At 72.8% G+C, this 115,074-nt stretch carries 99 protein-coding genes and 2 pseudogenes (1 of these 101 cut by a window edge); 65 read left to right on the top strand and 36 right to left on the bottom strand.

The features are described from left to right. Positions 1-17, bottom strand: partial view of a hypothetical protein gene (locus tag EIZ62_RS11245; protein WP_156692568.1) — the 5' end (the start) only. 235 nt of this gene lie to the left of the window's left edge; only the first 17 of its 252 coding nucleotides appear in the window; it begins with the start codon at positions 15-17; its stop codon lies off the left edge, out of view. Positions 18-72: 55 nt separating this feature from the next. On the opposite strand from EIZ62_RS11245, the gene EIZ62_RS11240 reads away from it, so the two are divergent. Further along, complete coding sequence (locus EIZ62_RS11240; protein WP_244375612.1) at positions 73-2,310, top strand: DEAD/DEAH box helicase; 2,238 nt, start codon at positions 73-75, stop codon at positions 2,308-2,310. Between the two features lie 434 nt (positions 2,311-2,744). Continuing rightward, positions 2,745-2,843: pseudogene (locus tag EIZ62_RS32415) on the top strand (MerR family DNA-binding transcriptional regulator); the annotation flags it as partial. Between the two features lie 95 nt (positions 2,844-2,938). Here EIZ62_RS32415 and EIZ62_RS11230 read toward each other — a convergent pair. Continuing rightward, a complete protein-coding gene (locus EIZ62_RS11230) occupies positions 2,939-4,858 on the bottom strand; it encodes a serine hydrolase domain-containing protein (protein ID WP_156692567.1) in 1,920 nt (639 codons plus the stop codon). 176 nt (positions 4,859-5,034) lie between these two features. Here EIZ62_RS11230 and EIZ62_RS11225 point away from each other — a divergent pair, with 176 nt between their 5' ends. Both EIZ62_RS11225 and EIZ62_RS11220 read left to right on the top strand, forming a co-directional pair. Further along, positions 5,035-6,282: a sensor histidine kinase gene (locus EIZ62_RS11225; protein ID WP_244375610.1), complete on the top strand. Its 1,248-nt coding sequence runs from the start codon at positions 5,035-5,037 to the stop codon at positions 6,280-6,282. Continuing rightward, positions 6,267-6,911: a LuxR C-terminal-related transcriptional regulator gene (locus EIZ62_RS11220; protein ID WP_156692566.1), complete on the top strand. Its 645-nt coding sequence runs from the start codon at positions 6,267-6,269 to the stop codon at positions 6,909-6,911. The genes EIZ62_RS11225 and EIZ62_RS11220 overlap by 16 nt, the downstream gene beginning before the upstream one ends. A 51-nt stretch (positions 6,912-6,962) precedes the next feature. On the opposite strand, the gene EIZ62_RS11215 is transcribed toward EIZ62_RS11220, so the two are convergent. Further along, positions 6,963-7,211, bottom strand: a complete 249-nt coding sequence (locus tag EIZ62_RS11215) for an SCO4226 family nickel-binding protein (protein WP_156692565.1) — start codon at positions 7,209-7,211, stop codon at positions 6,963-6,965. A 64-nt stretch (positions 7,212-7,275) separates the two neighbouring features. Continuing rightward, complete coding sequence (locus EIZ62_RS11210; RefSeq protein WP_341873941.1) at positions 7,276-8,424, bottom strand: threonine synthase; 1,149 nt, start codon at positions 8,422-8,424, stop codon at positions 7,276-7,278. 191 nt (positions 8,425-8,615) lie between these two features. Between EIZ62_RS11210 and EIZ62_RS11205 the strand changes: the two genes are divergently transcribed. From EIZ62_RS11205 to EIZ62_RS11175, 7 genes are all read left to right on the top strand, one after another. Beyond that, positions 8,616-10,193 carry a S8 family peptidase gene (locus tag EIZ62_RS11205; protein ID WP_156692563.1) on the top strand — a complete coding sequence of 526 codons (1,578 nt, stop codon included), beginning with the start codon at positions 8,616-8,618 and terminating at the stop codon, positions 10,191-10,193. A 151-nt stretch (positions 10,194-10,344) separates the two neighbouring features. Then, on the top strand, positions 10,345-11,451 hold the full coding sequence (locus tag EIZ62_RS11200; protein WP_167536369.1) for a DUF4190 domain-containing protein: 1,107 nt from the start codon (positions 10,345-10,347) through the stop codon (positions 11,449-11,451). A gap of 152 nt (positions 11,452-11,603) precedes the next feature. Further along, on the top strand, positions 11,604-12,356 hold the full coding sequence (locus EIZ62_RS11195; protein ID WP_156692561.1) for a GntR family transcriptional regulator: 753 nt from the start codon (positions 11,604-11,606) through the stop codon (positions 12,354-12,356). A 230-nt stretch (positions 12,357-12,586) separates the two neighbouring features. Then, positions 12,587-12,766 carry an SPOR domain-containing protein gene (locus EIZ62_RS11190; protein WP_156692560.1) on the top strand — a complete coding sequence of 60 codons (180 nt, stop codon included), beginning with the start codon at positions 12,587-12,589 and terminating at the stop codon, positions 12,764-12,766. A gap of 42 nt (positions 12,767-12,808) precedes the next feature. Further along, the gene (locus EIZ62_RS11185; RefSeq protein WP_156692559.1) at positions 12,809-13,213 is read left to right on the top strand and encodes a (deoxy)nucleoside triphosphate pyrophosphohydrolase; all 405 of its coding nucleotides are present in this window, start codon (positions 12,809-12,811) and stop codon (positions 13,211-13,213) included. Between the two features lie 233 nt (positions 13,214-13,446). Beyond that, positions 13,447-13,875, top strand: coding sequence for an ATP-binding protein (locus tag EIZ62_RS11180; protein ID WP_156696332.1), 429 nt, complete (start codon positions 13,447-13,449; stop codon positions 13,873-13,875). Positions 13,876-14,023: 148 nt separating this feature from the next. After that, complete coding sequence (locus EIZ62_RS11175) at positions 14,024-16,672, top strand: SpoIIE family protein phosphatase (RefSeq protein ID WP_156692558.1); 2,649 nt, start codon at positions 14,024-14,026, stop codon at positions 16,670-16,672. A gap of 81 nt (positions 16,673-16,753) precedes the next feature. Here the strand turns inward: EIZ62_RS11175 and EIZ62_RS11170 are convergent. Next, positions 16,754-18,597 (bottom strand): annotated as a pseudogene (locus tag EIZ62_RS11170) (TPM domain-containing protein). A 118-nt stretch (positions 18,598-18,715) separates the two neighbouring features. On the opposite strand from EIZ62_RS11170, the gene EIZ62_RS11165 reads away from it, so the two are divergent. Continuing rightward, positions 18,716-19,747 (top strand): glycoside hydrolase family 18 protein, encoded by a 1,032-nt coding sequence (locus tag EIZ62_RS11165; RefSeq protein ID WP_244376179.1) that lies wholly within the window; start codon positions 18,716-18,718, stop codon positions 19,745-19,747. Positions 19,748-19,808: 61 nt separating this feature from the next. Here EIZ62_RS11165 and EIZ62_RS11160 read toward each other — a convergent pair whose 3' ends face one another. The 4 genes from EIZ62_RS11160 to EIZ62_RS11145 form a co-directional block, all read right to left on the bottom strand. Beyond that, positions 19,809-20,579: a succinate dehydrogenase/fumarate reductase iron-sulfur subunit gene (locus EIZ62_RS11160; RefSeq protein WP_156692557.1), complete on the bottom strand. Its 771-nt coding sequence runs from the start codon at positions 20,577-20,579 to the stop codon at positions 19,809-19,811. After that, on the bottom strand, positions 20,576-22,489 hold the full coding sequence (locus tag EIZ62_RS11155; RefSeq protein WP_156692556.1) for a fumarate reductase/succinate dehydrogenase flavoprotein subunit: 1,914 nt from the start codon (positions 22,487-22,489) through the stop codon (positions 20,576-20,578). Before EIZ62_RS11155 ends, EIZ62_RS11160 begins: the two co-directional genes overlap by 4 nt. A gap of 14 nt (positions 22,490-22,503) precedes the next feature. Continuing rightward, a complete protein-coding gene (locus EIZ62_RS11150; protein WP_156692555.1) occupies positions 22,504-23,358 on the bottom strand; it encodes a hypothetical protein in 855 nt (284 codons plus the stop codon). 195 nt (positions 23,359-23,553) lie between these two features. Continuing rightward, positions 23,554-23,784, bottom strand: coding sequence for a hypothetical protein (locus EIZ62_RS11145; protein WP_156692554.1), 231 nt, complete (start codon positions 23,782-23,784; stop codon positions 23,554-23,556). A gap of 243 nt (positions 23,785-24,027) precedes the next feature. On the opposite strand from EIZ62_RS11145, the gene EIZ62_RS11140 reads away from it, so the two are divergent. The 12 genes from EIZ62_RS11140 (at position 24,028) to EIZ62_RS11085 (ending at position 40,740) form a co-directional block, all read left to right on the top strand. Continuing rightward, positions 24,028-26,367 carry an ABC transporter family substrate-binding protein gene (locus EIZ62_RS11140; RefSeq protein WP_156692553.1) on the top strand — a complete coding sequence of 780 codons (2,340 nt, stop codon included), beginning with the start codon at positions 24,028-24,030 and terminating at the stop codon, positions 26,365-26,367. A 289-nt stretch (positions 26,368-26,656) separates the two neighbouring features. Then, positions 26,657-28,564 carry a translational GTPase TypA gene (gene typA / locus EIZ62_RS11135; RefSeq protein WP_156692552.1) on the top strand — a complete coding sequence of 636 codons (1,908 nt, stop codon included), beginning with the start codon at positions 26,657-26,659 and terminating at the stop codon, positions 28,562-28,564. A 549-nt stretch (positions 28,565-29,113) separates the two neighbouring features. Then, positions 29,114-30,733, top strand: coding sequence for a peptide ABC transporter substrate-binding protein (locus EIZ62_RS11130; protein ID WP_156692551.1), 1,620 nt, complete (start codon positions 29,114-29,116; stop codon positions 30,731-30,733). A 157-nt stretch (positions 30,734-30,890) separates the two neighbouring features. Further along, positions 30,891-31,814 (top strand): ABC transporter permease, encoded by a 924-nt coding sequence (locus tag EIZ62_RS11125; protein WP_156692550.1) that lies wholly within the window; start codon positions 30,891-30,893, stop codon positions 31,812-31,814. Beyond that, complete coding sequence (locus EIZ62_RS11120; RefSeq protein WP_156692549.1) at positions 31,807-32,757, top strand: ABC transporter permease; 951 nt, start codon at positions 31,807-31,809, stop codon at positions 32,755-32,757. The genes EIZ62_RS11125 and EIZ62_RS11120 overlap by 8 nt, the downstream gene beginning before the upstream one ends. A gap of 11 nt (positions 32,758-32,768) precedes the next feature. After that, on the top strand, positions 32,769-33,821 hold the full coding sequence (locus EIZ62_RS11115; protein WP_156692548.1) for an ABC transporter ATP-binding protein: 1,053 nt from the start codon (positions 32,769-32,771) through the stop codon (positions 33,819-33,821). After that, the gene (locus EIZ62_RS11110) at positions 33,814-34,962 is read left to right on the top strand and encodes an ABC transporter ATP-binding protein (protein WP_156692547.1); all 1,149 of its coding nucleotides are present in this window, start codon (positions 33,814-33,816) and stop codon (positions 34,960-34,962) included. The genes EIZ62_RS11115 and EIZ62_RS11110 overlap by 8 nt, the downstream gene beginning before the upstream one ends. 246 nt (positions 34,963-35,208) lie before the next feature. Further along, positions 35,209-36,831, top strand: coding sequence for a peptide ABC transporter substrate-binding protein (locus EIZ62_RS11105; protein WP_156692546.1), 1,623 nt, complete (start codon positions 35,209-35,211; stop codon positions 36,829-36,831). A 24-nt stretch (positions 36,832-36,855) separates the two neighbouring features. Further along, entirely contained in the window at positions 36,856-37,779 is a 924-nt protein-coding gene (locus EIZ62_RS11100; RefSeq protein WP_156692545.1) for an ABC transporter permease, read from the top strand. Continuing rightward, positions 37,772-38,731: an ABC transporter permease gene (locus tag EIZ62_RS11095; protein ID WP_156692544.1), complete on the top strand. Its 960-nt coding sequence runs from the start codon at positions 37,772-37,774 to the stop codon at positions 38,729-38,731. Before EIZ62_RS11100 ends, EIZ62_RS11095 begins: the two co-directional genes overlap by 8 nt. A gap of 7 nt (positions 38,732-38,738) precedes the next feature. After that, positions 38,739-39,722 carry an ABC transporter ATP-binding protein gene (locus tag EIZ62_RS11090; protein ID WP_156692543.1) on the top strand — a complete coding sequence of 328 codons (984 nt, stop codon included), beginning with the start codon at positions 38,739-38,741 and terminating at the stop codon, positions 39,720-39,722. Next, on the top strand, positions 39,706-40,740 hold the full coding sequence (locus EIZ62_RS11085) for an ABC transporter ATP-binding protein (RefSeq protein ID WP_156692542.1): 1,035 nt from the start codon (positions 39,706-39,708) through the stop codon (positions 40,738-40,740). Before EIZ62_RS11090 ends, EIZ62_RS11085 begins: the two co-directional genes overlap by 17 nt. Positions 40,741-40,783: 43 nt before the next feature. Here EIZ62_RS11085 and EIZ62_RS11080 read toward each other — a convergent pair whose 3' ends face one another. After that, positions 40,784-42,913 (bottom strand): S9 family peptidase, encoded by a 2,130-nt coding sequence (locus tag EIZ62_RS11080; protein ID WP_156692541.1) that lies wholly within the window; start codon positions 42,911-42,913, stop codon positions 40,784-40,786. A gap of 156 nt (positions 42,914-43,069) precedes the next feature. Between EIZ62_RS11080 and EIZ62_RS11075 the strand changes: the two genes are divergently transcribed. The 5 genes from EIZ62_RS11075 to EIZ62_RS11050 all read left to right on the top strand — a co-directional run bounded on the left by EIZ62_RS11075 (position 43,070) and on the right by EIZ62_RS11050 (position 47,435). Beyond that, positions 43,070-43,264: a DUF2304 family protein gene (locus EIZ62_RS11075; RefSeq protein ID WP_064068275.1), complete on the top strand. Its 195-nt coding sequence runs from the start codon at positions 43,070-43,072 to the stop codon at positions 43,262-43,264. Positions 43,265-43,287: 23 nt separating this feature from the next. Beyond that, positions 43,288-44,172, top strand: coding sequence for an N-acetyl-1-D-myo-inositol-2-amino-2-deoxy-alpha-D-glucopyranoside deacetylase (gene mshB / locus EIZ62_RS11070; RefSeq protein WP_156692540.1), 885 nt, complete (start codon positions 43,288-43,290; stop codon positions 44,170-44,172). Beyond that, positions 44,169-44,549 (top strand): DUF6113 family protein, encoded by a 381-nt coding sequence (locus tag EIZ62_RS11065; protein WP_156692539.1) that lies wholly within the window; start codon positions 44,169-44,171, stop codon positions 44,547-44,549. The genes mshB and EIZ62_RS11065 overlap by 4 nt, the downstream gene beginning before the upstream one ends. A 142-nt stretch (positions 44,550-44,691) precedes the next feature. Beyond that, a complete protein-coding gene (locus tag EIZ62_RS11055) occupies positions 44,692-46,647 on the top strand; it encodes a peptidoglycan binding domain-containing protein (RefSeq protein ID WP_208827879.1) in 1,956 nt (651 codons plus the stop codon). A 107-nt stretch (positions 46,648-46,754) separates the two neighbouring features. Then, complete coding sequence (locus tag EIZ62_RS11050; RefSeq protein WP_156692536.1) at positions 46,755-47,435, top strand: PepSY domain-containing protein; 681 nt, start codon at positions 46,755-46,757, stop codon at positions 47,433-47,435. Positions 47,436-47,441: 6 nt separating this feature from the next. Here EIZ62_RS11050 and EIZ62_RS11045 read toward each other — a convergent pair whose 3' ends face one another. Both EIZ62_RS11045 and EIZ62_RS11040 read right to left on the bottom strand, forming a co-directional pair. Next, on the bottom strand, positions 47,442-48,266 hold the full coding sequence (locus EIZ62_RS11045; protein WP_156692535.1) for a transglutaminase family protein: 825 nt from the start codon (positions 48,264-48,266) through the stop codon (positions 47,442-47,444). A 5-nt stretch (positions 48,267-48,271) separates the two neighbouring features. After that, positions 48,272-49,273: a GNAT family N-acetyltransferase gene (locus tag EIZ62_RS11040; protein ID WP_156692534.1), complete on the bottom strand. Its 1,002-nt coding sequence runs from the start codon at positions 49,271-49,273 to the stop codon at positions 48,272-48,274. A gap of 113 nt (positions 49,274-49,386) precedes the next feature. Between EIZ62_RS11040 and fdxA the strand changes: the two genes are divergently transcribed. Both fdxA and EIZ62_RS11030 read left to right on the top strand, forming a co-directional pair. Beyond that, positions 49,387-49,707 (top strand): ferredoxin, encoded by a 321-nt coding sequence (fdxA, locus tag EIZ62_RS11035; protein ID WP_156692533.1) that lies wholly within the window; start codon positions 49,387-49,389, stop codon positions 49,705-49,707. 80 nt (positions 49,708-49,787) lie between these two features. Beyond that, positions 49,788-50,885 (top strand): bifunctional succinyldiaminopimelate transaminase/glutamate-prephenate aminotransferase, encoded by a 1,098-nt coding sequence (locus EIZ62_RS11030; RefSeq protein ID WP_156692532.1) that lies wholly within the window; start codon positions 49,788-49,790, stop codon positions 50,883-50,885. A 51-nt stretch (positions 50,886-50,936) separates the two neighbouring features. Here the strand turns inward: EIZ62_RS11030 and EIZ62_RS11025 are convergent, their stop codons facing one another. Together EIZ62_RS11025 and EIZ62_RS11020 are read right to left on the bottom strand one after the other, a co-directional pair. After that, positions 50,937-51,353 (bottom strand): ATP-binding protein, encoded by a 417-nt coding sequence (locus EIZ62_RS11025; protein ID WP_156692531.1) that lies wholly within the window; start codon positions 51,351-51,353, stop codon positions 50,937-50,939. A 483-nt stretch (positions 51,354-51,836) separates the two neighbouring features. Beyond that, entirely contained in the window at positions 51,837-52,736 is a 900-nt protein-coding gene (locus EIZ62_RS11020; RefSeq protein ID WP_425281810.1) for a VldE C-terminal domain-containing protein, read from the bottom strand. Positions 52,737-52,766: 30 nt separating this feature from the next. Between EIZ62_RS11020 and dapE the strand changes: the two genes are divergently transcribed. After that, positions 52,767-53,858: a succinyl-diaminopimelate desuccinylase gene (gene dapE, locus EIZ62_RS11015; protein WP_156692529.1), complete on the top strand. Its 1,092-nt coding sequence runs from the start codon at positions 52,767-52,769 to the stop codon at positions 53,856-53,858. 77 nt (positions 53,859-53,935) lie between these two features. Continuing rightward, positions 53,936-54,715, top strand: a complete 780-nt coding sequence (locus tag EIZ62_RS11010; protein WP_156692528.1) for an LOG family protein — start codon at positions 53,936-53,938, stop codon at positions 54,713-54,715. A 90-nt stretch (positions 54,716-54,805) separates the two neighbouring features. Here EIZ62_RS11010 and folP read toward each other — a convergent pair whose 3' ends face one another. Then, positions 54,806-55,666, bottom strand: coding sequence for a dihydropteroate synthase (folP, locus tag EIZ62_RS11005; protein WP_156692527.1), 861 nt, complete (start codon positions 55,664-55,666; stop codon positions 54,806-54,808). A 104-nt stretch (positions 55,667-55,770) separates the two neighbouring features. On the opposite strand from folP, the gene EIZ62_RS11000 reads away from it, so the two are divergent. Together EIZ62_RS11000 and EIZ62_RS10995 are read left to right on the top strand one after the other, a co-directional pair. Further along, positions 55,771-56,211: a DivIVA domain-containing protein gene (locus EIZ62_RS11000; protein ID WP_156692526.1), complete on the top strand. Its 441-nt coding sequence runs from the start codon at positions 55,771-55,773 to the stop codon at positions 56,209-56,211. After that, positions 56,208-56,798: a DNA-3-methyladenine glycosylase I gene (locus EIZ62_RS10995; RefSeq protein WP_156692525.1), complete on the top strand. Its 591-nt coding sequence runs from the start codon at positions 56,208-56,210 to the stop codon at positions 56,796-56,798. The genes EIZ62_RS11000 and EIZ62_RS10995 overlap by 4 nt, the downstream gene beginning before the upstream one ends. Positions 56,799-56,807: 9 nt before the next feature. On the opposite strand, the gene chcB is transcribed toward EIZ62_RS10995, so the two are convergent. After that, a complete protein-coding gene (gene chcB, locus EIZ62_RS10990; RefSeq protein ID WP_156692524.1) occupies positions 56,808-57,590 on the bottom strand; it encodes a 2-cyclohexenylcarbonyl CoA isomerase in 783 nt (260 codons plus the stop codon). Positions 57,591-57,905: 315 nt separating this feature from the next. Here chcB and EIZ62_RS10985 point away from each other — a divergent pair, with 315 nt between their 5' ends. Then, the gene (locus EIZ62_RS10985) at positions 57,906-58,073 is read left to right on the top strand and encodes a DUF3117 domain-containing protein (protein WP_003966491.1); all 168 of its coding nucleotides are present in this window, start codon (positions 57,906-57,908) and stop codon (positions 58,071-58,073) included. A gap of 81 nt (positions 58,074-58,154) precedes the next feature. Here the strand turns inward: EIZ62_RS10985 and EIZ62_RS10980 are convergent, their stop codons facing one another. After that, positions 58,155-58,823: an O-methyltransferase gene (locus EIZ62_RS10980; RefSeq protein WP_156692523.1), complete on the bottom strand. Its 669-nt coding sequence runs from the start codon at positions 58,821-58,823 to the stop codon at positions 58,155-58,157. A gap of 144 nt (positions 58,824-58,967) precedes the next feature. On the opposite strand from EIZ62_RS10980, the gene sigE reads away from it, so the two are divergent. The 5 genes from sigE (at position 58,968) to EIZ62_RS10955 (ending at position 63,715) form a co-directional block, all read left to right on the top strand. Beyond that, a complete protein-coding gene (gene sigE / locus EIZ62_RS10975) occupies positions 58,968-59,729 on the top strand; it encodes an RNA polymerase sigma factor SigE (protein WP_208827877.1) in 762 nt (253 codons plus the stop codon). After that, on the top strand, positions 59,726-60,562 hold the full coding sequence (locus tag EIZ62_RS10970) for an anti-sigma factor family protein (protein ID WP_156692522.1): 837 nt from the start codon (positions 59,726-59,728) through the stop codon (positions 60,560-60,562). The genes sigE and EIZ62_RS10970 overlap by 4 nt, the downstream gene beginning before the upstream one ends. Before the next feature lie 93 nt (positions 60,563-60,655). After that, positions 60,656-62,314, top strand: a complete 1,659-nt coding sequence (locus EIZ62_RS10965; RefSeq protein ID WP_156692521.1) for a S1C family serine protease — start codon at positions 60,656-60,658, stop codon at positions 62,312-62,314. A gap of 105 nt (positions 62,315-62,419) precedes the next feature. Continuing rightward, positions 62,420-62,854, top strand: coding sequence for a sec-independent translocase (locus tag EIZ62_RS10960; RefSeq protein WP_156692520.1), 435 nt, complete (start codon positions 62,420-62,422; stop codon positions 62,852-62,854). Positions 62,855-63,019: 165 nt separating this feature from the next. Next, the gene (locus tag EIZ62_RS10955) at positions 63,020-63,715 is read left to right on the top strand and encodes a hypothetical protein (protein ID WP_156692519.1); all 696 of its coding nucleotides are present in this window, start codon (positions 63,020-63,022) and stop codon (positions 63,713-63,715) included. Positions 63,716-63,781: 66 nt separating this feature from the next. Here the strand turns inward: EIZ62_RS10955 and EIZ62_RS10950 are convergent, their stop codons facing one another. The 3 genes from EIZ62_RS10950 to EIZ62_RS10940 are packed head-to-tail and all read right to left on the bottom strand — an operon-like array spanning position 63,782 to position 66,792. Continuing rightward, positions 63,782-64,915, bottom strand: coding sequence for an Mrp/NBP35 family ATP-binding protein (locus EIZ62_RS10950; protein WP_156692518.1), 1,134 nt, complete (start codon positions 64,913-64,915; stop codon positions 63,782-63,784). Positions 64,916-64,958: 43 nt separating this feature from the next. Beyond that, positions 64,959-65,525 carry a DUF1003 domain-containing protein gene (locus tag EIZ62_RS10945; protein WP_156692517.1) on the bottom strand — a complete coding sequence of 189 codons (567 nt, stop codon included), beginning with the start codon at positions 65,523-65,525 and terminating at the stop codon, positions 64,959-64,961. Continuing rightward, the gene (locus EIZ62_RS10940) at positions 65,515-66,792 is read right to left on the bottom strand and encodes a magnesium transporter MgtE N-terminal domain-containing protein (protein WP_156692516.1); all 1,278 of its coding nucleotides are present in this window, start codon (positions 66,790-66,792) and stop codon (positions 65,515-65,517) included. The genes EIZ62_RS10945 and EIZ62_RS10940 overlap by 11 nt, the downstream gene beginning before the upstream one ends. A gap of 175 nt (positions 66,793-66,967) precedes the next feature. Between EIZ62_RS10940 and EIZ62_RS10935 the strand changes: the two genes are divergently transcribed. Then, positions 66,968-67,741, top strand: coding sequence for a hypothetical protein (locus EIZ62_RS10935; RefSeq protein ID WP_208827875.1), 774 nt, complete (start codon positions 66,968-66,970; stop codon positions 67,739-67,741). 19 nt (positions 67,742-67,760) lie between these two features. Here the strand turns inward: EIZ62_RS10935 and EIZ62_RS10930 are convergent, their stop codons facing one another. After that, complete coding sequence (locus EIZ62_RS10930) at positions 67,761-68,267, bottom strand: hypothetical protein (RefSeq protein ID WP_156692514.1); 507 nt, start codon at positions 68,265-68,267, stop codon at positions 67,761-67,763. A gap of 79 nt (positions 68,268-68,346) precedes the next feature. Continuing rightward, positions 68,347-69,480 carry a magnesium and cobalt transport protein CorA gene (locus tag EIZ62_RS10925; protein ID WP_156692513.1) on the bottom strand — a complete coding sequence of 378 codons (1,134 nt, stop codon included), beginning with the start codon at positions 69,478-69,480 and terminating at the stop codon, positions 68,347-68,349. Positions 69,481-69,929: 449 nt separating this feature from the next. Here EIZ62_RS10925 and EIZ62_RS10920 point away from each other — a divergent pair, with 449 nt between their 5' ends. Next, positions 69,930-70,520 carry a suppressor of fused domain protein gene (locus tag EIZ62_RS10920; RefSeq protein WP_156692512.1) on the top strand — a complete coding sequence of 197 codons (591 nt, stop codon included), beginning with the start codon at positions 69,930-69,932 and terminating at the stop codon, positions 70,518-70,520. 6 nt (positions 70,521-70,526) lie between these two features. Here EIZ62_RS10920 and EIZ62_RS10915 read toward each other — a convergent pair whose 3' ends face one another. Next, positions 70,527-71,753: an MFS transporter gene (locus EIZ62_RS10915; protein ID WP_156692511.1), complete on the bottom strand. Its 1,227-nt coding sequence runs from the start codon at positions 71,751-71,753 to the stop codon at positions 70,527-70,529. A 167-nt stretch (positions 71,754-71,920) separates the two neighbouring features. Here EIZ62_RS10915 and EIZ62_RS10910 point away from each other — a divergent pair, with 167 nt between their 5' ends. The 3 genes from EIZ62_RS10910 to EIZ62_RS10900 all read left to right on the top strand — a co-directional run bounded on the left by EIZ62_RS10910 (position 71,921) and on the right by EIZ62_RS10900 (position 74,526). Continuing rightward, a complete protein-coding gene (locus EIZ62_RS10910) occupies positions 71,921-72,559 on the top strand; it encodes a DUF6758 family protein (protein ID WP_156692510.1) in 639 nt (212 codons plus the stop codon). 157 nt (positions 72,560-72,716) lie between these two features. Continuing rightward, positions 72,717-73,589 carry a PHP domain-containing protein gene (locus EIZ62_RS10905; protein ID WP_156692509.1) on the top strand — a complete coding sequence of 291 codons (873 nt, stop codon included), beginning with the start codon at positions 72,717-72,719 and terminating at the stop codon, positions 73,587-73,589. 331 nt (positions 73,590-73,920) lie between these two features. Continuing rightward, positions 73,921-74,526, top strand: a complete 606-nt coding sequence (locus EIZ62_RS10900; protein ID WP_156692508.1) for a MarC family protein — start codon at positions 73,921-73,923, stop codon at positions 74,524-74,526. A gap of 98 nt (positions 74,527-74,624) precedes the next feature. Here the strand turns inward: EIZ62_RS10900 and EIZ62_RS10895 are convergent, their stop codons facing one another. After that, positions 74,625-74,777 carry a hypothetical protein gene (locus EIZ62_RS10895; RefSeq protein WP_156692507.1) on the bottom strand — a complete coding sequence of 51 codons (153 nt, stop codon included), beginning with the start codon at positions 74,775-74,777 and terminating at the stop codon, positions 74,625-74,627. Between the two features lie 174 nt (positions 74,778-74,951). On the opposite strand from EIZ62_RS10895, the gene EIZ62_RS10890 reads away from it, so the two are divergent. Beyond that, on the top strand, positions 74,952-75,872 hold the full coding sequence (locus EIZ62_RS10890) for an NYN domain-containing protein (protein WP_156692506.1): 921 nt from the start codon (positions 74,952-74,954) through the stop codon (positions 75,870-75,872). Here EIZ62_RS10890 and EIZ62_RS10885 read toward each other — a convergent pair. After that, positions 75,857-76,738, bottom strand: a complete 882-nt coding sequence (locus EIZ62_RS10885) for an alpha/beta fold hydrolase (RefSeq protein ID WP_156692505.1) — start codon at positions 76,736-76,738, stop codon at positions 75,857-75,859. The two genes, EIZ62_RS10890 and EIZ62_RS10885, sit on opposite strands and share 16 nt — an antisense overlap. A gap of 100 nt (positions 76,739-76,838) precedes the next feature. Next, a complete protein-coding gene (locus tag EIZ62_RS10880) occupies positions 76,839-78,788 on the bottom strand; it encodes a DEAD/DEAH box helicase (RefSeq protein ID WP_156692504.1) in 1,950 nt (649 codons plus the stop codon). Positions 78,789-79,267: 479 nt separating this feature from the next. Between EIZ62_RS10880 and EIZ62_RS10875 the strand changes: the two genes are divergently transcribed. Next, a complete protein-coding gene (locus EIZ62_RS10875) occupies positions 79,268-80,014 on the top strand; it encodes a ferritin-like fold-containing protein (protein WP_156692503.1) in 747 nt (248 codons plus the stop codon). A gap of 60 nt (positions 80,015-80,074) precedes the next feature. On the opposite strand, the gene EIZ62_RS10870 is transcribed toward EIZ62_RS10875, so the two are convergent. The 4 genes from EIZ62_RS10870 to EIZ62_RS10855 all read right to left on the bottom strand — a co-directional run bounded on the left by EIZ62_RS10870 (position 80,075) and on the right by EIZ62_RS10855 (position 81,872). Beyond that, positions 80,075-80,341 (bottom strand): hypothetical protein, encoded by a 267-nt coding sequence (locus EIZ62_RS10870; RefSeq protein ID WP_156692502.1) that lies wholly within the window; start codon positions 80,339-80,341, stop codon positions 80,075-80,077. Between the two features lie 203 nt (positions 80,342-80,544). Further along, positions 80,545-80,772, bottom strand: a complete 228-nt coding sequence (locus EIZ62_RS10865) for a DUF3107 domain-containing protein (protein ID WP_167536368.1) — start codon at positions 80,770-80,772, stop codon at positions 80,545-80,547. Positions 80,773-80,857: 85 nt separating this feature from the next. Further along, positions 80,858-81,499 carry a TetR/AcrR family transcriptional regulator gene (locus EIZ62_RS10860; protein WP_156692500.1) on the bottom strand — a complete coding sequence of 214 codons (642 nt, stop codon included), beginning with the start codon at positions 81,497-81,499 and terminating at the stop codon, positions 80,858-80,860. A gap of 145 nt (positions 81,500-81,644) precedes the next feature. After that, on the bottom strand, positions 81,645-81,872 hold the full coding sequence (locus EIZ62_RS10855; protein WP_156692499.1) for a hypothetical protein: 228 nt from the start codon (positions 81,870-81,872) through the stop codon (positions 81,645-81,647). Positions 81,873-82,025: 153 nt separating this feature from the next. On the opposite strand from EIZ62_RS10855, the gene EIZ62_RS10850 reads away from it, so the two are divergent. From EIZ62_RS10850 to moeZ, 7 genes are all read left to right on the top strand, one after another. Then, positions 82,026-83,078, top strand: coding sequence for an alpha/beta fold hydrolase (locus EIZ62_RS10850; protein WP_156692498.1), 1,053 nt, complete (start codon positions 82,026-82,028; stop codon positions 83,076-83,078). A gap of 8 nt (positions 83,079-83,086) precedes the next feature. Continuing rightward, positions 83,087-84,628 (top strand): DUF3152 domain-containing protein, encoded by a 1,542-nt coding sequence (locus EIZ62_RS10845; protein WP_156692497.1) that lies wholly within the window; start codon positions 83,087-83,089, stop codon positions 84,626-84,628. A 196-nt stretch (positions 84,629-84,824) separates the two neighbouring features. Next, a complete protein-coding gene (locus EIZ62_RS10840; protein WP_156692496.1) occupies positions 84,825-86,804 on the top strand; it encodes a DUF3492 domain-containing protein in 1,980 nt (659 codons plus the stop codon). Continuing rightward, positions 86,797-88,071: a hypothetical protein gene (locus EIZ62_RS10835; RefSeq protein WP_156692495.1), complete on the top strand. Its 1,275-nt coding sequence runs from the start codon at positions 86,797-86,799 to the stop codon at positions 88,069-88,071. The genes EIZ62_RS10840 and EIZ62_RS10835 overlap by 8 nt, the downstream gene beginning before the upstream one ends. 114 nt (positions 88,072-88,185) lie before the next feature. Continuing rightward, entirely contained in the window at positions 88,186-89,172 is a 987-nt protein-coding gene (locus tag EIZ62_RS10830) for an SDR family oxidoreductase (protein ID WP_156692494.1), read from the top strand. Beyond that, on the top strand, positions 89,160-89,936 hold the full coding sequence (locus tag EIZ62_RS10825; protein WP_156692493.1) for a spherulation-specific family 4 protein: 777 nt from the start codon (positions 89,160-89,162) through the stop codon (positions 89,934-89,936). The genes EIZ62_RS10830 and EIZ62_RS10825 overlap by 13 nt, the downstream gene beginning before the upstream one ends. Positions 89,937-90,006: 70 nt before the next feature. Beyond that, positions 90,007-91,185, top strand: a complete 1,179-nt coding sequence (moeZ, locus tag EIZ62_RS10820) for an adenylyltransferase/sulfurtransferase MoeZ (RefSeq protein ID WP_156692492.1) — start codon at positions 90,007-90,009, stop codon at positions 91,183-91,185. Between the two features lie 93 nt (positions 91,186-91,278). On the opposite strand, the gene EIZ62_RS10815 is transcribed toward moeZ, so the two are convergent. The 3 genes from EIZ62_RS10815 to EIZ62_RS10805 form a co-directional block, all read right to left on the bottom strand. Continuing rightward, positions 91,279-92,832 (bottom strand): alpha/beta hydrolase, encoded by a 1,554-nt coding sequence (locus EIZ62_RS10815; protein ID WP_156692491.1) that lies wholly within the window; start codon positions 92,830-92,832, stop codon positions 91,279-91,281. Between the two features lie 103 nt (positions 92,833-92,935). Further along, positions 92,936-94,441, bottom strand: a complete 1,506-nt coding sequence (locus EIZ62_RS10810) for an alpha/beta hydrolase (protein ID WP_244376175.1) — start codon at positions 94,439-94,441, stop codon at positions 92,936-92,938. A 243-nt stretch (positions 94,442-94,684) separates the two neighbouring features. Next, complete coding sequence (locus tag EIZ62_RS10805) at positions 94,685-97,330, bottom strand: lysylphosphatidylglycerol synthase transmembrane domain-containing protein (RefSeq protein WP_244375608.1); 2,646 nt, start codon at positions 97,328-97,330, stop codon at positions 94,685-94,687. Positions 97,331-97,515: 185 nt separating this feature from the next. Between EIZ62_RS10805 and EIZ62_RS10800 the strand changes: the two genes are divergently transcribed. From EIZ62_RS10800 to nudC, 5 genes are all read left to right on the top strand, one after another. Continuing rightward, positions 97,516-97,947 carry an MGMT family protein gene (locus EIZ62_RS10800; RefSeq protein ID WP_156692488.1) on the top strand — a complete coding sequence of 144 codons (432 nt, stop codon included), beginning with the start codon at positions 97,516-97,518 and terminating at the stop codon, positions 97,945-97,947. A gap of 230 nt (positions 97,948-98,177) precedes the next feature. Then, positions 98,178-101,471, top strand: coding sequence for an ATP-dependent helicase (locus tag EIZ62_RS10795; protein ID WP_156692487.1), 3,294 nt, complete (start codon positions 98,178-98,180; stop codon positions 101,469-101,471). A 57-nt stretch (positions 101,472-101,528) separates the two neighbouring features. Further along, on the top strand, positions 101,529-105,209 hold the full coding sequence (locus EIZ62_RS10790; RefSeq protein ID WP_156692486.1) for a UvrD-helicase domain-containing protein: 3,681 nt from the start codon (positions 101,529-101,531) through the stop codon (positions 105,207-105,209). Positions 105,210-105,219: 10 nt separating this feature from the next. Beyond that, a complete protein-coding gene (locus EIZ62_RS10785; protein ID WP_156692485.1) occupies positions 105,220-106,626 on the top strand; it encodes a dipeptidase in 1,407 nt (468 codons plus the stop codon). A gap of 248 nt (positions 106,627-106,874) precedes the next feature. Then, complete coding sequence (nudC, locus tag EIZ62_RS10780) at positions 106,875-107,786, top strand: NAD(+) diphosphatase (protein WP_156696329.1); 912 nt, start codon at positions 106,875-106,877, stop codon at positions 107,784-107,786. A gap of 61 nt (positions 107,787-107,847) precedes the next feature. On the opposite strand, the gene EIZ62_RS10775 is transcribed toward nudC, so the two are convergent. Next, entirely contained in the window at positions 107,848-108,090 is a 243-nt protein-coding gene (locus EIZ62_RS10775) for a mycoredoxin (RefSeq protein WP_156692484.1), read from the bottom strand. A gap of 161 nt (positions 108,091-108,251) precedes the next feature. Here EIZ62_RS10775 and EIZ62_RS10770 point away from each other — a divergent pair, with 161 nt between their 5' ends. From EIZ62_RS10770 to EIZ62_RS10750, 5 genes are all read left to right on the top strand, one after another. After that, positions 108,252-110,468: an ATP-dependent DNA helicase UvrD2 gene (locus EIZ62_RS10770; RefSeq protein WP_156692483.1), complete on the top strand. Its 2,217-nt coding sequence runs from the start codon at positions 108,252-108,254 to the stop codon at positions 110,466-110,468. 170 nt (positions 110,469-110,638) lie between these two features. After that, the gene (locus EIZ62_RS10765; RefSeq protein ID WP_156692482.1) at positions 110,639-110,971 is read left to right on the top strand and encodes a hypothetical protein; all 333 of its coding nucleotides are present in this window, start codon (positions 110,639-110,641) and stop codon (positions 110,969-110,971) included. Positions 110,972-111,141: 170 nt separating this feature from the next. Then, positions 111,142-111,510 (top strand): WhiB family transcriptional regulator, encoded by a 369-nt coding sequence (locus tag EIZ62_RS10760; protein ID WP_156692481.1) that lies wholly within the window; start codon positions 111,142-111,144, stop codon positions 111,508-111,510. Beyond that, positions 111,507-111,833, top strand: a complete 327-nt coding sequence (locus EIZ62_RS10755) for a hypothetical protein (protein ID WP_156692480.1) — start codon at positions 111,507-111,509, stop codon at positions 111,831-111,833. The genes EIZ62_RS10760 and EIZ62_RS10755 overlap by 4 nt, the downstream gene beginning before the upstream one ends. A gap of 105 nt (positions 111,834-111,938) precedes the next feature. After that, complete coding sequence (locus EIZ62_RS10750; protein ID WP_156692479.1) at positions 111,939-112,136, top strand: hypothetical protein; 198 nt, start codon at positions 111,939-111,941, stop codon at positions 112,134-112,136. 294 nt (positions 112,137-112,430) lie between these two features. On the opposite strand, the gene EIZ62_RS10745 is transcribed toward EIZ62_RS10750, so the two are convergent. Both EIZ62_RS10745 and EIZ62_RS10740 read right to left on the bottom strand, forming a co-directional pair. Further along, positions 112,431-113,807 (bottom strand): ABC1 kinase family protein, encoded by a 1,377-nt coding sequence (locus tag EIZ62_RS10745; RefSeq protein ID WP_156692478.1) that lies wholly within the window; start codon positions 113,805-113,807, stop codon positions 112,431-112,433. Between the two features lie 64 nt (positions 113,808-113,871). Then, positions 113,872-115,017, bottom strand: a complete 1,146-nt coding sequence (locus EIZ62_RS10740; protein WP_156692477.1) for a ThiF family adenylyltransferase — start codon at positions 115,015-115,017, stop codon at positions 113,872-113,874. Positions 115,018-115,074: the final 57 nt, after the last annotated feature.

Below are 115,074 nucleotides of genomic sequence, written 5' to 3'. Positions count from 1 at the left end.
TTCCTGCTACCGCTCATGGTGCCGATCCTACCGGCGGTCGTAGGAGGTCGCGACTGTAGACGGATACCCGTCATGGATCGGTGCCCGCGATGGGAGGATGCGGGGACGGTGCGAGAGGGGCGGGAAGCGTTGGGGCGTGGCGAGCGGGACACGGTCGCGAGGGGGGTGCGACTCCACGAGGCGGCGCAGGCAGTGGCCGGTGACCACGCCAGGGCGGTCGAGGCGGTGCGGGCGGCGCTGAAGCCGATTCACGACGCGGCGGTCACTCGCGAGCTCGAGGCCATTCCCGTCGCCAGGCTGCAGGACGTCACCGAAGGACGACTGCGGCTGGGGAACGTCGAGAAGAACGGCCTTGGCACGGTGGGGCGTGTTCTCGAAGCGGGGCCCTATCGGTTGCGGCAGATTCCCGGTGTCGGGCAGCGCACGGTCAACCAGATCCTTGCTGCTGCTCGCCGGCTTTCCGAAGCGGTGCACGAGACGGTGGCCGTCCACATTGACGTGGGCCGGCCGGAGCCGAGCACTACCGCGCTCGTCATGGCCCTGCACGTACTGGTGGAGGCCGGCCCGGACGCCCGGCGCGCGGTGGACCGAGCCGCAGCCCTGTCGGAACGGCTGGGCCCGTTGCTGGTCGACGCGAGGCCCGCCACCGGGCGTTTCAGGATGCTCCTGGCCGGCCAGGAGAGGAAGGCGCGTGCCCGGGCGGCGGTCGCCGAGATCCGTTCACTCGTGGACGAAGCAGAGCAGGCCGACGTGCCTGAGCTGCTCGCCCAAGCCTCGGTGGACCTGCTACACGGATCTACGTCCGACGTCGCGGCATGGGTGGACTTCGAACTCCGCTCCGCGGAGTACTACAGCCTGCTCGCCGAGATCTCCGGGCGACTGCCGGACGCGGCAGCCGCCGAGGGGTTCTTGCCGGAGGAGATCGCCGAGCGGGTACGGACGCAACAGCTCGACGACTCGCATCGGCGGGTCTCCCTGCGCGGCTACCAGGCGTTCGGCGCGAGGTTCGTCCTTGCGCAGCGCAAGGTGATACTCGGCGACGAGATGGGTCTCGGGAAGACCATCCAAGCGATTGCCGTGCTGGCGCACCTGGCCGCCGAGGGGCAGAGTCATTTCATGGTCGTCTGCCCGGCGAGCGTTCTCGTGAACTGGACACGGGAGATCGAGGCCCGCAGCGCCCTTCGCGTCATGGTGCTCCACGGCCCCGACCGGCACTACGCGTTCGCCGACTGGAAGGGGCGGGGCGGGGTGGGGGTGACCACGTACGACGCACTGCGCGGATTTCCGGCGCCGGGCGGCGGGGAGGTCGGACTGCTCGTCGTCGACGAAGCGCACTCCGTGAAAAACCCGAAGACCAAGCGGTCCCAGTCGGTCGGCCTATGGGCGGAGCGTTGCGAGCGCACCCTTTTCATGACCGGAACTCCGATGGAGAACCGGGTCGCGGAGTTCCGCAACCTGGTCCAGATGCTCGACGGCGACGTCGCGGACTCGCTCGGCGAACGGGACGCGTTGGCCGGATCGGTCGCCTTCCGCAAGGCCGTGGCCCCGGTCTACCTGAGGCGCAACCAGGAAGACGTGCTGACGGAACTCCCGAGCCTTCAGCAGACCGACGAGTGGGAGGAACTGAGCGCTTCGGACGAGGAGGCGTACCGCGAAGCCGTGCGCGCGGGCAACTTCATGGCCATGCGCAGGGCCGCGTACATGCGCCCCGAGAGGTCGGCCAAGCTGGACCGGCTGCGCGAGATCGTTCAGGAGGCTGGCGAAAACGGGCAGAAGACAGTGGTCTTCTCCAATTTCAAGGACGTGCTGGGCGTGGTGAAGGATGCCCTCGCGGCCGGAACCGCCAGCGCCACTCCGGTGTTCGGTCCGCTGACCGGCGGCGTCCCGGCCCAGCGTCGCCAGGAGATCGTCGACGACTTCGCCGGGGTCTCGGGACCAGCGGTGCTCCTGGCGCAGATCCAGGCGGCCGGCGTCGGCCTCAATATGCAGGCTGCCTCCGTCGTCATCATCTGCGAGCCGCAGATCAAGCCGACGATCGAGCACCAGGCCGTGGCCCGGGCCCATCGCATGGGCCAGGTCAGGTCGGTTCACGTGCATCGTCTACTCGCCACCGGGGGAGTGGACGAACGCATGGTGAAGATGCTGGAGGAGAAGACCCGCCTGTTCGATGCCTACGCCCGCCGTAGCGCCGTGGCCGAAGCCACCCCGGACGCGGTCGACGTGTCGGACACCGAGCTGGCCCGCCGGATCGTCGAGGAGGAACAGGCACGTCTGGGTATGACGGACGAGAGGCTCATGTCGGCCGAGTGAGGGTGTCCTCCAGTCCGCAGCCAGTCCGCAGGACACCCGTAGACGGCCGTCGGGAGCCACGCTGTCAACGAGGAACCTCAGGTCAGGGCGCTGCGCGGGCTGTCTCCTCCATCGCTGACATGGTTCGTACGATGCCAGCGGGAGGCCCGGTGCATCGCGGACGGCAGCGCGGCTGCGACGTAGGAAGCGCACTTCATCGGTGGTGACCCGGTCGGGGACGATGTCCCGCTTGAGAACGTGATGTTCGTCGACGCGTGTTCGCCGGGTTCTCGTCCTGGCAGGATTCGAGGCGGTTCTTCCACCGCGGTAATGGGGTGGCGTTCCGGGTTGTCGGGATGGGCCGTGTCGGCGTCCTGGGAACAGTGCAAAGGCGCGAGCGTCCATGACGCGCCGGGCGACCTGGACTTCGAGCACCCGGGCGTGGGCTCCCAAGGATGCGGATAGGCGAGTTGTCCAAGCGAACGGGCGTGAGTCCGCGCTCACTGCGGTACTACGAACTCCGCAGTGGCTCCCTCCTCAGCCTTGCGACCGCACGCTCCCCCACGCTCGGCTGCGCTCGCGCGGGGGGACCCCCATGACGCCGCCGGCCCCGCCCTCCGGGCGGACGACGCTACTTTGAAGACACTCCCTAGCCCACCAGCCGGTACGAGGCGGCCACCCCGAGGAAGACCAGCGCGGCCAGCGTGCTGCACGTGTAGTGCAGCCGGCCGGTCACCCGCCACCAGCGCCGCCGCCAGGCGAGGAAGGCGCACACGACCATCGCGCCCGTGGTCGCCAGCGCGATGCCGGTCAGCGCCGGGACCGCGGCCAGCAGCGGCGAATCACCCACCATCAGGGTGCGGTTCAGGGCGTTGGGGTCGGCGGCCAGCAGCAGGAAGCAGACCGTCGCCGCGGTGATCAGCGCACCGGACGTCCACAGCAGCAGCTTGGCGGCGCGTGCCCCGGCCGGCGTGCCCGGCGAGCGGCGGCGCACCAGGGCGAGCACCGGCAGGGCGAGCACGGTGAGGGCCAGGAAGGCCAGCGAGCCGAGCAGTGCCCGCTGGTGCAGCGCGGGGGAGAGGTACCAGGGCAGCCGCTCGTACGAGACGGAGGTCTCGGAGGCGACCGACAGGCGCCCGTCGCGGAAGGCGATCCGGTCCTGGCCGCCCCGCTCCTGGAAGAGCCCCGGGCTCAGCTGCACCCAGTGCCGCTCGCTCACGGCGGGGTCACGGGACAGCCCGGTCGTGGTCAGCGTCGCGCCCTCGCCCGCGCTCACCCGGACCGAGCCGATCAGGGCGCTGACCCGGGTCAGCTCCGAGGAGCTGGTGCGCGTCGAGCGGTACTCGCCCTCGTACGGCGTGACGTCGGCCCGCGAGGCGGACACGCGGGCGCCCGCGGCGGAACCGAAGTGGGCGGCGAAGCGGTCCACGACCTCCTGCCCCGCGTAGGAGGCGACGCCGTCCTCGCCGTCGCCGTTGTAGACGACGTAGACCGCCGCGTCCCGGTCCGGCAGCAGGGCCAGGTTGCCGTGGAAGCCGGGCAGGTCGCCGTCCTTGACCAGCATCCGCTGCCCGTCGCGGACGCGCTCCTCCAGGACGTAGCCGAGGCCGGGCAGCCGGTCGTCGTTGCCGAACTGCCGCTTCAGCAGGGCGCCGGCCGAGCGCTCGGTGAGCACCGGGCCGCCGCCGTCGAGCAGCGCGCCCAGCAGCCGGCCCATGTCGGCCGCCGTGGTGACCGCGCCCGCGCCGGTCGGCGACCAGTCGCCGTACTGCCCGTCCTGGGCCCGCTGCCGGCCGCCCTCCGGACGGTGGCCGCGGGCGAGGTCCGCCGCGATCGCCGGGGCGTGCGGCTGCGCGAAGCTGGTGCGCGCCATCCCGAGCGGCCGCAGCACCGACCGGTCCAGGTACGTGGCGAACGGAGTGCCCGTCACCGTCTCGACCAGGTAACCGGCCAGCGCCACACCGTAGTTGTCGTAGCTGGCGACCTCGCCCGGCGGACGCACCCGGCGCGGCTGGTGCGCGGCGAGGCTCTCGCCGAGCGGGCGCACGTCCTCGGGCCGGGTGGCGGCGCTCCCGATGATGCTGTTGTCGAAGCCCGCCGTGTGCGTGAGGAGATCGCGTACCGTCACGGGGTGCCCCGGATACGTGTTCCGCACCTTGAAGGCCGTGAGGTAGCGGTTGACGTCCGCCGACAGGTCGAGGCGACCGCGCTCGACCTGCTGCATGACCGCGACGGCCGTGAACAGCTTGGCGTCGGAGGCCAGGAAGAACCCGGTGCGCCGCGGGTCCACCGGGGTCCCCGCGGCGGCGTCGGCGACGCCGTACCCCTTGGTGAGGACCGGCCGGCCGCGCTCGAGCACCACCACGGACGCGCCGGGGATCCGGTGTTCGGCGAGCTGCCGGCGCACCAGCGCGTCGACGGCTCCCGGGAGCCCGGACGCGGCGGGGGCCTCCGCCCGGACCGCCGCCGGCGTGGCGGCGGCCGCGGTGCCGGTGCCACCCGCCAGGAACAGCGGCACGCAGAGCGGGAGGAGCAGGTGCCGCAGTCGCAGTCGCAGTCGCATCGTCATGGATACAGTCAAGTCGTCACGACGAGGGCGAAACAGCCACCTCGGTGGCGTCCCGGGGGGGACCTGGGTACACCATCGCGGACGGGACGCACGTCCCCTGCGCACGGCCTCCGCATGGAGAAGACTCGGGGCATCACCACGGCAGGGAGCCGTGCACAGAGGGGAATGGGACGACCGTGAACAAGCTGAACATCCGCACGGGCCTCGGCGCCGTCGGCAAGGGAGTGCCGGTCCTCGGTCTCGCGATCGCGGAACTCGTCCTGTTCTGCCTCTTCCTGACGGCGGTTTCGCTCGTCGGCATCGGCCTGGGCGTCCTGCTCGTCCCGGCGCTCGCCGTCGCCGTACGGTCCGTGGTCAACGCCTCCCGGGGGACCGCGGAGCGCTGGTCGGGCCGAGCGATCGAGGAGCCGTACCTCCCCGCCCCCGCCCCCGAGCCCGGTCTCAAGGGCCAGTGGCAGCGCACCCACTGGGTGCTCACCGACCCGGCGACCTGGCGCGACCTGGCGTGGATGCTGGTGAACCCGGTGGCCGGCGTGGTCGTCGCCCTGCTGCCCCTCGCGCTCGTCGTCGGCGGGATCGGCGGCATCCTGATGCCCGCCATCTACCGCCCGATCGCCGACGCCGGCACCAACTACTACCTGTGGGTCCAGATCAGCGACCTGACCTCCGCCTGGTACTGCGCCGCCCTCGGTGTCGCCGTCCTCGCCGCCGGTCTCGTCACCGGCCCCGCCCTGCTCCGCGCCCACGCCTCCCTCGCCCGCACCCTGCTCGCCCCCACCCGCACCGCCCAGCGCGTCCGCCGCCTCACGCACAGCCGCAGCGAGGCCGTCAGCAGCTCCGCGGCCGAACTGCGGCGCATCGAGCGGGACCTGCACGACGGGGCGCAGGCCCGCCTGGTGGCCCTCGGCATGAACCTCGGGGTCGCCGAGCAGCTCCTCAGCAAGGACCCGGAGGCCGTGCGCGCCATCCTGGCCGACACCCGCAAGGCCTCCGCCGCCGCCCTGACCGAACTGCGCGACCTCGTCCGCGGCATCCACCCGCCGGTGCTGGCCGACCGCGGCCTCGCCGACGCGGTGCGCGCCCTCGCCATGGACAGCCCGCTCGACGTCACGGTCAACGCCGACCTGCCCGGCCGCCCCGACGCGCCCGTCGAGTCCGCCATGTACTTCGCCGTCGCCGAGGCCCTCGCCAACGCCGCCAAGCACGCCGCACCCGACTCCGTGAGCATTGACCTCTGGTACGAGGCCGGCGCGCTGCGCGGCCAGGTCATCGACGACGGCCGGGGCGGCGCCGACCCCTCGCGCGGCACCGGGCTGCGCGGCATCGAGCGCCGGCTCGCCGCCTTCGACGGCCTCCTCGCCATCAACAGCAAGCCGGGCGGACCGACCACCCTCACCATGGAGCTGCCGTGCGCGTTGTCCTAGCCGAAGACCTCTTCCTGCTGCGGGACGGCCTCGTCCGCCTCCTGGAGTCCTACGACTTCGAGGTGGTCGCGGCCGTGGACACCGGGCCCGCACTGCTCCAGGCCCTCCTCGAGCACGAGCCGGACGTCGCCGTCGTCGACGTCCGGCTCCCCCCGACGTTCACGGACGAGGGCCTGCGGGCCGCCCTGGAGGCCCGGCGCCAGGTTCCCGGCCTGCCGGTCCTGGTCCTCTCCCAGTACGTGGAGCAGCTCTACGCCCGGGAACTCCTCGCCGACGGCAGCGGGGGCATCGGCTACCTCCTGAAGGACCGGGTGTTCGACCCCGACGGGTTCGTGGACGCGGTGCGCCGCGTCGCGGCCGGCGGCACCGCGATGGACCCCGACGTCGTCGCCAAGCTCTTCGCCAAGGAGCACCACCGGGACGGCCCGCTCTCCCGCCTCACCCCGCGGGAGCGCGAGGTCCTCGGTCTGATGGCCGAGGGCCGCTCGAACGCCGCGATCGCCCAGGAACTGGTGATCACCGAACGCGCGGTGATCAAGCACACGTCCAACATCTTCACCAAGCTCGACCTGCCCGTCTCGGAGGCCGACAACCGCAGGGTCCTCGCGGTCCTCGCGTACCTCAGGTGAGGCCACCCCGAGCGCCCGGCGCGGGGCGGGCGGGGCCGGCCGGGCGGGGCGTCAGACCGTGAGCGTCACCTCGTGGATCTCGTCGGGGGCGTGGCCCGTGCGTTCGTGGATGCGCTGGACCGCGTCGGCCGAGGGGCCGGTGGACAGGCAGTAGACCGTGCCCGACTCCGGGTCGGCCCAGGCGTGCTCGAAGTGCACCCCCTCTTCCTCCTCTATGGCGAGGTCCGCCCGGTGCGCCTCGCTGAGCTGGTCGGACGTGATGCCCTGCATTCCTCGGTGGACGTCCATGTACGTGCCCATGGGTTCCGCACCTCCGGCCGTGCTGTTCGGTTTCGGCCCCTCTTCCATGCTGCACCCGCGGGCCTCAGGTGGCGCGCGAGCGGGCGAGGCCCGTCTTCGCGCCCGCGCCGCAGAGGGGGACGACCGCGGTGCCGGGGCGGGGAGCGGCGGTGATCGCCGCCCAGCAGGCCACGCCCGTCGGCTCGACGAACAGTCCCCGGGCCGCGAGGTCGAGCTGGGCGGTACGGATCTCGTCCTCCGTCACCGTGAGGAACGTGCCGCCCGACTCGCGCACCGCGCGCAGGATCTGGGCGGCCCGTGGGGGGTTCGGGATGGCGATGCCCTCGGCGAGGGTGGACCGCACCGGGGCGGGCGTGGAGGAGGGCGCGGGTGCGGGCGAGGACGCGGGCGCGAGCAGTTCGTCCGCGCCCGCGTGGAAGGCCTCCGCCAGCGGTGCCACGGCCCGGGCCTGCACGGCGACCAGGGCGGGGCGGGCCGGGACCAGCCCGTGGGCGTACAGCTCGGCGGTGGCGAGTGCGGCGCCCAGGAGCAGGGTGCCGTTGCCGACGGGGACGACGAGCGTGTCGGGCAGCCGCCCGCCCAGGTCCTCCCACAGCTCGTACACGTACGTCTTCGTGCCGTGCAGGAAGTACGGGTTGAAGACGTGCGAGGCGTAGAAGGTGCCCGGTTCGCCGGCGGCCGCGCGGGCGGCCCGCGCGGTGGCCTCGCGGCCGCCCGGGACGCGCGTGAGCCGGGCCCCGTGCGCGCTGATCTGTTCCAGCTTCCCGGGCGCGGTGCCCTCGGGCACGTACACGGTGCAGTCCAGTCCCGCGCGGGCGCAGTACGCCGCGACGGCGGTGCCCGCGTTGCCGCTGCTGTCGGCGATCACGCGGCGCGGTTCCAGGCGGCGGGCGAGCTCGGCCAGCATGACGGCGCCGCGGTCCTTGAACGACAGGGTCGGCATCAGGAAGTCGAGCTTGGCCGAAACCGTGTCGGTGAGGCGGACGAGCGGGGTGCGGCCCTCGCCGAGCGAGCAGGACGGGTCGGCGAGCGGCAGCGCCTCCTCGTACCGCCACAGCGAACCGGCCCGGCCGGCGAGCCGGGCGAGAGGGACGGGGGCGGCCGTGAAGTCCAGGTCCCAGGGGCCCCGGCAGGAGGGACAGCACCAGGTCGCGGAGGAAACGGAAGATCCGGTGCCGCACCGGGAGCAGACATAGCGCGCCGAAATGGTCATGAGGGCGAGCATGTCAGTTGTATGGCAAGGGTGTTACCGACGCGTCAGGACTCTTGTGGGATTCCTATGGATCGGTCAATCTTTCGCTCGGCGGGCGCATTCGGGCAAGCCGCGTACCCGGCGGCGTAATTGTCATGCCCCTGCCGCAAACCCCCACAGCAACGCACCACCCGATGAGGAGGATCCCTCACATGTCAGTGATGCGTACCCCGCGGCGAAGACTGGCCGCAGCCGGCGCCACCGTCGTCGCCGCCCTCGCGCTCGGCACCCTTTCCGCCCTCCCGGCCACCGCGGCCGAGGCCGCCCCGGAAGGCGTGATCGAGAACGCCGGAGCCCCCGGCGCCATCGCGGGCAGCTACATCGTCACCCTCGACGAGTCCGCCGCCGACGCGGAGACCAAGGCGGGCAAGGCGATCGCCACCCGCTACGGCGCGAAGATCGAGAAGACGTACACCGCCGCCCTCAACGGCTACGCGGTCGAACTCTCCGAGGCGCAGGCGAAGAAGCTCGCCGCCGACCCGGCCGTCGACTCCGTCGCCCAGAACCGCGTCTTCACGGTCACCGGCACGCAGCCCTCGCCGCCGTCCTGGGGCCTGGACCGGATCGACCAGCGCGCCCTGCCGCTCAACCAGAGCTACACCTACCCCGAGCCGGCGGGCGAGGGCGTCACCGCGTACGTCATCGACACCGGCGTGCGCATCACGCACAGCGACTTCGGCGGGCGGGCCTCCTACGGCTTCGACGCCATCGACAACGACAACACCGCGCAGGACGGCCACGGTCACGGCACGCACGTCGCCGGTACCGTCGCCGGGTCCGCCTACGGCGTGGCCAAGAAGGCCAAGGTCGTCGGCGTCCGGGTGCTCAACAACTCCGGCTCCGGAACCACCGCCCAGGTCGTCGCGGGCATCGACTGGGTCACCCGCAACGCCGTCAAGCCGGCCGTGGCCAACATGAGCCTCGGCGGCGGCGTGGACACCACGCTCGACACCGCCGTACGCAACTCCATAGCCTCCGGCATCACCTACGCCATCGCCGCGGGCAACGACGGCCGTGACGCCTCCAACTCCTCACCGGCGCGCGTCACCGAGGCCATCACCGTCGGCTCCACCACCAACACCGACGCCCGCTCCAGCTTCTCCAACTACGGCAGCCTGGTGGACATCTTCGCCCCGGGCTCCTCGATCACCTCCGCGTGGAACAACAGCGACACGGCCACCAGCACCATCTCGGGTACGTCGATGGCGACCCCGCACGTCGCGGGCGCCGCCGCCCTGTGGCTGGCCGGCAACCCCTCGGCCACCCCGGCGCAGGTCGCCACCGCCCTCACCTCCGCCGCCACCACCGGCGTCGTGGGCAACCCGGGCAGCGGCTCTCCCAACCGCCTGCTCTACGTGGGTGACGGCGGGACCACGCCGCCTCCCGGCAAGCGCTTCGAGAACACCGCCGACTTCGCGATCAACGACAACGCCACCGCCGAGTCGCCGGTCACCGTCAGCGGAGTCGCGGGCAACGCCCCGGCGGCCCTCCAGGTGCCCGTGAACATCGTCCACACGTACATCGGTGACCTCCAGGTGCAGCTCGTCGCGCCCGACGGCACCGCGTACACGCTCAAGGGCTACGGCACCGGCGGCAGCGCCGACAACATCAACACCACGTACACGGTCAACGCCTCGTCCGAGGTCGCGAACGGCACCTGGAAGCTGCGGGTGAGCGACAACGCCCGCTACGACACCGGCAAGATCGACTCCTGGGCCCTGCAGTTCTGACCAAGGCTGAAGAGGTGCGCGCACAGTGACGAGGGGTGGTCGCCGGCCTGGCGACCACCCCTCCCTCTTCCGTCCGTGCACCGCCCGCGTACGATGCGCCAGCCGCTCAGGCATTCGATTCAGCGCGTCCGCGACAGGAGCACCGAGAACCGTGGAACCGTCCTCCCAGGGCTGGCCTCCGCCCCAGCGGCACCCCCAGGTGCCCCCGCCGTTCTACGGCACGCCGGGAGGGCCCCCGCCCGCGCCGAGGGTGAACGGGCTGGCCATCGCCTCCCTCGTCACCGGCATCGTCTGCCTGCTGCCGCCGCTCGGGCTGGTCCTGGGCGGGTTCGCGCTCGGGCAGATCAAGAGGCGGGGCGAGCGGGGCGTCGGGCTGGCCGTCACCGGCATGGCCCTCTCCCTGGTCAGCACGCTGCTGGTGGTGGCCGGGATGACGACGGGCGCGTTCCGCGACGTCTACGACGGCATGCGGGACGTCACGGACGAGGTGTCGCGCACCCGCTCGACCTTCGACCTGCGCAAGGGGCAGTGCTTCAACAGCCCCGGCGGCGGCATCGAGGCGGTGGCAGAGGACGTGAGGATCGTCGACTGCGCGAAGCCGCACGACGGCGAGGTGACCGGTTCGTTCACGCTCACCGAGTTCACGAAGTGGCCCGGCGACAAGCCCATCGAGCCGATCGCCGAGAAGCGCTGCGAGGCGCTGGGCAGTGCGTACGCGCTGGACGGCTGGGCCGTGCCCGAGACCGCCTGGGTGTACTACTACCAGCCGAGCAAGCAGAGTTGGGCGCTCGGCGACCGCGAGGTGACCTGCGTCTTCGCGGCCGAGAAGGGCAGGCTCACCGGCTCGGCGCGCAGCGACGCGGAAACCCTGGACGCGCACCAGCTCGCCTTCCTCCTGTCGGTCAACCGCATCGACGCGGCCCTCCTGGAGGAGCCGGACGCCGACGTGGAGGAGGACCGGGAGGGCAACGCGGCGTGGGCCCGCAAGGTGTCGTCGACGCTGGGCGGCACGATCGCCGAGCTGCGCGGCCACCGGTGGCCGGCCGGTGCCCGGGCTCCGGTGGCGGAGCTGGCGAAGGAGCTGGAGGCGGCCCGGAAGCACTGGGCGAAGCTCGCGGCCGCCCCGGACCCGGACACCTTCTGGACGCACTACGAGCCCGCTTACGACGCCCTTCCCCCGGACCTGGGTGCGAAGGCGCGCGGCGCCCTGAAGCTGGACGTCACCCCGCCGTCGGACGCCACGGACAGCAGCGCCTGAGGGACGCGGGCGGTCGTGACGGGCCGCGATACCCACGGTGAGCTGGGGTTCAAACGGCGGTCATCACTTCGAGTGAAACCTTGGCCCATGCTTGCGGTGAACAACCCACGGTTGCGACTCTGTTGCTGTCTGTCAACCTGATGGGAGTGCCCGTGACCTTCGGTGAGCAGCCCGCCTATCTGCGCGTGGCGAGCGATCTCCGGGAGAAGATCGTCAGTGGCTCGCTGCCTCCCCACACCCGGCTCCCCTCGCAGGCCCGCATCCGCGAGGAGTACGGCGTCTCGGACACCGTCGCCCTCGAGGCGCGCAAGGTGCTGATGGCCGAGGGGCTCGTCGAGGGCCGCTCCGGGTCGGGGACCTACGTCCGGGAGCGGCCCGTCCCGCGCCGGGTCGCCCGCTCCGGGTACGGACTGACGACCGGGGCCAGCCCCTTCCGGCAGGAGCAGGCGGCCGAGGAGGCGCGCGGCACCTGGGAGTCCAGCAGCGAGCAGGAGCCGGCGAGCGCCGCCGTGGCCGAGCGCCTCGGGATCGAGCCGGGGGAGCGCGTGATGCGCACGCGGTACGTCTTCCGGGACGCGGGGGAGCCGATGATGCTCTCCACCTCCTGGGAGCCGCTCGCCGTCACGGGGCGCACGCCGGTGATGCTGCCCGAGGAGGGGCCGCTCGGCGGGTGCGGAGTGGTCGAGCGGATGGCCGCCATCGACGTCGTCGTGGACAACGTGGTGGAGGAGGTCGGGGCGCGGCCGGGGCTCGCGGAGGAGCTGCTGACGCTCGGGGGCGTGCCCGGCCACGTGGTGATGGTGGTGGAGCGGACGTACTACGCGTCGGGGAGGGCCGTGGAGACGGCGGACGTCGTCGTGCCGGCCGATCGCTACCGGATCTCCTACCACCTGCCGGTGCGGTGACCGGCGGCCCCTGACGCCTTCTCCCGGCCCGACGGCGCGCGGCTTCCCGCGCAAGGGGGTGCACCCGGCCGGGTGCGCCCCCTTTCCGCATCGGTTTGCTGGCCGGATGCGTACCTCTTCGTGAAAACACGTATCCGCTCAGTAAAGGTCAGGCGTAAGCTCAGGCATATGCGGAATGCGGTTTCGTGGGGAAGCTTAGAAGCGTGCAGGCCGGCGGAGGGTGAGGCGTGATGAGCGAAGGTGGCGCGGTCCTTCCCTGGCTGGTGATCCGGCAGGACGACAACGGCAACCACTACCGGGTGGGCAGGTACGCGACCAGGGACGAGGCGCAGAAGATCGCCGACAGTCTCGACGCGCGCGGGCAGCGGCAGCTCTACTGGGTGGAGCGGGTGGGTCAGCCGGCGGGCTGACCGCGCCGGGGCGCCGGTGGACCACGGGTTACGCTCCGGCGCATGACAGATCGTGTGGTGGTGGCCGGCGCCGTTCTCGACCAGGGGCGGCTGCTGGCCGCACGCCGGAGCGCCCCTCCCGAGCTCGCCGGCCGCTGGGAACTGCCCGGGGGCAAGCTGGAGCCGGGGGAGACCGCGCAGACGGCGCTCGTGCGCGAGCTGCGCGAGGAGCTGGGTGTGGAGACGGAGCCGGTGGAACGGATCCCCGGCGAATGGCCGCTGGCGCCCGGTTACGTCCTCCAGGTGTGGACGGCCCGGCTCGTCTCCGGTGAGCCGCGCCCGCTGGAGGACCACGACGAACTCCGCTGGCTGTACCGGCACGAACTGGACACGGTCGACTGGCTGGATCAGGACCGTCCCGCCGTCGCCGAAGCGGCTCTCCGGCTGCCCGCCGGCGCGGAGGGCTGACTGCCGGCGCGGAAGGCCGACCGGTCCGGACACGCCGCCCGCTCCCCGGGCGGGCCGGCTCCGGCGCACCCCTCGGCGCGCCGGCGGGCGCGGAGCGCGAGACCGCCGCGTACGCCGTTCGTGCCACGATGCGCCCACAGCGGAGATAGTCCGCCCCGAATATCGGGTATGTGCTGATTAACCCACCGAAACCGGACGTGGGTCTGCCGCTGGTTCGCCGCTGGGTCTGGGAAGTGGTCGGCGTGATCGACACCGAAGGCGAGTGCGCCGAATGGATCTTTCCGGCTGAGCTCGACACCGTGCGCACCGCCCGCCACGCGGTCCGCGACACCCTCCGCGCCTGGGGCCTGGACCCGGCGGTCGGCGATGTGACCGTGCTGCTGGTGAGCGAGCTGGTGACCAATTCCCTGCGCTACGCCTCGGGTCCCATCGGCGTCCGGCTGGTACGGCTCCGCCCCGGCGAAGAGCCCTTCCCGGCCCTCCCCGGGCTGCTCGTCGAGGTGTCCGACCCGCTGCGAGACGGGCCGCTGGAACGGACCGCCGGCCCGGACGACGAGGGCGGGCGGGGGCTCCAGCTGGTAGCCTGCTCGGCCCGTCGCTGGGGGACCCGAAAGGGCAGGTCGGGCAAGACCGTGTGGTTCGAGCTGGCCCTGCCTGGTTAGAAGAGTGAAGGGACAACGATCACCTACGGGCTCGGCTCAAAACGAACGAGACCACCCTGTGATCGTGAACGGCGTGCCGCCGGGGGCCGTAGTGCTGAATACTGCGGGAATGGCCGGTCCGGTGCGGTGAGCTGGAGGGGACGGTCGCGTGAGCGAGATACCTGAGACGGCGAACGGCGTCGTGTGGCAGAGCAGTCCGCCTGGCTCGATCTACGACTACATCAGAGTCGCCTCCTTCTCGATCGGCCCCGACGGGCTGGTCGACCAGTGGAGCCTGCGGGCCGCCGACCTGTTCGGCATCACCGCGGAGCAGGTCAGGGGCAAGGACCCGGTCGAGGCGTTCATGCCGGCCGAGCTGCGGCCGCGTGGCCACCGCAAGGTCTCCGAGATCCTCGACGGCAAGGAATGGACCGGACTGGTCCCCTTCCGGACGCCGGGGGAGCGCGGGGCGCGCGGGATCGCCGAGGTCTACGTGATGCCGAGCGAGACCGAACGCGGGGAGCGGGCGGCGCTCTGCATCGTCGTCGACGTCCGCGTCCTGCGGCGGATGGAGACGGATCTCGCCGCTTCACAGGCGATTTTCGGTCAATCCCCGTTCGGTTTCCTGCTGTTCGACACCGACCTCACGGTCAGGCGCGCCAACCAGCGCTTCGCCACCGTCTTCGGCGGCTCCGCCGACGAGCACCGCGGCCGCACCGTGCACGACTACCTCCCCCGCCCCGAGGCCGAGCGGATGACCGCCGCGCTCCGGCGGGTGCTGGAGAGCGGCGAGTCCGTCACCGACCTCCAGATCACCGGCGCCGTCCCCGGCGGCTCCGAGCGCCGCCACTGGTCGGTCAACCTCTACCGGGTGCACAGCGGAACCGGCCGGCCCGTCGGCGTCGCCGGGCTCGGGACCGACGTCACCCGCCGTCAGATCGCCGCCCGCGAGGCGGCCAGCGCCCGGCGCAACCTGGCCCTCCTCAACGAGGCGGGCGCCCGCATCGGCAACTCCCTCGACCTGGAGACCACCGCCCGCGAGCTCCTCGACGTCGCCGTACCCGGCTTCTGCGACCTCGCCTCCGTCGACCTCTACCAGGGACTGCTCACCGGTGACGAGGCACCGCCGGGCAGGGCCGACGGAAGCAGCGCCGAACTCCGCCGGGTCGCCTTCGCCAGCGCCGTGTCCGACGCCCCGCTGGTGAACCCCGGCGCCACGCTGATGAGCACCGGCGCCCCGCCGGCGCAGCGCGTCGCCCCGCCGGCGCTGCCCGGCACGCCGCTCGCCGGCTCCGGCCCCGCGCTCACGGGCCCCGGCGCCACCCCGGGATGCTGCGAGGCGGCGCCCATCGACATGGGCGCCATCCACCGGTACCCCTTCAACTCGCCCTGCGCGGAGGCCCTGCGCACCGGGCGCCTGCGCAGCATCCCCGGCGCCGACGGCAGCCTCGTGCAGTCCACGCTCGTCGTGCCGATGGTCGCGCACGACACCGTCGTCGGCCTGGTGCAGTTCTCCCGCACCAAGGGCAGCGAGCCCTTCGGCGAACGGGACCGGGCGCTCGCCGTCGAACTGGCCGCCCGCGCGGCGGTCTGCATCGACAACGCCCGCCTCTACCGCCGCGAGCACGAACGGGCCCTGATCCTCCAGCGCAGCCTCCTCCCGCCCGGCGACCCCGAGGCCGCCGGCCTGGACATCGCCTGCCGCTACCTGCCCGGCAACACCGCCACCGAGGTGGGCGGCGACTGGTTCGACGTCATCCAGCTGCCCGGCCACCGCACCGCCCTGGTCGTCGGGGACGTCATGGGGCGCGGCCTGCGGGCCGCCGTCGCCATGGGCGAACTGCGCACCGCCGTACGGACCCTGGCGCAGCTCGACCTGGAGCCCGCCGAGGTGCTCTCCCACCTCGACGAGATCGCCCGCGGCCTCGGCACCCCCACCGGCGGCGGACAGGCCTCGCGGCCCGCGGCCTCCAGGACCCGCGACCCCGAGCTGTCCGAGGTCTACCTCGCGACCTGCGTCTACGCCGTGTACGACGCCGTCACCCGCCGCTGCACCTTCGCCAACGCGGGCCACCTGCCGCCGGTGCTCGTCGAGCCGGGGGAGCCCGCGCTGATGCTGGACGTCCCGCCCGGGATGCCCCTCGGCGTCGGCGGCGAGCCGTTCGAGGAGGTGGAGGTCGACCTCCCCGAGGGCGCCCTGCTCGCCCTGTACACGGACGGGCTCGTCGAGTCCCGCGACCACCCGCTCGACGAGGGCATGGAGGCCTTCCGCAGCGCGCTGACCGACCCGGGCCGGCCCCTGGAGGACGTCTGCGACCACGTCCTGAGCACCCTCGACACCCGGCACGGCGAGGACGACATCGCCCTGCTGATGGCCCGTATCCAGGGCCTTCCGGCCGAGGCGGTCGGCGACTGGCGGCTGCCCCGCGAGCCCCGCTCGGTGGGACGCGCCCGGGAGCTGGCCCGCGCCCAGCTGACCGCATGGGACCTCGAACCGCTCGTCGACACGGTCGAACTGCTCGTCAGCGAACTCGTCACCAACGCGCTGCGCTACGGCGAGGGCGAGATACGGCTCCGGCTGCTGCTCGACCGCACCCTCGTCTGCGAGGTGTGGGACGCGGGGCTGGTCCAGCCCCGGCGGCGCCGGGCGCGCGACACCGACGAGGGCGGCCGCGGCCTCCAGCTCGTCGGTCTGCTCAGCGCCGGCTGGGGCTCCCGCCGCACGCCACGCGGCAAGACGGTCTGGTTCGAACTGCCGCTCCCGGACGGTGACGCGCTGACGGAACCCACCGTCGACCAGCTGCTGAGCATGTTCTGAAGCCCGGCCGCCGGTCCTCCCACGCCTGCTGCCTCTGTCACGTGGGAACGTCCGGCGCGTCGATGAGCGCGGAGCCGGAGGTCACTCGCGGCCGCCACCGCCCAGCCGGCCGCGGGTGCCCCGGCCGCCGAAGCGACCGGGCCCGCCGCCGAGGAGGATCCCGCCGAGCACCGCCCCGCCCACCCCGTCCCCGTACCCGGAACCGCCCCCGCCGCCGTACCCGTCCACGTCCTGCTCGGCGAGGCTCCGCGCCTGCCGGGCCAGCACGTCCGCCTGCCGGGCCTCCGCCGGCGCACCCCGCACGTCCGCCGCGTCCGCCTCCGCCAAAGCCAGGGCCCGCTCCAGCCGCCGGTGCGCCTCGGCCAGCCGGGTGCGGGCCCGCGCGCCCACCGCTTTCCGGTGCGTCGTGACGTAGTCCGCCGCCGCCCCGACGCTTGCGCGGGCCGTGAGCATCGCCGGTTCCAGCAGCGCCCGCGCCCGCCGCGTGTCCCCTTCCCCCTCCCGTGCGCCCGCCAGGGCCTCGTCCAGGGCGGCGTCCGCCTCCTCCACCCGGCGCAGCGCGTCGATCGGGTCGTACCGCCCGGCCTCCACCGCGGCGCGCACGGCCGCGACGACCGACTCGGCGCGCGCGGCCCGGCCCCGCAGGTCCGCCGCCGGCACGCCCGCCGCCGTCCCCCGCAACAGCCCGCCGGCGTCGGCGAGATCGGCCTCGGTGTCCTCGAGGGCGGTCGGCAGCCGGCCCGCGGCCTCCGCCAGCTCCGTGGCCCGCCGGTCCACGGCGTCGACGAGCCGCGCCGCCTGGTCGAGGGCGGCCTCGGCGGCCCGTACGTGGACGGCCGCCGCGGCGTGGTCGTCCCGCGCCACGGCGTCCCGGGCCCGCTCCAGGTGGGCGGAGCCGAACTCCAGGCGGTCCCGGGCCTGGTGCACACCGCCCGCCACCGGGGCGGCGGCCGTGTCCGCGTACCGTTCGCGCATCGCCCCGAGCGCGGCGTCCGCGAGGTCCGCCCGGCCGCTCACCTCCCGGTACGCCGACTCCGCCGCGGCGAGCGCCCGCGGTGCCGTCCGCCCTTGGCGTACGCCACCGCCTCGGTGAAGGGCTTCGCCGCCTCTTCCCCGCACTGGGCGACGGCGAACCCCAGCTCCTCCTCGCTCGTCCGCACGGCGTCGTCGGTGTCGACGAGCACCCGCTGGGCGCGGGCGTCGAGCTCGCCCGTGGACGGTGTCTCCGGCGCCGGGGCCGCCCAGGGCCCCCGCCCGCCGTGCGGAGTGGTGCGGGTCGCGGCCCGCCGGCGGCGCTTGGTGTACGAGTACGCCGCGACGGCGCCGACCGCCACGACCAGGGCCACCGGGAGCACCAGGTCGGCCCCGGGGGTGCTCCCGCCACCGGGGTCCGCCGGGCCGGGGGTGAGGGACGGCGTGGGCACCGGCCGCCCGGCGAGCACGGCCTCGTATCCGTGGGCGGCGCCGATCGCGGCACCCGCCCAGTCGTCGCGCCGCGGCGCCGGCTCGACGGCCGTCCGCGCGACCTCGACGAGCCCGGCCGGGGTGAGGCCGGAGGCGGGGCCGGCGGAGTGCGCGTACCGCCGGTCGTGCGTCGTCACGGCGAGCAGGACGTCGTCGGCGCCGAGCCCGTTCCTGGCCGCCGTGGTGTCCGTCCGGTCCTGCGGGGGGATTCCGGAGAAGTCCCGGACGCGGACGACGAAGGGCTGGAGGCGCCGGGTGTCGTAGAGCCGTTCGAGGGCCGCGGACACCTCGCGCTCACGCCCCTCCAGGGCGGCGACCGTGTCGGTGATCCGTCCCTGCCGGAACAGGTCGACCGGGTCGTCGGCGCGCGCCGCCTGCCCGCCGGGCAGGACCGGCCACCACGCCGCCACCAGCGCGCCGAGCAGGACGGTGAGGAAGGTCCGGGCGGCTCTCCGCGTCACATTGGTGAGGCTATGACCTGGTTCGTACGTGCGCGACCCGGCGCTTTTCGTCACTGTCAGTGGCCGCCACTAGGGTGGAGATCGTTCGGCACCGCTGACGGGGGGATGCAAGGTGGACGTGCGCGCGTGGTGGGGCAAGGTGGCCGGCCGGCGGCTCGGGTGGCCCGGGCGGATCGCGCTGGGGCTGGTGCTGCTGGTGGTGCTGCCCCCGCTCGCCGCCTGGGCGGCGCTGCGGATGAACTACGCGGGGGACCTCCAGGACGGCACCAAGACCCGGGGCAAGGACGCCATATGGCTCGGTCACGCCTGGGTGGACGGCCGGAAGAAGGACGCCGACCTCGCCGCGTTCGCCGCCCGCGTCAAGGGCACCGGCATCCGGGACCTGTACGTCCACGCCGGCCCGCTGGAGCACGACGGCACCCTGCCCGCCTCGCGGTACCCCTGGGCGCGGTGGCTGATCGACTCCGTGCACCGCACGATGCCGGGGATACGGGTGCAGGCGTGGCTGGGTGACGTACTCGCCACCGAGGGGCCGGACGGGCTGGTGCTGGAGCGCGCGGAGTCCAGGGCGGCCGTCGTCCGCTCCACGCGGCAGATCCTGGACGCGGGCTTCGACGGGGTCCACTTCGACCTGGAGCCCCTGCTCTCCGGCGACCGCCACTACCTCTCGCTCCTCGACGACCTCGGCGAGGTGACGCGGGCCCGTAAGGCGCCGCTGTCGGTCGCCGCCCACCAGATCGACCCGCTGCCGGCGGCCCACGCGGTGAACGGCGCGCTGAGCGGCAGCGAGAAGTGGTGGTCGCAGGAGTTCTTCGGCGAGGTGGCCCGCCGGGTCGACCAGATAGCCGTGATGTCCTACGACACCTGGATGCCGCTGGAGGGCATGTACGGCGGCTATGTCGCCCAGCAGACCTCGCTCGCGCTGGAGGTCACGCCCGAGGACACCGACCTGCTGATGGGCCTGCCCTTCTTCCACGAGGACGACTGGGGCCACCACGAGTCGGCGGAGACCGTCGCGGCCGCGGTCCGCGGCACCCGGCTGGGCCTCGGGCGCACGGACCGTGACCGCGAGCGGTTCGGCGTCGCGCTGTACGTCGACTTCGCGGCGAAGGAGGAGGACTGGGCCGCCTACCGGTCGGGCTGGCACTAGCTGTATTCACCCCTGGGGCGGGTGCCGCCCGGCACCGGCCGGCGGCAGCGGGCGCCGGGCGTCACGTCCTCCGGCGGGTGATCTTGTTGCCGAGCCAGACGAGCGGGTCGTACTTGCGGTCCACCGCCCGTTCCTTCAGCGGGATCAGCGCGTTGTCGGTGATCTTGATCTGTTCGGGGCAGACCTCCGTGCAGCACTTGGTGATGTTGCAGTAGCCGAGCCCGTGCTCCTCCTGCGCCGTGCGCTTGCGGTCGAGGCCCGCGTCGGCAGCCGCGTCCAGGGGGTGCATGTCCAGTTCGGCGACGCGCATCAGGAAGCGCGGCCCGGCGAAGGCCGGCTTGTTCTCCTCGTGGTCCCGGACCACATGGCAGGTGTCCTGGCACAGGAAGCACTCGATGCACTTGCGGAACTCCTGCGAGCGCTCCACGTCGATCTGCTGCATCCGGTACTCACCGGGCGCCACGCCCGGCGGCGGGACGAACGACGGCACCTCCCGCGCCTTGTCGTAGTTGAACGACACGTCCGTCACCAGGTCGCGCACGACGGGGAAGGCCCGCAGCGGGGTCACCGTGATGACCTCCTCCCGCGTGAACACCGACATGCGCGTCATGCACATCAGGCGCGGCCGGCCGTTGATCTCCGCGCTGCACGAACCGCACTTGCCCGCCTTGCAGTTCCAGCGCACCGCCAGGTCGGGCGCCTGGGTGGCCTGGAGCCGGTGGATGATGTCGAGGACGACCTCGCCCTCGTTCACCTCGACGGTGAAGTCCTCCAGGCCGCCGCCGTCCGTGTCGCCCCGCCACACCCGGAAGCTCGCGTCATAGCTGGTCACTCGTAGAGCTCCTCTTCGGCGAGGTACTTGACCAGCTCCTCCTTGTCGAACAGGGCGAGCAGGTCGGAACGGATGGGTTCGGTGGTGGTGCGCTCCAGGGCGATCTGGCCCTCGGCGGAGTCGGGCCCGGCGATGCGGCACAGCAGGTTCGTCCGCCGCCACTCGCGCTCCATGGCCGGGCAGTCCTCCCGGGTGTGCCCGCCCCGGCTCTCCGTGCGCTCCAGCGCCGCGCGCGCCACGCACTCGCTGACCAGCAGCATGTTCCGCAGGTCCAGTGCCAGGTGCCAGCCGGGGTTGAACTGCCGGTGCCCCTCCACACCCGCGCCCCGGGCGCGCAGCCGCAGCTCGGCCAGGGTCCGCAGCGCCTGCCGCATCTCCTCCTCGCGGCGGATGATGCCGACCAGGTCGTTCATCGTCTGCTGGAGTTCCTGGTGCAGGGTGTAGGGGTTCTCGGGCCGTCCGCCCGCGCCGTCCGCCGTCCCGCCGCTGAACGGGCGCAGCGCCTCCGCGGCCGCCGCGCGGACCTGGGCGTCGGGCACCGCGGGCCGCCCGGCCGGGCCGCTCGCGTACCGGGCCGCGTACAGCCCGGCGCGGCGGCCGAACACGAGCAGATCCGACAGCGAGTTGCCGCCGAGCCGGTTCGAGCCGTGCATCCCGCCGGCGACCTCACCGGCCGCGAACAGCCCGGGGACGCCGACCGCCGCGGCCGTGTCCGACTCGACCGCGACACCGCCCATCACGTAGTGGCAGGTCGGCCCGACCTCCATCGCCTCGGCCGTGATGTCGACGTCCGCCAGCTCCTTGAACTGGTGGTACATCGACGGCAGCCGGCGCCGGATCGTCTCGGCCGGCATCCGGGTGGACACGTCCAGGAACACGCCGCCGTGCGGTGAGCCGCGGCCCGCCTTCACCTCGGAGTTGATCGCGCGGGCGACCTCGTCGCGCGGCAGCAGCTCGGGCGGGCGCCGGTTGTTGTCCGGGTCCTCGTACCAGCGGTCGCCCTCCTCCTCGGACTGGGCGTACTTCTCCCGGAAGACGTCGGGGATGTAGTCGAACATGAACCGCGCGCCCTCGGAGTTGCGCAGCACCCCTCCGTCGCCGCGCACCGACTCCGTGACCAGAATGCCCTTGACCGACGGCGGCCAGACCATGCCGGTCGGGTGGAACTGCACGAACTCCATGTTGACCAGCGGGGCGCCCGCCAGCAGCGCGAGGGCGTGCCCGTCGCCGGTGTACTCCCAGGAGTTGGAGGTCACCTTGAACGACTTGCCGATCCCGCCGGTCGCCAGGACGACCGCCGGCGCCTCCAGGACGAAGAAGCGGCCGGACTCGCGCTCGTAGCAGAAGGTTCCGCAGACCCGGCCCTCGTCGTCCTTGAGGACGCGGGTGACCGTGCACTCCTGGAACACCTTCAGGCGGGCCTCGTAGTCGCCGGTCTCGCGGTGGTCCTCCTGCTGGAGGGAGACGATCTTCTGCTGGAGCGTGCGGATCAGCTCCAGCCCGGTCCGGTCGCCGACGTGCGCCAGGCGCGGGTACTCGTGGCCGCCGAAGTTGCGCTGCGAGATGCGGCCGTCCTCGGTGCGGTCGAAGAGGGCGCCCCAGGTCTCCAGCTCCCACACCCGGTCCGGCGCCTCGCGCGCGTGCAGCTCCGCCATCCGCCACTGGTTGAGGAACTTGCCGCCGCGCATGGTGTCGCGGAAGTGGACCTGCCAGTTGTCACCGGCGTTGACGTTGCCCATGGAGGCGGCGATGCCGCCCTCGGCCATCACCGTGTGGGCCTTGCCGAACAGGGACTTGCAGATGACCGCCGTACGGGCACCCCGCTCGCGCGCCTCGATCGCCGCCCGCAGCCCCGCCCCGCCGGCGCCGACCACGACGACGTCCCACTCCTGCCGTTCCGCTTGCGTCATCGATGCACCTTTTCCTAGAAGAAGCGCGGGTCGGCGAAAGCGCCGACGGCGAGCAGGTACACGTAGAAGTCGGCGAGCGCGACGCTCAGCAGCGAGGCCCACGCCAGCTGCATGTGACGTGCGTTCAGCTTGCCGACCCAGCCCCACAGCCGGTAGCGGACCGGGTGCCTGGAGAAGTGCTTCAGCCGGCCGCCGACGATGTGCCGGCAGGAGTGACACGACAGGGTGTACGCCCAGATGAGCGCGATGTTCACCAGGAACACCAGCGTGCCGAGGCCCATGTGGCCCCACTCGTACGACGCGTCGCGGAAGGTGAGCACGGTGTCGTAGGTGAGGATCCCGGCGACCGGCAGCGCGGCGTAGAAGAAGTACCGGTGGATGTTCTGGAGGATCAGCGGGAAGCGGGTCTCACCGGTGTACGCCTTGTGCGGCTCGGCGACCGCGCAGGCCGGGGGCGACGCCCAGAAGCCCCGGTAGTAGGCCTTGCGGTAGTAGTAGCAGGTCAGCCGGAAGCCCAGCGGGAAGATCAGGATCAGCAGGGCGGGGGACAGGCCCCACCAGCTGCCGAAGATCTCCCAGTTCGGGCCGCCCTTCATGGGCTCACAGTTCTCGGCGAGGCAGGGCGAGTAGAACGGCGAGACGTACGGCGCCGCGTAGTAGTCGCCGTTCGCGAACGCCCGCCAGGTCGAGTAGACGACGAACGCGAGCAGTCCGGCGGCGGTGGCGGCGGGGGCGAGCCACCAGCGGTCGGTGCGCAGGTGGGCCGCCGAGATGGTGGCGCGTGACGGGTCGTGGACGCCACCGCGGCCCGGGCGGGCGGCGGTGGCGGGATCGGTACCGGAGGGTGGTTGTTCGGTGCCTGTGGCCAACGGGGTCTCCTGGGGCACGCACCGGTGGTGGCGCGTGCCGGTGGTCGGGGTCGGGTGCCGGTCCGGGTGCGCGCCGCGCCCGGCGTACCGCCGCCGCGCGGGCGCCCGTGCCGGGCGGTGGCGCGCGGCGGCCCCGCTCGCGGGCCCGCGGACCCCGGTGCGGGGCGGCCGGCCCGCCCTGACCCGCCACCCCCGTCAGGGGGCTCGGCGGTCCCGCGCGCCCAGGCCCTCGTCGTCCGAGTCGGTCCACAGGGAGCTGTCGTACGGCGTGTCCGAGATGGTGACCAGCCCGTCGGTCCGGCCGGCGCCCATCGGTACGGGTGTCCCCTCACGCTGCCGCGCCAGGTTCCGTTCCAGCTGGATGACCGAGCGGGCCAGCTCCTCGAGGCGGCGCTTGACCTCGGTCAGATCGTCTTCGAGTGACATGAATTGCCCTCACTTCCGCAATAGCGGGTGGCAAACACGCGCCTGAGAGTGTCGCGCGTCACATCCCCCATTGTGAAGCCATGTGCACGGATTCCACTCTTCCGGGCCTTGGGCCGCACGGGTGGTGTTCGCGCGCCGTGCCGCCGTGTCGCCGCCGCGGGGCCGTCCCGGTCGTTTTCAGTGTATGGGCAATAGGTGTGATCATCTCTAAATTCCACAAAACAGGACGAAGAGGTATAAGCCATGTCCCACGTCGGCACCCCTCGGGGGAGGACATGCTCCCGGGGCCCCCGTTCCAGAAGGCTCCGGTCCGCCGTCCTCCTCACCACCGGCGTACTCGCCATCTCCGTACTGAGCGGCTGTGACTCCCCCGAGGCGGAGAGCCGGGCCGAGGCCGTCCCGCAGGACATCGCCGGCACCGCCCGCGACAAGGTCGCCGACGGCGGCACCCTGCGCTGGGCGGTCGACGCCATGCCCACCACCCTCAACGCCTTCCAGGCGGACGCCGACGCCACCACCACCCGCATCACCCAGGCCGTCCTGCCCACCCTCTTCACCCTCGATGACCGCGGCCGCCCCCAGCGCAACCCCGACTACCTGGAGTCCGCCGAGGTCGTCGAGCGCGAGCCCAAGCAGGTCGTCCTCTACAAGCTCAACCAGCAGGCGGTGTGGAGCGACGGCCGCGAGATCGGCGCGGCCGACTTCGTCGCCCAGTGGCGCGCCCTCAGCGGCAGGAACGCCGCCTACTGGACCGCCCGCAACGCCGGCTACGAGCGCATCGAGAAGATCGAGCGCGGCGCGAGCGACCTGGAGGTCCGGGTCACCTACGACAAGCCGTACGCCGACTGGCGCGCGCTGTTCTCGCCGCTGTACCCCAAGGACGTGATGGCGACCCCGGCCGCCTTCAACGACGGTGCCCGCACGAAGCTGGCCGCCTCGGCCGGCCCGTTCCAGTTCAAGGGCGTCGACGCCGCCGCCGGCGGCACGGCGACGCTCGAACGCAACCCGCGCTGGTGGGGGCAGCCGGCCAAGCTCGACTCGATCGTCCTGCGCGCCGTCCCGCGCGCCGCCCGCGCCGACGCGCTCGTCGCGGGCACCGTCGACCTCGCGGAGGTCGACGCCGCCACGGCCGACCGGATCACCCGCGCCGCGAAGAAGGCCGCGCACGGCGCGTCCGCGTCACCGGCCGCGGGCCCCGACGCGGCCGGGGCGCGGCTGGAGGAGAAGGCCCGGCTCGCGGCCGAGGCGCGGCTCAGGAGCCGGCTGGGCGCCGCCGTGTACGCGGCCCAGCAGAAGGCGCTGCGCGGCTACGTCGTCCGCACGTCGCTGGAGCCCGCCTACACCCAGCTCGCCCTCAACGGCGAGAGCGGCCCGCTCGCCGACGAGCGGGTGCGCCGGGCGGTGGCCCGCGCGCTGAACCGCCAGGAGCTCGCCGAGGCGGTGCTGGAACCGCTCGGGCTCCCCGCCCACCCGGTCGGCAGCCACCTCGCGCTCGCCGGACAGCCGGCGTACGCCGACAGCAGCGGCGCCCTGGGCGGCGAGGACACCGAGGAGGCCCAGGAACTGCTGGCCGACGCGGGCTGGACCCGCGGCGGGGCCCGCAAGCCCGCCGCCCCGAAGGCCGGCCCCAAGGCGGGCGCCTCGGCGTCCCCCGCCGCGAACCCGTCCGCCGCGAAGCAGCCCGCCACGGGCGGCAAGAACGGCGGCAGCGACGACGTACCGTCCGACGAGGGCCTCTACATCGTGGGCGACGACAAGCCCGCCATCGGCGGCAGGCCCGCCATCGGCGGCAACGACGCCCCCGAGGGCACCCACGTCCTCGCTCCCGCCCCGGCAGCCGCCGCCCAGGGCGTCGCCCTCCACCGCCAGGCCGAGGAGCAGGCCGGGAGCCGCGCCGACTCCGAGACCGGCACCGCCGCCCAGCCCAAGGCCCACGGCGGCGGCGCGCCCGGCGCCTACGCCCCCCGCGGCACCGCCGCCCCGGCCGCTCCCGCGCCGGCCTCCTCCGCCGCCCCGGCCGGCCCCGCGGGCGACGCGGCCGCCGGCCCGCTCGGCAAGGACGGCGAGTCGCTGACGCTCCGCTTCGTCCTGCCCGCCGGTGCGGACTCCGCGTCCCTGCGGACCGTCGGCGACAAGATCTCCGCGATGCTCGGCCGGATCGGCATCGGCACCGAGATCGTCAAGGTCCCGGACGACAGCTACTTCAAGGACCACATCGCCTCCGGCGCCTACGACCTGGCCCTCTACTCCTGGCCCGGCACCGCCTACCCCGCCACCGACGGACGGCCCATCTTCGCCAAGCCCCGCCCCGCCGCCGACGGCTCACTGCTGGTGGAGCAGAATTACACCCGGGTCGGCACCGACCACATCGACCAGCTCTTCGACCAGGCGGCCGCCGAGCTGGACGAGAAGGCGGCCCGCGACCTGGTGCGGCAGGCCGACGCCCGGATCTGGGCCGCGGCCGGTTCCATCCCGCTCTACCAGCGGCCGCAGCTGGTGGCGGCGAAGCCCGCGGTGGTGAACGCCGGGGCGTTCGGATTCGCCACCCCGCGCTACGAGGACATCGGCTTCCAGCGGAAGTAAGGGCAACCTCAGAATCCGCTCAAGTCCCTTGCCCGCCGGTGTCACCGGCGGGCAAGCTCACGTCCGGACCATGACCCGGGCCCACCCACCGCACCACCCCACCCCAGCGCCACCCCGCACCACCGCGGCACCCTCCGTTAAACACCTGTTCGATCTTCTCCGGACGGGCCGGGAAGCCTTGCGCGCCTCGGCCCCGTACCATGGACACAGCCGTGGCGCGTCCGCCCGGCGGGCGTACGAGGAACAAAGAGACGCCGCACCCACGATCCGAGAGAAGCGCAAGCCACTCATGCCCACGCGCCACGACATCCGTAACGTAGCCATCGTCGCCCACGTAGACCACGGCAAGACGACCATCGTCGACGCCATGCTCAAGCAGGCCGGCGCCTTCGCCGCCCACCAGCTCGACTCGGTCGACGACCGCATGATGGACTCGAACGACCTGGAGCGTGAGAAGGGCATCACGATCCTCGCCAAGAACACGGCGGTGAAGTACCACCCCAAGGACGGCGGGGCCCCGATCACCATCAACATCATCGACACCCCCGGCCACGCCGACTTCGGTGGCGAGGTCGAGCGCGGCCTGTCGATGGTGGACGGCGTGGTGCTGCTGGTGGACGCGTCCGAGGGCCCGCTGCCGCAGACCCGCTTCGTGCTCCGCAAGGCCCTCCAGCGCCGGATGCCCGTCATCCTGTGCATCAACAAGACGGACCGCCCGGACTCCCGGATCGACGAGGTCGTCAACGAGACCTACGACCTGTTCCTGGACCTGGACGCGGACGAGGACCAGATCGAGTTCCCGATCGTCTACGCCTGCGGCCGTGACGGCATCGCCTCGCTGACCAAGCCGGAGGACGGCACCGTCCCGGCCGACTCCTCCAACCTGGAACCGTTCTTCTCCACGATCCTGGAGCACATCCCGGCCCCGGTGTACGACGAGGAGGCCCCGCTCCAGGCCCACGTCACCAACCTGGACGCCGACAACTTCCTCGGCCGTATCGCGCTCCTCCGCGTCGAGCAGGGCGAGCTGCGCAAGGGCCAGACGGTCGCGTGGATCAAGCGTGACGGCACCATCGCCAACGTCCGCATCAGCGAGCTGATGATGACCGAGGCGCTCACCCGCAAGCCGGCCGAGGTGGCGGGCCCCGGTGACATCTGCGCCGTGGCCGGCATCCCGGACATCATGATCGGCGAGACGCTGGCCGACCCGGAGAACCCGGTCGCGCTGCCGCTGATCACGGTCGACGAGCCCGCGATCTCCATGGTCATCGGTACGAACACCTCGCCGCTGGTCGGCCGGGGCGCCACCGGCAAGGGCGCGGACAACAAGGCGGCCGTCAAGGACCGCAAGGTCACCGCCCGCCAGGTCAAGGACCGCCTCGACCGCGAGCTGATCGGTAACGTCTCGCTGCGCGTCCTGGACACCGAGCGCCCCGACGCCTGGGAGGTGCAGGGCCGCGGCGAGCTGGCGCTGGCCATCCTGGTCGAGCAGATGCGCCGTGAGGGCTTCGAGCTGACCATCGGCAAGCCGCAGGTGGTCACCAAGGAGGTCGACGGCAAGGTCCACGAGCCGGTCGAGCGCATGACCGTCGACGTGCCCGAGGAGCACATGGGCGCCGTAACGCAGCTCATGGGCGTCCGCAAGGGCCGCATGGACAACATGTCGAACCACGGCTCCGGCTGGGTCCGCATGGAGTTCGTGGTGCCCTCCCGCGGCCTGATCGGCTTCCGTACGGAGTTCCTGACGCAGACGCGCGGCACGGGCATCGCGCACTCCATCCACGAGGGCCACGAGCCGTGGTTCGGCACGCTCCAGACCCGCAACAACGGCTCGCTGGTCGCCGACCGCTCCGGCGCCGTCACCGCCTTCGCGATGACCAACCTCCAGGAGCGCGGCGTGCTCTTCGTCGAGCCGGGCACCGAGGTGTACGAGGGCATGATCGTCGGCGAGAACTCCCGCTCCGACGACATGGACGTCAACATCACCAAGGAGAAGAAGCTCACGAACATGCGGTCGTCGTCGGCCGACTCGTTCGAGGCGATCGTCCCGCCGCGCAAGCTGTCGCTGGAGCAGTCCCTGGAGTTCTGCCGCGACGACGAGTGCGTCGAGGTGACCCCGGAGGCCGTCCGCATCCGCAAGGTGAACCTGGACCAGCGTGAGCGCGCCCGCGCCGCCTCGCGCGCCAAGAACGGCTGACCCACCCGGCGGCGGCAGCCACGGCCGGTCTCCGGCCCCGGCCGCCCGCCCCGGCTCCCGAGCCGTCAACTCCCCGTCCTGGAAGGGGTAATTCCCTTCCGCGGCGGGGAGTTTTCCATGCGGCCGCGCCCTTCGCCGCCCGGTGGCGGGCCCGCCCGCGGACCCCGGCCGCGGGGGCCGCCCGCCGGGGTGAGGGGGAGCCGCACGTCAACGTGTTTTCCCTGCCGAAGCGTCCGCATATCGACCGTCGCTCTCCGGAACATGTGTTAACGGTCCGTTTCGCGGGTGTCTGTCTGTGCTCGCTTTGTCCGGATTTCGGTCTTCGGCCCCTTGGTGATGTTGCCAAAACGAGACCCTTTAAGTGTGGTTTACGGCCCGGACGTACTTAATAGTTGGCTCCATTGAGCTCGGGTCAATGGGTCACGCGCTGTGGGGAGCGCCGACTCACGAGCACACTCGGGGCACTTGGGTCATCGCCGTCAGGGGTGTCGGCATGCCACTTCGAAGTGCCCTTCTCGTAGTGACAAGTGGACTCATGAGGAGGAACCCATGCGCGGTGCCAAGAGCGCCAAGTGGGTCGCGGGCGCGATAGTCGTCGCCCTGGCAGCCACGGCTTGTGGCGGTGGCGGTAGCGAAGGCAAGGGCGGGGGCGCCCGTCAGGTCGTGATGGAGCTCGGCGAGCCCCAGAACGGTCTGATCCCGTCGAACACGTACGAGTCCGAGGGCTCCGAGGTCATGAACGCCCTGTTCACCGGCCTCGTGAAGTACGACGAGAAGAATGAGGCCCAGCTCGACCTGGCTTCGTCGATCGAGACCAAGGACAGCAAGGTCTGGACGATCAAGCTCAAGGACGGCTACACGTTCCACAACGGTGAGCCCGTCACCGCGCAGTCCTTCGCGGACGCCTGGAACTACGGTGCCAACCAGGCGAACACGCAGGAGACGAACCCGCTCTACAACAAGATCGACGGGTACGCCGACCTGAACCCGGGCGAGGGCAAGAAGCCCGCGACCGACAAGATGAAGGGCCTGAAGGTCGTCGACGAGAAGACCCTCGAGGTCACGCTCACGGCGCCGTTCTCCGCCTTCAAGACCATGCTGGGCTTCAACGCGTTCTTCCCGCTGCCGAAGGCCTTCTTCAAGGACCCCAAGGGCTTCGAGACCGCGCCCATCGGCAACGGCATGCTGAAGATGGACGGCAAGTTCGTCCGCAACCAGCAGATCAAGACCGTCAAGTACGACAAGCACCCCGAGGCCAAGCAGCTCAAGATCGCGGGCGTCACGTTCAAGATCTACAGCAGCCAGGACACCGCCTACCGTGACCTGCTCGGTGGCCGCGTCGACATCATGGACACCATCCCGACGTCCGCGATGACGACCGCCTCCAAGGACCTGGGCGACCGTTACATCCAGGGCACCGACTCGGGCGTCGGCTACATCGGCTTCCCGCTGAAGTACAACAAGGCGTACGCCAAGCCGGAGATCCGCAAGGCCATCTCCCAGGCGATCGACCGCAAGGCGATCACCGAGAAGATCTTCGTCAACACCCGTACGCCGGCGGACGACTTCATCAACCCGCTGGTCCCGGGCTACCGCAAGGGCGCCTGTGGCCCGGCGTGCGACTACGACCCCGCCGCCGCCAAGAAGGCGTTCGACGCCGCGGGCGGCCTGCCGGGCAACAAGATGGAGCTCGGCTACAACGCCGACGGCGGCCACAAGGAGTGGATCACCGCCGTCGCCGGCCAGCTCGAGAAGAACCTCGGTGTGACCGTCACGGTCAAGCCGTTCGAGCAGTTCCAGGCCATCCTGAACGACCTCGGCGACAAGAAGTACAGCGGCGCGTTCCGCCTGGCGTGGTCCATGGACTACCCGCACGCGGAGAACTACCTGCGTCCGATCTTCTCCGAGGACGCCATCGAGCACGGCTCCAACTACTCGGGCTACGTCAACCCGCAGGTCGAGAAGCTCCTCGACCAGGGTGACACGGCGACCACCGAGGACGCCGCGGTCAAGGCGTACCAGCAGGCCGACGACATCCTCCTCAAGGAGATGCCGTACGTGCCGGTGTACTTCTACAAGCTGAACGCCGGCCTCAGCAAGAACCTCAAGCCGGGCGTGCGGATCGACAACATGACCCAGATCGACTGGACCACGGTCAACCCCGCCTGACGGTAGAGAGGGTCTCCTCCCGGAGACCCTGACAGCAGTGGGGGTGACGGGGTTACGCCCCGTCACCCCCCTTCTGCCGTCCCGTTGTCGATTACCCCTCACCCGGGGCGGGGCCCGCTGGTGTGCCCCTCCCGGTATCCGTACAACTGGAGACCTGATGGGTCGTTATGTGATCAGGCGTCTTCTGCAGGCGATACCCGTACTGCTCGGCGCGACAATACTTCTCTACTGCCTCGTCTTCCTGCTGCCCGGTGACCCCATCCAGGCACTGGCCGGCGAGAAGAAGGCAGACCCGAACATCGCAGCCATCCTGCGAGAGCAGTACCACCTCAATGACCCGCTCTACCAGCGGTACTGGTACTACCTCTCCGGTGTGCTGACCGGCGACTTCGGCACCGACTTCACCGGTCGCGAGGTGTCCGAGATCATGAGCGAGACCTTCCCGGTCACGCTCAGACTGGCCGGTATCGCCTTCCTGGTCGAGGCCGTCGTCGGCGTCGTCGCCGGTGTCTTCGCGGCGCTCGGCCGCGGCAAGTTCCTCGACAACCTGGTGCTGCTCTCGACCCTCCTGCTGGTCTCCATCCCGGTGTTCGTCCTGGGCAACGTGCTCCAGCTGGTGCTGGGCGTGCAGTGGGCGCTCGTTCCGATCTCCTACGACGCCGAGGACATCACCACCCTGATCCTCCCCGGCGTGGTGCTGGGTTCGGTGTCCCTCGCGTACATCGCGAGACTGACCCGGACCAGCATGATCGAGACGATGCGCTCGGACTACGTGCGCACCGCCACCGCCAAGGGCCTGAGCCGTCCCCGCGTGATCGTCCGGCACGGACTGCGCAACGCGCTGATCCCGATCGTCACGTACCTCGGTGTCGACCTCGGCGCCCTGATGGGCGGCGCGATCATCACCGAGCGCATCTTCAACATCCCCGGCATCGGCGGCACCCTCTACCAGGCCGTGTACCTGCGTCAGGGCACCACCGTCGTCAGCATCGTGACCGTGCTCGTGCTCGTCTACATCGCCGCGAACCTGCTCGTGGACCTGCTCTACGCCGTGCTCGACCCGAGGATCCGCTATGCCTGAGAACACCTCCACCACCGTTGAGGAGAGCGAGGCCGTCAAGACGGCCACGCCCGGCGGTCCCGTGCGGACCAAGGAGGACAAGCCGGAGCGGGTCGCCAGCATGTGGAGCGACGCGCGTCGCGACCTGATGCACAACTGGGTGTTCCTGGTCTCCGCCGTGCTGATCGTCTTCCTGCTGGTCATGGCGGTCTTCCCGCAGCTGTTCACCAGCCAGGACCCGTACTCCAAGGGCTTCTGCGACCTGGCCAACTCGGTGACCCCGCCCAGCGGCGCCCACTGGTTCGGCTACGACGTCCAGGGCTGCGACATCTACGCCCGGACGATCTACGGCGCCCGCAACTCGATCATCGTCGGTGTCCTCACCTCGGTGCTGACCACGCTCGCCGGCGGTGTCCTCGGCATGGTCGCCGGTCTGCGCGGCGGCTGGCTGGACGCCCTGGTGTCCCGCTTCACCGAGATCTGGTTCGCCATCCCGACCCTGCTCGGCGGTCTGCTCGTGCTGGCGATGCTGGGTTCCGGCAACGTCGTCACCGTCTCGCTGATCATGGCCGTGCTCGGCTGGCCGCAGCTGTTCCGCATCATGCGCGGCTCGGTGATCACCAACAAGCAGAACGACTACGTGATGGCCGCCCGTGCGCTCGGCGCCGGCGGCTGGCGCATCGCGATGCGCCACATCCTGCCGAACGCGCTCGCCCCCGTGATCGTGGTCAGCACGATCAACCTCGGCGTGTACATCTCGGCCGAGGCGGCGTTCTCGTACCTCGGCATCGGTGTCCAGGCCCCGAACATCTCCTGGGGCCTGATGATCAGTGACGGCCAGGACCGCTTCCTGAGCGCCCCGCACATGGTGCTCTTCCCGTCGCTGTTCCTGAGCATCACGGTCCTCGCGTTCATCATGCTCGGCGAAGCAGTGCGCGACGCCCTCGACCCCAAGCTGCGCTAGGAGGGCGTACGTTGACCACCATCGACAAGCAGACGAGCGCGTCCGGCGCCACCAGCGCCCCGAACGCCCCGCTCCTCGAAGTGCGCGACCTGCACGTGGAGTTCCACACCCGCGACGGTGTCGCCAAGGCCATCAACGGCGTGAGCTACAGCGTCGACGCCGGTGAGACCCTCGCCGTCCTCGGCGAGTCCGGGTCCGGCAAGTCGGTCACCGCCCAGGCGATCATGGGCATCCTCGACATGCCGCCCGGCCGGATCCCCAAGGGCGAGATCCTGTTCCACGGCGAGGACATGCTCAAGATGTCCGCCGAGGAGCGCCGCAAGATCCGCGGCCGCCGGATCGCGATGATCTTCCAGGACGCGCTCTCCGCGCTGAACCCGGTGCTCACCGTCGGCTACCAGCTCGGCGAGATGTACCGCGTCCACCTGGGCATGTCCCGCAAGGACGCCAAGGCCAAGGCGATCGAGCTGATGGACCGGGTGAAGATCCCGGCCGCCGCGGCGCGGGTGAACGACTACCCGCACCAGTTCTCCGGCGGTATGCGCCAGCGCATCATGATCGCCATGGCGATGGCGCTGGAGCCGGACCTGATCATCGCGGACGAGCCGACCACCGCGCTCGACGTGACCGTCCAGGCCCAGGTCATGGACCTGCTCGCGGAGCTCCAGCGCGAGGAGAACATGGGCATGATCCTCATCACCCACGACCTGGGTGTGGTCGCGGACGTCGCCGACAAGATCGCGGTGATGTACGCGGGCCGGATCGTGGAGAACGCCCCCGTCGGCGAGCTGTACAAGCGCCCGGCGCACCCGTACACGCGTGGCCTGCTCGACTCCATCCCGCGCCTGGACCTCAAGGGCCAGGAGCTGTACGCGATCAAGGGCCTGCCGCCCAACCTGATGAAGATCCCCTCGGGCTGCGCCTTCAACCCGCGCTGCCCCAAGGCGGACGACATCTGCCGTACGGAGATCCCGGCCCTGGTGCCGGTGACCGAGCAGGACGGTGGCGAGCTGCCGGGCCGCGGCAGCGCGTGCCACTTCTGGAAGGAGACGATCCATGGCTGAGCTCAGGAAAGAGGACGAGGCCGTGGACGCGACCCCGAACGTCACCGAGGTCGAGACGGTCGACGTGGCGAGCGAGACGGCTTCCGTCGCGGCCATCGAGGCCCCGGTGGAGCGCGGCGAGCCGATCCTCCAGGTGCGGGGCCTGGTCAAGCACTTCCCGCTGACCCAGGGCATCCTGTTCAAGAAGCAGGTCGGTGCGGTCAAGGCCGTGGACGGGGTCTCCTTCGACCTCTACCAGGGCGAGACGCTCGGCATCGTCGGCGAGTCCGGCTGTGGCAAGTCCACCGTCGCCAAGCTGCTGATGATGCTGGAGAAGGCGACCGCGGGCGAGATCTTCTACAAGGGCCAGGACATCACCAAGCTGTCCGGCCGGGCGCTGAAGGCGGTCCGCCGCAACATCCAGATGGTGTTCCAGGACCCGTACACCTCGCTGAACCCGCGGATGACGGTCGGCGACATCATCGGCGAGCCCTTCGAGATCCACCCCGAGGTGGCCCCGAAGGGCGACCGGCGCCGCAAGGTGCAGGAGCTGCTGGACGTCGTCGGCCTGAACCCCGAGTACATCAACCGCTACCCGCACCAGTTCTCCGGCGGCCAGCGCCAGCGCATCGGCATCGCCCGCGGCCTGGCCCTCAACCCGGAGATCATCATCTGCGACGAGCCGGTCTCGGCGCTGGACGTCTCGGTGCAGGCGCAGGTCGTCAACCTGATGGAGAAGCTCCAGGACGAGTTCAACCTCTCCTACCTCTTCATCGCGCACGACCTGTCGATCGTCCGGCACATCTCCGACCGGGTGGGCGTGATGTACCTGGGCAAGATGGCCGAGGTCGGCACGGACACCCAGATCTACGACCACCCGACGCACCCCTACACCCAGGCGCTGCTGTCGGCGGTCCCGGTGCCCGACCCGGACGCCCGCGAGGGCCGGGAGCGGATCATCCTCACCGGCGACGTGCCGTCGCCGGCGAACCCGCCGTCCGGCTGCCGCTTCCGCACCCGGTGCTGGAAGGCGCAGGACAAGTGCGCCACCGAGGTGCCGCTGCTGGCGATCCCCGAGCGCTTCCAGGGCTCCGACAGCCCGGCCGCGCACGAGTCGGCGTGCCACTTCGCCGAGGAGAAGGACGTCGTCCACGCGGCGTGACCCTCCGGTACGCAGCTGAGGGCGCCCCGGGCCGTGACGGCCCGGGGCGCCCTCACGCGTGCGGGTGGTGCGGCGCCCCGCACGCCGAGGGTGCGGGTGCCACTCGTACATCGGGGTGGTGCGGTGACCTCACGCATGCGGGTGGTGCGGCGCCCGGACGGCCCGGATCAACGTGCGCGATCACCCGGTATGCGGTGATATGTGGGCCTAGGCCGGACCGGACCGAGGACCCCACGGGAGGCACCCATGCGCCGAGCCACCACGCACGCCAAGTGGGCCGCATGCGCGGTGGCCGTCGCCCTCGCGGCGACCGCCTGCGGCGGCGGCAACGGTGCCGGGGGCGCCGACGGGATCGTCAGCTCCTCCTGGGGCGACCCGCAGAATCCGATCGAGCCGGCCAACACCAACGAGGTCCAGGGCGGCAAGGTCCTCGACATGCTCTTCCGGGGCCTCAAGAAGTACGACCCGAAGACCGGCGAGGCCAAGGACATGGTCGCCGAGTCCATCACCACCACCGACTCGAAGAACTTCACCGTCACGCTCAAGCCCGGCTGGAAGTTCAGCAACGGCGAGGCGGTCACGGCCAAGTCCTTCACCGACGCCTGGAACTACGGCGCCCACGTCGACAACAAGCAGGCCAACTCGCCCTTCTTCAGCGACATCGTCGGCTACGACGACGTCCACCCCGCCTCCGGTCCGGCCAAGGCCAGGACCATGAGCGGGCTCGTCGTCAAGAACGACCGCACCTTCACCGTCGCCCTGAAGGAACAGTTCTCCACCTGGCCCGAGACCCTCGGCTACCAGGCGTTCATGCCCCTGCCGCAGGCGTTCTTCACCGACCACGACGCCTGGCTCGCCAAGCCCGTCGGCAACGGCCCCTACACCGTCGAGTCCTACACCCGCGGCAGCGGCATGAAACTGCGCCGCTGGGACGGCTACACCGGCGAGGACAAGGCCCAGAACGGTGGCGTCGACCTCGTCGTCTACACCGACAACAACACCGCCTACACCGACCTGATCGCCGGGAACCTCGACCTCGTCGACGACGTCCCCGCGCAGCAGCTGAAGAACGTCGAGAGCGACCTGGGCGACCGCTACATCAACCAGCCCGCCCTCATCATCCAGACCCTCGTCTTCCCGCTCTACCGGCCCGAGTGGAACAAGGCGGGCATGGAGAAGGTCCGCCGGGGCCTGTCCATGGCGATCAACCGCGACGAGATCACCAAGCAGATCTACCAGGGCACCCGCACCCCCGCCAAGGACTGGACCTCACCCGCCCTCGGCGCCGACGGCGGCTACAAGGACATCTGCGGCGACGCCTGCCGTTACGACCCCGCCCAGGCCAAGCGGCTGATCGAGGAGGGCGGCGGCCTGCCCGGCGGCAAGGTGACGCTCACCTCCAACGTCGACACCGGCTCCCACCGCGCCTGGATGGACGCCGTCTGCAACAGCGTCAACAACGCGCTGGGCAAGGGCGCCGTCTGCACCGTCAACCCCATCGGCACCTTCGCCGACTTCCGCAACCAGCAGACCACCTTCAAGTTCAGCGGGCCGTTCCGCTCCGGCTGGCAGGCCGACTACCCGCTCATCCAGAACTTCCTGGAGCCGCTCTACTACACCGGCGGCTCCTCCAACTACGGCAAGTTCAGCGACAAGGAGTTCGACGCCCTCGTCGACAAGGCCAACAGCGAGGCCGACCAGGCCGCCGCCGTCAAGGACTTCCAGGCCGCCGAGCAGATCCTCGCCGAACAGATGCCGGCCATCCCCCTCTGGTACCAGAACGGCAGCGCCGGCTACTCCGAGCGGCTCTCCGACGTCACCCTCAACCAGTTCAGCGTCCCCGTCTACGACCAGATCAAGGTCAGCTGACCCCAGCGATCCTCCGGAGCCCTCATGGGACGCTATGTGATCCGGCGGCTGCTCCAGATGATCCCGGTGTTCATCGGCAGCACGTTCCTCATCTTCCTCATGGTGTACGCGCTCGGCGACCCGGTCGCGGCCCTCTTCGGCGACAAGGCGCCCGACCCCGCCACCGCCGCCCGCATCCGCGCGGACCTCCACCTCGACCAGCCGCTGTGGAAGCAGTACCTCCTCTACATGGGCGCCATCTTCCAGGGCGACTTCGGCACCGCCTTCAACGGCCAGCCCGTCACCGAACTGATGGCCTCCGCCTTCCCCGTCACCCTGCGGCTGACCATCGTCGCCATCGTCATCGAGATCGTCATCGGCATCACCCTCGGCGTCGTCAGCGGCCTCAAGCGCGGCCGCCCTCTCGACACCGGCCTGCTCGTCCTCACCCTCGTCGTCATCTCCGTCCCCACCTTCGTCTCCGGCTACCTCCTCCAGTTCCTCTTCGGCGTCACCTGGGGCTGGGTACGCCCCTCGGTCTCCTCCGACGCCCGCATCGACGAACTGATCCTCCCCGGCGTCGTCCTCGCCCTCGTCTCCCTCGCCTACGTCACCCGCCTCAGCCGCACCTCCATCGCCGAGAACGTCCGCGCCGACTACGTCCGCACCGCCGTCGCCAAGGGCCTGCCGCGCCGCCGGGTCATCACCCGCCACCTGCTGCGCAACTCCCTCATCCCGGTCGTCACCTTCATCGGCGCCGACATCGGCGCCCTCATGGGCGGCGCGATCGTCACCGAGCGCATCTTCAACATTCACGGCGTCGGCTACCAGCTCTACCAGGGCATCCTGCGCAACAACGCCCCCACCGTCGTCGGCTTCGTGACCATCCTCGTGATCGTCTTCCTGGTGGCGAACCTGCTCGTCGACCTGCTGTACGCGGTCCTGGACCCGAGGATCCGCTATGCCTGAGCCCGACCCGTACGAGAACCCCAAGGAGGCCGTCGCCCCCACCGGCGCGGGCGGCGCCATGGACCTCGCCATGAGCGAGGCCGAGACCCTGCGCGGCTCCACCGGCAAGCCCCGCAGCCTCTGGTCCGACGCCTGGCACCAGCTGCGCCGCAACCCCGTCTTCCTCCTCTCCGCCGCCCTGATCGTCTTCCTCGTCCTGATCGCGATCTGGCCGCAGATCCTCACCAGCGCCGACCCGCTCCGCTGCGACCTGTCCAAGTCGCAACAGGGCTCCGCCCCCGGCCACCCCTTCGGCTACGACACCCAGGGCTGTGACGTCTACACCCGCACCGTGTACGGGGCGCGCGCCTCCATCACCGTCGGCGTCTGCGCCACCCTCGGCGCCGCCCTGCTCGGCAGCCTCCTCGGCGGGCTCGCCGGCTTCTACGGCGGCTGGTGGGACGCGCTGCTGTCCCGGATCGCCGACGTGTTCTTCGGCATCCCCGTCGTCCTCGGCGGCCTGGTCTTCCTGTCCGTCGTCACCAGCTCCACCGTCTGGCCCGTCGTCGGCTTCATCGTGCTGCTCGGCTGGCCCCAGCTCGCCCGTATCGCCCGTGGCTCGGTCATCACCGCCAAGCAGAACGACTACGTCCAGGCCGCCCGCGCCCTCGGCGCCGGCAGCGGCCGGATGCTGCTGCGCCACGTGGCGCCCAACGCCGTCGCACCCGTCATCGTCGTCGCCACCATCGCCCTCGGCACGTACATCGCGCTGGAGGCGACCCTGTCGTTCCTCGGCGTCGGACTGCGGCCGCCCACCGTCTCCTGGGGCATCGACATCTCCAACGCCGCCCCGCAGATCCGCAACGCCCCGCACATGCTGCTGTGGCCGGCCGGCGCCCTGAGCATCACCGTCCTCGCGTTCATCATGCTCGGCGACGCGGTGCGCGACGCCCTCGACCCCAAGCTGCGGTAGGTCCACCATGCTGCTCGAAGTGCGCGACCTGTACGTGGAGTTCCGCACCCGTGACGGGATCGCCAAGGCCGTCAACGGCGTGACGTACTCCGTCGACGCCGGCGAGACGCTCGCCGTGCTCGGCGAATCGGGCTCCGGCAAGTCCGTCACCGCCCAGGCCGTCATGGGAATCCTCGACATGCCGCCCGGCCGGATCACCGGCGGCGAAGTCCTCTTCCAGGGCCGGGACCTGCTGAAACTCAAGGAGGACGCCCGGCGCACCGTACGCGGCGCCGAGATGGCGATGATCTTCCAGGACGCGCTGTCGTCCCTCAACCCCGTCCTCAGCGTCGGCGACCAGCTCGGCGAGATGTTCACCGTCCACCGCGGCATGTCCAGGAAGGACGCCCGCGCCAAGGCGATCGAGCTGATGGACCGCGTCCGCATCCCCGCCGCCCGCGAGCGCGTCGGCCAGTACCCGCACCAGTTCTCCGGCGGCATGCGCCAGCGCATCATGATCGCCATGGCGATGGCGCTGGAACCGGCGCTCATCATCGCCGACGAACCCACCACCGCCCTCGACGTCACCGTCCAGGCGCAGGTCATGGAACTCCTCGCCGAGCTCCAGCGGGAACTCGACATGGGCCTCATCCTCATCACCCACGACCTGGGCGTCGTCGCCGACGTCGCCGACCGGATCGCCGTGATGTACGCCGGGCGGATCGTCGAGACCGCGCCCGTCCACGACATCTACAAGGCGCCCGCCCACCCCTACACCCAGGGCCTGCTCGACTCCATCCCGCGCCTGGACCACAAGGGACGCGAGCTGTACGCCATCAAGGGCCTCCCGCCGAACCTGACCGCCATCCCGCCCGGCTGCCCCTTCCACCCCCGCTGCCCCCGCGCCCGCGACGTGTGCCGGACCGACGAACCGCCGCTGTACCAGGTGTCCGGCGACCGGCGCAGCGCCTGCCACTTCTGGGAGGAGACGCTCGATGCCTCCTCTTCTTGAGGTGCGCGACCTCGTCAAGCACTACCCGCTCACCCGCGGCATCCTCTTCCGCAAGCAGATCGGCGCCGTCAAGGCCGTCGACGGGGTGTCCTTCGCCCTCCGGCCCGGCGAGACGCTCGGCATCGTCGGCGAGTCCGGCTGCGGCAAGTCCACCGTCGCCAGGATGCTCGTCAGTCTGGAACGGCCCACGTCCGGCCGGATCCTCTACAAGGGCGAGGACATCACCAAGCTGTCCGGCCGGGCGCTCAAGGCCGTGCGCCGCAACATCCAGATGGTGTTCCAGGACCCGTACACCTCGCTCAACCCGCGGATGACGGTCGGCGACATCATCGGCGAGCCGTACGAGATCCACCCCGAGGTGGCCCCCAAGGGCGACCGGCGCCGCAAGGTGCAGGAACTGCTGGACGTCGTCGGGCTCAACCCCGAGTACATCAACCGCTACCCGCACCAGTTCTCCGGCGGCCAGCGCCAGCGCATCGGCATCGCCCGCGGCCTCGCCCTCCAGCCGGAGGTCATCGTCGCCGACGAACCCGTCTCCGCCCTCGACGTCTCCGTCCAGGCGCAGGTCGTCAACCTGATGGAGAAGCTCCAGGACGAGTTCGGCCTCAGCTACGTGTTCATCGCCCACGACCTGTCGATCGTCCGGCACATCTCCGACCGGGTCGGCGTGATGTACCTCGGCCGGATCGTCGAGACCGGCACCGACCGCGAGATCTACGACCACCCCACCCACCCGTACACCCAGGCACTGCTCTCGGCGGTCCCCGTACCCGACCCCGAAGCCCGGGAGCAGCGCGAGCGGATCCTGCTGGCCGGCGACGTGCCCTCGCCCACCGACATCCCCTCCGGCTGCCGCTTCCGCACCCGCTGCTGGAAGGCGCGCGAGCGGTGCGCGACGGAGGTGCCGCTCCTCGCGGTCCCGGCGGCCTTCCGCGACACGGACACCCCGGCCCGGCACGACTCCGCCTGCCACTTCGCCGAGGAACGCCACGTCGTCCCCGGCGACGCGCCGCGGTGACCCGGCCGGGGCGCGCCAGGCACCCCGGGCCGGTCACCGTTCCCTACGCCAGGCCCAGCGACCGCTTCAGGAAGTCCACCTGGAGCAGCAGCAGGTTCTCGGCCACCTGCTCCTGCGGCGTCATATGCGTCACGCCCGTCAGCGGCAGCACCTCATGGGGGCGGCCCGCCGCCAGCAGCGCCGACGACAGCCGCAGCGTGTGTGCCGCCACCACATTGTCGTCCGCCAATCCATGGATGATCATCAGCGGCCGGTGCGGGTTCTCCGGAGCCGACAGACCGTCGTCCGTGATCAGCGAATTCGCCGCGTACACCTCCGGCGCCTCCTCCGGCAGCCCCAGGTACCGCTCCATGTAGTGCGTGTCGTACAGCCGCAGGTCCGACATCGGCGCACCCGCCACCGCCGCGTGGAACACGTCCGGCCGCCGCAGCACCGCCATCGCCGCCAGGTACCCGCCGAACGACCAGCCCCGCATCGCCACCCGGCCCAGGTCCAGCGGGAACCGGTCCGCCAGCCCGTGCAGCGCCTCGATCTGGTCGTCCAGCGTCAGCGTCAGCCGGTCCTTGACGGCCTTCTCCCAGCCCGGCGAACGCCCCGGCGCGCCCCGCCCGTCCGCCACCACCACCGCGAACCCCTGCTCGGCGAACCACTGCGACGTCAGGTGCGGATTGTGCGCGGCCACCACCCGCTGCCCGTGCGGCCCGCCGTACGGATCCAGCAGCACCGGCAGCGGACCGTCGCCCTCCCGGTGGTCCCGGGGCAGCAGCACCGCGCACGGGATGCGCCGCGGACCCGACTCGGTGAGCGTCAGCCGCGGCGACAGCCCCGGCCGCTCCGCGTACGACACCACCTCCGCCACCGGCTTGCCCTCCCGCAACACCCGCACCGTCGTCCCCGGCTCACCCGGCCGCGCCGACGCCAGCACCGTCACCGCGCCCGACCGGACCGCCGCGTGCACACCGGGCCCGTCCGAGACGCGTTCCACGCCCAGCTCGTTGACCCGGTACACATGAATCTCGCCAATTTCCGGCTCCGCGGCCTCCTCGCCCGCCGACGCCGACACCAGCACGTCGTTCTCGCCCACGTCCAGCACCGCCCGCAGGTGCAGCTGCGGGCCCGTCAGCGTCCGGTCGCCGACCGCCAGCACCCGCGCCCCGCCCTCGTCGGCGATCCGCACCAGCCGCCCGTCCGGCGCCCACGCGGGCACCCCGCCGAGCAGCTCCAGCCAGTCCGGGTCCTCGTCGACGTGCACCGTCCGGGTCGACCCCGTCGCCGGGTCCACCGCCAGGTACAGCTGGGTGCGCTGGTCACGCGCCTGCACCAGCAGCAGCGGCGCCCCGCCCGAGGACCAGTGCACCCGCGCCAGGTACGGGTAGCGCGCCCGGTCCCACTCGACCTCCGTACGCGTACCGTCCAGGCCCAGCAGACACAGCGACACCTCCGCGTCGGCCGTGCCCGCCGCCGGATAGGCCACCTTCACCGGCTCCCGGTCCGGATGCGCCGGGTCGGAGATCCACCAGCGCTGTACGGGAGCGTCGTCCGCCCGCGCGACCAGCAGCCGGTCCGACTCCGGCGACCACCAGAACCCGCGCGAGCGGCCCATCTCCTCCGCCGCGACGAACTCCGCCAGCCCGTAGGTGACGTGCTCGCCCTCCGGCTCGGCCAGCGCCCGGTCGTCACCCCCGCCACCGGCGTCCGTCACCCGCAGGGCGCCCCCGTTCACATACGCGACCAGCCGCCCGTCCGGCGAGGGCCGCGGATCGATCACCGGTCCCGGTACGCGCAGTTCCCGCGCCGTCCCGGCCCGCAGCTCCGCCACGAACAGCCGCCCCGACAGCGCGAACGCCGCCAACTCGACGGCCCCGTCCACCGCGTACCCCACGATGCCGCCCGCGCCTTCCCGGCTGCGTTCCCGGCGCGCCCGCTCCTCGGGCGACAACTCCTCCTCCGCGCCGCCCAGCAGGGCCTCCGGGTCGGCGGCGACCCGCTCCCGCATGCCGTCGTCCAGGTCCAGCACCCAGAGCCGGTTCGCTCTGTCGGTACCGGAGGGGGAGCGGAGGAAGACGACCCGGGAGCCGTCGGGAGAGACGGTGAACGCCCGGGGAACACCAAGGGAGTAGCGCTGAGTCCGTGCGTACTGGCGAGGGAATGAGAGCTGTTGCCTGGAGGTCATACGACCGAAACTAGCGGTCGTGCGCCCCCATGTGCTGCCGTGCACCGATCGATGCGTGGGAACGGATAGTTATGATCCGTAGCACCGGGTGGGTATGTACCCTCCGGCACGTGCGCCCTGCCCGTCCGGAACGAACACGTATGGAGGTGAACCGCCGTGGCACTCTCGATTTCGGCGGTGGTGCTGCTGGCGATCGTCGTCTTCCTGCTGATCCGGAAGTCCGGCCTGAAGGCCGGCCACGCGGTCGTCTGCATGCTGCTCGGCTTCTACCTGGCGAGCTCCTCCATCGCCCCGACCATCAGCGAGCTGACCACCAACGTGGCGGGCATGATCGGCGGCCTCAAGTTCTAGGCGCCACGTTCTAGGGTGTCCGTATGACGGAACTCCCCGCCCGTCGTCTGCTCCTGGTGCACGCGCACCCCGACGACGAGTCGATCAACAACGGCACCACCATGGCCAGGTACGCGGCCGAGGGTGCCCTGGTCACCCTGGTGACCTGCACACGCGGCGAGGAGGGCGAGGTCATCCCGCCCGCCCTCGCCCACCTGGCGCCCGACCGGGAGGACCGGCTCGGACCCCATCGCGTCGGCGAACTGGCCGACGCGATGAAGGAGCTGGGCGTCACCGACCACCGCTTCCTGGGCGGGCCCGGCCGCTACCGCGACTCCGGGATGATGGGCGCCGAGCAGAACCACCGCGACGGCGCCTTCTGGAACACGGACGTGGACGACGCCGCCACCCACCTGGTCGAGATCATCCGGTCCGTCCGCCCCCAGGTCCTGGTGACGTACGACCCGGACGGCGGCTACGGCCACCCCGACCACATCCAGGCCCACCGCGTCGCCGTGCGCGCCGCCGAACTGGCCGCCGAGCCGGCCTTCCGCCGCGACCTGGGCGCCCCCCACCGGATCGCCAAGACCTACTGGAACCGGGTGCCGCGCAGCGTCGCCGAAGAGGGCTTCGCCCGGCTGCGCGCGGCGAACGTGTTCCCGCGGGCGGGCACCGTCGGCGACGTGCCGGGCGTCGTCGACGACGAGCTGGTCACGACCGAGATCGGCGGCGCCGCACACGCGGAACGGAAGGTGGCCGCGATGCGCGCCCACGCCACGCAGATCGCCGTCGAGGGGGACTTCTTCGCCCTCTCCAACGGTCTGGGCCAGCCCGTGTTCGCCACGGAGTACTACCAGTTGGTCCAGGGCGAGCCGGGCGCCCCGGCCGGCCGGCGGGAGGACGACCTGTTCGCCGGGGTGACGTCATGAGCGGCACCGCGCAGGCCGGGCGCGTCGCCGGTTACGCGGGTCTCTTCCTGCTCGGGATCGTGGTCGGCCTCGCCGGGGCACTGGTGCAATCGGCCTGGTTCCCGGGCGGGTTGCTGCTGGCGCTCACCGCGTGCGCGGGACTCTTCTACGGCGGGATGCGGGCGACGGGCACCCAGGTGGGCGTGCTCGTCCCGGGCGGCGGCTGGCTCGTCGCCGTGGTCCTGCTGAGCCTCGGCCGGCCGGAGGGCGACCAGCTGTTCTGGGGCGGTGTCGCCGAGCTGGTGTATGTCCTCGGCGGCATGGTCGTCGCTGTGATGTGCGCCACGATCCCGCGGCTCCCGCATCGGGACGGCCGAACCGGGTCACCCGGCATGTGACGTGCCCTGACTTGGGCCGGAATGACCGATCGGGTTCGCCCGGTCGTGGGATACCCGGCGGCGGTGGCCAGTATGGTGGTGCGCGCCGCCGAGCGCCCGCACGTGTAAGAGCGGGCGGCGGAGCCAACCGGGAGAACCTGCTTTGAGTCGTGAAACTGACAGTTCGTCCTCCGGCCCCCAGGGGCGCGGCGGAGCCGCGTACCCCTCGGGGACACCGCCGTACGGATCGCGCCAGTATCCGTCGCTGCACCCGACGCAGGACGCGACCGAGGAAGGCGCCGGAGCCGCCGCCGAGCCGGACGAGCCCAGGACCGAGACCACGCTGACCACCCGCATCCGGATCAACATCCCGGGCTCGCGGCCGATCCCGCCGGTCGTCGTGCGCAAGCCGGTGACCGAGACGGACGGCGCCGCTTCCGCCGCCGGGACCGACGCGGGTGCCGCCCCAGCACCCCGGCCCGCCGCGGAGCGCCGGCCCGCCGCCGAGGCGCCGAAGCCCGCGCAGGAGCCGCCGGCCCCGGCCGCCGCCGCGGCCCCGGCGGACGAGAAGCCGACCAGCGACTGGTTCGCCCCCCGCAAGCCCCCGGCCCCCGCACCCGCCCCGGCGCCCGCCGCCGGTCCGCCGGCCGGTGCGGCGCCCTCCGTGCCCGCGCCCGCCCCGCGGGCCGACGCCCCGCGCCCGCACAGCTCCCTCGCCGATCTCGCGGCCGACACGGGGGCCCCCGGCCGCCCGGCGCCCGGGAACGGCCCGGCGTACGGGACCGGCCCCGCGCAGCCCAGCGGTCCGACGACCGGGCCGGTGACCGGCGGCATGGGCGCCGTGCCGTGGATGTCCGACGACACCGCCGTACTGACGCCCCAGCAGCCCGCGCCGGAGCCGGACTTCGAGCCGTCGTACGACCAGGGCCCGCCGCCCGGCGGGCACGTCTCGGGCGACACGCTCACCAGCGGCATCCCGGTGGTCACGCCGGAGCACCGGGCCGCCTCGCCGTTCCCGGTCTCGGGCCCGGCCCAGGTCGCCGCCGACCGCGGCCCCGCGGGCTACCCGGACCCCTCGGGGTACGAGGACCCCGAGCCCGCCGCGGCGCCCCCCGCGCCCCCCGCCCCGGCTCCCGCGCCCGCCCCGGCGGCGGCCGCCCGGCCGCAGAAGAAGGGCCGCTCCAAGCTGGTCCTGCTCGGCGTGGCGGTGGTCGCGCTGACGGGGGTCGCCTACGGCGCCGGTCTGCTCCTCAACCACTCCGAAGTCCCCAAGGGCACCACCGTCCTCGGCGTCGACATCGGCGGCGGCACCAAGGAGCAGGCGGTCCAGAAGCTCGAAACCGCCTTCGGCGACCACGCGTCGGCCCCGCTCCAGCTCGACGTGGGCGGCAAGAAGGTGCAGCTCGCCCCGGACAAGGCCGGCCTGTCCCTGGACGCCCAGGAGACCGTCCGCGCCGCCGCGGGCGCCGACTACAACCCGGTCTCCGTGATCGGCTCGCTCTTCGGCGGCGAGCGGGTCGCCCAGCCGGTCATCCCGGTCGACGAGGAGAAGCTGGGCGTCGCCCTGACCGACCTGGCCGGCACCTCCGGCTCGGTCACCGAGGGCACCATCAGGTTCGAGCCGGGCGAGCCCGTCGCCGTACCCGGCAAGGCGGGCAAGGCGCTCGACGTCCAGCGCTCCATGATCTCGGTACGGGACGCCTACCGCGCCCAGGTCGAGACCGGCCGGACGAACCCGGTCGAACTGCCCGTCGCCACCAGGGAACCCACCATCACCCAGGCCGAACTGGACCGGGCGATGAAGGAGTTCGCCGAGCCCGCGATGTCCGGCCTCATCACCATCCGGGCCGGGGGCAAGGAGATCCAGTTCGGCCCCGACCGGTCCCTGCCGAAGATCCTGTCCATGAAGCCGATCAACGGCCGCCTGATCGAGGTCTACGACAAGAAGGCGATCGACGAACTCCTCGACGGCGTCTTCGACGGCATCACGATCACCAAGGGCGACGGCAAGCAGCACCAGCTCTCCGCCGACGACGTGGCCCACGCGATGCAGACGGCCCTGCGCGGCAAGACCCCCGCCGAGCGCACCGAGACGATCGAGCTCAACCCGCAGGGCTGACCCCGGCCCCGCGACCGGCCCCCGCACCCCTGAGGGACGGGGGCCTTTCGGGTTCAATCCCGGCGCCTCCGGCATGCCCGGGCGGCGCCGGGGTTACCGGTGCGGACATGACCGCTCGGCTCCGCCTCCGTACCCTCTCCGTCGCCCTGGCCGCCGCCGTCGCGGCGGGCCCGCTCCTCACCGCCTGCGGCGAGGAACGCGCGCCGCGCCCCGCGGCCGCGCCCTCCCCGGTCGGCAGTCCCGCCGGCACCGCGTCGCCGCCCGGCCAGACGCGGGACCAGGCCGAGCGGAAGGCCCTGCTCGGGGCCACCGAGGTGACGTGGGACAAGGCGGCCGCGACGGCGGTCGCCGAGGTGCCGCGGGGCAAGCTCGCCGACATCGAGCTGACCTGGGCGCGCCCCGCCTCCGGCAGCCCCAGCCCCGCGGGCAGCCCCGGTACCGGCGCCCGCACGCCCGAGTGGGAGGCCACGGTCGCCGCCCAGGACGGCACGGCCCACGCCGTCCGCGTCGACGCCGTCTCCGGCAAGGTGACCTCCTCGCTGACCGACCCGGACCAGGACGCCGAGGACAAGCAGGAGTGGGCCGCCCGGCTCGGCGCCGCCACGGTCACCCCGCAGCAGGCCGCCCAGACGGCCACCGGCCGGACGAAGGGCACCGTCAGCGCCGTCCAGCTGGACGACGAGGTGTGGTCCGTCGACGTCGTGACGACGAACGACTGGAACAAGACGACGTACGACGTCGACGCCCGGACCGGCAAGATCGTCCGCGAGCACGTCGACCGCGACTGACCGCGGTCAGTTCAGGCGGGCCCGGGCCGCGCGGGCGCGGTGGCGGACCGACTCCGCGACGCTCGGCTCGACGGGGTCGACGACCTCCGCGTAGGCGTCCATCTCCGCCGCGCCCGTCAGGAAGTCGCCGCGCTGGACCAGCAGCTGGGCGCGCTCGAACCGCAGCCGGGCCGGGTGCGCCGGGAGCAGCAGGGACAGCTCGACCGCCCACAGGGCCACGTCCGAGCGCTCCGGGCGCACGGAGGCCCAGGCGCGGATGTTGTTGAGGATCCGCTGCACGATCTGCAACGGGTCGGCGGGGGCCAGCATGGAGGGGCTCAGCCGCTCCCCGGTCGCCCCCGCCACCAGCAGCTCGGCGTCCGCCCCGGTCAGCGCCCGGCCGCCGGCGAACGGGTCGGCCAGCACCCGCTCCTCCGGGTCGCCGAACCCGACCACGAAGTGCCCCGGCAGCGCCACCCCGTACACCGGGGCCCCGGCCCGCCGCGCGACCTCGATCCACACCACCGACAGCAGGATGGGCAGCCCCCGGCGCCGGTCCAGCACCTCGTGCAGCAGCGACGACTCCAGGCGCTGGTAGTCCGCGGGGGTGCCGTGGAAGCCGTACCGCTCCCCGAGGAGGCCGGTCAGCGCGCCCACCCACGCGCGCGGGGAGCGCAGCCCGTACGGCAGCAGGCCCGCGAGCCGGTCGAGCTCGATGTCGGCGGCGTCCATCCCGGCCTGCCCCAGCCCCGGGTCGGCCTCCGCGCCCATGAGCAGGCACAGCGTCGCGAGGTCCGGCCGCTCCTCGCGGACCTCCTCGGCGAACCGGTGGCGCCACTCCGTGGTGTGCATACGCGTCACGTACCCGCTTCGGGCGATCGGAAGTGGTGGTACAGGTGGTGGACGGCGAAACCCATCCCCTCGTACAGGGCGAGGGCGCCGTCGTTGTCCGACTCCACCTGGAGCCACGCCGCCGACGCGCCCTCCTCCAGCGCCCGCCCGGCCAGCGCCGCCATCACGGCCGTGCCCAGCCCCTGCCTGCGGGACGCCGGGTCCACCTCGACCGCCATGAACCCGGCCCACCGCCCGTCCACCACGCACCGCCCGATGGCGGCGGGCAGATCACCGGCGCCCGGCACGGTGGCGAACCACACCGAGGGACCGGCCCCCAGAACGTGCCGCACGTGGGGGCCGGCGGCCGCAGAGCGGTTGTAGCGGCCCAGCCACGCCTCGTCCACAGACCGGGACAGCCGTACGCCCTCGGCGGGGCGGTCCCCGATCGGCGCCAGCGCCCCGATCCGCACCTCCGCGGTGACCTCCCGGCGCCAGCCCCGCTCCTCCAGCGCCGCGCACAGCAGCTCCTGCGTGCCCTCCGCCCCGGTCGCCGTCTGGACGTACGGGGGCAGGCCCCGTTCCTCGTACCAGGCACGCGCGCGTGCCAGCGCGTCGTCCAGCGGCATGCCGGGATCCCCGAGCGGCAGCACCGAGTTCGCCCGTCGGGTGAACCCCGAGGCCGCCCGCAGCGTCCACTCGCCGAGCGGCTCGCTCTCCACCGGCTGCCAGGCCCGCGCGGTCACCCGCGCGAGTTCGCCGAAACCGGCGGCGGGACCCCTGCGGCGGGCGGGCACCGCGGGCACGACCTTGCCCGCGACCAGCGACGATTCCGGCATACGGACGGTCTCACCGGTCCGGCGTGTGATCACCACCACACCTTCGTTCCATGATGTGAGAACACCAACCGTGTCGGTGAACTTCTCCGGAAGGGCTCCAGGGTCGCTCAACCGGCGGACGGACACTCTTTTCCCCACGTCAGAAGGGGTGATACGGACCTCCAGCCGTCCGCCCGCAGTGAATTCCACAGCTGTGTCAGCCCCTCCTGTTCGGTTCCGTCCCAAGAACGGAGATACTAGGGGCGGGCATCGACGACGCCGCGCTCCCGCGCACACAGCCCTACCGAGGAGGAACGACCAGCGTGACCTACGTCATCGCGCAGCCTTGTGTCGACGTCAAGGACAAGGCATGCATCGAGGAGTGCCCCGTCGACTGCATCTACGAGGGCCAGCGGTCCTTGTACATCCACCCGGACGAATGCGTCGACTGCGGTGCTTGTGAGCCGGTCTGCCCGGTCGAGGCGATCTTCTACGAGGACGACACTCCCGAGGAGTGGAAGGACTACTACAAGGCGAATGTCGAGTTCTTCGACGACCTCGGCTCGCCCGGTGGTGCCTCGAAGCTCGGCCTGATCGAGCGCGACCACGCCTTCATCGCCGCCCTGCCGCCGCAGAACGGCTGATCGCACACCCTCGGTCCCGTACGGCCCCGCCGCTGTACGGGACCGACGCGTTTCACCCTCCGTACGAGAAAGCGAGCACCGTGTCCTCCCCCGTCTCCTCCCGCCTCCCGGTCTTCCCGTGGGACAGGCTCGAGCCGTACAAGCAGACGGCCGCGTCCCACCCGGACGGCATCGTGGACCTGTCCGTCGGCACGCCGGTCGACCCGGTTCCCGAGGTGATCCGGCGGGCCCTGGTGGACGCCGCGGACTCGCCGGGCTATCCGACGGTGTGGGGGACGCCGGAGCTGCGCGACGCGCTCACCGGCTGGTGCGAGCGGCGCCTCGGGGCGCGCGGCTTCGCCCACACCAACGTCCTGCCGGTCGTCGGCTCCAAGGAGCTGGTGGCCTGGCTGCCGACCCAGCTGGGGCTGGGCGCCGGCGACACGGTGGCCTACCCGCGGCTCGCCTACCCGACGTACGAGGTCGGCGCACGCCTCTGCGGCGCGACGCCGGTGGTGTACGACGACCCGACGGAGCTGGACCCGGCCGGGCTGAAGCTGCTGTGGCTGAACTCGCCGTCCAACCCGACCGGCAAGGTCATCCCCAAGGACGAGCTGGTCCGGATCGTCGCCTGGGCGCGCGAGCACGGCGTGCTGGTCTTCAGCGACGAGTGCTACCTGGAGCTCGGCTGGGAGGCCGACCCGGTCTCCGTGCTCCACCCCGACGTGTGCGGCGGCTCGTACGAGGGGATCGTCGCCGTCCACTCGCTGTCGAAGCGCTCGAACCTGGCCGGCTACCGCGCCGCGTTCGTCGCGGGCGACGCGGCCGTGCTCGGCGAGCTGCTCAAGATCCGCAAGCACGGCGGCATGATGACGCCCGCGCCGGTGCAGGCGGCCACGGTCGCCGCGCTCGGCGACGACACGCACGTCGCCGAGCAGCGGGCCCGGTACGCGGCCCGGCGCGCCGCGCTGCGCACCGCCCTGGAGGCGCACGGCTTCCGCGTCGAGCACAGCGAGGCGAGCCTGTACCTGTGGGCGACCCGGGACGAGGCCTGCTGGGACACGGTGGCCCACCTGGCGTCGCTCGGCATCCTGGTGGCGCCGGGCGACTTCTACGGCCCGGCGGGGGAGCGGTTCGTGCGGGTGGCGTTCACGGCCACCGACGAGCGGGTCGAGGCCGCGGTCAAGCGCCTGGGCTGAGACGTGCGAAGGGCCCGGGGAGGGATCTCCCCGGGCCCTTCGCACGTACGCCTACTGGCCGAGCGCCGGAAGGGTGTTCACCGGCAGGCCGCCGCCGAGCGCGTCGGTGGGCGCGGCGCCCGCGGCCCCGCCGACCAGCTCGCTGGCGTTGCCCGCCGCGTCACCGGCGGCCTTCTGCGCGACCGGGGTGGTGGCCTCGCCCGTCTCGGCGACGGTCTGGCCCGCGGCGGGCACGGCCTGCTGGACCGCCTGGCCGCCGGCCTGGCCGACCATGCCGGTCGAGCTCTCGGAGGCGCCGCTGAGCGTCTCGGTCGCCGAGGCGGTGTCGAGGCTGCTCACGCCGCCCAGCTCGGGGGCGTTGGGAAGGTCCACGGCGCTCGCGGAGCCGGCCGCACCGACCACGGGAGCTGCGCCCGCTGCGAGCAGCAGCGCGGCACGGGCGATCCGACGGGTCAGGGGGAGGGACATGGTGCTCCTTCGACGGGAGAGGTCGTTGACTGTGGTGCCTGTCCGACGATCGGACGCTGTGACAACCGGTCGGAGGGCGGGGAAGGTTGCGGTGGGCAAAGGTAAAGAGTTGGTAATGCGTCGCATTATCGGTCCGCCGTAAACCCGGGCAAACGAGCGAATTCCCAGAGTCCTGAGGAACCGTCACTTCCCTTTGCTCGCAAGGCAATTGGCGCCGGGAGGGGCGCCCCTGGCATGAGCCCCGGCGGCGCGGGGCGCCATGCACCCGACGGGTGAATTCCCGTACACGCGCCCGACCGGCTTCCGCACCCGCCGGACGGCCGGGCGGGGCCGTGCAGGGTCGCCCCCGCAGGGGACCGGCGGCGTTACCGGGGCTCCCTGACGCGTGACCCGAGGCCGCCGGCCCCGAGGAGGTGAGCCCGGAGGGGCCACGCCCCCACCGACGGCGCCCGCGCCTGCGTCACCCGACGACGCCTACCCGGCTCACCCCGCGACGCGGATGCGGACCTCGTCCGCGGGCGAGGAGCCGTCCGCGGGGCGCCAGCCGTCCTCCGAGCGCTCCACGCTCCAGACCCGGCCCGCGTACGAGACCTCCGCGAGGCCGAGCGCGTCCGCCCGGGCCACCGCCCACTGCGCCAGCTCCCACCCGGCGCGCGACCCGCCCGCCGACGTCGCCCCCTCGGGGCCGGCCGTTCCGGCGGCCCGTGCCCCCACCGGTACGGAGATGTCGGGCGCCGCACCGCCCGGCGGCAGCGCGCCGAACGCCCGCTTCAGCTCCGCCCGCACCTTCGCCGGGTCGCCCGCCGGCACCGGCCCGCTGCCGGCCGTGCACGTCAGGGACGCGGGCGAGCGCCCGGTCAGGGCGGCGGCGAGCAGCGCGGCGTCCGGCTCGTGCTTCGCGTACGCCTGCGGGAAACCGCTGCGCTGCACCCGCTGCGCCGCGACGGTCAGCGGCAGCCGCGAGTAGCCGGGGACCTTGGCGAGGTGGTCGTAGAACTTCCCGGCGGAGAACACCGGGTCGAGGATCTGCTTCTCGGTGCCCCAGCCCTGCGACGGGCGCTGCTGGAACAGGCCGAGGGAGTCGCGGTCGCCGTACCGGATGTTGCGCAGCGCCGACTCCTGGAGGGCGGTCGCCAGCGCGATGGTGACGGCCCGCTCCGGCATCCCGCGGGACGTCCCCACGGCGGAGATCGTCGCGGCGTTGGAGGCCTGCTCGGGCGTGAACCGGTAGGTGCTGTTCCCGCCGCCCACGACGCAGTGCGGGGCGTCCTTGCCGCCCGTCACGTACTGCACGACGACGTACGCGACCAGCGCCAGCAGGACGGCGAGCGCGACGGCGATCCTCGGTCGGCGAAGGCGGGTGGACTCGGACACGGAGCCCACCGTACTGGAGGCCGCGTTAGGCTCGGCACCATGTCCGAGACCACGCCCGCCACCACGCTGGACCTCACCCAGGACGGTCCGGCGCTCACCGCCGCGCTCGTCGACTTCCCGTCGGTCAGCGGCACCGAGAAGCCCCTCGCCGACGCCATCGAGCAGGCCCTGCGCGCCCTGCCGCACCTGACGGTCGACCGGTACGGCAACAACGTCGTGGCCCGGACCCACCTGGGCCGGCCGGAGCGCGTGGTGCTGGCCGGGCACATCGACACCGTGCCGATCGCCGACAACGTGCCCTCGCGGCTCGACGAGAACGGCATCCTGTGGGGCTGCGGCACCTCCGACATGAAGTCGGGCGTCGCGGTCCAGCTGCGCATCGCCGCGACGGTCCCCGCGCCCAACCGCGACCTGACCTTCGTGTTCTACGACAACGAAGAGGTCGCCGCCCACCTCAACGGCCTGGGCCACGTCGCCGAGGCGTACCCCGACTGGCTGGAGGGCGACTTCGCGATCCTCCTGGAGCCGTCCGTGGGCGAGGTCGAGGGCGGCTGCCAGGGCACGCTCCGCGTCCACCTGCGCACCAAGGGCGAGCGGGCCCACTCCGCGCGCAGCTGGATGGGGTCCAACGCCGTCCACGCCGCCGCGCCCATCCTCGCGAAGCTGGCCGCCTACGAGCCGCGCCGCCCGGTGATCGACGGACTGGAGTACCACGAGGGCATGAACGCGGTCGGCATCCAGGGCGGTGTCGCCACCAACGTCATCCCGGACGAGTGCACCGTGGTCGTCAACTACCGCTACGCCCCCGACCGCTCCATGGCGGAGGCCGAGGCGCACGTCCGGGAGGTGTTCGCGGACTGCGGCGTCGACGAGTTCGTCGTGGACGACCACACGGGCGGCGCCCTGCCCGGACTGTCGCACCCGGCCGCGGCGGCGTTCATGAAGGCCGTCGGCGGCACCGCGAAGCCCAAGTTCGGCTGGACCGACGTGTCCCGCTTCAGCGCCCTGGGCGTGCCCGCGGTGAACTACGGCCCCGGTGATCCGCTCTTCGCGCACAAGCGGGACGAGCACGTCGCCGTCGACAGGATCACCCACTGTGAACGGCGACTGTACGACTGGCTCACTGCCTGACCTCCGTAATTTCGCCTTTTGTCACGTGCGTCGTCCTACCCTGAGCGGGAAACGATGTTCAGCGGAGGGAGCGGATCATGGGCAACCCCGAGGCCGAGGCCGAAGGACTGCGTGCGCTGGCCGAGCAGCGGCTGGGGCCGGTGCTGCGCCGCCGGGAACAGGTACAGCCCGGCACCACCGATCAGCGGCTGCTGGACACGGCGGGCGACTCCGAGTGGGTCCACACCGACCCCTGGCGCGTCATGCGCATCCAGTCGGAGTTCGTGGAGGGCTTCGGCGCGCTCGCCGAACTGCCCAGCGCGATCAGCGTCTTCGGCTCGGCCCGCACCCCGGCGGGCACGCCGGAGTACGAGGCGGGCGTGCGGCTCGGCCGGGCCCTGGTCGAGGCGGGCTTCGCGGTGATCACGGGCGGCGGCCCGGGCGCCATGGAGGCCGCGAACAAGGGCGCGCGGGAGGCGAAGGGCGTCTCGGTGGGGCTCGGCATCGAGCTGCCCTTCGAGCAGGGCCTGAACCCGCACGTCGACATCGGCGTCAACTTCCGCTACTTCTTCGTGCGGAAGACGATGTTCGTGAAGTACGCCCAGGGCTTCGTGGTCCTGCCGGGCGGGCTCGGCACCCTGGACGAGCTGTTCGAGGCCCTCACGCTCGTCCAGACGCGCAAGGTCACCCGCTTCCCGATCGTGCTGTTCGGCACGGAGTACTGGTCGGGACTGGTCGACTGGCTGCGCGACACGGTGATCGCGCAGGGCAAGGCGTCGGAACGGGACCTGCTGCTGTTCCACGTCACGGACGACGTGGACGAGGCGGTCGCCCTGGTCACCAAGGAGACCGGCCCCAACATCCCCGAGACGCCGTAGGTCGTGTCCGTAAAGTCTCGCCTGGCCCGCCCTCCGGGCGGACGCCGATACTTTCCGGACACTCCCCAGGACCGCCGGGCGCGCGGCCCGCTACGCCAGGCCCCGGCGGGCGACCGCCGGGGCGCGGTGCCCCGCGATGGACGCGACCATGTCCAGCACCTGCCGGGTCTCGGCGACCTCGTGGACGCGGTACACCCGGGCGCCCAGCCACGCCGAGACGGCCGTGGTCGCCAGGGTGCCCAGCACCCGCTCCTTGACCGGCCGGTCGAGGGTCTCGCCGACGAAGTCCTTGTTGGACAGCGACACCAGCACCGGCCAGCCCGTCTCCGCCATCTCGCCGAGCCGGCGCGTCGCCTCCAGGCTGTGCCGGGTGTTCTTCCCGAAGTCGTGCCCCGGGTCGATCATGATTCCGTCGCGGCGCACGCCCAGCCCGGCGGCGCGCTCCGCGAGGCCCAGCGTGACCCGCAGGATGTCCGCCATCACGTCGTCGTACGCGACCCGGTGCGGCCGGGTGCGCGGCTCCGCGCCGCCCGCGTGCGTGCACACCAGGCCCGCGCCGTACCGCGCTGCGACCTCGGCGAGCTTCGGGTCCACCCCGCCCCACGCGTCGTTCAGCACGTCCGCGCCCGCCTCGCAGACCGCCTCGCCGACGTCGTGCCGCCAGGTGTCGACGCTGATCACCACGTCGGGGAACCGGCGGCGGACCTCGGCCACGAAGCCGACCGTGCGCCGGGCCTCCTCCGCGGCGGTCACCTCCTCGCCGGGGCCCGCCTTCACCCCGCCGATGTCGATGATCGCGGCACCCTCCGACACCGCCTGTTCGACGCGGGCGAGCGCCGGCTCGTCGCGGAACGTCGCCCCCTGGTCGTAGAAGGAGTCGGGCGTCCGGTTCACGATCGCCATGATCACCGGCTCGTGCGGCCCGAATTCACGCCGTCCCAAGCGCAGCATCCCGTTTGTCCTCCTCGCGATCCGTCGCCTGCGACCTTAACGGTCGGTGGCGCATGGCACGATCGGCAGCGTTGGGTTTTGGCTCCCGGTGGAGAGGCACGGTCGTGTTCTGGTTCTTGGCTCTAGCGATGGTCGTGGTCGTCGCCGCGGTCACCCTCGCCGTGATCGGCGGAGGGGAGAGCGAGGTGCTCCCCGAGGTGCCGGCCGAGCACACGGTGGACCAGCTGCCGCTGACCCGGCCCGTCGACCGCGCGGACGTCGACGCGCTGCGGCTGCCGCTGGCGCCGCGCGGCTACCGCATGGCGGAGGTGGACGACGCCCTCGGCAGGCTCGGCGCCGAGCTCGCCGAGCGGGACGCGCGGATCGCGGAGCTCCAGGCCGCGCTGGAGGACGCCCGGGCGGGTGCCCCCGCGGGCCGGGCGGCCGGGGACGCGCCCGGCGGGGCGGGCCACGACGCGTACGACGACGGGGACGCGTACGACCAGGACCCGTACGACGAGGAGCCGTACGACGGGGACGCGGACGGCGGGGAGCGGGGCCGGTGACCGGCCAGGCCCTGGCCGGTCCGGACGGGAAGCCGCGCTGCCCCTGGGGGCTGGCCACCGAGGACTACGTCCGCTACCACGACGAGGAGTGGGGCCGTCCCGTCCACGGCGACGACGCCCTGTTCGAGCGGCTCTGCCTGGAGGCCTTCCAGTCGGGCCTGTCCTGGATCACGATCCTGCGGCGCCGCGAGGGCTTCCGGCGGGCGTTCGCCGGTTTCCGGATCGCCTCGGTCGCGGAGTTCACCGACGCCGACCGCGACCGGCTCCTGGCCGACACCGGCATCATCCGCAACCGCGCCAAGATCGACGCCTCTATGGCCAACGCGCGCGTCCTGGCCGGCTGGGCGCCCGGCGAGCTGGACGCCCTGATCTGGTCGTACGCCCCGGACCCCGCCTCCCGCCCGGTGCCCCGCACGCTCGCCGACGTCCCCGCGGTCACCCCGGAGTCGGCGGCCCTGTCCAAGACGCTCAAGAAACAGGGCCTCCGCTTCATCGGCCCCACCACGGCATACGCGCTGATGCAGGCCTGCGGCCTGGTCGACGACCACCTCGCCGACTGCGTGGCGCGAGGCGCGGCCACCACCTGACCCCGGGGGTCAGCGGCCGAGGTACTTCGGCTTCTCCTTGGCGAGGAAGGCCTGGACCGCGATGCCGTGGTCCTCGGAGGCGCCCGCCTTCGTCTGGAGCTCGTCCTCCTTCTCCAGCGCCTCGTCCAGGGTGTGGGACGCCCCGTAGGCCAGGGACCGCTTCAGCGCCGCGTACGCCAGGGTCGGGCCCTGCGCGAGGGTGCGGGCGACGGCCCCGGCCTCGGCGGCCAGGTCCGCCGCCGGGACGAGCTTGCTGGCGATGCCCAGCTCGTACGCCTCCCGCGCCCCGATCGAGCGCGGGAAGAGCAGCAGGTCGGCGGCGCGGCCGGGGCCGACCACCCGGGGGAGCGTCCAGGAGACGCCGGAGTCGGCGGTGAGCGCCACCCCCGCGAAGGAGGTGTTGAAGGTCGCCGTGTCGGCCACCACCCGGTAGTCGGCCGCCAGCGCGAAACCGAGACCCGCCCCGGCCGCGACACCGTTGACGCCGGCGACGACCGGCTTGGGCATGCCGGCGATGGCGCGGACGATCGGGTTGTAGTGCTCGCGCACGGTGCTCATCGTGTGCTCGGTGCCCAGCACCGAGAGGTGCTCCTTGAGGTCCTGGCCCACGCAGAACGCCTTGCCCGTCGCGGTCAGCAGGACCGCCCGTACGGCGGTGTCCTCCGCGGCCGCGACGAGGGAGTCCCGCAGGTCGATCTTGGCCGCGGTGTTCATCGCGTTCATGGCGTCGGGCCGGTTGATGGTGATCGTGGCGAGTCCGTCGGCCACCTCGTACAGCACGGTGTCGGCCATGGCAGGGGTCCCCTTTGCGGCTCCGTCGATGATGTCCCGCCCAGCATGGCGGAGATCATCGCGCCGGAACACTGTGACCTGCGTCAAAGAATGCCGGCCCCGGTCGCGGTGTGCGGTGGCGAAGTATCGCAGGCGTATCGCCGAAATGGACGGTTTTGCGAGAGCGCGTTGCGCAAGCGATGCCGACCGATGTTGGTCATCGGGTCCTGCCATGCGGGATAATGACCTGGAAGCAATGTGTTCGATGCCGGTGATGCGTGCCCATGCCAGAGGGCCGTCGGCGACGATGAGCTGGTTTCAGGAAGGGGAACGAGCATGGCGGCCATGAAGCCGCGGACGGGCGACGGCCCGCTCGAGGTGACCAAGGAGGGGCGGGGCATCGTCATGCGCGTTCCGCTCGAAGGCGGCGGTCGGCTTGTCGTCGAGCTGACTCCGGACGAGGCCGACGCGCTCGGCGACGCACTCAAGAAGGTCGTCGGCTGAGGCGGAACGCCCCCTGTTTTTCCGGAAGGCCCCGGTGCGGTACGCGGCGACGCGACCGGACCGGGGCCTTTCGTACGTCCGTCAGCCGCCCCGCCGCACCGCGCACAACAGGCCGTCGCCCACCGGCAGCAGCGCCGGCAGCAGCTCCTGGCTCTCCCGCACGGTGCGCAGCAGCTCGCGGACTCTGAGCACCTCGGCGGGCTGGGCCGCCGAGTCCACCGTACGGCCGTCGGCGAAGACGCCCTCGAAGCAGACCAGGCCGCCGGGCCGCAGCAGGCGCAACGATTCAGCGAGGTAGTCCAGGCACTCGGTGCGGTCCCCGTCGCAGAAGACCAGGTCGTACCCGCCGTCCGCCAGGCGCGGCAGCACGTCCAGCGCCCGGCCCGGGATGAAACGGGCCCGGTTCCCCGCGAAGCCGGCCGCCCGGAACGCCTGCTTGGCGAACTGCTGGCGCTCCGGCTCCAGGTCCACCGTGGTCAGGACGCCGTCGGGGCGCATGCCCTCCAGCAGGTAGATGCCGGACACGCCCGTGCCCGTGCCGATCTCCGCCACCGCCTTGGCGTCCGCCGTGGCCGCCAGCAGACGCAGCGCGGCGCCGGTGCCTGGCGACACCGAGGGCAGCCCCGCGTCCCGGGCCCGGTCCCGGGCCCAGCGCAGCGCGTCGTCCTCGGCGACAAAGGCGTCGGCGAACGCCCAGCTCGTCTGCCGGTTGGCGGTAATGACCCTCTCCTGTCCCCGTAGTTGGCGCAACGGTGACTGTAGCCGTTCGGGCCCGGGAACCCGCAGATGGGACCAGGCGTTGTGAAGGGGTGGGGGGAGCACATGGATCAAGAGCCGAAGACGGTCCCAAATTCACGTAAAGATTCTTATCCGGAGCTAACGGGCGAGGTGGCTATGGTAGGGGCTCCACTGGACACCACCAGAGCCGACAGGGGAGGTGCGGCTGCGCCTGTGGATCGGGGAGGAGTGCTGCGGCGCCTTCTCAGGTCGGCGGGTGAGCCGAAATCCGTGACCAACACCGCTGACCGTTCCATGCCCGCCGACTTCGCACCCACCACCGCGACCTTCGCCCCGGATGCGGATTCGCAGGCGTGGACTCCGCCCTCGTGGGAGGAGATCGTCAGCACGCACAGTGGCCGGGTCTACCGCCTCGCGTACCGCCTGACCGGCAATCAGCACGACGCCGAGGACCTCACCCAGGAGGTCTTCGTCCGGGTGTTCCGCTCGTTGTCGACGTACACGCCCGGCACGTTCGAGGGCTGGCTGCACCGCATCACCACCAACCTCTTCCTGGACATGGTGCGCCGCAAGCAGCGCATCCGGTTCGACGCCCTCGGCGACGACGCGGCGGAGCGGCTGCCCAGCCGCGAGCCGTCGCCCCAGCAGGTCTTCCACGACACGCACTTCGACGCCGACGTGCAGCAGGCCCTCGACACCCTCGCGCCCGAGTTCCGCGCCGCGGTCGTCCTCTGCGACATCGAGGGACTGTCGTACGAGGAGATCGCCGCGACCCTCGGCGTCAAGCTCGGCACCGTCCGCAGCCGCATCCACCGCGGCCGGTCCCACCTGCGCAAGGCCCTCAAGCACCGGTCGCCCCAGGCGCGGGCCGAGCAGCGCACCCTGGCGGTCGTGGGCGGGGAGGGCGGACCCGCGTGAGTGGCACAAGTCCGACCCCCGCGGAGCAGCACCTGGGGGACCGTCTCGCCGCGCTCGTCGACGGCGAGCTCGGTCATGACGCCCGCGAGCGGGTCCTCGCCCACCTGGCGACCTGTCCCAAGTGCAAGGCCGAGGCCGACGCGCAGCGCCGGCTCAAGAGCGTCTTCGCGCAGGCCGCGCCCCCGCCGCCCTCCGCAGGGCTGCTCGCACGCCTCCAGGGGCTGCCCGGGGGCGCTCCGGGCGGTGACGACGACCGGGGCGGACCCTTCGGACCGGGCAGCGGCTTCGGAGTGAGACCCGGCGCCTTCGGCTATGCCGGAGGGCCCGACAGTGCGTTCCGCATCCACGAGGTGGGACGCCAGGAGGCCGAGCGCTCCCCGTGGCGCGGCCGCCGGTTCGCGTTCGCGGCGGCCAGCGCGGTGTCGTTCGCGGCGATCGCCCTGGGCGGCGCGCTGCCCACGGCCGCCACGGTCGACGCCCGCGGCGACGGCACGGGCAACAACGTCACACCGCTGCGGTCGCCCGGCCAGACCCCGTCGGGCGCGGGCACCGGCGACAGCAACCGCCGCCGCGGCGGAGGAAGTGGGCCCGTGAAGGCGACGGACCGGTCGGTCCCGCCGCTGTCCGCCGTCCCGCTGCACGCGGTGCAGCGCCCCGGAGCCCATCCCTTTCTGTCGGCGTCCCCGCTCAACGGGGTGAGCGCGTTGAGCGGCACGCACCCCGCCCCGCTGATACGCCCCGCGGGGCTGGCGTCGCACCTCGCCACGGCCTCCGGCACCGCGCCGGCCGCCGCCCCGTCACCCAGCTCGCTCCCGCTGCCCGGGGGCCGCTGACCGGCTCTCCCCTGCGCGGTGACCACCGGACCTGGTTGAATCCTGCGCAGGGGCGTCCCGAGGGGGCGCGGACGGGCACGCAGCGGGGAGAACATGGACGACGGTAAGCCCACGGAGCCGAAGCCGAAGTGGTGGAGCCGCCCCGCGCGACACGCGGTGGCGTCGCCGGAAGCGGACACCCCCGCGCACGGCACCCCGGCCGACGGCATCCCCGGCACCCCCCAGGTGCCCGCACCGGCCCCCGAGCCGGCCCCGGTCCCGGCACGCCCGCAACCGCTGCACCAGCCCGACGAGTACCGCACCCCGCCCTACGGCGAGCCCGGACCGTGGGCGCCCGCCCCGCCCGTACAGCGGCCGGGGCCGACCCCGGCGCAGGGGACCGCCGTCCCGCCCGCGTACGGCACGCCGCCCCCGGCCGCACCGCAGCCGGGCACCCCGCAGCCGGGCACCCCGCAGCACCACCAGCACGCGCAGCCCGCCGTGCCGCCGCAGGCGCCCCCGCCGCACCCCCCGCAGCCCCAACCACAGCCGCAGCAACCGCAGGCGACGCAGTGGCTCCAGTACGACCCCTGGAGCACTCCCGGCGGGCCGCGGCAGCCGCTCACGCACTCCGGCGGCCCCGTGCCGCACGCGCCGCGCAAGGGGCGGCGCCGTGGCCTCGCCGTCGTGGCGGCCCTGCTCTTCGCGGGCCTCACCGGCGTGCTCGGCGGCGGGGTCGGCGCGTACATCGAACGGCACGGCGGTCTCACCACCGTCGAACTCCCGCAGGCCGGCGCGGACGAGGAGGGCCGGGCTCCCGACAGCGTCGCCGGCATCGCGGCCAGCGCCCTGCCCGGCGTCGTCACGCTGCATGTGAGCGGCGGCGGCGAACAGGGCACCGGCACCGGATTCGTCCTCGACGAGCGCGGCCACATCCTCACCAACCACCACGTGGTCGACCCGGCCGGCACCTCCGGTGACATCACCGTCACCTTCAGCGGCGGCGAGACGGCCGCCGCCGAACTGGTCGGCAAGGACAGCGGCTACGACCTCGCGGTCGTCCGGGTGAAGGGCGTCTCCAACCTGCGGCCGCTGCCGCTGGGCAACTCCGACAACGTCCGCGTCGGTGACCCGGTGGTCGCCATCGGCGCGCCCTTCGACCTCCAGAACACGGTGACCTCCGGCATCATCAGCGCCAAGGAGCGGCCCATCACCGCGGGCGGCGAGAAGGGCGACGGCAGCGACATCAGCTATGTCGACGCCCTCCAGACCGACGCCCCGATAAACCCCGGCAATTCGGGCGGCCCGCTGCTGGACTCCAAGGCCCGCGTCATCGGCATCAACAGCGCCATCCGCGCCGCCGACAGCGGCTCCGGCGCCGAGGGCGGCCAGGCCGGTTCGATAGGGCTCGGCTTCGCCATCCCCGTCAACCAGGGCAAGCGCGTCGCCGAGGAGCTCATCAACACCGGCAAGGCCAGCCACCCCGTCATCGGCGTCAGCCTCGACATGAAGTACAGCGGCGACGGCGCCAGGGTCGGCGACAAGGCGCAGGACGGCGGAGCCTCCGTCACGCCCGGCGGCCCGGCCGCCAAGGCGGGCGTCCGTCCCGGTGACGTCATCACCCGGGTCGACGGCCAGCGCGTGCACAGCGGCGAGGAGCTGATCGTCAAGATCCGTGCGCACCGGCCCGGCGACCGGCTGCGGCTGACCCTGGAGCGCGGCGGCAAGGAGCAGACCAGGACGCTGACGCTGGGTTCCGCCTCCGGTGGCTGAACGTCCACCCGGAGGTCACCGCGGGGCTGCCGGGAGGTACCACCCCGGCAGCCCGGCCAGGTACCGTGTTACGGGCCCCGGACCCGGGCGTGAAGGAGCGGCAAGGTGTTCAATGACATAGGCGCACTCGAGCTGGTGGTGCTCGTGGTCCTTGCCGTGCTCATCTTCGGCCCCGACAAGCTGCCGAAGGTCATCCAGGACATCTCGGGCTTCATCCGCAAGATCCGCGACTTCTCGGAGAACGCGAAGCAGGACATCCGCAGCGAGCTGGGACCGGAGTTCAAGGACTTCGAGTTCGAGGACCTGAACCCGAAGACGTTCATCCGCAAGCAGCTGACGGAGAACGAGGACCTGAAGGAGCTGCGCAGCAGCTTCGACCTCAAGAAGGAGATCAACGACGTCGCCGACGCGGTCAACGGCCGCGAAGCCGACGCGTCGGTCCCGGCCGCGGTGAACGGCCACGGGGGCACGGACCTGCTGAAGAAGGGCGACAGGCCCGGCCAGGGCGAGCGCCCGCCGTTCGACGCCGACGCCACCTGAGCCGACGCCGACGCCACCTGAGTCCGACGCCACCTGGGCCCTCCCGCGCCGCCCTTCCGGAAAGAGCTCCCGCGAGGTGGCTATCCTCTCCATCTGTCCGGTTGCGAGAACGCCCGTCGGGGCGCGCCGCACCGGACTCCACGGATCGAGGAGGCGGCCGGGCAGATGGAGACGACGAGTCGAGTAGGGGCGCAGGGTGCCGCACCCGGCACCACGTCGACGCCCGAGGCGACCGGGACGCCCGAGGGGGTGCCCGCGGCCCGGCGTGACGTCGACGGTTTCCTGCGTGCGTCGTTCCCCTGGTACGGGCTGGACGAGGCGTTCACGGGGCCGCGCTGGCTGATGCAGGTCGGCACGTCCGCCGACGGCACGGTGCAGCACGGCGCGATCGGCCACGGGGACGAGCCGTCGATACGGCCTGACCGGCTCGACCCGGCCGGGGCGGACAAGGAGCGGTTCGCGGCCGTGGTGACGGTCGCGGCGAGCCCGGTGCGCCGCAGCGGGGACGGCACGGGGGTGCTGGACGCCACCAGCGTGTCCTCCGCCGCCTGGCTGGCCGGCTCGGGGCTCCTCGCGTACACCTGGCCGCCGCAGCTGGACCACGCGCTGCGGGACGACTGGCTGGACCAGCAGACCGAGGCCGCCTTCGAGCTGGCCGACGACCTGGAGGGCGGGGAGTGGTCGACGCTGTCGCTGCCCGTCGACGGCGCCCCGACGCCGTTCCACTACCGCGAGTCCGAGTTCGGCTGGGTACTGGCCGGCTCGACACCCGGTGGAGTCCATCTGGGTGCGTACGGACGGGGGATGAGCGCGTACGGCCTGGGCTTCGCGGTGGTGCGGGACATCGCCGCGTACGCGTAGGGCACACGTACGGAACGCGGAAGGGGCGCCGCTCGGTGAGCGGCGCCCCTTCCCCGTGCGCGGTGCTCAGAACTTGTTGCGCGGGGTGATCCCCAGCGACATGCCGGACAGGCCGCGCTGACGGCCGCCGAGCTTGCCCGCGATGGTGCGCAGGGCCGCGCCCGCCGGCGAGTCGGGGTCGGACAGGACGACCGGCCGGCCCTCGTCGCCGCCCTCGCGCAGCCGCACGTCGATCGGGATCGAGCCCAGCACCGGGACCGTGGCGCCGGTGGTCTTCGTCAGCCCGTCGGCCACCTTCTGCCCGCCGCCGGTGCCGAACACGTCGACCATCTCGTCGCAGTGCGGGCAGGGCAGGCCCGACATGTTCTCGACGACGCCCACGATCTTCTGGTGGGTCTGCACGGCGATGGAGCCGGCCCGCTCGGCGACCTCGGCCGCCGCCTGCTGCGGGGTGGTGACGACCAGGATCTCGGCGTTCGGCACGAGCTGCGCGACGGAGATCGCGATGTCGCCGGTGCCCGGCGGCAGGTCGAGCAGCAGGACGTCCAGGTCGCCCCAGTACACGTCGGCGAGGAACTGCTGGAGCGCGCGGTGCAGCATCGGGCCGCGCCAGACCACCGGCGCGTTGCCGGGGGTGAACATGCCGATGGAGATGACCTTCACGCCGTTCGCCGACGGCGGCATGATCATGTTCTCGACCTGGGTCGGGCGGCCGTCGGCGCCCAGCATGCGCGGGACGCTGTGGCCGTAGATGTCCGCGTCGACGACGCCGACCTTCAGCCCGTCGGCGGCCATGGCCGCCGCCAGGTTCACGGTCACGGACGACTTGCCGACACCGCCCTTGCCGGAGGCCACCGCGTACACCCGGGTCAGCGAGCCGGGCTTGGCGAACGGCACCTCGCGCTCGGCGGTGGTGCCCCGCAGCGCGGCGGCCAGCTCCTTGCGCTGCTCGTCGCTCATCACGTCGAGCGTCACGTCGACGCCGGTGACGCCCGCCACCCCGGAGACGGCCTCACTCACACGGGTGATGATCGTCTCGCGCATGGGACAGCCGGAGACCGTGAGGTAGACGGTGACGGCCACCGCCCCGTCCGCACCGATGTCCACCGACTTGACCATGCCGAGTTCAGTGATCGGTCGGTTGATCTCGGGGTCGTTCACCGTCGCCAGTGCTTCGAGCACCGCGTCTTCCGTAACCATATGGAGATGGTACGGCGCCTCACCCGGCCTCCGGAAAGCCCTGTCAGCGGTCGGCTTCGTCACTCCCGTGCGCACCCCCGCGCGGGAATAGATCCCGGTGGCCGTCCTCGCGCTCGTGGAGCTGCTTCACCAGGTCCTCCAGCTCGGAGCGGATCCAGTCCCGGGTGGCCACCTCTCCCAGGCCCATGCGCAGCGCGGCGATCTCCCTGGTGAGGTACTCGGTGTCGGCGATGGACCGCTCGTTCTGCTTGCGGTCCTGCTCGTGGGTGACCCGGTCGCGGTCGTCCTGCCGGTTCTGCGCGAGCAGGATCAGCGGGGCCGCGTAGGAGGCCTGGAGCGACAGCATCAGGGTCAGGAAGATGAACGGGTACGGGTCGAACCGCAGGTGGTCGGGCGCGGAGACGTTCCACAGCACCCACACCACGATCGCGCCCGTCATCCACACCAGGAAGCGGCCCGTGCCCAGGAAGCGGGCGATCCGCTCCGACAGGCGCCCGAAGGCCTCCGGGTCGTACGCCGGCAGCAGCCTCGGCCGCCGCACGCGCGGCTGGTCCAGCCGGATCCGCGGCGCCGGGGGCAGGGGCCGCTCGGGCGCACGCTCAGACGCCATGCGCGGCCTCCTCCGCGTCGGGGGAGAACTCGGTCTCGCGCCAGTCCTCGGGCAGCAGGTGGTCCAGTACGTCGTCGACGGTGACCGCGCCGAGCAGGGAGCCGCTCTCGTCGACGACCGGGGCGGCGACCAGGTTGTAGGCGGCGAGGTAGCTGGTCACCGAGGGCAGCGGGGTGTCCGGGGCGAGTGGCGCCAGGTCCGTGTCCGCGATCGCCGAGACCAGGGTGAACGGCGGGTCGCGCAGCAGCCGCTGGAAGTGCACGGTGCCCAGGTACTTCCCCGTCGGCGTCTCGTCGGGCGCCCGGCACACGTACACCTGCGCGGCGAGGGCGGGGGACAGGTCCTGCTGGCGCACCCGCGCCAGCGCGTCGGCGACGGTGGCGTCGGGCCGCAGCACGATCGGCTCGGTCGTCATCAGGCCGCCGGCGGTGCGCTCCTCGTACGACATCAGCCGGCGTACGTCGGCGGCGTCGTCCGGCCGCATCAGGGTCAGCAGCCGCTCCTTGTCCTCCTCGGGCAGCTCGGACAGCAGGTCGGCCGCGTCGTCCGGGTCCATGGCCTCCAGGACGTCGGCGGCCCGCTCCTCCTTCAGCTTGCCGAGGATCTCCACCTGGTCGTCCTCGGGCAGCTCCTCCAGGACGTCGGCCAGCCGGTCGTCGTCGAGGGCGGCGGCGACCTCGGCGCGGCGCTTGGGCGTCAGGTGGTGCAGGACGTTGGCGAGGTCGGCGGGCCGCATCCGTTCGAAGGTGGCGACCAGGCTCTCGGCGCCCTGTCCGTGCTCCTCCAGCGAGAAGCCGGTGACGGCCGACCACTCGACGGTGAGGGTCTCCCCCTTGCGGCGCAGCGCCCCGCCGCCGCCCCGGCGGACGAAGACCTTGTCGATCTCCCAGTCGCGGCGGGCGGGCAGCTGCTGGATCGCGACGTCGAGGACGGTCACCTCCGCACCGTCCTCCACGAGCCGGACGCGGCGGTCGAGCAGCTCGCCGAGGACGAGCCGCTCGGTGGGGCGCTGCTCGAAGCGGCGCACGTTGAGCACGCCGGTGGTGATGACCTGACCGGACTCGACACCGGTGACCCGGGTCATCGGCAGGAAGATCCGGCGCCGGCCGATCCCCTCCACCACCAGGCCGAGGAGGCGGGGCGGGCGGCGGGCGACGCGGAGCATCGCGACGAGGTCGCGGACACGGCCGACCTGGTCGCCGTTGGGGTCGAACACCGGTACCCCGGCGAGGTGCGAGACGAAGATCCGTGACGCGCCGGCCGCCATGCCACACACCTCCTCGTCCGCCCGGATCCAGTGCTTTGTGCCGGTTCAGGCTAGCCCGTCATGGTGCGGTACGCCCAGGTGGAGCGTCCGGACGGCTCCCTTCCGATCACCTCCGGCGGCCCGGGTACGCTGCGGTCTGCCAACCCCCCACGGTTTGATGAGAGGCAGTGCGCTGGTGACCCTTCTCGCCCCGGCTTCGCGCGCCCGCCGGGCCGCCCTCCCCGTCGCGCTGTGCGCCGGGCTGACCGTGGTGCTCACCGCCTGTGCCGGTGAGGAACCCGACCCGGACGCGGGCACGAACGGGGTGGGCAAGCTCTCCGCCACCGCGATCGAGGCCAAGGCGCGGGCGGCGGCGGGCGCGGCGACGGCGGTACGGCTGTCGGGGACGCTGGTCAGCAAGGGCGGCACGTACGAGCTGAACATGCGGCTGAACCGGACCGGCGCCGCCGGCTCCGTCGTCACCAAGACGTCCACCTTCGAGCTGCTGCGGGTCGGCGACACGCTGTACCTGAAGGCCGACGCGGACTTCTGGGCGAGCGACGACGACTCCGGCGGAGAGAAGGACGACTCCGGTGAGGAGGCGGCGGACAAGCTCGACGACAAGTACGTGAAGGTGCCGCAGGACGACCCCTCGTACAAGCAGCTGCGCGGCTTCACGGAGATGAACGTCCTGCTCAACGGCCTGCTGGAGCTGCACGGCGACGTCGTCAAGGGTGACCGTTCCAAGATCGGCGGCGTGCGGACGATCAAGGTCGCGGGCGGTGCGAAGGGCGAGGGCGGCACCCTCGACGTGTCCCTGGAGGGCACGCCCTACCCGCTCCAGTTCGCCCGTGGCGGCGGCGCGGGCCTGGTCGTCCTGTCGGACTGGAACAAGGCGGTCCCGCTGACGGAACCGTCCAAGGACGAGACCCTCGACTACGGCCGCGAGCTGCCCCGTACCAGCGACTGACCGGACCGGCCGCGGCCGGTCAGCGGCCCCGGCGCTTGAGGAGCAGACGGGGCAGCGCCGCCGGGACGGGCCGCCGGGTGGTGACCGGGGTCGGCAGCGGCACCGCGGCCAGCGAACCGTCCGGGTGGGCGGTCGTGGCGCCCTGCGGGGTGAGCCGCAGCACCCGGCACTCGCGCGCCCAGCGGTCGGTCATCGTCTCCGCGTCCGGCGCGTTCAGCCGCTTGCCCTTCAGCTCCGCGACGGCCGCGTCCCACGGCTCGGAGCCGGGCGCCAGCTCGGTCACGCCCGCCGTCCAGGCGACGAGACGCCCGCCCTTGTCCTTACTGCGTACGGTCACCTCGGCGGTGGAGCCGTCCGGCAGCCCGGGCAGCGGCTGCTCGCCCGGACCGTCGCCGACGACATGCGCCGCGCCGTCGAGCCACACGTGCCACAGCGCCCGCGCCGGGCCCCCGCCCCGAACCCAGATGAGGCCGGACTTCTTGGTGGCCTCCTCGACGAGGGCCTGCTCGAGCGTCGCGTCTGTCATGTCCGGCAGCTTAGCCACCGGCGTCCGCCACCGCCGTCCGCCACCGGCCGCGGCCGGTCGTGCCGCGGCCGTTCCGGCCCTACAGCCAGCCGTTGCGCTTGAGGGTGCGGTGGATGGCGAAGCAGATGCCGATGATCCCGGTGAGGACCATCGGGTAGCCGTACTTCCAGTGCAGCTCCGGCATGTGGTCGAAGTTCATGCCGTACACCCCGCACACCGCGGTGGGGACGGCCACGATCGCCGCCCAGGAGGTGATCTTGCGCATGTCCTCGTTCTGCGCGACCGTCGCCTGCGCGAGGTTGGCCTGGAGGATCGAGTTCAGCAGTTCGTCGAAGCCGATGACCTGCTCCTGGACCCGCGCCAGGTGGTCGGCGACGTCCCGGAAGTACTTCTGGATGTCGGGGTCCACCAGCCGCATCGGCCGCTCGCTCAGCAGCTGCATCGGCCGCAGCAGCGGCGAGACCGCCCGCTTGAACTCCAGCACCTCGCGCTTGAGCTGGTAGATCCGCCCGGTGTCGGCACCGCGCGTGGAGCCCTTCGTGGGCGGCGAGAAGACGTCGATCTCGATCTGGTCGATGTCGATCTGCACCGCGTCCGCGACCGCGATGTAGCCGTCCACCACATGGTCGGCGATCGCGTGCAGCACCGCCGACGGCCCCTTCTCCAGCAGCTCCGGCTCGCCCTCCATTCGGTGGCGCAGGTTGCGCAGGGAGCCCTGCCCGCCGTGCCGGACGGTGATCACGAAGTCCCGGCCGGTGAAGCACATCACCTCACCGGTCTCGACGACCTCGCTGGTGGCCGTGAGTTCGGCGTGGTCCACGTAGTGGATCGTCTTGAAGACGGTGAACAGGGTGTCGTCGTACCGCTCCAGCTTGGGCCGCTGGTGGGCGTGGACCGCGTCCTCCACGGCCAGCGGGTGCAGCCCGAACTCCGCTGCGATGCCCGCGAATTCGGCCTCCGTCGGCTCGTGCAGCCCGATCCAGGCGAAGCCGCCGCCCTCGCGCACCTGCCGCATGGCCTCGCGGGGCGTGAGGCAGGCGTCGGTCGTGTCGTCCTTCAGCCGGCGGCCGTCGCGGTAGACGGCGCAGTCGACGACCGCGGTGGACGTCGACGGGTCGCGGGTCGCGTCGTAGGAGTTGTAGGTGTTGTAGGGGGAGCTGCTCTTGCGCAGGGACGGGCGGACCGCTGCGCGCAGGTCACGGATCATCGACATGGCTGGCTCCTTCACGGAGAGGCCGTCGCGGGGCGTGGCACAGCCCGGAATGGGGACGTGGCGTTCCTTACGTCCGCAAAGCGGGCGGCACCGCGGGATCGCGGTGACGGCGTTCGCTACAGACAGGCAAAAACGGTGTGCTCTTCCGTCGTGCGAATGGCCGTGACCTCACACTCACGCCCATGAGGGGCGGGCGGGAGCAGGCAGCTGAGATGCCTCTCAGGTCACAGAGAAAAGCCGCGGGCGGAAGAGCGGTTGGTACTGCACGGTCGACTTCGATCCACCGCAGCCCCACCTCCTCCAGCCGGTCCCCCGTGGGGGATGACGTGTCGCCGGGACTCGAGAACACGCTCGGCGTGCTGTCCCGGCCAGCAGACGGCCAACACTATCAGCCGACTGGGAGTCAATCCCTTACTTTGCCCCTTCCATACGCGTTCTATGCTCCCCGCATGGGAGAAGTTCTTGCTCTGGTCGAGGCCCGGTTGCGTACCGCCCTCGGTGAACCGGACGCGCGCGCAGCGGTGACGTTCCTCGGCACCGACCGCATCGAGGTGCTGCGGTTCGCGGACGCCGAGGCGGGTCTGGTGAGATACGCCACCCTCGGGATGTCGGCGCAGCCGATGACCGACCCGACCGCCGCGCTCGCCGACCCGGTCAAGGGCCCCCGCGCGGAGCTCGTGCTGTCCGTGCGGGCGGGGCTCGCCGACACGGACAAGGCGCTGCGCCCGCTGGCGGTGCTCGCCGCCTCGCCCCAGGTGGAGGGCGTGGTCGTGGCCCCGGGCGCCTCCCTGGACACCGGTGAACCGCTGTGGCCCGGCGCCCCGTTCACCTCCGTCCTGGTCGCGGAGCCGGGCGGGCTGGTGGAGGACCTGGAGCTGGACGCGCCGATGGACCCGGTGCGGTTCCTGCCGCTGCTGCCGATGACGCCCAACGAGGCGGCGTGGAAGCGCGTGCACGGTGCGCAGGCGCTCCAGGAGCGGTGGCTGACGGCGGGCACGGACCTGCGCGATCCCCTGCGCGGGTCCGTGACTCTCGCCTGACGCACGTCAGTTGGCCGCGAGGGCGGGGCTTCCCGCCTCCGGTGCGCGGTGTTCCTCGGCCTCGCGGGTGAGCGAGCGCCGGCGCGCCACGACGATGCCGGCGCCGACCGCTGCGGAGGCGCCCGCGACGACGAACGGCAGGTGGACGTCGCTCCACTCCTCGATGCGCGGGGCGAGCCAGGGCGCGGCGGCGGCCGCGAACCAGCGCACGAAGTTGTAGCCGGCGCTCGCCACCGGGCGCGGGGCGTCCGACACGCCGAGGGCCAGTTCGGTGAAGACGGTGTTGTTGACACCGATGAAGGCGCCGGACAGGACGGTGCACACGACGGCCGTGGTGTGGTCGCCGTAGCCGAGGACGACGACGTCGGCGGCGAGCAGCAGGAGCGAGGCGCCCAGCACCCTCAGCGAGCCGAAGCGCTCCTGGAGGCGCGGCGCGACCAGCACGGAGAACACCGCGAGCAGCACCCCCCAGGCGAAGAACACGGCGCCGGACCGGTACGGCGTCATGTCCAGCACGAACGGCGTGAAGGCGAGCACGGTGAAGAAGGCGTAGTTGTAGAAGAACGCCGACGCGGCGACGGACGCGAGCCCGCCGTGGCCGAGCGCCCTGAGCGGGTCCAGCAGCGACGTCTTGCGGGCGGGCCGCGGCTGGTCCTTCAGGAACGCGGCGATGCACAGGAAGCCGATCGCCATGAGCGCGGCCGTGCCGAAGAACGGGTAGCGCCAGCTCGCGTCGCCCAGGACGGCGCCGACCAGCGGCCCGCAGGCCATGCCGAGGCCGAGGGCCGACTCGTACAGCAGGATCGCGGCCGCGCTGCCGCCGGCCGCGGCGCCGACGATCACCGCGAGCGAGGTGGAGACGAACAGCGCGTTGCCGAGTCCCCAGCCGGCCCGGAAGCCGACGAGTTCGCCGACCGAACCGGACGTTCCGGAGAGGGCGGCGAAGACGATCACCAGCGCGAGCCCCGCCAGAAGGGTCCTGCGGCCGCCGACGCGGCTGGAGACGAAGCCGGTGACCAGCATCGCGACGGCGGTGATCAGGAAGTACGAGGTGAACAGCAGCGACACCTGGCTGGGTGTGGCGTGCAGGCCCTGGGCGATGGACGGGAGGATCGGGTCCACGAGCCCGATGCCCATGAAGGCGACGACGGACGCGCCGGCGGTGGCCCATACCGCCCTGGGCTGCCGCAGGATGCTGCCGGCCCCCTCGTCGAACGGATCCTTCTCTCGCATGCCCGCTCCTCCGCGTACGTTCCGGTGGACTGATAGTTGGTAGATACACATATTAAGTTAGTCGGGCTAATGAGTGCAAGATGCACTTATATTGGCGGGCGGAAGCGGCACACCGGAGGGGTGATCGTCCTTGACGGGGCGACGGCCGGGGAGGACCGTTGAACCCTATGAGGGGCGAACCCAGTTGCCCGAAGTGCGGAGGCCGGGTCAGAGCGCCCGGTCTGTTCTCCGACTCGTGGCAGTGCGACCTGCACGGCGCCGTGCAGCCGCTCCAGCCCGTGATACCGCCCAGCGTCGAAGCGCTCGGAGTCGTCACCCACCGGGCGCGGGTGCCCGTCTGGATGCCCTGGCCCCTGCCGGTCGGCTGGCTGTTCACCGGCGTCGCGTACGCGGGGGACGACCGCAGCGGCGGCCGCGCCACCGTCGTCGCCTGCTCCGGACCCGGCCCGCTCGGCGGCGTGGGCGAGCTGCTGCTCGTCGCCGAGGAGCTGGGCGTCGGCCTCGGCGCGCGGTACGCCGGCATCGACGGCCCCGACCCCGGCCCCCACATGTGCACGGGCACCCGCCCGCAGGCCAAGGTCCACGCCGCCGGCCGCCCCACCCCGCTGTGGCACGTCAGCGACGCCCCCGAGGACCGCGCGGTCTTCGCGGGGGAGGCGCGGGGGCTGTGGCTGTGGGCCGTCGTCTGGCCGGAGAAGTCCGGTCTGCTGATGTACGACGAGCTGGTCCTGACCGACCTGCGGGAGGCCGGCTCCGAGGTGGAGCTGCTGCCCTGCGGCGCCCTCAGCCCGAGGCTGCTCGGCTGATGGCTCCCCGGCCCAGGGCTGACGGCGGTAGCCGGGGCGGAGGCCGGGCGCGGCGCGTGAGGCGCGGGCGGGTGTGCGGGGCCGCGGGGACGGGCAGGAGGTGATCACCGGTATCCTTGAGCGTCCCCCGTCCGTCCGCGAGCCCTGGAGTCCCGTCGTGCGCATCGACCTGCACACCCACTCCACGGCGTCCGACGGTACGGACACCCCCGCCGAACTCGTGCGCGCCGCGGCCGCGGCCGGGCTGGACGTCGTCGCGCTCACCGACCACGACACCACACGCGGGCACGCCGAGGCGAAGGCCGCACTGGCGCACCTCGACCGGGAGCTGACACTGGTCACCGGCGCCGAGCTGTCGTGCCGGATCGACGGCACCGGCATGCACATGCTCGCGTACCTCTTCGACCCCGACGAGCCCGAGCTGGCCCGGGAGCGCGAGCTGGTGCGCGACGACCGCGTCCCGCGCGCCCACGCCATGGTCGGCAAGCTCCAGGAGCTCGGCGTGCCGATCACCTGGGAGCGGGTCGCCGGCATCGCCGGTGACGGGTCGGTCGGCCGGCCGCACATCGCCGAGGCGCTCGTCGAACTCGGCGTCGTCCCCAGCGTCTCCGACGCCTTCACGCCCCAGTGGCTCGCCGACGGCGGCCGGGCGTACGTCGACAAGCACGAGCTCGACCCGTTCCTGGCGATCCGGCTCGTCAAGGCGGCCGGCGGCGTCACCGTGTTCGCGCACCCCGGCGCCGCCAAGCGCGGCCGCACGGTGCCCGAGTCGGTGATCGCGGACCTCGCCGCGTACGGCCTCGACGGCATCGAGGTCGACCACATGGACCACGACGAGGCGACGCGCGCCCGGCTGCGCGGCCTCGCCGCCGACCTGGGCCTGCTGGTCACCGGCTCCAGCGACTACCACGGCACCCGCAAGACCTGCGGCCTCGGCGACCACACCACCGACCCCGAGATCTACGGCGAGATCACGCGCCGCGCCACCGGCGCGTTCCCGGTGATGGGCACGGGCGGAACGCGCGCCTGAACCCCTGACGCACCCTCCGTCACCCGAACGCCCGCGAGAGCGGCGAACGCCGCGCGGGGGCGCCCGTCGGCCGCGTGAGGCCGCGCACGTCCGTGTGAGTCCCGTACGGCCATGAGTGCCCGTGCGAGTCCGTGCACGTCCGTGCGCGCCGCCCGCGTCCGGGCGCCGCGCGCGACCGGAGCCGCCCGGTCCCCGGGGGGCCGCCACGGTGCACGGCCGGCCCGCCGGCCCGTGCGCGTCCACGCCCCCGCGGCCCGCCCGGCCACCGCACGGTCACCGTGCGCCCCCGTCCGACATCCCCCGTACCACCCACTCCCCGCAAGGCATCACTGTGTTCGACGTCGCCGTCTTCGGCTCCCTCTTCCTCACCCTGTTCGTCATCATGGATCCCCCCGGGATCACCCCGATCTTCCTGGCGCTCACCTCCGGGCGCGCCACCAAGGTCCAGCGCCGGATGGCCTGGCAGGCCGTCGCGGTCGCCTTCGGCGTGATCACCGTGTTCGGCATCCTGGGTCAGCAGATCCTGGCGTACCTGCACGTCTCCGTTCCCGCGCTGATGATCGCGGGCGGTCTGCTCCTGTTGCTCATCGCCCTCGACCTGCTGACCGGCAAGACCGACGAGCCGAAGCAGACGAAGGACGTCAACGTCGCCCTCGTCCCGCTCGGCATGCCGCTCCTCGCCGGCCCCGGTGCGATCGTGTCGGTGATCCTCGCGGTGCAGCACGCGGAGGGCGTCAGCGGCCAGGTCTCCGTCTGGGCCGCCATCGTCGCCATGCACGTCGTGCTGTGGCTGACCATGCGCTATTCGCTGCTGATCATCCGGGTCATCAAGGACGGCGGCGTGGTGCTGGTGACCCGGCTCGCCGGCATGATGCTGTCCGCGATCGCGGTCCAGCAGATCATCAACGGCGTCACCCAGGTCGTCCAGGGCTCCTGACCCGGCCCGGGCGGACACCACTGCGCCCCCGTGCGGATTCCGGCTGCCTGAGCGCCGGAGTCCGCGCGGGGGCGCGGTGTGTCAGAGCGTCGTTCCTGTTACGAGGCCGAGGTCCCGGCCGGGCGGATCCAGATGCGCTGGCCGATCGAGGCGGCCTGCTGCACGATCCGGTTGACGGAGGCGGCGTCCACGACGGTGGTGTCCACGGGCGTGCCGTCGACGTCGTCGAGTCGCAGAATCTCGAAGCGCATGGGCTTCTCCCTTCGTCCTGAGTTGATCCTCCATGAGGAGAACTGGGTGTTGTACGAGTTCCAACGGCATGTAGGGGGCAAACATTCCCTACGCTAACGAAAATTTTCGAGCGTCTAAGGATCTAGGGGTGGATGGTGGCGGGCACGCCCCCGGAGCCGGACAATGAGCCCCGTATGAACGACGACCCGGGCACCACCCCCGCACCCACCCTCACGGAGCTAGGCGCCCGTCTGGAGCGCACCAATGAGCTCCTGGAACGCATGCTCGCCGAGGTCGCCAAGACGCCCTCGACCCACGCCATCTTCGTCGACGCCGGTTACGTCCATGCTGCGGCCGGGTTGCTGGTGGCGGGCACCGAGGACCGGCGCTCCTTCGACCTGGACGCGGAAGGGCTCATCGAGGCCTTCATCGACAAGGCCCGCACCATCTTCGCCGACAGCCGGCTGCTGCGCGTCTACTGGTACGACGGCGCCAGGCGCCGCATCCACACCCCCGGACAGCAGGCGATCGCCGAACTCCCGGACGTCAAGGTCCGGCTCGGCAACCTCAACGCCAACAACCAGCAGAAGGGCGTCGACTCCCTCATCCGCTCCGACCTGGAGTCACTGGCCCGCCACCGCGCCATCAGTGACGCGGCGCTCGTCGGCGGCGACGAGGACCTGGTGTCGGCGGTCGAGGCGGCCCAGGGCTACGGGGCCCGCGTCCACCTGTGGGGCATCGAGGCCGCGGAGGGGCGCAACCAGGCCGAACCCCTCCTCTGGGAGGTCGACAGCACCCGCACCTTCGACCTCGACTTCTGCCGCCCCTACGTCACCCGGCGGCCGGTGACGACCTACGAGAGCGAGGGCGAGCCACCGCCGTCCCGCGACGAGGTCCGCGCCCTGGGCGCGCGGATCGCCGCGACCTGGCTGGCGGAGCGCGGAACCGACGCGATGGCCGAGCTGCTGCCCGGCCACCCCTACCTGCCCGGCCCGGTGGACCAGGAACTGCTCGTCGAGGCGGAACGGCTGCTGAGCCGCTCCCTGCGCGGTCACGCCGTGCTGCGGCGATCACTGCGGGACGGCTTCTGGCAGCACCTTCAGTCGCGGCTCTGACGCTCCGCGCAGGCGTTCCAGAACCGCGCCACCGCCAGCGCGGTCTCCACCGGCCGGTCGGTGTTCGGCGAGTGCTCCGCGCCCTCGACGCGTGTGCGGTACGCGGCCAGCCGGCCCGCCATCGCGTCGAGGAGCGGCACCGGCCACGTGTCGTCCCGTACGCCCGAGATCACGTGCACCGGCAGCGGCGGGCGCAGGGCGGCCAGTTCGTCGACCCGGTCGGGCTCGACGGTCAGCCCGCGGCCGGTCGCCAGGAGCTGCGCGGGGTTGTGCAGCAGCCAGCGGCGCCGGAGGTCCTCCCGGTTGCCGCCCGCCTCGTCCGCGTCCTCCGGCGGGTCGAGGGCCCGCATCGCGTCCCACACCTGGTCCATGGACATCACCGCGAGCGCGTCGCTCAGCAGCTTGATCTTGTCCTGCTGCGAGGGCGCGACCTGGGCGGGCCCCGACGACATCAGCGTGAGCGAGGCGAAGGGCGTGGCGTCGAGCAGGACCGCCGCCCGGGCGATCTGGCCGCCGAGGGAATGGCCGAGCAGATGGACCCGGCCCGCGCCGAGCACCGCCGCCTGGGCCAGTACGTCACGCGCCAACTCGTCCTGGCTGTAGGCCTGTTGGTCGGCGGGGCCGGGCGTCTCGTACTGCCCGCGGCCGTCCACGGCGACGGCACGGTACCCGGCGTCGGCGAGCGGTTCGAGCATGGCGATGAAGTCCTCCTTCGACCCGGTGAACCCGGGCAGCAGGAGGGCCGTGCCCTTGGGCTCCGTACCGTCGGCGGGCACCGCGTCCAGCACGGCGAACTCGCCGCGGGACGTGACGAGGGCGTAGGCACGGGCGCAGCGGGGCGGGGTGAAGGTCGGCGGGCGGCTCATGGCACGAGGCTAACGGTGCCCGGGCCGGGCCGCGGACAGGGCGACGGCCCCGCCCCCACGGAGGGGGCGGGGCCGTCGATCGAACGGTCGGCGCGGGCCGTCAGCTCTCGGACTGAGCGGCAGCGGCCGCGGCCGCGGCGGCCGCAGCGGCAGCCGCCTTCGGCGCCAGCCGGCGCCGGGGCCTCTCGGCGACCTCGACGATCGGTTCGGCGGCCTTGCGGGTGCGTCGGCGGGGCTTGGTCTCGGTGGCCTCGGCGGTCTCCGGGGTGGCCTCGACGACCGGTTCGGCTGCCTTGCGGGTGCGGCGGCGCGGCTTGGTCTCCGTGGCCTCGGCCTCCGGGGTGGCGTCGACGACCGGTTCGGCGGCCTTGCGGGTGCGTCGGCGGGGCTTGGTCTCCGTGGCCTCGGCCTCGGGGGCGGCCTCGACGATCGGCTCGGCGGCCTTGCGGGTACGGCGGCGGGGCTTGGTCTCCGTGGCCTCGGCCTCGGGGGCGGCCTCGACGACCGGCTCGGCGGCCTTACGGGTGCGGCGGCGGGGCTTGGTCTCGATGACCGGCTCGGCGGCCTCGGCGGTCTCCGGGGCGGCCTCGACGACCGGCGCGGCGGCCACGGCCTCCGCCGCGGGGGCGCCCGCACGGGTGCGGGTGCGGCGACGGCGCGGCGTACGGGGCTGCGGGGCCTCCTCCGAGGCGGGAGCCTCGGGGGCCACCGTCCCGGCGGTCGCCGTCGCCACCTCCTCCGCGGCCACGGCGGAGCCGCCCCGCGTACGACGGCGCTGACGCGGCGTACGCGTACGCTCCGGGCGCTCCTCCGAACGCTCCGTGCGCTCCGGGCGCCGGCCGCGCGAGCCGCGGCCGCCGGTCTCGCCGAGGTCCTCGACCGCTTCCGCGTCCAGACCGGCACGGGTCCGCTCGGCACGCGGCAGGACGCCCTTCGTGCCCTCCGGGATGTCCATGTCCGCGTACAGGTGCGGGGACGTCGAGTACGTCTCGACCGGGTCGTTGAAGTCCAGCCCCAGCGCCTTGTTGATCAGCTGCCAGCGCGGGATGTCGTCCCAGTCGACCAGCGTGACGGCGATGCCCTTCTTGCCCGCGCGGCCGGTGCGGCCCACGCGGTGGAGGAACGTCTTCTCGTCCTCGGGCGACTGGTAGTTGATCACGTGCGTGACGCCGTCGACGTCGATTCCGCGGGCGGCGACGTCGGTGCAGACGAGCACGTCGACCTTGCCGTTGCGGAACGCGCGCAGCGCCTGCTCGCGGGCGCCCTGGCCGAGGTCGCCGTGGACCGCGCCGGACGCGAAGCCACGCCGCTCCAGCTGCTCGGCGATGTCGGCGGCCGTCCGCTTCGTACGACAGAAGATCATCGCCAGCCCGCGGCCGTTGGCCTGCAGGATGCGGGCGACCATCTCCGGCTTGTCCATGGAGTGCGCGCGGTACACGTGCTGCGCGATGTTCGCGACGGTCGCGCCCTCGTCGTCCGGCGAGGTGGCGCGGATGTGGGTGGGCTGCGACATGTAGCGGCGGGCCAGGCCGATGACGGCGCCCGGCATGGTCGCCGAGAACAGCATGGTCTGGCGCTTCGCCGGAAGCATGTTGATGATCTTCTCGACGTCGGGCAGGAAGCCCAGGTCGAGCATCTCGTCGGCCTCGTCGAGGACGAGGGCCTTGACCTTGGACAGGTCCAGCTTGCGCTGGCCGGCCAGGTCGAGGAGACGGCCCGGGGTGCCGACGATCACGTCGACGCCCTTCTTCAGGGCCTCCACCTGCGGCTCGTAGGCCCGGCCGCCATAGATCGCGAGAACGCGGACGTTACGGACCTTGCCAGCGGTGAGCAGGTCGTTGGTGACCTGGGTGCACAGCTCGCGGGTCGGGACGACCACCAGCGCCTGCGGGGCGTCGGTGAGCTGCCCGGGCGTGGCCCGGCCCGCCTCGACGTCCGCGGGGACGGTGACGCGCTCCAGCAGCGGGAGGCCGAAACCGAGGGTCTTGCCCGTGCCGGTCTTGGCCTGGCCGATGACGTCGGTGCCCGAGAGGGCGACCGGGAGGGTCATCTCCTGGATGGGGAAGGGGGACGTGATGCCGACGGCTTCGAGGGCCTCGGCCGTCTCGGGAAGGATCCCGAGCTCTCGGAAAGTCGTAGTCAGGGTGCTGCCTCTTCTGTGAGACGCGGCATGAGGCGAACGCTGGGGGTCTTACCGTGCCGGTGACTCCGGCCGCAGTCCGACAAGAACACAGCCGGGTGGCACGGGACCACTGCCGTCGCTCGAGCGTCATACCGCTGAGGGCCCCTCATGTGCGGCTCTTGCGCACGGAGGGCTGTCGGGTCGGAGCCGATCGGGCCACCGACCGGGCATCCTCATTCATGAGATGACCCACCGAGTACGTACGAACATGACTGCATACTCAGCAGGCGCAATACCACTGTACCCCGGATCCGCGCAGGTGTGTTGGGCCAATTCATAAGGAGGGGGAGGTCACAGTGGATGACCAGGCCCTTCGGGCACGTGGCGGGCGGGCTATTGTGCGCTTCATGGAGACGCCTGACAACGCCGCCGCTTCCGCCGCCGCCACCGAAGAACCCACCGGGATCGCCGCCCAGAACTGGGCCGCGGCCTCCGCGGAGCCCCAGTACCGCGCCGCGGTCGTGGACCTGCTCGGCGCGCTCGCGTACGGGGAGCTGGCGGCCTTCGAGCGGCTGGCCGAGGACGCGAAGCTGGCGCCCACGCTCGCCGACAAGGCCGAGCTGGCGAAGATGGCGTCGGCCGAGTTCCACCACTTCGAGCGGCTGCGGGACCGGCTGACGGCCATCGACGCCGAGCCGACGGCCGCGATGGAGCCGTTCGCGAAGGCGCTCGACGACTTCCACCGCCAGACCGCGCCCTCCGACTGGCTGGAGGGCCTGGTCAAGGCGTACGTGGGCGACTCGATCGCCAGCGACTTCTACCGCGAGGTCGCCGTGCGGCTGGACTCCGACACCCGGGCGCTGGTGCTCGCCGTGCTGGACGACACCGGGCACGGCAACTTCGCCGTGGAGAAGGTGCGCGCCGCGATCGAGGCCGACCCGCGGGTGGGCGGCCGGCTCGCGCTGTGGGCGCGCCGCCTGATGGGCGAGGCCCTGTCGCAGGCCCAGCGGGTGGTCGCGGAGCGCGACGCGCTGTCGACGATGCTCGTCGGCGGCGTGGCGGACGGGTTCGACCTGGCGGCGGTGGGCGAGATGTTCTCCCGCATCACCAAGGCCCACACCAAGCGGATGGCCGCGCTCGGTCTGGCGGCCTGACGGGACGGCGCCTCGCCCCGCGCCGCCCGGCCCGGTCGGGTCCGGGGGCGCGGCGCCCGGTCAGGTCTGGGTGGCGCGGCGGAGGCGGCGCGTCGGGCGCAGCAGCAGCGAGAGCACGACCGCCGCGACGGCCACCGCCCCCAGCAGGGTGCCCAGGGCATAGCCCGGGCCCAGCGCGGCGTGCGTGATCAGCGAGCCGAAGAGCGCGCCGAGCACGCCCGCTCCCAGGACCACGCGGCGTGACGGAAGCCTGTCGGTGAGCCGGTGGGCGGCTGCCCAGGACAGTGCGAAACCCAGCACGACAGAGCCGAAAGCTTCCCAGAACACGCGGATCACCTCGCGAACGGCGGGGCGGGCAAAACGGTCACAGCCCGTACTACCCGATGCGCGTGGAACGCAATCCTGCTCGTGGGGCACGCGAAAGGCCCGGCGGGATCACCCGCCGGGCCTTCACGTCGTCCTGTCCGTACAGCTCAGAGAGCTCGGAACAGCTCAGAGAGCCCTGAACGGCTCAGAGAGCTCTCAACAGCTCAGAGAGCACCGAAGCCCACACGCGGCTTCGCCGGCTCGCCGATCTCGACGTAGGCGATCCGGTCGGCCGGCACCAGGACCTTGCGGCCCTTGTCGTCCGTCAGGCTGAGCAGCTGCGACGTGCCGGCCAGCGCGTCGGCCACCGCCCGCTCCACCTCCTCGGCGGACTGCCCGCTCTCCAGAGCGATCTCCCGGGGCGCGTGCTGCACGCCGATCTTGACCTCCACGGCTATGTCCCTCCGAACGGTCAGCGTTGCGCGGTCAGCCGCGCCGTACGCTGCACACATTAGCCCGGAGAGACGACACCGATCATCAGTGGGATTCCGAGCCGTGCAACGGGAAGCCGGCGATGCCGCGCCAGGCCAGGGACGTCAGCAGCTGCACCGCCTTCTCACGGGGGATCGTCGACTCGCTGGACAGCCAGTACCGGGCGACCACCTGCGAGACACCGCCCAGGCCCACGGCGAGCAGCATCGACTCGTCCTTGGACAGTCCCGTGTCCTCGGCGATGACGTCCGAGATCGCCTCGGCGCACTGGAGCGAGACCCGCTCCACGCGTTCGCGCACCGCCGGTTCATTCGTCAGGTCGGACTCGAAGACGAGCCGGAAGGCGCCGCCCTCGTCCTCCACGTACGCGAAATAGGCGTCCATGGTGGCCGCCACGCGCAGCTTGTTGTCCGTGGTGGAGGCGAGCGCGGTGCGCACGGCCTGGAGCAGCGACTCGCAGTGCTGGTCCAGCAGCGCCAGGTAGAGCTCCAGCTTCCCCGGGAAGTGCTGGTAGAGCACCGGCTTGCTGACGCCCGCGCGCTCCGCGATGTCGTCCATCGCGGCCGCGTGGTACCCCTGTGCGACAAACACTTCCTGGGCGGCGCCCAGGAGCTGGTTGCGTCGGGCTCGGCGCGGCAGGCGCGTGCCCCGCGGGCGCGCCGCCTCTGTCTGCTCGATGGCTGTCACGCCGCCTCCCAAAATCGATCCTTGCGCGCTGTGCGCCGCGTCCGCCATCGTACTTTTGGGTAACCCGGCTGTGCGCGGTGCGAGCGCAGAATTTCACGTACCGGACGCCCCGGGTAGCCGGAGATTCAACGTTAAACCGACCAAATCAGCGGTAGTCGTCCTCGTCCTGGTCCACCACGCGGGTCTGCTCGGCCGCGTCGGCCGGATTGGCCACGGCCGGATCGACGCGGGTGAGCGGATCGTCGCCGTGCTGCTGCAGCTCCCTGTGCTGCTCGGCCGCGTCGGCCTCCGGCGTCTCCTCGTCCAGCGCGACGCTCGCCTCGCCGTTCTCGGTCGTCTCGAAGGTCTCCGGGTCGGTCGGATCGACGGTCATGGGCTCCCTTTCCCTGGGCTGTGCCAGGTTTTTCTGGGCTTCTGGGGCGAACCGCCCTCTGGTACGAGCCTAGGAGGTACCCCTCCCCGGCGCTATGCGATCTGTGACGGCGAACACACCGGAGCCCGCGTGATCGTCTCGTAACATTGCCGCATGTCTTCGACCGAGCTGCCGGAATCCATCGCCGCCACCGCGGCGGGACCCCGGGTGAGCGCCGTACGGATCGCGGAGGGGGAGCGACTGCGCTGCGTGACGCTGCCCGGACTGACGCTGAACGTGCGCTACCGGCCGTCGGACCGCACCGGACTCCCGCCCGCGCTGTACGTGCACGGGCTCGGGGGCTCCTCGCAGAACTGGTCGGCCGTGATGCCGCTGCTCGAGGACGTCGTGGACGGCGAGGCGGTCGACCTGCCCGGCTTCGGCGACTCCCCGCCCCCCGACGACGGCAACTACTCCGTCACCGCGCACACCCGCGCGGTCATCCGGATGCTCGACGCCGGTGATCGCGGGCCCGTCCACCTGATCGCCAACTCGCTGGGCGGCGCGGTCGCCACCCGGCTCGCCGCGGTCCGCCCGGACCTGGTCGCCACGCTGACCCTGATCTCGCCCGCGCTGCCCGAACTGCGCGCCCAGCGCGGCGCCTGGCCGACGGCGCTGCTGGCGCTGCCCGGCGTCGCGTCCCTCTTCACCCGGATGACCAGGGACTGGACGGCGGAACAGCGGGTGCGCGGGGTGCTCTCCCTCTGTTACGGCGACCCCGGGCGAGTCACCGACGAGGGCTTCCGCAACGCCGTGGAGGAAATGGAACGGCGCCTGAGGCTCCCCTACTTCTGGGACGCCATGGCACGCTCGGCACGTGGCATCGTCGACGCGTACACCCTGGGCGGTCAGCAGGGGCTGTGGCGGCAGGCCGAGCGGGTGCTCGCGCCGACGCTGCTGGTGTACGGAGGGCGCGACCAGCTCGTGTCGTTCCGGATGGCGCGCAGGGCCGCGGCGGCCTTCCGCGACTCGCGGCTGCTGACACTTCCGGACGCCGGGCACGTCGCGATGATGGAGTACCCCGAGACGGTCGCCCAGGCCGTACGGGAGCTGATCCACGAGACCGGCCACGGGAGCCACCGGACCGGCCACGGCAAGAGCCGCGAAACCGGCCACGGCAAGACGCACGAGGCCGACCACGAGACCGACCACGAAAACAGGAGCTGATCCGGGGCGTGGGACGACACAGCCGCAAAGGCCCCGCACCTCAGGGCTCTGATCAGGCCCGAGGTGCGGTGCGCGAGGGGGCGCGCGCCGGCGGGCGCCGGCGCAAGAACTCCGCGGCGCCCGCAGAACCGCAGCACCACCAGGGCACGCCGCCGGCCGGGGCGCAGCAGCCCGTGCGGGGCGGCCACCCGGAGCACAGCGAGCAGGGCGGCGGCCGGGGCGAGGGCCGGTACGGAGACTGGCACGGTGTCCCCGTCCGCCCCACCGGCCCCACGGGTCCCACCCGGCCCGCCGGGTCCACCCGCCCCGAAAGCCCCGCCGGTCCCGGGGGTCCGGTGGGTGCCGCGGGTCCCATGAGGCCCCCTGGTCCCTCGGACGCCACCGTCCGCACCGGTCCCATGAGGCCCGTCGGCCCCGTGAACCCCTCGCACCGCACGAGCCCCTCCGGTCCGTCGGGTGACCCCAGCGCCTCCGGTCCGGCGACCGGTGTGGGCGCGGGCGCCCGCATACCGGGACCCCGGCGCGAGTTCGTCGAGGCGTTCGACGACAGCGGGTACGGCCACCCTCCGCGCGGCACCGGCCACGCCGGGGGCGGCCGTCCCGGTCAGGGACCCGTTTCCGCGCCCGGCGAGGCCGGCACCCCCGGCGCGTCCGGGTCGGGTGGGTACGAGGAGCCGGACGGCGACCGGAAGACCGGCCGTCCGGGCGGCGCCGGCAAGGGACGTACGTTCACCGGCATCGCGGCCGCCGCCGTCACTACCGTCCTCGCGGTCGTCGTGGCCGGGCAGGTCACCGGCGCCGGGGCGGACGCCACCGACGCCCGCCCGCCGGGCGAGGCGGCCGGGCGCGCGGACGGCGGCGCGGCGGAAGGCGGCGCCGGGGCGGCCCGCTCCGACCGTTCCGACCAGCGCGCAGCACCGCCCGGGGCCGCGCCGCCGGCAGCCCGGCCGACGTACGCGCAGCTGATGGCGAAGCGGTTCCCGCTGGACCCCAAGCTCAAGGGCACCGGCGCGTTCGCGGCCGTCCCGGGCGTCGACAAGGCGCCCGGCAAGGGGGACAAGGTCCGCTACCGGATCGACGTGGAGAAGGGCCTCGCGCTCGACTCCACCCTGTTCGCGCGCGCCGTCCACGACACGCTGAACGACGAGCGCAGCTGGGCGCACAACGGTGCCATGACGTTCGAGCGGGTCTCCAGCGGTGAGGCCGACTTCGTGATCACGCTGGCGAGCCCCGGGACCACCGGAGTGTGGTGCGCCAAGTCGGATCTCGACACCACCGTCGACAACGTCTCGTGCGACTCCGCCGCCACCGAGCGCGTGATGATCAACGCCTACCGGTGGGCACAGGGGTCGGCGACCTACGGCCCCGACGCGATGCTCGCGTACCGGCAGATGCTGATCAACCACGAGGTCGGCCACCGGCTGGGGCACAACCATGTGAACTGCCGCACGCCGGGCGCCCTCGCGCCGGTGATGCAGCAGCAGACCAAGTCGCTCGCGGTCGAGGGCATCGAGTGCCGCCCCAACCCCTGGGTCTTCCCCGGCGGCTGACGGGCCGAACGGCCGGCCCTCTCCTCCTGTAGCTCGTCGAAACGCGACGAGGGCAGGAAAGTTACGAGCTTTCACCCCTTCCGGTGGCGCGACGGACAACCGTCCGTCGCGCCACCGGTATATCCGCTTACGTTCTTCCCGCTGTGAGCCGCCGGACCAACGGTGGCCGCACACAAGGGAGATCGGGGGTGTACTCGTGCGGATCGGACTGCTCACCGAAGGCGGATACCCGTATACGACGGGTGAGTCCAGGCTCTGGTGCGACCGGCTCGTGCGCGGGCTCGCGCAGCACGAATTCGACGTCTACGCGCTGAGCCGCAGCGCCCGGCAGGAGGACGCCGGCTGGGTCCCGCTCCCGCCCCAGGTGCAGCGCGTGCGGACCGCCCCGCTGTGGGGGCGCGAGGACGACGGGTGCGCCGGCCGTGGCGGGCGTGGACGGCGCGCGGGGCGCGCGTACGGCAGGCGTGAGCGCCGGCGCTTCGCCACCTGCTTCGCCGAACTCGCCGCCGCGGTCTGCCGCACCCCCGAAGCCCCCTCCCCGGACGCCGCTCCCCGGGACGCCGGTTCCCCGGGCGCCGGTACCGCCGACGGCACGCCCCGTGGAACGGACCTCGCGGCCGGCGCGGGCGCGGGCACCGGCCCGGGCACCGGCAGCACGACCGGCTTCGCCGAGGGGCTGTACGGGCTCGCCGACCTCGGGCGTGAACACGGCGGCCTGTCCGCCGCCCTCCGCTCCCAGGACGCCGTCCGCCTCCTGGAGTCCGCCTGCCGCGCGGGCGGCGTGCGCCGGGGCGTGCACGGCGCGACCCTCCCCGACCACCTCGCCTTCGCGGCCCGGGTCGAGCGTGCGCTGCGCCCGCTGTCCCTCGACTGGTACGGCGAGGACGGCCTGGGCGCGGTCGACCTGTGCCACGCGGCCTCCGGCGGTACGGCGGCCCTCCCCGGCCTCCTGGCCAAACGCTTCTTCGGCGTCCCGCTGCTGGTCACCGAGTACGGCGTGCAGTTGCGCGCGCACTACCTGTCGGCCGCTGACGCGTCCCTGAGCGCCCCCGTGCGCGCCCTGCTCGCCGCCTTCCACGGCTGCCTGGCCGCCGAGGTCTACCGGCAGGCCGCCGTCATCACCCCCGGCAACACCCACACCCGCCGCTGGCAGGAGAAGTGCGGCGCCGACCGCGCCAAACTGCGCACGGTCTACCCGGGGATGGAGGCGGAGCGGTTCGCGGCGGTCGGCGAGAGCGGTGACGGCGGTGACCCGCGCACCCTGATGTGGGTGGGGCGCATCGAGCCCACCAAGGACCTCGTCGGCCTGCTGCACGCCTTCGCCGACGTACGGAGGGCGGAGCCGGAAGCCCGCCTGAGGATCGTCTCCACGCCCTCCCGCGACGCCGAGTCGGCGACCTACCGCACCCACTGCGAGGGCCTGGCCGCCCAGCTCTTCCCCGACGAGGCCACCGACGCGCACGCCGTGGGGGACAACCCCGTCTCCTTCGAGGACCTCGGCAGTCCGTACGCGCCGGACCTCGCCCACGCCTACGCCGCGGCCGGCGTGGTCGTCCTGTCCAGCGTGGTCGAGGGCTTCCCGCTCGGCCTGGTCGAGGCCATGCTGTGCGGGCGCGCCACCGTCTCGACGGACGTCGGCGCGGTCGTCGAGGTCATCGGTGGCACAGGACTGGTCGTGCCCCCGCGCAATCCGCGGGCGCTCGCCGACGCGTGCCTGTCGCTGTTGCGCGACCCGGCGCGACGCGAACGGCTGGGCGCCGCCGCACGCGCCCGCGCACTCGAATTGTTCACCGTCGAGCAGAACCTCGCGGCATTTCGCGGCATTTATCTGGAGCTGATCTCCCAGGCCCCCGTCCACCGCGACGCCGAGGGCGTCGGCGCGGACGGCGAGCCCCTGCCCTTCGCGCACCCGGCCGAGGCCTACGTACCGGGGCACTGGACCGGACGCGGCTCGGGCGGCGCGACCACCCCCGCGTGGGCCGCCGCGGAACAGGGAGCGGCCCCGGGCGCGTACACCGCCACGGCCACGCGCCCCGGCGCGCCCACGCCCCCGCCCCCCGCAGCGGCGCCCCCGGCCCCCGTGCCGGCCGCGGCCGTCGACAGCATCCCGGTCGTCGCCTCGCTGCCGGTCGCGGCCTCCTTCCCCATCGCCGGGAAGGTGGACGGCCATGTCTGACGGAGGCACCCCGGCACCGGGCAGCCGCGCGCCGGGCGCCGCTCCGGGCGCCCTGCCCGCCCGGAGCACGCACGCCTGGCGCAGCCACGCGGAGGCCCTCCTGTCGAAGCCCGCGCCCGGACCCGCCGACACGCCCACCACTCTCGGCGACGGCGCCGGGCGGGAGCGCGCCGGGGGCGGCGGCCCGGTGGCCCGGCGGGGGCCCGCGGATCCGGTGAAGGCGCTGCTGCACCGGCACCGGGAGCTGTGCGAACGGGCGGTCGACCCCCTGGAGATCGCGGCCGGGCTGGAGGCCCACGGGGTCACCGACCGCACCGCCGCCCGCTTCCGGCACCGGGACGTGTTCTCGCTCGCCGAGGAGCTGTACGCGCGCGTGCCGCGCGGTGATGACGGGACCCGGGCCCGCTCCGCCGCCTCCGCCCCCGGCGCCGACGGCCCGTGGAGCGCCCGGACCACCCTGCTCGCCCTCCTCCCGGGGGCCGTGGGCGCCCTCACCGTGGCCGGTCTCGCCGTGACGGACGGGCCGCTGTGGGCGGCCGTCGGCGTGGCCGGGGCCCTGGCACTCGCGGTGGCCCTCACCGCCGGGCGCACGGCAGCCGGTACGCACCCGGCGGCCGGCGCGCACACCGCGGCGGGCACGCGCGCGTGGACCGGGTTTCTCCTCCTGTACGCCCTGTTCGGTGACGGCCTCCTGGAGCAGCTCGTGGCCGGCGGCCCCGACGGGCCCTGGCCGGTGGACGCCCCGCCGCTGCTGGGCCTGGCGCTCGCCGCCCTTCCCGCCGACGGGTGCGCCCGGCTGTACGCCGCCCGGGCCCGCCGCAGGCTCGCCGACAGCCGGGGCCTGGCCGACTTCGCCGCGCGCAGTCGCCCCCTCCTCCTCGGAGCCGTCGCGCTGTACACGACCGTCCTCGCCGGGCTGCTCGCGCTCGTCGGCGCCGCCCTCGGCCACGGCTCCGTCAGCGGCGGCGCCCTCGCCCTCGGCGTCCTCCTCTTCCTGGCCCGGCTGCTCGCCGTCCACGGCTTCCCCGGCGGCGCCGCAGCCGGACTGCTCGGCGCGTGCGCCGTCGAGGCCCTGGCCTGCGCCTCGGTCCTCGCCGCCCGCCTGCCGGGCTGCGACCGGCTCGCCCGCCCGGTCGAGGCCGCCCTCGCCGGCTGGGGCCCCGGGGCCGTACCCACGCTCGCGTGCGGCGGGGCCGCCCTCGCCCTGCTGGCGTACGCCACCGCCGTACTCGCCCGCGCCTCCGCCCACGCGGACACCACGACCTGACACCCGGTCGCCGCCCGCACCCACCCCTTCCACCGGCACACATCCCCGCAAGGAGACAACGGACATGATCCCCCCAACCCCCGCAACGGCCACTCCGCGCGAAGGGGGCGCGCGATGAGGGTGCTGCTGCTCGGTGCCAACGGCTTCATCGGCCGGTACGTCGCGGACCGGCTGCTCGCCGACCCGGCCGTCCACCTGACCGCCCTCGGGCGCGGCGACGACGCCGACGTACGCTTCGACCTCGCCGGCGGCAGCCCCGGCGCGCTCACCCGGTTCCTGGACGCCGTCCACCCCGGCGTCGTGATCAACTGCGCCGGCACCACCCGGGGCGGGGCGCGCGAGCTGACCCGGCACAACACGGTCGCCGTCGCCACCGTCTGCGAGGCGCTGCGCCGCAGCGGCTGCGGCGCACGGATGGTCCAGGTCGGCTGCGCCTCCGAGTACGGGCCCTCGCAGCCCGGCTCGTCCACCGCCGAGGACGCCGTCCCGCGCCCCGGCGGGCCCTACGGCGTCTCCAAGCTCGCCGCCACCGAACTGGTCCTCGGCTCCGGCCTGGACGCGGTGGTCCTGCGGGTGTTCTCGCCGGTCGGCCCCGGAACGCCCGCCGGGTCGCCGCTCGGCCGGCTCGCCGAGGCCATGCGGCGCGCCATGCAGACCGGTGACGGCGAGCTGAAGCTCGGCGGCCTGGGCGTCCAGCGCGACTTCGTCGACGTCCGGGACGTGGCCCGCGCGGTGCACGCCGCCTCGCTGTCGGCGGCGCAGGGCATCGTCAACATCGGCACCGGCCGGGCCGTCCGGCTCCGTGACGCGGCCGCCGTCCTGGCCCGCGTCGCCGGGTACGCGGGCTCCCTGCACGAACAGGACGCGCCCGGGGGCAGGCCGGCCCTGTCCGCCGTGGGCGCCATGGCGTCCATCGGGGCCCAGCGGGGCGAGAGCGGCCCGGAGCACCTGGCCCCCGCGCCCCACCCGTACCCCGACGGCTGCGGCAGCTGGCAGCAGGCCGACGTGCGCACCGCGCGGGACCGGCTCGGCTGGCGCCCCCGCATCAACCTCGAGGAGTCCCTGGCCGACATCTGGATGGAGGCGGCGTGCCGCATCTGACCCGCAGGGACACGGGCATCTCCGCGACCGGCGCGGAACGGCTCGGATTCGGTGTCCCCGGCTACGCCCACCCGCTGCTCGCCCCCGTCGAGTGGGCGGAGCTGACCCGCCCGGGCACACCGCTGCACTGGGCCGTCCTCAACGTCGCGGACGGCCCCGGCACCCGGCCCGACCCGCACTGCCTGGAGGCCGCCGGACGGCTGCGCAACGCGGGCGTGCGGGTGCTGGGCCACCTCGACCTCCGGCACGGCTCCCGCCCGTTCGCCGAGATCGTCTCGGACGCGCACCGCTTCCTCGACTGGTACCGGGTGGACGGCTACCTGCTGGACCGCTGTCCCACGGACCGGGCGGACCTCGCCGGCGTACGGCGCGTCACCGCCACGCTGGAGGTGGTCCTGGAGCACGTCGACGGGGGACACCTGGTGCTGGGGCACGGCCGCCACCCCTGCCCGGGGTACGCGGAGATCGCGGACCAGCTGGTGACGTTCTCCGGTCCATGGGCCGAGTACCGGTGGTCACAGGTCGCCCAGTGGACGGCCGACCATCCGCCGGAGCGGTTCGTGCACCTCGTCCACGGGGTGCCGCGCACCCATCTCGACGAGGCGATGCGCATCGCGCGCTGGCAGGGCGCCGGGACGATCTTCTTCACCGACCGGACCGGTGACCGCGCCGGAGGGCGGACGGGGCAAACCAACCCATTCGCGGCTCTGCCCGGCTACTGGGACGAAATCGTCTCGCAGATCGGACCGGGTGTCTCGGAATGAGGAGGGCCGTGGCAGTGTTACGGAAGAACAACCGTACTGACTACCGACCAGCAGTATTGATGAGGTCTCCGTGTCGCTGCCACCCCTGGTCGAGCCCGCCGCCGAGCTCACCGTAGACGAGGTCCGCAGGTACTCCCGCCACCTGATCATCCCTGACGTCGGGATGGACGGGCAGAAGCGGCTGAAGAACGCCAAGGTGCTCTGTGTGGGCGCCGGTGGCCTCGGGTCCCCCGCCCTGATGTACCTCGCCGCGGCCGGCGTGGGCACGCTCGGCATCGTGGAGTTCGACGAGGTCGACGAGTCGAACCTGCAGCGCCAGATCATCCACAGCCAGTCCGACATCGGCCGCTCCAAGGCCGCCTCCGCGCGCGACAGCGTGCTCGGGATCAACCCGTACGTGAACGTGGTCCTGCACGAGGAGCGGCTCGAGGCCGACAACGTGATGGAGATCTTCGGCCAGTACGACCTGATCGTCGACGGCACGGACAACTTCGCCACGCGCTACCTGGTCAACGACGCCTGCGTCCTGCTGAACAAGCCGTACGTCTGGGGTTCGATCTACCGCTTCGACGGCCAGGCCTCGGTCTTCTGGTCCGAGCACGGCCCGTGCTACCGCTGCCTCTACCCGGAGCCCCCGCCGCCGGGCATGGTCCCCTCCTGCGCCGAGGGCGGCGTGCTGGGCGTGCTGTGCGCGTCCATCGGCTCCATCCAGGTCAACGAGGCCATCAAGCTCCTCGCGGGCATCGGCGACCCGCTGGTCGGCCGCCTGATGATCTACGACGCCCTGGAGATGCAGTACCGCCAGGTCAAGGTCCGCAAGGACCCGGACTGCGCGGTCTGCGGCGAGAACCCGACCGTCACCGAGCTCATCGACTACGAGGCCTTCTGCGGCGTCGTGTCCGAGGAGGCCCAGGAGGCGGCGCTCGGCTCGACGATCACTCCCAAGCAGCTCAAGGAGTGGATCGACGAGGGCGAGAGCATCGACATCATCGACGTCCGGGAGCAGAACGAGTACGAGATCGTCTCGATCCCCGGCGCCCGCCTGATCCCGAAGAACGAGTTCCTGATGGGCACCGCGCTCCAGGACCTTCCGCAGAACAAGAAGATCGTCTTGCATTGCAAGACGGGCGTCCGCAGTGCGGAAGTCCTCGCCGTGCTCAAGTCCGCGGGCTTCGCGGACGCGGTGCACGTCGGCGGCGGCGTGATCGGCTGGGTCAACCAGATCGAGCCGGAGAAGCCGGTCTACTAGTCCTGGACCTGGCGGCACGGCACAGAACGGCACGACAGGGGGCCGGATCCGAACGGATTCGGCCCCCTGGTCGTTCCCGTCGCGCCCGGCGTCTCAGGTGCAGGTCTTGCCGCTCGCCGGGACCTCGCCGTCCAGCAGGTAACCGTTCACCGTGTCCCGCACGCAGGCGTTGCCGCTGGTGTACGCGCCGTGCCCCTCGCCCTTATAGGTGAGCAGGACGCCGACGCCGGCGCCCAGTTCGTCCGCCATCTTCTTCGCGCCCTCGTACGGGGTCGCGGAGTCACCCGTGGTGCCCACGACCAGGATCGGGCCGGAGCCCTTGGCGCTCGCCTCCGGAGTGGCGCTCTCGCCCTTCACCGGCCAGTCGGCGCACCAGCCGGCCGTGTCCCAGGCCATGAACTCGGCGAAGACCGGCGAGATCCTGCGGAACTCCGGCAGCAGTGCCCTGGCCTCGGCGGCCGTCGGGCGGCTGCTGCTGTCGGCGCACGAGATGGCCCGCTGGGAGTGCGACTGGGTGCCGTAGGTACCGTCCGGGCTCCGGTCGTTGTACATGTCGGCGAGCTGGAGCAGGGAGTTGCCGTCGCCCGACTCGGCGTCCTTCAGGCCCTCGGTGAGATAGGACCACATCTGTTCCGAGTACAGGGTCTGGGCGATGCCGGTGAGCGCCAGGCTCTGGGTCAGCTCGCGGCCGTCGTCCGTGGGCAGCGGCTCGCGGTCCAGGCGCTCCAGCAGGGCCGTCACGCGCGCGTTGCCCGCCGTCGCGCCCTCACCGGTGGAGGCGAAGTAGTTGTTCAGCGCCCGCTGGAAGCCGATGGCCTGGTTGCGGGCGTGCCCCGCGGTGTCGGCGCTCGGGTCGACGACCGCGTCCAGGACGGTCCGCCCGACGTTCCTGGGGAAGAGGTGGGCGTACGTCCCGCCCAGCTGGGTGCCGTAGGAGAAGCCCATGTAGTTGAGCTTCTTGTCGCCCAGCACGTGCCGGACGAGGTCCAGGTCCCGCGCGGTGTTGGTCGTGGTGACGTGGGGGATGACCTTGCCGGACCGCTGGGCGCAGCCGGCGCCGAAGTCGGCCCCGTCCTTCAGGAAGGCGGCCTCCTCGGCGGACGTGTCGGGGGTGAGGTCGATCCGCGCCAGGGCAGCGGCCTGCTCCTCGCTGTCCCGGCACACCACACCGGAGCTGCGGCCCACCCCGCGCGGGTCGAACCCGACCAGGTCGTACCGGTCGCCCAGTTCCTGGAACTGGTCCGCCGTGCCCGGCATGGCGGCCACTCCGGAGGCGCCGGGGCCGCCGAAGTTGAACAGCAGCGAGCCGACGCGGCGGTCCTTGTCGCGGGCCTCCTTGCGGATGAGGGCGACGGAGAGGGTCTCACCGCCCGGCTTCGCGTAGTCCAGAGGGACCTTCACGTCCGCGCAAGCCCACTCCGGGCCGGGCTCCTCGCCGCCCTCCTGCGCCTCGCAGGCGCGCCAGTTCGGTTTCTGGCCGGTGAGCGCGGCGGGCAGGGAGGCCATCGCGGCGCCCTCGGACGCACCGCCGGTCCCGGTGCCGCCCGTGCCGCCGCCCGTGTCGCCGCCGCTGTCGCAGCCGGTGAGCACCCCGGCCGCCAGCGCCGCCGCGACCACCAGGCCTCCGGCCCGTACCCGCATGGACATGTGTCCCCCCAACTCCTGTGCCGGACATTCATCCTAGGCCGGGCCGCCGACAGCGCCGCGGGCACACCGTCTCCCGTCACCGCGGGCACACCGTCTCCGCGCGCTACGGGCACACCGTCCCCAACGGGGGCACCTTGCCGTCCAGCAGGTAGCCGTCCACGGCGCGCTTCACGCACGCGTCGCCGCTGTTGTACGCGCCGTGCCCCTCACCCTCGTACGTCAGCTCCACGCCCACGCCCTTGCCGAGCGCCGTGGCCATCGCCTTGGCGCCCGCGAACGGCGTGGCCGGGTCGCCGGTGTTGCCGATGACCAGGATGGGCGCCGAGCCGGGCGCGCTGACGTCCGGGTGCGCCCAGGTGCCGGGAACGGGCCACTGCGAGCAGCTGATCAGGCCCCAGCCCAGGAACGGCCCGAAGATCGTCGAGGCTTTGCGGAACTCGGGGAGCTTCGCCTTCGTCTCGGCCACGGTGAACCGCGCCTTGTCGTCGACGCAGTTGATGGCGGCGTTGGCCGCCTGCAGGTTGCTGTAGGAGCCGGCCTGGTCGCGGCCGTTCATGGAGTCCGACAGGGCGAGCAGCAGGCCGCCGTCGCCGCCGTCGGCCTCGTCGAGCCCCTGTTCCAGGTAGGGCCAGAACTCCTTGGAGTACAGGGCCTGTGCGATGCCGTTGGTGGCCTGGGACTGGGTGAGCTCGCGGTCCCCGATGCCGGTGATGGGCTTCTTGTCGAGCTTGGCGAGCAGGGCGGAGACGTGGGCCTCGATCTCCTTGACGCTGCCGCCCGGCAGCTTGCAGGCGTCGCCGCGCCGTACGCAGTCCTCGGCGAAGTTGTCCAGCGCGAGCTGGAAGCCCCTGGCCTGGCCGAGCGCGCCCTGCTCGGCGGTGCTGTTGGGGTCGACCACGGCGTCGAAGACGGCGCGCCCGACGGTCTTGGGGAACAGGTGGGCGTAGACGCCGCCCAGTTCGGTGCCGTAGGAGATGCCGAAGTAGTACAGCTTGGGGTCGCCGAGCACCTGGCGCATCAGGTCCAGGTCGCGGGCCGCGTTCTCGGTGCCGACGTGGGCCAGTTCGTCCCCGGAGTTCTCCTCGCAGGCGGCGGCGAACTTCTTCAGGCCGTCCTGGTAGGCCTGTTCCTCGCGCGCGTCGTCGGGCGTGGAGTCCAGGGCGAAGAACGCGTCCAGCGCCCGGTCGTCCTCGCACTCCACGCCCACGCTGCGGCCGACGCCGCGTGGATCGAAGCTCACCAGGTCGTAGCGGGTGCGCAGGGTCTCGTAGTCGCCCGCGAAGGAGGGCAGGGCGGTGATGCCGGAGCCGCCGGGCCCGCCGAAGTTGAAGATGAGCGAGCCGATCCGCTTCGCCGGGTCGGACGCCTTGGCCCGGATGAGCGCCAGCTCGATGGTCTCGCCGTCCGGGTCCGCGTGGTCGAGCGGGGCCTGCATGAAGGAGCACTCCCACTTCGCGCCGCCGGGCAGCGGGGAGGGGGCGGTGCCGGTGCCCTCCTGGACCGTGGGCGCCGGGCACGCCTCCCAGGTCAGCTTCTGGGTGGCGAGGTCCTTGGGCCGGTCCGGATCCCGGCCGCCCTGGTCACCGTCGCCGGAGCAGCCGGCGGCCATCAGCACGGTGGCGGTCGCGGCGGCCAGCACGGAGGCGGACCGGGTCGCGGTCCGCCGCGCGGTCCGCCGTGCGGTCCGCCGTGCGATCTGGCCGGCGCGCGCGGCGGACCGCCCTGGGGTGGGGGTGACGGCGGTCCGGGCGGCGCGGAGGGTCATGCGTCCATGGTGCGCCCGGCTCCCTCCCGGCGCCCGTGACGAGGTCCATGCGGGTGGCCGTACGCGGGCACGCGCGCGTGGAGCGCGTTACAGGGCGCCCTTCCTGGTCAGGAAGTTGAACGAGAACCACCCCGGCAGCACCGGCAGCCACAGCGTCATCAGGCGGTAGAGGAGGACGGCGGGTGTCGCGACCTCCAGCGTCATCCCGCCCACACCCACCAGGCCGGCGATCAGCGCACCCTCCACGGCGCCGACACCGCCCGGGGTGGGCGCCGCCGACCCCAGGGCGTTGCCGGCGAGGAACACCACGGCGAGGCTGGCGTACGTCAGCGGCTGCGCCCCGTGCGAGAACGCCCGGATCGACGCGTCCAGGCACAGCACGAACGCACCCGTCAGCAGCAGCATGCCGCCGATGCCGGTGAGCAGCTTCACCGGCCGCTGGAGCACGTCCAGCATGCGCGGCACCACGCCCGCGAACAGCGACCGGAGCCGGCTGGAGACGAACTTGCGCAGGCCCGGGACGGCCGTGACCACCAGGACCAGCACCGCGACCGTGAGCAGGCCCGCGATCACCGTCCTGGAGGGGGTGAAGTCCTGGGTCTTCTCCGTCCCCGTCAGGTAGCCGAAGGACAGCAGCAGCAGGATGTGCGCGCCCAGCCCGAACAGCTGCGACGCCCCGACGCTGGCCACCGCGAGGCCGGGCCGTACCCCCGAGCGCTGGAGGAACCGGGTGTTGAGGGCGACACCGCCGACCGCGGCCGGGGCGACGATCTTGACGAAGGACCCCGCCACCTGGGCGACGACGGTACGACCGAAGGACACCCGCTCGGGCACGAAGCCCAGCAGGCTCATCGCCGCCGCCACGTAGCTCAGCGCGGAGAAGAACAGCGCCGCCGAGATCCAGGCCCAGTCCGCCTCGGCGATCGTGGACAGCGACAGCGGCGCCTCGGCGATCTGCGAGAGCAGGAAGTACACGGCGATGGCACCGGCGATGAGGCTGATCAGCGTCCGCGGCCGGATGCGCTCCAGCCGTACCGGCTCCACCGGGGCCTGCGGCCGGATCAACAGGACCTGCTGGCGGATCTGGGCCAGCAGGTCCTCCTCCCGGACCTCGTCCATCGCCTCGTCCAGGGCCCGCTTCTCGGCCTGCTTGTGGGCCCGTACGGCCTTGCGGTCGGCGCGCTTCTCCTCGTCGCTCTTCTCGGCGTGGCCGTCCAGCCGGGCCTGCTTGGCCGCCTCGGAGGCGGCCAGCACGGCCTCGCGCTCCCGCTGCGAACGCTCCCGCGCGAGCCGGCGCAGCGTGGCCCGGGTGGAGCGGCTGAGCGCGATCGGCTGGAGCAGCGGCAGGCAGTCGGCGACCTTGTCCGGACCGAACACCTCGACCGCCGCGGCCACCGCCCGCTCGGCGCCGACCCGCAGCCCCAGCGTGGTCAGGAGCTGCGCGATGTCCATGCGCAGGACCAGGTCGCCGGCGGCGATCTCCCCGCCCCTGAGGTCGGTGACGATCACCTTGCCGGAACGATCCACCAGAAGGGCGTCACCGGTCAGCCTGCGGTGCGCGATACGCCGCGACTGGAGCGCCTTCACCTGCTGCCAGGCGCCCCGCACGACCTCGTCGGTGAGCTCCTCGTCGTCCAGCGTGTCCAGCGAACGGCCGCCGAGGTGCTCGTACACCAGCATCACCGCGTCCGGGCCGAGCTCGGAGGTCGCGATCAGCTTGGGCGCGTTGGCACCGGCGGCGATCGCCGCGTACGCCAGCAGCGCCTCCTGCTCCAGGGCCTGGCGCAGGGACTGCAGGGAGCGGCGGGTGGTGATGCCGCGCAGGGTCATCCGGCGCCACACCCGGTAGAAGAAGCCCTGCGCCTGCTGCTCGCGGTCGACGACCGTGACGTCCAGCGGCGGGCCCTCCTCCAGCGTGACCAGGTAGCGGCGGCCGCGGTCGCCCTGCTCGGCGGAGTCGCTGACGTCCTCGGCCCGCATCGCGGTGACCGGCCGGAAACCCACGTGGCGCAGGCCCGCCAGCAGCGTCTGGCCGGTGGGCCGCACATTGGGGGAGCCGACCGCGTACAGCGTGCCGTAGGCGACGGTCCAGCCGATCAGGACGGTCAGGATGATGGAGAACGGGGTGGTGTAGTCGGCGACCAGCATCGCGAACGCGTCGAGCAGCAGCACCACCCACAGCGACACCCGCCACCGCGGCCTGCGGGCCATCCCGACGGCCGTCATATAGGCGATGACGGGAGCGAGGTACCCATGGACCGGGTCGGACAGCCCCCCGCCGGCCTGGGGCTGCGTCAGCGCCTCCTGGATCGTGCCGGGGGCGGCCCTCGCCACCCACAGGTCGGTGGCGAGGGTGACGCCGTGCGCCAGTACGGCGGCCAGGACGCCGTCCGCGATGCGCAGCCCGTCCCGCTTGATCAGCCGTTCGATCGCGAAGGCGACCGGGACGAGGAGGACGGCGATGCTGGAGACGAGCCCGGCGATCTTGACGAACACGTCCGGGGCCTGGCCGGTGCCCTTGCTGATGTCCTCTTCCAGGCCGGTGGTGGTGGCGTGGGCGAAGGCGGCGATGGCGATGACGACACCGATCGCGAGGATGCCGACGAGCAGGCGCAGCAGGTCGGACGGCCGGTGCACGCGGGCGGCGAGAAGCGGCTCGTCACCGGAGACGCGGTCGACGTGCCTGTCCGCGTTCACGCACACCGTCTCCTTCGTCTCCTTCGTCTTGTTCATCTCCATCGTCTCAGGAGGCCCCGAAGTGCTCGCCACTCCGGGAAGCCGCACATCCCGCCCCTTCTGCGTATCCGTGTCTTGTTGATCTCGTATCACCGGTCACCGCCCGGAAGATGGTGGCACGACCGGGCGGCGCGGGGGGCCATCAGGGTGCATTGCCCGCGTTGTCGGTGGTGTGGTGCAGGATGGACCGGGTGAGTGCTGAGGAGCTTCCGGAGTACGCGGAACGGGTGCTGGAAGTCGCCGAGCTGATCCCGGCCGGCCGGGTGATGACGTACGGGGACGTCGCCGAGTGGCTCGGCGAGGGCGGCCCGCGTCAGGTGGGCCGCGTCATGACGCTCTACGGCGGCGCGGTGCCGTGGTGGCGGGTCGTACGGGCCGACGGGCGGCTCCTGCCGGGCCACGAGCTGCGCGCCCTCGACCACTACCGTCAGGAAGGCACCCCGCTGCGGCAGGCCTCGCGCCACGCCGACGGCCACCTGCCCCGCCTCGACATGCGGCGCGCCCGCTGGGACGGCGCCGAGGTTCCGGCATGCGGCGACGGCGGCTCCGACACCGGGGCCGGAGGCGGTGACGGGGGCTCCGGCGACGGTGCGAGTGCGGTGGCTCACAGGTGACAGCTTCCGGCATCCGGGGGCGCGGCAGGCGGGGCGGGCAGGGCGGACACCATGGGCACGACCGTACGGAGTACGCGTAACGTCGTCCCGCGTGGCGTGCGCACCGCACCTCCCACCCAGCATCCTCAGCACCAGCACACCCACCAGGACCGGCGATCCACGTGAGCTCCTCCTCGATTACCACCGGGCGTACGCCGACTCGCGGGCGGACCCCCGGCGCGTACCGACTGGTGCGTACCCCGCCGGCGCCCGCGAGCCCCCCTCTCCTGGACGCGTCGCAGCGTGCCGTGGTTGACCACGCGGGCGGCCCGCTCCTGGTCCTCGCCGGCCCGGGCACCGGCAAGACCACGACGCTGGTGGAGGCGGTCGCCGCCAGGATCGCCCGGGGCACCGCGCCCGAACGGATCCTGGTGCTCACCTTCAGCCGCAAGGCGGCCGTGGAACTGCGCGACCGGATGGCGGCGCGCATCGGCGGGACGCGCGCCCCCCAGGCGACCACCTTCCACTCCTACTGCTACGCCCTGATCCGCGCCCACCAGGACGCCGACCTCTTCTCCGAACCGCTGCGCCTGCTGTCCGGCCCCGAGCAGGACCTCGCGGTGCGCGAACTGCTGGCCGGTCAGCTCGACCTGGAACGCGAGGGCCTGGCCCGCATCCACTGGCCCGACGAGCTGCGCGCCTGCCTGACCACCCGCGGCTTCGCCGACGAGGTCCGCGCGGTGCTCGCCCGGTCGCGCGAGCTGGGGCTCGGCCCCCGCGCGCTCGCCGACTTCGCCGCACGCACCGGCCGGCGGGACTGGTCGGCGGCGGCCGCGTTCCTCGCCGAGTACCTGGACGTCCTCGACATGCAGGGCGTGCTGGACTACGCCGAGCTGGTGCACCGGGCGGTACCGCTGGCCGGCTCGGCGACCCTGCCGCGGTACGACGCCGTGTTCGTCGACGAGTACCAGGACACCGACCCGGCCCAGGTCCGGCTGCTGCGGGCGCTTGCCGGCGGCGGGCGGACGCTGTACGCGTTCGGCGACCCCGACCAGTCGATCTACGCGTTCCGCGGCGCCGACGTGGGCGGCATCCTGAACTTCCCCGGCACCTTCCGGCGCGCCGACGGCACCCCCGCCCCGGTCGCCGTCCTGAAGGTCTCCCGCCGCTCGGGCGCCGCCCTCCTGGCCGCCACCCGGCTGCTCACCGGCCGGATGCCGCTGACCCGCCTGCCCGCCGACCGGGTGAGGGCACACCGCGACCTGACGGCGGTACGGGACGGCGGCCGGGTCGAGACGTACACCTTCCCCACCCCGTCCACCGAGGTGGACAACATCGCGGACATCCTGCGGCGCGCCCACCTGGAGGACGGCGTGCCGTGGAACGACATGGCGGTCCTGGTCCGCGCGGGCGGCCGCTCCCTCCCCACCCTGCGCCGCGCCCTCACGTCGGCCGGTGTGCCCGTCGAGGTGGACGGCGACGACGTCCCCCTCCGCCACGAACCCGCGGTGGCCCCGCTGCTGGCCGCCCTCCGCGCGGCGGCGGCCCCGGAGCCCGCGGCGACCCCGGAACCCGCGGCGGGGAAGCCGGACGCGCCGGAGGAGCCGGACGCGCCGGGAGAGCCGGGAGAGCCGGGCGCGGCGGACGGCGACGACACCGGCGGCGTCCCGCCCCGGCTCGACACCGAGACGGCGATCAGCCTGCTCACCTCACCCCTCGGCGGCATGGACGCCGCCGACCTCCGCCGCCTCGGGCGGGCCCTGCGGGACGAGGAGCGGGCCGGGGGCAACAAGGTGCCGCCGCCCTCCGACGTCCTGCTCGCCCGCGCCCTCGCCGAACCCGAGCGGCTCGTGGCCCACGACCCGTCCTACGCGCGCGGTGCCCAGCGCCTCGGCGACCTGCTGCGGCGCGCCCGCGAACTGCTCGCGGGCGGCGGCACCGCCGAGGAGGCCCTCTGGCTCCTGTGGAACGGCACCCCCTGGCCCGCCCGCCTCCAGCGCTCCGCCCTGCGCGGCGGCGCCGCCGGCCGCAACGCCGACCGCGACCTCGACGCCGTGTGCGCCCTGTTCGACACGGCCGCCCGCGCCGAGGAGCGCACCGGCGGCCGCGGCGCCCTGAACTTCCTCGAGGAACTCGACGCCCAGGACATCGCCGCCGACACCCTCTCCCGGCGGCCCGTCCGCCCCGACGCCGTACGCCTGATGACCGCCCACCGCTCCAAGGGCCTCGAATGGGGCCTGGTCGTCGTGGCCGGCGTACAGGAAGGCCTCTGGCCCGACCTGCGCCGCCGCGGCTCCCTCCTGGAGGCCGACCGCATCGGCCGCGACGGCATCGCCGAGCCGCTCACCCCCGGCGCCCTCCTCGCCGAGGAACGCCGGCTGTTCTACGTGGCCGCCACGCGCGCGCGTGACCGGCTCGTCGTCACCGCCGTCAAGGCGCCCGCCGACGACGGCGACCAGCCCTCCCGGTTCCTCACCGAGCTGGGCGTCGAACCGAAGGACGTCACCGGCCGGCCCCGCCGCCCGCTCGCCGTGGCCGCGCTCGTCGCCGAACTGCGCGCCACCACCGTCGACCCCGACGCCTCCCCGGCGCTGCGCGACGCCGCCGCCCGGCGCCTCGCCCGGCTCGCCGCGCTCACCGACGACGAGGAGCAGCCGCTCGTCCCCGCCGCCCACCCGTACCGCTGGTGGGGCCTGTACGAGCCGACCCGCGCGGCCGTCCCCCTCCGCGACCGCGACCGCCCCGTGGCGCTGTCCGGCAGCGCCCTCGACCAGCTCGCGAACACCTGCGCCCTCCAGTGGTTCCTGGGCCGCGAGGTCAAGGCGGACGCCCCCGCCACCGCCGCGCAGGGGTTCGGCAACGTCGTCCACGTCCTCGCCGACGAGGTCGCCTCCGGCCGCACCCCCGCCGACCTCGCCGTACTCATGGAACGGCTCGACTCCGTGTGGGACGCGCTCGCCTTCGACGCGCCCTGGAAATCCGCCCAGGAGAAGGAGCACGCGCGCGTGGCGCTGGAAAGGTTCCTGCGCTGGCACGTCATGGACCGCGGCGGTCGCGCTCCCGCCGCCACCGAGCACGACTTCGACGTCACCCTGGAGGCGGGGGAGTACGAGGTGCGGATCCGGGGCTCCATGGACCGCGTCGAGGCCGACGAGCACGGCCGCGCGTACGTCGTCGACTTCAAGACGGGGAAGTCCGCCCCCACCAGGGACGAGGTCGCCCACCACCCGCAGCTCGCCGTGTACCAGCTCGCCGTCCGCGAGGGCGCCGTCGACGACGTCTTCGACGGCCGCCGCCCCGAGCCCGGCGGCGCCGAACTCGTCCAGCTGCGGCAGGCCGCGCCCAAGAAGGAGGGCGGCGAGCAGCTGCCCAAGGTGCAGGCCCAGGAGCCGCTCCACGGCGAGTGGGTGGGCGATCTGCTGGCGACCGCCGCCGGGCGCGTCCTGGACGAACGGTTCACCCCCTCCACCGGCAAGCACTGCGACCACTGCGCGTTCCGGGCCTCGTGCAGCGCCCGCCCCGAGGGCCGCCACATCGTGGAGTGAGGACCGCCGCGGGGACGGGCGGGGGACTGTCAGTGGGGCCGGTTAGCCTCATTGACCGTGACCACTCGCCTCACCGACCCCGAGCAGCTCAAGGAGCTTCTCGGCATCCCGTTCACCCCGGAGCAGACGGCCTGCATCACCGCGCCGCCCGCCCCGCAGGTCATCGTGGCCGGAGCCGGCTCCGGCAAGACGACGGTGATGGCCGCCCGGGTGGTCTGGCTGGTCGGTACGGGGCAGGTCGCCCCCGAGCAGGTCCTCGGCCTCACGTTCACCAACAAGGCCGCCGGCGAGCTGGCCGAGCGCGTCCGCAAGGCGCTGGTCCGTGCCGGAGTGACCGACCCCGACGTCATCGACCCGGACGATCCGCCGGGGGAGCCCCGCATCTCCACGTACCACGCGTTCGCCGGGCAGCTCCTCACCGACCACGGCCTGCGCATCGGGCTGGAGCCCACCGCCCGCCTCCTCGCCGACGCCACCCGCTACCAGCTCGCCGCGCGCGTGCTGCGCGAGGCACCCGGCCCGTACCCGGCCCTCACCAAGTCCTTCCCCACCCTCGTCAGCGACCTCCTCGCCCTGGACGCGGAGCTGTCCGAGCACCTCGTCCGCCCCGCCGACCTCCTCCGGTACGACTCCGGCCTGCTCACCGCCCTCGCCGGCGCCCGCCTCAGCAACGCCGACCTCCGCAAGGTCCCCGAGGCCGCCGGCGCCCGCCGCGAGCTCACCGACCTCGTCGTCCGCTACCGCGCGGCCAAGCGCGAGCGCGACCTGCTCGACTTCGGCGACCAGATCGCCCTCTCCGCCGAGCTGGCCCTCACCCGCCCCGAGGCGGGGGCGATCCTCCGGGACGAGTTCCGGGTCGTGCTCCTCGACGAGTACCAGGACACGTCCGTCGCCCAGCGGCTCCTGCTGTCCGGGCTCTTCGGCGGCGGCACGGGACACCCGGTCACCGCCGTGGGCGACCCCTGCCAGGCGATCTACGGCTGGCGCGGCGCGTCCGTCGCCAACCTGGACGACTTCCCCGAGCACTTCCCGTACGCGGACGGCACCCCCGCCACCCGCTTCTCCCTCAGCGAGAACCGCCGCAGCGGCGGTCGCCTCCTGGACCTCGCCAACGGGCTCGCCGAACCCCTGCGCGCCATGCACGCGGGCGTGGAGGCGCTGCGCCCCGCCCCCGGCGCCGAGCGCGACGGCACCGTCCGGATCGCGCTGCTGCCCACCCAGGCCGAGGAGATCGCCTGGCTGGCCGACTCCATCGCCCACCTCGTCCGCACGGGCAAGGAACCGGGCGACATCGCGGTCCTGTGCCGTACGGCGACCGACTTCCCCGAGATCCAGGCCGCCCTGGTCGCGCGGGACGTCCCCGTGGAGGTCGTGGGCCTGTCCGGGCTGCTGCACCTCCCGGAGGTCGCCGACCTGGTCGCGGTCTGCGAGGTCCTCCAGGACCCGGGCGCCAACGCCTCCCTCGTACGCCTGCTCACCGGGCCCCGCTGGCGGATCGGCGCCCGTGACCTGGCGCTGCTGGGCCGGCGCGCCCGGCTGCTGGTGCACCGGTCCAGGGACGGCGGCGACACGGACCCCGACGAGCGGCTGGCCGCGGCCGTCGAGGGCGTGGACCCCTCCGAAGTGGTCTCCCTCGCGGACGCCCTGGACACCTTCCTCGAACCGGCGGGCCAGGACGACGGCCTGCCGTTCTCCGCCGAGGCGAAGGTGCGGTTCGCCCGCCTCGCCACCGAGCTGCGCGACCTGCGCCGCTCCCTGGCCGACCCCCTCATGGACGTCCTGCACCGCATCCTGGCCGCCACCGGCCTGGAGGTCGAGCTGTCCGCGTCCCCGCACGCCCTGGCGGCCCGGCGCCGCGAGACCCTCTCCAACTTCCTCGACGTCGCGGCCCGTTTCGCGTCCCTGGACGGCGAGGCGACGCTGCTGGCCTTCCTGGGGTTCCTGCGCACCGCCGCCCAGTACGAGAAGGGCCTCGACAACGCCCTGCCGGGCGGCGAGAACACCGTGAAGGTCCTCACCGCGCACAAGTCCAAGGGCCTGGAGTGGGACGTCGTCGCCGTCCCCGGGCTGGTCACCTCCCAGTTCCCCAGCACCAGGTCCCGGGAGTCCTGGACCGCTCAGCCGCAGGTCCTGCCGCACGCCCTGCGCGGTGACGCCCCGACCCTCCCCGGGATCGAGGACTGGGACGCCCGGTCCCTCACGTCCTTCAAGGACGCCATGAAGGCCCACCAGCACACCGAGGAACTGCGCCTCGGATACGTCACCTTCACCCGCCCCCGCACCCTCCTGCTGGGCTCCGCCCACTGGTGGGGCCCCTCCCAGAAGCGCCCGCGGGGCCCCTCCCCGTTCCTGCACGCCCTGTACGACCACTGCGCGGCCGGCTTCGGCGAGATCGAGGCCTGGGCGGACGAGCCGGCCGGCGACGCCGAGAACTCCATGCTGAAGGAGTCCACGGCCGACCAGGCCTGGCCCCTCCCGCTCGACCCCACCTCGCTGGCCCACCGCCGCGCGGCCGCCGACAAGGTCCTGGAGCACCTCGCCTCCCTCTCCGAGCCCGGTACCTCCCCGGCCGGCGAGGACGAGGCCCTCCACGCGCGCGTGGAGGCGTCGAGCGCGGACGGGCAGGGCTCCGACCCGACCGGGCGGGACGCCGACCGCGAGCACCCGGACCCCGACGAGCCGTGGCCGGACGAGCCCTGGCCCGACCACGAGCCATGGCCCCACGAGGACGAGCCGTGGCAGGACGACGAGCCGTGGCCCGGCGACGCCCCGGACCGGGCCGAGGACGGAACCCCGGGCCGGGCCGCGGGCCGGGCCGAGGACGGAACCCCGGGCCGGGCCGCGGGCCGGGCCCAGGATCGTGCCGCGGACCGGGACGCGGGGGAGACCGGACACCCCGGCGCCTCCTCGCCGCACGTGCCCGGCCCGCGTCACGGGAAGCCCGACGACGCCTCCGCGCCCGCGCCCGTACCCGCGCCCGCCACCGGGCCGGGGGAGCGCCTGACGCCCGAGGAGTCCCGTACCGTCGCGTCCTGGGACCGCGACCTGGACGCCCTCACCGGCGAGCTGCTGCGCGCCCGCGCCACGACCCGGGACGTCCTCCTCCCGGCGTCCCTGTCCGCCTCCCAGCTGCTGCGCCTGGCCGCCGACCCCGACGGGTTCGCCCAGGAGCTCGCCCGCCCCATGCCGCGCCCGCCCCAGCCCGCCGCCCGGCGCGGGACGCGGTTCCACGCGTGGGTGGAGGCCCGCTTCGAGGAGCTGCCCCTGCCGATGCTCGGCCCCGACGAGCTGCCCGGCGGCGAGGTGTACGCCGACGAGCCGGAGATTGCCGACGAGCGGGACCTGGCCGCACTCAAGGAGGCGTTCGAGAACACCGAGTACGCCCGCCGCACCCCGCACCGGGTCGAGGCACCGTTCCAGCTGGAGCTCGCCGGCCGGGTGGTCCGGGGACGGATCGACGCCGTGTACCGCGACACCGACCCGGACACCGGGGCCGTGACATATGAGATCGTCGACTGGAAGACCAACCGCTCCCGCACCGCCGACCCCCTCCAGCTCGCGGTCTACCGGCTCGCCTGGGCCGAGCAGCACGGGCTGCCGCCGGAGGCGGTGACGGCCGCCTTCGTGTACGTACGCACGGGTGAGGTCGTCCGCCCGGCGGACCTGCCCGGACGCGCCGGGATCGAGCGCATCCTGCTCCGTGGGACGGCCGACGGCGACACCCCGGACGCCGGATAGGCTCGGGGGCATGAGCGACACCCCGGACAGCGCCGTCCACACCGTACGCACGTACACGGAGCAGCACCGTGCGGCCTTCCTCGACGACCTCGTCGAGTGGCTGCGCATCCCGTCCGTGTCGGCGCAGCCCGAGCACGCCCCGGACGTCCGGCGCAGCGCCGAGTGGCTCGCGGGGAAGCTCAGGGAGACCGGCTTCCCGGTGGCCGAGGTCTGGGAGACCGAGGGCGCCCCGGCGGTCTTCGCCGAGTGGCCCGCCGGCGAGGACGACGCGCCCACCGTCCTGGTCTACGGCCACCACGACGTCCAGCCCGCCGCCCGCGAGGACGGCTGGGACACCGACCCCTTCGAGCCGGTGATCCGCGGGAACCGGCTCCACGCGCGCGGTGCCGCCGACGACAAGGGCCAGGTGTTCTTCCACACCCTGGGTGTGCGCGCCCACCTCGCGCTGACCGGCCGCTCCGCCCCCGCCGTCAACCTCAAGCTGCTCGTCGAGGGCGAGGAGGAGTCCGGTTCGCCGCACTTCCGGGCGCTCGTGGAAGGCCACCGGGAGCGGCTCGCCGCCGACGCCGTGGTCGTCTCGGACACGGGCATGTGGTCGGAGACGACGCCCACCGTGTGCACGGGCATGCGCGGCGTGGCCGACTGCGAGATCGAGCTGTACGGCCCCGACCAGGACATCCACTCCGGTTCCTTCGGCGGCGCCGTCCCGAACCCCGTCACGGCCGCCGCCCGGATCGTCGCCGCGCTCCACGACGAGGACGAGCGCGTCACGATCCCCGGCTTCTACGACGGCGTCACCGAGCTCACCGACGCCGAGCGGGCGCTGATCGCGGAGCTGCCCTTCGACGAGAGTTCCTGGCTGGCGACCGCGAAGTCGTACGGGACGCTCGGCGAGGCCGGCTACTCCACCCTGGAGCGGGTCTGGGCCCGCCCCACCGCCGAGGTCAACGGCATGGGTGGCGGCTACCAGGGCCCCGGCGGCAAGACGATCGTCCCGTCCTCCGCCATGCTGAAGCTGTCGTTCCGCCTGGTGGCCGGCCAGGACCCGTACGCACTGGAAACAGCCGTGCGCGACTGGGTCGCCGCCCGCGTCCCCGACGGCATCCGGCACAAGATCACTTTCGGCGCGCCGACCCGCCCCTGCCTGACGCCCCTCGACCACCCGGCGCTCCAGTCGGTCGTACGGTCGATGAGCAAGGCCTTCGACGGCGCGAAAATCCGTTTCACCCGTGAGGGCGGTTCGGGCCCCGCCGCCGACCTCCAGGACGTACTGGCCGCGCCGGTCCTGTTCCTGGGCATCTCCGTACCGTCCGACGGCTGGCACGCGCCGAACGAGAAAGTCGAGCTGGACCTGCTGTTCAAGGGTGTGGAGACCGTCGCCCACCTGTGGGGCGACCTGTCCGGCGCGCTGCGCTAGCGCCGCGGCGCTAGCGCAGCGCGCCGGACGGACACTCCGCACAGACACCCAGGGAAACCCATCCACCGGGGGAGTTGGAAGCACCAGTGAGCACCATCAGTAACGAGGCCGGGCACCTGCCCGCGCCCGGGCAGCGGCCCGAAGCGGACCACCAGCCCGAGGACGACCGCCGCCACGAGCCCGACCACCGGCCCGGGCCCGACCGTCGTCACGAGGCCGCGTACCGGCACGAGGCAACACTCCGGCCGATCGGCCTCACCGCCCCGAGCGGCATCGACCGTGCCGCCCACCACCGCCTCGACGAGGCCTGGCTCGCCGCGGCCTGGAGCCACCCGACGACCCGCGTCTTCGTCGTGTCCGGCGGTCAGGTCCTGATCGACGACACCCCCGACGGCCGCACCGAACTGGTCATGACCCCCGCCTTCGAGGCGCCCGTCACCGAGACCCACCGCTACTTCCTGGGCACGGACACCGACGGCGTCAGCTACTTCGCCCTCCAGAAGGACTCCCTGCCCGGGCGCATGGACCAGTCCGCGCGGCCGGCCGGTCTGCGCGAGGCAGGCCTGCTGCTGTCGCCGCGCGACGCGGGCCTGATGGTGCACGCGGTGGCGCTGGAGAACTGGCAGCGGCTGCACCGCTTCTGCTCGCGCTGCGGCGAGCGCACGGTGATCGCGGCGGCCGGCCACATCCGCCGCTGCCCCGCGTGCGGCGCGGAGCACTACCCGCGCACCGACCCCGCCGTGATCATGCTGGTGACGGACGAGGAGGACCGGGCGCTGCTGGGCCGGCAGGTCCACTGGCCGGAGGGCCGCTTCTCGACGCTCGCGGGCTTCGTGGAGCCTGGCGAGTCCATCGAGCAGTCCGTGGCACGGGAGGTCTTCGAAGAGGCCGGAGTGACGGTCGGCGAGGTGGAGTACGTCGCCAGCCAGCCGTGGCCCTTCCCGTCCAGCCTCATGCTGGGCTTCATGGCCCGGGCCACGTCCTCGGAGATCAACGTCGACGGGGACGAGATCGAGGAGGCCCGCTGGTTCTCCCGGGAAGAGCTGCGGGCCGCGTTCGAGTCCGGCGAGGTCCTTCCCCCCTACGGAATCTCGATCGCGGCCCGTCTCATCGAGCTCTGGTACGGCCGGCCGCTCCCTAAGCCCGGGACCCTGGCGTAACGCCGCGGACCCTGGCGTGAGACCGGGGACCCTGGGCGACCGGCGTGGCGCCGGTCGGCGGTCAGGCGCCGATCTTCTGCTTGACCTGGGCCAGCGAGGGGTTCGTCAGGGTCGTCCCGTCCGCGAAGAGCACGGTCGGGACGGTCTGGTTGCCCCCGTTGGCCTTCTCCACGAACGCGGCCGACTCCGGGTCCTGCTCGATGTTGATCTCGGTGTACGCGATGCCCTCGCGGTCCATCTGGCTCTTCAGCCGCCGGCAGTAGCCGCACCACGTCGTGCTGTACATCGTCAGGCTGCCCTGCATCGTCTGCGCTCCTCGGGTTCGCTTCGGGGGGTCGGGTGCCTCGGGGCACCAGGAAGCAGAACGTACAGGTCTCCGCCACCATTCCCGCATTAGTACGACCGCGAAGCCGGCCCTGTGGACAACCGTCCCGCCGGTCTCCGGCGACCTGGCAGCATGGCAGGGTGACATCAGCAACGCACTCCACTCTCTTCCCGCAGGCCCCGGGACCGAGCCAGTTCCCGGCTCCGCCCGCGGACGCCGACGCGGTGCTCGACGGGCTGGACCCCGAGCAGCGCGCGGTGGCGACCGCCCTGCACGGCCCGGTGTGCGTGCTGGCCGGCGCCGGCACGGGCAAGACCCGCGCGATCACCCACCGCATCGCGTACGGCGTCCGCGCGGGCATACTCCAGCCCAGCAGCGTGCTGGCCGTCACCTTCACCAACCGCGCCGCGGGCGAGATGCGCGGCCGGCTCAGGCAGCTCGGAGCGGGCGGCGTCCAGGCGCGCACGTTCCACTCGGCAGCCCTCCGGCAGCTCCAGTACTTCTGGCCGAAAGCAGTCGGCGGCGAGCTGCCGCGCCTGCTGGAGCGCAAGGTCCAGCTCGTCGCCGAGGCGGGAGCCCGCTGCCGCGTCCGCCTCGACCGCAACGAGCTGCGCGACGTCACCAGCGAGATCGAATGGGCCAAAGTCACCCAGACCGTCCCCGCCGACTACCCCGCCGCCGTCGCCAAAGCCCTCCGCGACGCCCCGCGCGACCCCGCCGAGATCGGCCAGATCTATGCCATGTACGAGCAGCTCAAGCGCGACCGCGGAGCCATCGACTTCGAGGACGTCCTGCTGCTCACCGTCGGCATCCTCCAGGACCGGCACGACATCGCCGACCGCATCCGCGGTCAGTACCAGCACTTCGTCGTCGACGAGTACCAGGACGTCTCACCGCTCCAGCAGCGCCTGCTCGACCTGTGGCTCGGCGACCGCGACAACCTGTGCGTCGTCGGCGACGCCAGCCAGACGATCTACTCCTTCACCGGCGCCACCCCCGACCACCTGCTGAACTTCCGCACCCGGCACCCGAACGCCACCGTGGTCAAACTCGTCCGCGACTACCGCTCCACCCCCCAGGTCGTCCACCTGGCCAACGGACTGCTCGCCCAGGCCCGCGGCCGCGCCGCCGAACACCGGCTGGAACTCGTCTCCCAGCGCGCCCCCGGCCCCGACCCCGTCTACGCCGAGTACGGCGACGAGCCCGCCGAGGCGGAAGGCACCGCCCGCCGCATCCGCGACCTGATCGCCGCGGGCGTCCCCGCCGGCGACATCGCCGTGCTCTACCGGATCAACGCCCAGTCGGAGGTCTACGAGCAGGCCCTCGCCGACGCCGGCGTGCCCTACCAGCTGCGCGGCGCCGAGCGCTTCTTCGAGCGCGCCGAGGTACGCGAAGCGGGAGTGGCCCTGCGCGGCGCCGCCCGGGCGGGCGGCAACGACTCCCTGCTGGACGACGCCGAGGACCTGCCCGCGCAAGTGCGGGCCGTGCTGTCCACCAAGGGCTGGACCAGCGAACCGCCCGCCGGCTCCGGTGCGGTCCGCGACCGCTGGGAGTCCCTCGCCGCACTCGTCCGGCTCGCCGAGGACTTCGCCCGCGCCCGCCCCGGGGCCACGCTCGGCGACCTCGTCGCGGAACTCGACGAACGGGCCGCCGCCCAGCACGCTCCCACCGTCCAGGGCGTCACCCTCGCCTCACTGCACTCGGCGAAGGGCCTGGAGTGGGACGCCGTCTTCCTGGTCGGCCTCACCGAGGGCATGATGCCGATCACGTACGCCAAGACCGACGAGCAGGTCGAGGAGGAGCGCCGCCTGCTCTACGTGGGCGTCACCCGCGCCCGGCTCCACCTCTCGCTCTCCTGGGCCCTCGCCCGCGCCCCGGGCGGCCGCGCCTCGCGCCGCCCGTCCCGGTTCCTCAGCGGACTGCGCCCCGGCTCCACCGCGCCGGGGGCCCGCCCCCCGTCGGCCGGTGGCGGCGGCGTCGAGCACGCCCGCGGCACGGCGGCGGGCACCCGGCGCGGGCGCCGCGGACCGGTGCGGTGCCGGGTGTGCGGCGCGACCCTCACCGACGCGGGCGAGATGAAACTGATGCGCTGCGAGGACTGCCCCTCCGACATGGACGAGGCGCTGTACGAGCGGCTCCGGGAGTGGCGCGCGGACCAGGCCGGACGGCTCGGGCAGCCGCCGTACTGCGTCTTCACCGACAAGACCCTGATGGCGATCGCCGAGACCGTCCCCGCCACCGACGGCGAGCTGGCCCGCATCTCCGGCGTCGGCGCCCGCAAGCTCGACCGGTTCGGCGCCGATGTGCTCGCCATCTGCGCAGGTCAAGAGCCTGGCGAGGGGGACGGGGAGGACTGATCCAAACTCGTCGAAAAAATAGTTTGCGCCCGCCCCGGGAAGCCCCATAGGTTCTTAACCACGGAAACAGCGGCTTCTCCGAAGCCCTGGCTTCGTGCTGTACTTATCCGAATACGTGCGGGACCGGTTCCGACCGACCCCCCTTGAGACGCCGAGAGGAGGCGATTCCAGTGATCAGCATCTACAGCAGCTCCGCCAGCACCACCGCCAAAATGACCGATCGCGCGGTCGTCTCCACCTGCTCGCTCGGCCTCTCCCGTTCGCTCATCGCCACCGGTCTGCCCGGCTTCGCCGCCGTGCGTCCTGCCACCCTCCTGGCGGCTCTCCCCGTCCGGGAGCGCAATGAGCGACCGACCAAGGCACTGGAAGCAGGAGTAGCAGCAGGCAAGGCCGTTCAGGCCTACGCCTTTGCGGCGACCGGTGCCGAAACCAAGACGCAGACGCAGCAGCACCACTCGATGTGGGCCTTCCGTGGGCTCGAACCCTGGAGTGATCCAGCCTGATCCATGATCAGGCCGGCGCCTTCAGGGCCGCGGAACCCCACCCGGGATCCGCGGCCCTTCTGTTTTGCCCGAACGGGCGAAGCGGAGCGAAGGAGCCTCGGGACGACGCAGTACCCGGTACCAGCCCACCGGCCAACAGGCCGGACCGACCAGACGAGGAAAACCACACCGTGCAACTCGAAGCGCACGCCCCGTCCGTACCGCCTTCCGGAACGATCTCCCCGCCCGTCCCCACGGAGGACCAGACCTTGACCCCCCTCACCGCGCTCACCGCGCTCGACGACGCCATCGAGAACCTCGGCGTACCCGTCCCCTGCCGCTCGTACGACCCGGAGGTCTTCTTCGCCGAGTCGCCGGCGGACGTCGAGTACGCCAAGTCCCTCTGCCGCACCTGCCCGCTGATGGAGGCCTGCCTCGCGGGCGCCAAGGAGCGGCGCGAGCCGTGGGGCGTCTGGGGCGGTGAGCTCTTCGTCCAGGGTGTGGTCGTCGCCCGCAAGCGGCCCCGTGGCCGCCCGCGCAAGAACCCGGTCACGGCATGAACGTCCGAGCCGGAACCATCGACCGCCCCCTCACGCACGATCCCCAGAAGCAGGCCCCGATGACCTCTTCCGCCAGCGAGCCGTCCGGCTCCGCCACCCCAGCCTTCAGCACCACCGGCGCGACCGTGTCGCGTCAGAACAGGAACCGTGAGATGCAACTCATCCAAGAAGCCTTGGCCCGAGCCCATATGCACGACCGCATGCGGGAAGCCGACGCGGAACGCCAGGCCATGCGCCTGGTCGCCGCCCGGCGCATGCAGCGTCGCGCCGAGCGCGTGTCGATGCGCGCCCGCCGCGCGCTGGCCATGGCCGTCATGAACTAAGTGCCCAGCCGGCACTGATCACCCACCGGGGACCGGTCCTGACGGGCCGGTCCCCGCGGTGCGTGGCGCGTGGCCCGAGCCACCGGGCGGAGTTATCGTCTCGTAGTGAACGAGCGGACTTCTCCCCCCGCGCAGCCGACTGCGCAGAGTGTGGTGTGCTCCCGCTGCGGCGCGACCGCCGACAGCCTCCCGGTGACCTGGACCTGCTCCGTCGAGAACGGCACCCGCCTCTACTTCTGCGACGACTGCGCCCGGGAACACCTCAGAGCCATCGAGAGCAGACTCGACTCCTCCTGGTGGTAGGGCCCCGCCCCCCTCCCCCTCCCCGCCCCTCCGCCTACGTGCTGCGCCCCGGTGCCGTCCCCGGGCCAGGCCACGCCAGACCAGGCCGAGTCCGACCGGGCCGAATCGGACCAGGCCGCGTCGGACCAGGCCGCGTCGGACCAGGCCGAATCGGACCAGGCCACGCGTCGGACCAGGCCACGCGTCTGGCCGTGCCAGGCCGGGGCCGGCCACGGGCAGACCCTGTCGGCCAGGCCGGGTGCGGGCCGGTCGGGCCACGCCGTGCCGGCCCGGTCAGCCCCAGTCCGACCCCCGTCAGGCGTGTGCCTCCGCGGGTGCCGGATCCGCGTCGCCTTCAGGTACGAAGCCGGGCAGCCACGACTCCAGCTCGTCCCGCAGTCGTACCGTCGCGTTCAGCTGGCACAGCACGCCGATCGTGCTCAGCGTCACCCGGTGGATCAGCAGGTACGACGGCGGCAGGTTCAGCTGCTTGCCCAACTGGTGCGCCGGTGAGCGCACATCGGCGATCCGTGCGGCCTGGCTGCGTATCCAGTCCCGGGTGAAGGTGAACTCGTCCGCCTGAGCCGGCTCGATGATCGGCAGCAGGTACTCCAGCACCGCGTCGGGGTCGAGGTCGATCGTCTCCTTGACGAAGCCCTCCTCGCGGAGCAGTTCGTACACCCCCTCCGCTTCGCCCTCCAGGGTCATCCGCAGGGAGGCCCCGATGGTCTCGGGCAGGCCGCCCGGCAGCCGGTCGACGGTGCCGAAGTCGAGGACGCCGAGCCGCCAGCCCGCCACGTCCTCCTGATCGTCCCCGGCCGGCAGCAGCCGGAAGTTCCCCGGGTGCGGGTCCGCGTGCAGCAGGCCGGTCCTGGCCGGCCCCGAGAAGAGGAACCGCGCGAGCAACTGCCCCGCCCGGTCACGCTGCTCCGGCGTACCGTCCGCGATGACGTCCGCCAGGGGCGTGCCGTCGATCCACTCGGTCACCAGCACCTGGTCGGACTGGTGGACGACACCGGGCACCACCACGTCCGGGTCGTCGGCGAACTCCTCGGCGTGCTTCCGCTGGGCCTGCGCCTCCAGGCCGTAGTCCAGCTCCTCGGCCACTCGGTCCCGCAGCTCCGTGATCAGCGGCTTGATGTCCATGCCCGGCACCAGCGGCCCCAGCAGCCGGGCGAACCGGCTCAGCTGCGCGAGGTCCGACAGCAGCGCCTCGCCCGCGCCCGGGTACTGCACCTTCACGGCGACCCGGCGCCCGTCGTGCCACACGGCCCGGTGCACCTGACCGATCGAGGCGGCGGCCGACGGCTTGTCCTGGAACTCCAGGAACAGCTCGCGCCATCCTTCGCCCAGCCGCTCCTCCAGCACCGCGTGGACCGTGCGCGTCGGCATCGGCGGAGCCGCTTCCTGGAGCTTGGTCAGCGCCGCCCGGTAGGGGCCCGCTATCTCCTCCGGCAGCGCGGACTCGAAGACGGACAGTGCCTGCCCGAGCTTCATCGCGCCCCCCTTCAGCTCGCCCAGCACCTTGAAGAGCTGGTCCGCCGTGCGCTGTTGCAGCTCCCGGGCCACGATCTCCGCGGACTTGCCCCCGATCCGCTTGCCCAGCCCCCACGTGGCGCGGCCGGCGAAGCCCAGAGGCAACGAGGCCAATTTGACGGTACGGGTTACCGCCTTCCGGGGAAGATCAGACATACGCCCCTCCAAGTCCCAGCCTGCCGTGCCGCGTTTGCCCTCGGCGTCGCTTCGTCGACCGCGGTTACCCCGTCATTGTGTCCTGTTCGCTCGCGGGCCCCGAGGCGTGCACCCCCTCGGTGCGCCGGGCCGCCCCACAGGGGCAGGCGACGTGGGGCGACATCCGCTCCGCGCGCCACTCCAGCAACGGCAACGACGCCTCCCACCGGGCGCCGGTGCTCGCGGGCAGTTCCCCGTCCAGGAACGACAGGGCGTGCGCCGCCGCCAGTCCCGCCACCGCGGCGGCCAGCCCCTGGTCGCACGCCGGCACCCGGTTGTGCCGGCCCGAACGCCACTGCGCCAGCATCCGCGGCCACACCGGATCCCGGTCCGCGCGCCCCAGCTCCACACACCCCGCGCAGGCCGTGCCGCCCGGCAGCACCAGCGGACCCACCACGCCCGTCGCCTCGATCACCCCCGCGTACAGGTGCGGCGTGCCCGTGGCCACCCACTCGTCGGCGGGCACCGGATCCGGGGCGTACGCCCCGAGACCGTCCCGCGGCGCGACCACCACCAGCGACAGCCCGGGCTCCGAGCCGGCTTCCCTGCCCGCCCGCGCCCTCCGCGGCACCCGTCCGCCCGGCGCCGACCGCCCCACCAGCCGCCGGGCGGCCGTATCGCGCCGCTCACCGACCGCCTCCTCGGGCAGCCCGCCGGGCGTCACGTCCCACGGCTCGACGCATTCGCCGTCCAGCACCTCCACCCGGCCCACCCCGGCGGCGGACAGCAGCGCGGCGACACTCGCCCCCACTCGTCCGGCGCCCCTGACCTGCACCCGCATCGCCCGCCGCGCCGCCAGCCTGCGCGCCGCACCGCCCGGTTCGCGGTGCACGACGGACAGTGACGCCAGGTCGGCGCGCAGCCGGTCGTGCGCGCCGTCCTCCCTGCGCAACGCATCGGCCGCCGGATCGCCGGCCGCCGAGTCGTCCAACAGCCCCGCCTCCGCCAGCCGGTCCAGCAGCGCCTCCATCCGCCCGTCCGGCAGCCCCAGCGCCCGTGCTTCCTCCCGCAGCAGCGCGAGCCCCCGCGTCCCGTCGAACAGCGCGAGCAGACTGCCCGTCGTCGTGTCCATGGGACCGACCACCACCGCGTGCGCCGGTGCCGCCCCGAACTGCACGAACTGCAGATTCCGCCACGCACGCCGCAGCGCGGGCTTCACCATCGGATGCATATCCGCCCCCGTGATCCTCGTCGACGATCTTCGTCGAGAAGCCGCCGCCGGTCCCTC

The organism is Streptomyces ficellus (assembly GCF_009739905.1).
GTDB lineage: Bacteria > Actinomycetota > Actinomycetes > Streptomycetales > Streptomycetaceae > Streptomyces > Streptomyces ficellus_A.
This window is presented reverse-complemented; position numbering and strand designations above follow the sequence as displayed.

Excerpts from the sequence above, each read along its gene's own strand:
- EIZ62_RS11240 (WP_244375612.1), top strand. The coding sequence starts at position 73 with ATGGATCGGTGCCCGCGATGGGAGGATGCGGGGACGGTGCGAGAGGGG.
- EIZ62_RS11230 (WP_156692567.1), bottom strand. The coding sequence starts at position 4,858 with ATGACGATGCGACTGCGACTGCGACTGCGGCACCTGCTCCTCCCGCTC.
- EIZ62_RS11215 (WP_156692565.1), bottom strand. The coding sequence starts at position 7,211 with ATGGGCACGTACATGGACGTCCACCGAGGAATGCAGGGCATCACGTCC.
- EIZ62_RS11210 (WP_341873941.1), bottom strand. The coding sequence starts at position 8,424 with ATGACCATTTCGGCGCGCTATGTCTGCTCCCGGTGCGGCACCGGATCT.
- EIZ62_RS11205 (WP_156692563.1), top strand. The coding sequence starts at position 8,616 with ATGTCAGTGATGCGTACCCCGCGGCGAAGACTGGCCGCAGCCGGCGCC.
- EIZ62_RS11190 (WP_156692560.1), top strand. The coding sequence starts at position 12,587 with ATGAGCGAAGGTGGCGCGGTCCTTCCCTGGCTGGTGATCCGGCAGGAC.
- EIZ62_RS11185 (WP_156692559.1), top strand. The coding sequence starts at position 12,809 with ATGACAGATCGTGTGGTGGTGGCCGGCGCCGTTCTCGACCAGGGGCGG.
- EIZ62_RS11155 (WP_156692556.1), bottom strand. The coding sequence starts at position 22,489 with ATGACGCAAGCGGAACGGCAGGAGTGGGACGTCGTCGTGGTCGGCGCC.
- EIZ62_RS11145 (WP_156692554.1), bottom strand. The coding sequence starts at position 23,784 with ATGTCACTCGAAGACGATCTGACCGAGGTCAAGCGCCGCCTCGAGGAG.
- EIZ62_RS11140 (WP_156692553.1), top strand. The coding sequence starts at position 24,028 with ATGTCCCACGTCGGCACCCCTCGGGGGAGGACATGCTCCCGGGGCCCC.
- typA (WP_156692552.1), top strand. The coding sequence starts at position 26,657 with ATGCCCACGCGCCACGACATCCGTAACGTAGCCATCGTCGCCCACGTA.
- EIZ62_RS11130 (WP_156692551.1), top strand. The coding sequence starts at position 29,114 with ATGCGCGGTGCCAAGAGCGCCAAGTGGGTCGCGGGCGCGATAGTCGTC.
- EIZ62_RS11125 (WP_156692550.1), top strand. The coding sequence starts at position 30,891 with ATGGGTCGTTATGTGATCAGGCGTCTTCTGCAGGCGATACCCGTACTG.
- EIZ62_RS11120 (WP_156692549.1), top strand. The coding sequence starts at position 31,807 with ATGCCTGAGAACACCTCCACCACCGTTGAGGAGAGCGAGGCCGTCAAG.
- EIZ62_RS11110 (WP_156692547.1), top strand. The coding sequence starts at position 33,814 with ATGGCTGAGCTCAGGAAAGAGGACGAGGCCGTGGACGCGACCCCGAAC.
- EIZ62_RS11105 (WP_156692546.1), top strand. The coding sequence starts at position 35,209 with ATGCGCCGAGCCACCACGCACGCCAAGTGGGCCGCATGCGCGGTGGCC.
- EIZ62_RS11100 (WP_156692545.1), top strand. The coding sequence starts at position 36,856 with ATGGGACGCTATGTGATCCGGCGGCTGCTCCAGATGATCCCGGTGTTC.
- EIZ62_RS11095 (WP_156692544.1), top strand. The coding sequence starts at position 37,772 with ATGCCTGAGCCCGACCCGTACGAGAACCCCAAGGAGGCCGTCGCCCCC.
- EIZ62_RS11090 (WP_156692543.1), top strand. The coding sequence starts at position 38,739 with ATGCTGCTCGAAGTGCGCGACCTGTACGTGGAGTTCCGCACCCGTGAC.
- EIZ62_RS11085 (WP_156692542.1), top strand. The coding sequence starts at position 39,706 with ATGCCTCCTCTTCTTGAGGTGCGCGACCTCGTCAAGCACTACCCGCTC.
- EIZ62_RS11080 (WP_156692541.1), bottom strand. The coding sequence starts at position 42,913 with ATGACCTCCAGGCAACAGCTCTCATTCCCTCGCCAGTACGCACGGACT.
- mshB (WP_156692540.1), top strand. The coding sequence starts at position 43,288 with ATGACGGAACTCCCCGCCCGTCGTCTGCTCCTGGTGCACGCGCACCCC.
- EIZ62_RS11065 (WP_156692539.1), top strand. The coding sequence starts at position 44,169 with ATGAGCGGCACCGCGCAGGCCGGGCGCGTCGCCGGTTACGCGGGTCTC.
- EIZ62_RS11050 (WP_156692536.1), top strand. The coding sequence starts at position 46,755 with ATGACCGCTCGGCTCCGCCTCCGTACCCTCTCCGTCGCCCTGGCCGCC.
- EIZ62_RS11045 (WP_156692535.1), bottom strand. The coding sequence starts at position 48,266 with ATGCACACCACGGAGTGGCGCCACCGGTTCGCCGAGGAGGTCCGCGAG.
- EIZ62_RS11025 (WP_156692531.1), bottom strand. The coding sequence starts at position 51,353 with ATGTCCCTCCCCCTGACCCGTCGGATCGCCCGTGCCGCGCTGCTGCTC.
- dapE (WP_156692529.1), top strand. The coding sequence starts at position 52,767 with ATGTCCGAGACCACGCCCGCCACCACGCTGGACCTCACCCAGGACGGT.
- EIZ62_RS11010 (WP_156692528.1), top strand. The coding sequence starts at position 53,936 with ATGGGCAACCCCGAGGCCGAGGCCGAAGGACTGCGTGCGCTGGCCGAG.
- folP (WP_156692527.1), bottom strand. The coding sequence starts at position 55,666 with ATGCTGCGCTTGGGACGGCGTGAATTCGGGCCGCACGAGCCGGTGATC.
- chcB (WP_156692524.1), bottom strand. The coding sequence starts at position 57,590 with ATGGCCGACACCGTGCTGTACGAGGTGGCCGACGGACTCGCCACGATC.
- EIZ62_RS10985 (WP_003966491.1), top strand. The coding sequence starts at position 57,906 with ATGGCGGCCATGAAGCCGCGGACGGGCGACGGCCCGCTCGAGGTGACC.
- sigE (WP_208827877.1), top strand. The coding sequence starts at position 58,968 with ATGGTAGGGGCTCCACTGGACACCACCAGAGCCGACAGGGGAGGTGCG.
- EIZ62_RS10965 (WP_156692521.1), top strand. The coding sequence starts at position 60,656 with ATGGACGACGGTAAGCCCACGGAGCCGAAGCCGAAGTGGTGGAGCCGC.
- EIZ62_RS10955 (WP_156692519.1), top strand. The coding sequence starts at position 63,020 with ATGGAGACGACGAGTCGAGTAGGGGCGCAGGGTGCCGCACCCGGCACC.
- EIZ62_RS10950 (WP_156692518.1), bottom strand. The coding sequence starts at position 64,915 with ATGGTTACGGAAGACGCGGTGCTCGAAGCACTGGCGACGGTGAACGAC.
- EIZ62_RS10945 (WP_156692517.1), bottom strand. The coding sequence starts at position 65,525 with ATGGCGTCTGAGCGTGCGCCCGAGCGGCCCCTGCCCCCGGCGCCGCGG.
- EIZ62_RS10940 (WP_156692516.1), bottom strand. The coding sequence starts at position 66,792 with ATGGCGGCCGGCGCGTCACGGATCTTCGTCTCGCACCTCGCCGGGGTA.
- EIZ62_RS10930 (WP_156692514.1), bottom strand. The coding sequence starts at position 68,267 with ATGACAGACGCGACGCTCGAGCAGGCCCTCGTCGAGGAGGCCACCAAG.
- EIZ62_RS10925 (WP_156692513.1), bottom strand. The coding sequence starts at position 69,480 with ATGTCGATGATCCGTGACCTGCGCGCAGCGGTCCGCCCGTCCCTGCGC.
- EIZ62_RS10920 (WP_156692512.1), top strand. The coding sequence starts at position 69,930 with ATGGGAGAAGTTCTTGCTCTGGTCGAGGCCCGGTTGCGTACCGCCCTC.
- EIZ62_RS10915 (WP_156692511.1), bottom strand. The coding sequence starts at position 71,753 with ATGCGAGAGAAGGATCCGTTCGACGAGGGGGCCGGCAGCATCCTGCGG.
- EIZ62_RS10910 (WP_156692510.1), top strand. The coding sequence starts at position 71,921 with ATGAGGGGCGAACCCAGTTGCCCGAAGTGCGGAGGCCGGGTCAGAGCG.
- EIZ62_RS10895 (WP_156692507.1), bottom strand. The coding sequence starts at position 74,777 with ATGCGCTTCGAGATTCTGCGACTCGACGACGTCGACGGCACGCCCGTG.
- EIZ62_RS10890 (WP_156692506.1), top strand. The coding sequence starts at position 74,952 with ATGAACGACGACCCGGGCACCACCCCCGCACCCACCCTCACGGAGCTA.
- EIZ62_RS10885 (WP_156692505.1), bottom strand. The coding sequence starts at position 76,738 with ATGAGCCGCCCGCCGACCTTCACCCCGCCCCGCTGCGCCCGTGCCTAC.
- EIZ62_RS10880 (WP_156692504.1), bottom strand. The coding sequence starts at position 78,788 with ATGACCCTCCCGGTCGCCCTCTCGGGCACCGACGTCATCGGCCAGGCC.
- EIZ62_RS10875 (WP_156692503.1), top strand. The coding sequence starts at position 79,268 with ATGGAGACGCCTGACAACGCCGCCGCTTCCGCCGCCGCCACCGAAGAA.
- EIZ62_RS10855 (WP_156692499.1), bottom strand. The coding sequence starts at position 81,872 with ATGACCGTCGATCCGACCGACCCGGAGACCTTCGAGACGACCGAGAAC.
- EIZ62_RS10850 (WP_156692498.1), top strand. The coding sequence starts at position 82,026 with ATGTCTTCGACCGAGCTGCCGGAATCCATCGCCGCCACCGCGGCGGGA.
- EIZ62_RS10835 (WP_156692495.1), top strand. The coding sequence starts at position 86,797 with ATGTCTGACGGAGGCACCCCGGCACCGGGCAGCCGCGCGCCGGGCGCC.
- EIZ62_RS10830 (WP_156692494.1), top strand. The coding sequence starts at position 88,186 with ATGAGGGTGCTGCTGCTCGGTGCCAACGGCTTCATCGGCCGGTACGTC.
- EIZ62_RS10815 (WP_156692491.1), bottom strand. The coding sequence starts at position 92,832 with ATGTCCATGCGGGTACGGGCCGGAGGCCTGGTGGTCGCGGCGGCGCTG.
- EIZ62_RS10810 (WP_244376175.1), bottom strand. The coding sequence starts at position 94,441 with ATGGCCGCCGGCTGCTCCGGCGACGGTGACCAGGGCGGCCGGGATCCG.
- EIZ62_RS10805 (WP_244375608.1), bottom strand. The coding sequence starts at position 97,330 with ATGAACAAGACGAAGGAGACGAAGGAGACGGTGTGCGTGAACGCGGAC.
- EIZ62_RS10800 (WP_156692488.1), top strand. The coding sequence starts at position 97,516 with ATGGACCGGGTGAGTGCTGAGGAGCTTCCGGAGTACGCGGAACGGGTG.
- EIZ62_RS10785 (WP_156692485.1), top strand. The coding sequence starts at position 105,220 with ATGAGCGACACCCCGGACAGCGCCGTCCACACCGTACGCACGTACACG.
- EIZ62_RS10775 (WP_156692484.1), bottom strand. The coding sequence starts at position 108,090 with ATGCAGGGCAGCCTGACGATGTACAGCACGACGTGGTGCGGCTACTGC.
- EIZ62_RS10755 (WP_156692480.1), top strand. The coding sequence starts at position 111,507 with ATGAACGTCCGAGCCGGAACCATCGACCGCCCCCTCACGCACGATCCC.
- EIZ62_RS10745 (WP_156692478.1), bottom strand. The coding sequence starts at position 113,807 with ATGTCTGATCTTCCCCGGAAGGCGGTAACCCGTACCGTCAAATTGGCC.
- EIZ62_RS10740 (WP_156692477.1), bottom strand. The coding sequence starts at position 115,017 with ATGCATCCGATGGTGAAGCCCGCGCTGCGGCGTGCGTGGCGGAATCTG.